The sequence below is a fragment of the Mesorhizobium sp. M0001 genome (assembly GCF_040324255.1).
In the GTDB taxonomy this organism is placed as follows: domain Bacteria; phylum Pseudomonadota; class Alphaproteobacteria; order Rhizobiales; family Rhizobiaceae; genus Mesorhizobium.
Map to the genome: position 1 here is coordinate 222,584 of NZ_JAMYVS010000007.1, position 91,098 is coordinate 313,681.

Sequence of the window (91,098 nt, forward strand, 5' to 3'; positions counted from 1 at the left end):
TTCACCGATCGCCCCATCCCACCGGCCACCTCGAGCGAGGTCATGCTTGCCGTGTCCTGCGACAGCCGCGCGGCGGTCGATGCGATGAATGAGGCGGCGGCTAAAAATGGCGGCGCCGCCGACATCAACGCCCAGCAGGATTATGGCTTCATGTACAATCGCAGCCTGGCCGATCCTGACGGCCACGTCTGGGAAGCGATGTGGATGGACCCGGCCGCCATACCGCAGGGCGACGCCAAGCAAGGCTGAACCGGGTTTCGGCGGCCCGCCGGCCATGGGCAGGCCGCTTTTCCTAATGGGCAAGGCGAGCTTTTTCAAACGTCAGGACGTGGTTTCGCAGCTTCGCACCGGAAAAACCGGTTGCGGAGCGGGAAACCATCGGCAGCGCGACCGCTTGACCGCGCGCCGCCGAATCCGCAAAGTGGGCGCAGTCGACCTTTGAGAGGCTGCCATGACTCGCTTTGCCAAATCCGCTCTTGCTGCCCTGATTTCGCTTTGCACGCCGCTGGCCGCACCCCTCGGCCAGCCAGCGCAGGCCGCCGATCTTTCCGTCTATTCCGACGAGGACAGCGGCGTTTGCGGCGAGGCCTGGGTGCTAAGCAAGATCTCCAGCCGCTTCTCCTACCAGGTGCATCACGTGCCGCATCTGCCGGATGTTTCGATCACCGATTTCCAACGCATCCACCAGCATCGCTATCTCCCGGCCAGCGAAGAATGGCCGATCGGCCGCCGCTATTGCGGCGCCACCGTCAGCCTTTCCGATGGCCGCGCCCGCACCATCTGGTACTTGATCGAGGAAGGCCAGGGTTTTGCCTCGATCGGCGACAATGTCGAATTCTGCGTCTCGGGCTTCGACCGCTGGATGGTCTACAACGGCCGCTGCCGCGTCCTGCGCTAAGGTCGGATAAGAACCGCCGTTGAACCTGCTATCTCCCCGCAAGGGGGAGATCTGATGTCGCTCCGGTTTCGCCAATCTCCGAACTGCTGCCGCTGCCTCACATCGCCTTCCCACCAGATACGTAAGCGCAGATCAGCTCGACCAACTGCTTCTGCAGTTCCGGCAAGTCGAGCATGTCTCGCCGCGCGGCATTGTGGATGACGCCCTCGACCGCTGAGGACAGCACCCGGGCCACGGTCTCATTGTCCTTTCTGCGCCTGCGATATTGCGCCACCGCCGCCGTGTAGTGATCAAGATAGCGCGACTGGAACGAGGCATGGGCGGCGCGTGAGCCGCGATCGCCCGGCGCCTCGTCGAGCAGCACCTGATGCAGCGTCGGATGGATGCTGTGCGCATCGATCATGCCGCGCACCAGCTCCTGCGCGAATCGTTTGAGCGGCTTGTCGCCTTCTGTTGATTCGGCGATCACCGACAGCACCTGATCGAAATGTCGCCGGCGAATTGCTTCGACCAGCGACAGCTTGTCGGGAAAATATTGATAGAGCGAGCCGATGCTGACGCCGGCCGCATCGGCCACCTTGTTGGTGGTGAAGCCGGCCCAGCCGAGCGCGCTTAGAACATGAGCACCGGCTTCGATGATCGCCTCGACCGTCGCTCTCGAACGCGCCTGGCGCGGCTGCTTGCGCATGCGTGAGCGCGGCTTTGCAATGCGAGTAGACATGTCTGCTCCAGCAGCCAAGAATATAGATAATATACTCACATTTTTTGCAAAGGATACAGACCATGGACGCGCTGGATTTGCTCCGCAGCCTCTTCGTTTATCAAGCCTGGGCGAATGGTGAATTGCTGCAGAAGCTTGCGGGCCTCGACCAGCAGGAGCATGTCGATCAGCGCCACACGGCGACCCGTCTCATCAACCACAACCTTGTCGTATCGAAGATATTCGCCGCGCATCTTTCCGGCACGCGTCATGGCTATGCGTCCGACAACACCGAGGACACACCGGCACTCGATGAATTGAGCGCTGATGTCGCTGCGGTGGATCGTTGGTATCTCGACTATATCGAAGCCGTCTCGCCAAAGCTCATGTCAGAGCCTGTGCCTTTCACCTTCACCGACGGCGACAGGGCGATGATGTCACGCCAGGAAATGCTGACACATGTCGTCACGCATGGCGGCTATCACCGCGGCGAGATCGGGCGGATCCTGATGCAGATCGGCATTGCGCCGCCGTGGGATACGTTTGCCGTCCACCTCCACCACGCCGAGCCTTCGCGCCGGCTGCAGGTGCGCGAACGGGTTGGCGCTTAGGGGCCCGCACCCGTTGGCTTCCAAGGGACCGCGGCTTCCCGGGAGGAGGATTCCCCGATCTTTCGTTTCCCATTTCCGTTGGGCATCTCTTGCGCCGAAGCTGGCGATCTCCCTTCTCGTCTGGGAAACGTCCAACACAACAGGCTGTCCCTTCAAGTACTGTCTTTCCTGGCTTCCATCCAACCACTTTCGATATACGAGTAAAAAGCTCGCGTTTAGTTTAGTGCTGTTCCTGCAACCGTGGGGATGAAGCAAGATCAGCCTCTGCGGTGCGATGATTGTTGCCATCCAATAGGCCGCCGATGACCGCGTGAGATCGACGGCGTTGCAAGAGAATGTGAGCTTGACGAGAAGAACGTGTGAGTCGCGATATCAGAGATTTCTCTCGCAACAGTTCGCTGCGAAGCGGGAAGATTTCTTGCCGATTTCTGTGCCGATCATTGCGATCATGCTCTCAGCGTAACCGAAACTTAATCTGCGAAATTCTATGTAATGCTTCGCTGGCTAGATACGCACGAGTCAGATATGCATTAGCTCGCCGGGTCACTCACGGCCATCGGCACAAACGCAAGGGGCATCGCATGGCAAAGACCACGACGAAGGCGCCGGCGGCGAAAGCGCCGGCAAAGAAAGCGGCACCGAAAGCTGCCGCGAAACCTGCAGCAGTAAAGAAGGCAGCACCGAAGGCAGCGGCAAAGCCGGCCGCCAAGGCAGCGGCAAAGCCGGCAGCTAAGGCAGTAGCAAAACCCGCCGCCAAGGCAGCAGCGAAACCCGCCGCCAAGAAGCCGGCCGCCAAGGCTGTGGCGAAGCCTGCTGCGAAGGCAGCAGCCAAGCCCGCCGCCAAGAAGCCGGCAGCCAAGGCAGCGGCAAAACCCGCCGCCAAGGCTCCGATGAAGGCCGCCGCCGCCAAGTCGACGGCAGCTGTGAAGAAGGCTGCACCGGCCAAAAAGCCAGCCGCCAAGAAGAAGTAACAGCGGACCATCTCAAAGCTCCCGGGAACTTTGCCGACTGGCAGATTCCCGGGAGCTTTTTTGTGGTGATTTAGGTCTTGTTTTGATGCATGTCGTTCTCTCGAAATTGACGCCACTTCTGTGAGACATGCATTGGCGATTTCATTGTCGGCGGATTGGCCGCCTGGTTTTGCCCTTCTGGCAGTTGCTCCCTCAGGGAAGATCGGCCAACACTAAGGCGGTCGCATTCGATGGGGTTCAGGCGACACGCTCTAGACCTTTGCTTTACGCGCGTCGTTCTCAAGACCGGAATCGCATTTTTGAGCGACATGCACTGGCCGTCCGAAAACAGGGAACCGATCATGCCGAAGCTGCTCTACGCGTCCTCATCCCCCTACAGTTCCAAGGTGCGCATGGCAGCACTCCATGCCGGCATTGCCGTCGAGCTGGTGCCGGTCAAGACCGAGGACAAGCCTGCTGAACTGATGTCAGCCAATCCTCTCGGCAAGATTCCGGTGCTGGTGCTCGACGACGGCCGCTCGATCCACGACAGCCGCGCCATCACCCAGCATCTCAACCGCGCTTCCAAGAGCCTGTTGTTGCCGCGCAATGCCGACAAGCGCCTCGAGGCCGAAGTGCTGGAGGCGCTGGCCGACGGCATATGCGACTGCGCGCTGTCGATGGTCTATGAGCGGCGCACGCGTCCGGAGGAGATGGTCTATCAACCCTGGCTCGATCGCCAGTGGACCAAGATCACCGCCGCACTCGATTTCCTCAACGCCAATCCGCCGAAGCTGCCGAAGAAGATCACGCTTGGCCAGTTGGCGTTGCGTGCCTGCCTCGGCTACCTCTCTCTGCGCTTCGCCGGCAAATGGGAAAAGGGCCGGGGCCGCCTGACCCGCTGGGCAGCGCGTTTCGATGAGAAGTTTCCGGGGCTGAAGGTGGCTGTGCCGGCCTGACGGGCGAAACAAAAAAAGCCGGGCGCGAGGCCCGGCTTTCTTGTGTCGTGGCTTGAACGACAGTTAGAACTTCATACCGACGCCGAAGGTGACGCGGTTGTCGCTCTCTTTGACCTTGGTGCCGACACTGTCGAAGCTCTTGGAACCGAAGTCGGTGTATCGGTACTCGACACGGCCGAACACATTGTCGGTGAGCTTGATGTCGGTGCCGACGCCTGCGGTCCAGCCGAGCATGGTGTTGTCGTCGCTGCCCAAGGGGGTCGAGACCTTCTGGTTCTTCAGGGCGCCGCCGCCGGTGCCGTAGAGCAGGATTTCCGGGGTCACGGCGTAACCCAGACGGGCGCGCAGCGAGCCTTCGAAGCCGCCCTTGGAATTGACGCCGCCGCTGTCACCCTTGACGCCGTTGTAGCCGAGATCGGCTTCAGCACCGTACACGAAGTTTTCCTGCTGCCACTGGTAGCCGCCGAAAACGCCGCCGACAAAGCCCTTGGTCTTGATATCGGGGCCGCCGTCGTGGACTTTGGCATGACCGCTGAAGCCGTAGCCGGCGCTGAGACCGGCATACGGGCCGGCCCAGGAAGCGACGGGGAGCTCGGCGATCGGTGCCGGTGCCGGGGGCTCTTCCGAGACGACGTCGGCAGCAAAAGCGGTACCGCTCAGGGCGAAGAGCCCCAGCGCAACCGCGAGCGGCGCGAATTTGAGATTGGTTTGCATTGTTGTTTACTCCTTAAGCCACAAGACACGTAGGCTTGTTTGTCCTGAGCGCCATCAACCCGTCCGGGGGGTGAAACGGATCTGGCACTCAACGGTTCCGAATGTCGTGTCAAAATGCGGCGGCAGCGAACCTGAAAATGGGTCATTCCCCGGCACGAATGAGGCCGAAGCTTGACGTTGCATCTTCGCAACAGCGAAATGTCAGTACGCAGGCGATGCTGCACTGCACTCGGCTTGGTGCAACGGGTTCAGCGTCCTATATTGCGGTCCTGCCGACCCGAATCCGGGGCGGTGCCGGCGGCGAAAAAGCCGTTTCGCCACATTCCTGCCCCAGGTGGAAACGGCATTTAACCCCTGGGCGCGTCACAATGTGCCGCTAGCCGAATTGAGGCGCAGATTGAGGATTGACAGATGATCGAAGCCGCCGGAACGGCGCTGGTGACGGGCGGGGGGAAGCGGATCGGCAAGGCGATCGTCGAGGATCTGGCCGCGCACGGTTTTGCCGTCGCCATCCACGCCAACCGCTCGACCGCCGAGGCCGACGCGCTGGCTGCGAACATCAGGGACGGAGGCGGCCGCGCCGGCGTGGTAGCCGCCGATCTGACCGACATGGATGCGGTTGGCGATCTCGTCGGCCGCGCCGCGGCAGCGCTCGGCCCGGTCACGCTTCTTGTCAACAATGCGTCGCTGTTCGTCGACGATAGCGTCGAGGACTTCGACTGGGCGGCATGGGACCTTCACTTCGCCATCCATGTGAAGACGCCGGCGCTGTTGGCGCAAAACTTCGCCCGCGCCTTGCCGCCAGGGCAGGAGGGGCTGATCGTCAACATCATCGACCAGCGCGTCTGGCGGCCGACGCCGCGCTATTTCTCTTATGCGCTGTCGAAGTCGGCCTTGTGGACGCAGACCGAAATGCTGGCACAGGCGCTCGGTCCGCGCATCCGCGTCAACGCCATCGGTCCCGGTCCGACGCTGAAGAATACGCGCCAGGAAGATCATGATTTCCAGAAGCAGGTCGATGGCCTGATTCTGGAGCGCGGCCCGCAATTGGCCGAATTCGGCGCCACCATCCGCTATCTCTGGGATGCGCGCTCGGTGACCGGCCAGATGATCGCGCTTGACGGCGGCCAGCATCTTGCATGGCAGACGCCGGATGTGACAGGCATGGTGGAATGAGTCCCGCAGACCAGAAACACAAGACGCGCGCCGGCGCCGCCGACGATATGCCGCCCGAGATCAACCTTCAGGATGAAGCGGTCGAGGAGATCGTCGAGCCCGAGGCCACCGGGCCCGATGTCGCCTTCACAGCGATAGACTGGGCGCCGCATGCCGGCGACGCCGACGGCATGGTCGGCGCCGAGGTCATCCAGACATTGGTCAAGCGGCTGCCCAATGCGCCCGGCGTCTACCGCATGATGAACGCTGCCGGCGACGTGCTTTATGTCGGCAAGGCGCGCAGCCTGAAGAAGCGGGTGACCAACTACGCCCAAGGCCGGTTCCACACCGCCCGCATCGGCCGCATGGTGCGCGAGACATCGACGATGGAGTTCGTCGTCACCCGCACCGAAATCGAAGCGCTGCTGCTCGAGGCCAATCTCATCAAGCGCTTGCGGCCGCGTTTCAATGTGCTGATGCGGGACGACAAGTCGTTCCCTTACATCCTGTTGACCGGCGATCACGTCTCGCCCGGCATCTACAAGCATCGCGGTGCGCGCTCGCGCAAGGGCGACTATTTCGGACCTTTTGCGTCGGCCGGCGCGGTCGGGCGCACCATCAATTCGCTGCAGCGCGCCTTCCTGCTCAGGAGCTGCACCAACTCCTTTTACGAAAACCGCACCCGGCCGTGCCTGCTCTACCAGATCAAGCGCTGTGCCGGTCCATGTACCGGGGAGATCTCGCATAGCGACTATGCCGAGCTGGTCAGCGAGGCGAAGGATTTTCTGTCGGGCCGCAGCCAGAAGGTGAAGACCGAAATCTCTGCCGCCATGCAGCAGGCCTCGCAGGAGCTCGATTTCGAGCGCGCCGCCATTTATCGCGACCGGTTGGCTGCACTGTCCCATGTGCAGAGCCATCAGGGCATCAACCCGGCCACGGTCGACGAGGCCGATGTCTTTGCCATCCATCAGGAGGGCGGCCAGGTCTGTATCCAGGTGTTTTTCTTCCGCACCGGCCAGAACTGGGGCAACCGCGCCTATTTCCCCAAGGCCGATCCGGCACTGGAGGGGGCGGAAGTGCTGGGCTCGTTCCTGGCGCAGTTCTATGACGACAAGCCGACGCCACGGAACATCCTTCTGTCGCGAGGCGTCCAGGATCAGGAACTGTTGGCCGAAGCGCTGTCCACCCGCGCCGGCCGTAAAGTGTCGATCTCGGTGCCGCAGCGCGGCGAGAAGAAGGATTTGACCGACAACGCGCTGCAGAATGCCCGCGAGGCGCTCGGCCGCCGGCTGGCCGAAACCTCCACGCAAGGCCGGCTGCTCGCCGGCTTTGCCGAGACCTTCGGCCTGCCGAAGCCGCCGGTGCGCATCGAGGTCTATGACAATTCGCATATTATGGGCACCAACGCCGTTGGCGCCATGGTCGTCGCCGGGCCGGAAGGGTTTGTGAAGAACCAGTACCGCAAATTCAACATCCGCTCGACCGAGATCACGCCCGGTGACGATTTCGGCATGATGCGCGAGGTGATGGAACGGCGCTTTTCGCGGCTGCTGAAGGAACATGGCGATGTCGTTCCCGACGACGCGGCAGCCGGTGGAGCAGGCGACGACATCGAAGAAGACATCTCCGGCAGCTTCCCGGCCTGGCCCGACGTCATCCTGATCGATGGCGGCCAGGGCCAGATGAGCGCGGTGCGCAAGATCCTCGCCGACCTCGGCATCGAGGATCGCGTGGCGGCCATCGGCATCGCCAAGGGCCAGGACCGCGATGCCGGCCGCGAGCGTTTCTTCGTCAGAGGCAGGGACTCGTTTTCGCTGCCCGTCCGCGATCCCGTGCTCTATTTCGTCCAGCGGCTGCGCGACGAGGTGCATCGCTTCGCCATCGGTTCGCACCGCGCGCGGCGCAAGAAGGAATTGGTCAAGAGCCCGCTCGACGAGATCGCCGGCATCGGTCCCGGCCGCAAGCGCGCGCTGCTGCTGGCCTTCGGCACTGCGAAGGCGGTCAGCCGCGCGGCAGTCGAGGATCTGGTCAAGGTCGACGGTATTTCAGAGCAGGTCGCCAAGCTCGTCTACAATCATTTCCATGAGAGCTGAGCGCCGGTGACGCCGCTGTCCCGATCAAATGGCAGCAGCCGTTCTTTTCTCGCAGGCCACTCGAATCCCGGCAATCGCGCGCTATTTTCGTCTGGCCAATCGAATCTCGCCTGTTGACCCCCTACATCCGGTTCTGATTTGAGTACGCAGGCAGAAAGAGTCCCTGAGATATGGCCAAGCGCGCGTTCAACCTGCCTAACATGCTTACCTATGCCCGCATCGTCGCGGTGCCGCTGGTGGTGCTGTGCTTTTTTCTCGAGGGGCATCTGAAATCGAGCGACTTCGCCCGCTGGTCGGCGTTGATCATCTTCCTGCTGGCTTCGATCACCGACTATCTCGACGGCTATCTGGCGCGCGCCTGGCAGCAGACGTCCAACATCGGCAAGATGCTGGATCCGATCGCCGATAAACTGCTGGTCGCCACCTGCCTGCTGCTGCTCGCCGCCGACACCGACCGCCATGCCGGCATCGCAGGCTGGTCGTTGTGGGCGGCAATCATCATCCTGTGCCGCGAAATCCTGGTTTCGGGGCTGCGCGAATATCTGGCGGCATTGAAAGTCTCGGTGCCGGTGACGCAGCTCGCCAAATGGAAGACCGCCATCCAGATGGTCGCCATCGCCTTCCTGCTGGCCGGGCCTGCCGGCGACAAGATCTTCCCGCTGACCACGCAGACCGGACTGGTGCTGCTGTGGATCGCAGCCCTCGTCACGCTCTACACCGGCTATGACTATTTCCGCGCCGGCCTCAAGCACATCATGGACGAATGAGATGATCACCCGGCTCATCTATTTCGCCTGGGTGCGCGAACGGATCGGCAAGCCGGAAGAGGATGTCGAACTGCCCGCCGGTATCGAGACGGTGGCCGACCTCCTGCGCTGGCTGAAATCGCGTGGCGAGGAATATGAGCACGCGCTGCAATATCCTGATGTGATCCGCGTCGCCATCAACCAGGAACATGTCGAGCATCGCGAGAAGATAGCCGGCGCGCGCGAGATCGCGCTGTTTCCGCCGATGACCGGGGGCTGACACCATGTCCGGCGCGCCGACGGTGCGCATCCAGCGCGACGATTTCGACGTTGCCGCCGAGATCGCGAAACTGACCGGGGGTCGCGCCGACATCGGCGCCGTGGTGTCCTTCTCAGGACTTTGCCGCGACGAGCAGGGCCAGCTGTCGGCGCTGGAACTCGAGCACTATCCAGGCATGGCCGAGGCCGAAATCAGCCGGATCGCCGGCGAGGCGCTTCAGCGCTGGCCGTTGCAAGGCCTGACCGTCATCCATCGCCACGGCAAGATCGCACCGGGCGAAAACATCGTGCTGGTGGTGGCGGCGTCCTCGCACCGGCAGGCGGCGTTCGAAGCGGCCAATTTCCTGATGGATTTCCTGAAATCGCGTGCACCCTTCTGGAAGAAGGAGCACCGCGTGGACGGCACCGATGGCGGCTGGGTCGAGGCCAAGGACGCCGACGACCAGGCTGCGGCGCGCTGGAAGGCGCGGCCCGAATAAATCTCGGCGCAGCCATGTATTGACCGCATTCCCTTGGCCAAATCGCATCGGCAAAAAGGGAGCAAGGGCATGCTGGACAGGATCGCCGAATTCTTCGTCTTCGGTTTTGTGCCGCTGGTTATCGGCGTTCTGGCCGTTCCCGAGCCTTCCGTCGCCGCCGAGAAAACCCTGAAGGGCGAGGTGATGTATCGCGAGCGCATCGCGCTGCCGCCCAACGCCGTGCTGTCGGTTCAACTTGCCGATGTATCGCTGGCCGATGCGCCGGCCGCCATTGTCGGCGAGCGCAAGGTAGCGCCGGCCGGCCAGGTGCCGATCAAGTTCGAGATCAGCTTCGATCCAACGGTGATCCGGCCCAACATGACCTATGCGCTGCAGGCGCGCATCATCGCCGACGACAAGCTGCTGTTCGTCACGGACTCGCGCTATCAGGTCGATCCGCTCAGCGAGGCGCCGCAGGCCATTGTGCTGAAAATGGTGGCGCCGAGCGACAAGCCGACCTCGGCCTCGCTGTTCGGCCAGAGCTGGCTAGTCGAATATATCGACGGTATCGGCGTGATTTCGGAGCCGCAGGCGACGTTCCGGGTCAGCGAAGCCGGCAAGGCGGGCGGCAGCGGCCCGTGCAACGCCTATTTCGCCACCGCCAAGGTCGATGGCGAGACCATCGTCATCAGCGACATCGGCTCGACCTACAAGGCCTGCGCGCCGGAGATCATGGCCGAGGAAAAGGCGCTGTTCGAGGCGCTCGCCAAGGCGGCGTCATACCGTGTCGATGGCGGCAAGCTGATCATCGCCGACAAGGACGGCCACGATATCTTGCGCTTCAACGCAGCGAGCTAAGAATCAAGACTGCGGCGGCGGGGGCGCCGGCGTCAGGCCGAACCGGCGCATCAGGTCCATCAGCCTGGTGCGGTCTGGCGGGCCGCCAGTGCTGAAGATGGCGAAGGCCTCGCGAAAATATTCCGGGCCGATCGCCGCCGGTGTCACCACGCACAGCACCTTGGCGGTCGCGGCGGTGTCGTTGTCGAAGCGATGGACCGCGCCGCGCGGAATGCACAGCGCCTGCCTAGGCCCGATATCGTGCCGGTGTCCGTCGACGGTCAGCGTCAGCACGCCTTCGATCCCGTACATCGTCTCTTCATAGTGATCGTGGCTGTGCGCCGGGGCGGGCAGGCGCTGCGAGCCGGCGACCGTCAGTTCGAAGGCGGCGATGCTGCCGTTCGACTGGTCGCCGGTAAGCAGGAAGCGCACGGCAAGGCCGCCATGGCTGATTGTCTCGTCGGCCGGATTGACGCTGATCTGGCTAGCTCTGTCTAGCATTTCATCCTCCCACGTGGTAAATTGAATTTACCGAAATGAGTAAACTCAATTTACCAGAGTGTCAATGCCATTATCCGCGGAAGAACCGCCAAAGAAGCCACCGCTGATCGGTGCACTGCTGCGCGTTCCGGCCATGGCCATTCACCGCAAGCTGATCAGGGATCTCAGGGCGTCGGGTTTCGAGGACCTCAGCCCGCCGCATATGGCGGTGATCCAATATCCCGGCCCGGATGGCCTTCGGCCGAGCGCGCTCGCCGAGCGCGCCGCGATGAGCAAGCAGGCCATGAATCAACTGCTGAAGACGCTGGAAGCGATGGGTTATATTACTCGCTCGGCGGCACCCGATGAGAGCGGCGGGACCGTCGTCCACTTCACCGACCGCGGGCGCGCCGCATACCAGAAGATGGCCGACATCCTGCTCGACGTCGAACGGGAATGGGCCGAGGAACTGGGCGAGAAGCGTTTCACGGAGCTGAAAACGCTGCTCGGCGACCTCTGGGACACGCCGCTCATCCGTTGAAAGCGGCATGAAGCCGAAGCCGGGACCTGACCAAAGAAAAAGGCCGGCGAAGTGCCGGCCTCTTGCATACATTGGTTCGCGTCGGCTCAGCCGACGATCTCGGTGTCGGAGAACCAGTACTTGATCTCCTGCGCGGCGGTTTCCGGCGCGTCGGAGCCGTGCACGGAATTCTCGCCGATCGACAGCGCGTGCACCTTGCGGATGGTGCCTTCGGCGGCGTTGGCGGGGTTGGTCGCGCCCATAACTTCGCGGTTCCTGGCAATGGCGTTTTCGCCTTCCAGAACTTGCACGATGGTCGGCGCCGACGACATGAATTCCACCAGTTCGCCGAAGAACGGACGATCCTTGTGGACGGCGTAAAAGCCTTCGGCCTCGCGGCGGCTCATCCACACGCGACGTGAGGCGACGACGCGCAGGCCGGCCTCTTCCAGCATCCTGGTGATGGCGCCGGTAAGATTGCGCCGGGTCGCGTCCGGCTTGATCATGGAAAAGGTGCGTTCGAGCGCCATGGGGTCGTCCTTGTCTTGAGATGGAAAGTCTTGAGATCGGAATGTGGAGTGGCGGGCTCTATACAAGCCGCCCGGCCCATTGCCAAGGGGACGCGCCCCGGCAGCGTTATTCGGCCGCGACCGCCAGCATGGCTGTTCGCAACGCTCTGGTCAAAGGCAAGGCTTGCGGGAAAATGGTGATTGCGCAGGCACGCACGGTTTCGAACGGAAATCAGCGGAACGGAAAGACATCGGACCATGTTTGACGGGACGCGCTGGCCCCACCTCCACCTCAGACCGGGCGACATAAAAGGGAGCCTTTGGATTATCGGCATCTTGGCTGCCGTGGGCCTTGTTCTGCTGCTCTTTTCGGGTCGCCGCACAGATACGAATTTCGGTTTCGGGCCTGGATGGCAGTGCACTCCGATGCCGAAGGGCGACCCGATCTGCGTCAAGCTCATCGCCAAGGAAGAGACGAAGTGATGGGCAGCTTTACCGCCTGATCACCACCGGCTGCCGCCGCCGCTCCCAGCCTTCGCGTTCCAGTGTCGGCAGATCATGCTCCTCGCTGGCATAGCCGAGGCAGAAATAGCCGATCAGCGTCCACTCAGGCGGGGTGTCCAGGATTGCGGCCATCTCGGCGGCGTCGAGGATCGACACCCAGCCCATGCCGATGCCTTCCGCCCGCGCCGCCAGCCACAGCGTGTGCACCGCCATGACGGCCGAATAGTCGATGGTTGCCGGCATCGTCATGCGGCCGAGCCCATGGCCCTGTTGCGTCGTGCGGTCGGCGAAAACCGCGAACTGGCAGGGCGCTTCATTGAGACCGGCGAGCTTCAGCCGGGCATAGAGAGCGGCGCGCTCGCCTGAAAAGCATTCAAGAGCTTCGGCATTGCACCGCTCGAAACAGTCTCTCACCGCGCCCCGCCGCTCGGCGCTCTCGACCACCACGAAGCGCCACGGCTGGCTGAGACCGACGGACGGCGCGATGCTGGCAAGCTCCAGCAGCCGCTCCAGCGTACCCTCGGGCAAAGCCGTCCGCTCGAAGCGCCGCACATCCCGGCGCCAGCGCAGCAACGTGACCAGCCCGGCGCGAAAATCATCGGTGAAATCGGGGGGTGGTGGCATGGCGATCAGGAGACTTGTGTGGGGAAGAGGCAGTAGGCAGTAGGCAGTAGGCAGTAGGCAGTAGGCAGTAGGCAGTAGGCAGTAGGCAGTAGGCAGTACAGCCCTCAGACCCTATTGCCTACTGCCTATTCCCTAAGCTGCGGCCGCCGCCTCCTTCCAGCAAGGCGGGCTGAACGGACGGGTCGCGTCGTGTCCGGCGAGTTCATAGAACAGAATGGTCATTGGCGGCTGCGTCCTCGCGGTCTAATTAGGCGCCTGCGGCTGAAGCGGAACTCGTCGGCGGGAAAAAGATGAAACAGCATTTCATGATGTTCGCGGCCTACAATCAATGGGCCAATGGCCGCATCTACGATGCCGTCGCCGCACTTGACGAAGAAGAGTTCAACCGCGATGTCGGCGCATTTTTCGGCTCGATGATGGGCACGCTCAACCATCTGCTGGCCACCGACCGCATCTGGATGAAACGCTTCACCGGCGAGGGCGACGCGCCGGCAAAACTCGACGCCATCCTGCACCGCGCGTTGCCTGGCTTGAAGCTGGCGCGTGAGGCCGAGGACAGGCGGATCGTCGACTGGGTCGGCGGTTTGACCGAAAAGGCTTTGTCCGGCCGCTTCTCCTACATGACCGTTTCCGACATGCGCACCGTCTCGCAGCGGCTGGCGCCGGCGCTGGGACACGTCTTCAACCACCAGACCCATCACCGCGGCCAGGCGCACGCCATCCTGACCATTCTCGGCCGGCCTTCGGTGCAGCTCGACCTAGCCTTTTTCCAACGCACCGACGAAGGCCGCGCCTACGCCTGATCTCCTGACCGCGCTTCCCGTTTAAACGCACGGGAGCGTTACCGGTACATTTGCGCCGACCATCCATCCCCGACGCCAGCTCTGAATTCCAGCCGGGTTGTGAGGACCCTCTCGGCACAACGCTGCCCGGTGACGGGGCCAGGTGGCTGGGCTGTCGGTGGCCCGCCTTTTGTGGGCCTTCGGCTCCAGGCCGCCGCAGCCACAACCCGCTCCAACTCCGGTGGAATTTCTGTTTAGAGAATTAAACAGAGTTTAAATGTTGAAGCAAAAACATATTTTTTTTTAGCAGACCAGTGCACGCCTTGAGAACTACAATCCTTATTCTTGGAAAAAATAAAGAAACTATAAGGAAGACTCGTGCGTAGCTGTGAGTGCATAAGCATATGTCTGCTTTGGTTTGCTGGCATGTTGCAATGCACAAAGCAGAACGGCAACAAGGAGAGTGTCATGGTTAATATCACTCGGAAAATCGCTAGAACACTGGCGGCGGGTGCAATTATCGTTATTTTTGCCGCTCCCGCGAATGCAGGAGGCGGAATTGGCGTCGGTGTCGGCGCATCTATCGGCGGTGCTGGCGGCATCAATGCAGGTGTTGGCGCTTCGATCGGCGGAAGCGGCGGGGTCAAGGCCGGTGCCGGCGCCTCGGTCGGCGGCAGCGGCGGTATCAAGGCGGGTGCTGGCGCAACGGTCGGCGGCAATAGCGGCGTTACTGCGGGCCTCGGCGCCTCAGTCGGCGGTAGCAGCGGCATCAAGGCCGGCGCTGGCGCGACGGTCGGCGGAGCCGGTGGCATCAAGGCCGGTGTTGGGGCCACGGTCGGCGGCAGCGGAGGTATCAAGGCCGGTGTCGGCGTCAACGTCGGCAGCGGCATCAACGTCGGCGTCGGCGTCGGCATTGGCGGAACGCCGGGCACGCCGGGTACGCCCGGCACTCCAGGAACTCCTGGAACACCAGGCACACCTGGGACACCCGGTGTCGTCGCCAGCATGTCGAACAGCCAGCTGACACGTATGAAGAAGCGCTGCGTCGATGTGCTCGCCAGTGAGGGCACCTACGACAGCGATCTGCGGCAGCTATGCCTTATGATCTCGCGTCGCTGAGACAGGTTTCGCCGGGAGTGTCGAACCAGCCGTGAGGCTTTACGGCACTCTCCTACCGCATGGCCCAGACTTCCCGAGGGACATGCGCTGACGAGAAGCCTCCGGCCAGTCGGAAAGCCCGCCGCGCAAGTGGCGGGCTTTTTGTGACCGCCGCCATCTTCACGGCAATCGGTCACACTTTCGATTAACCGTTAACCACATTAGAATTGAAGGCAAGGGTTTAGGGTTTCATTTGTGTTCCCGCTGCAAAATAGCGAACACAGTGGGAGAAATTGGCATGCGGGTCGATCTGTCGCCCACGAGCTGGGGCAGGGTCATAGCAGTCACGGTTGTCGGCACAGCGATCTGCATCGCGGCGGCCTTCCTTGTCGATTCCTACAATTTTCCGTCGCTGTCGCCCGAAGCATTGCGCTGGGCGCAGCTCACCGACCTGTTGCTGCCGCTCGTGCTGGGTGGGTCGTTCTTCTCTTTCCTTATGTACAAGATGCGCCAGCTGGCGATCGCCCAGAAGAATCTGAGCATCGTCGCGGCGACCGACAGCCTGACCGCGGTGTTCAACCGCGGCGCGTTTTCAATGCTGGTCGAGGCCTATCTCGAACAGGCGCGCAGCCAGGCCGTCGTCGATGCCGGCGCCCTGCTGATCGTCGACGCCGATCATTTCAAGACTATCAACGATCGATTGGGCCACGATTGCGGCGATCAAGCGCTCAAGCTGATCGCGCAGACGATCAAGGCTCAGCTGCGCGGCGCCGACATCGTTGGACGCATCGGCGGCGAGGAGTTCGCCATCTTCCTGCCTGGCGCCGACCCGTCGCAGTCCTGGCTGGTTGCTGAGGGGATCCGGCGGCGCATCCGCGAGGTCGAGTTTGCTCCGGGTGGACGGCCCTGTCCGCTCTCGGTGAGCATCGGTGGCGTCGCCTTCAGCGGACCGACCACCTATGCCGACATGTTCCTGACGGCCGACCGGCACCTCTACAAGGCCAAGTCCAACGGCCGCGACCAGGTCAGTTTTGAGACGACCGGGCCGCGCGCCCTGCTGGCCGGTGATCCGACGTTGCATTGAAATGCGGGCGCCAGGCGAGGCTCCGGTCGGGCACAGGCGCTTTTCAAACGGATCGCGGCAATGCGACCTGGAACACGCAGCGGCGCCGTCAGCTTCCATGGTGTCGACTGCAGCAGGCCTCGTTCCTTAACGCAAGTGTCTCGGTCTGCTGGTTGGCGCTGCGATCCGTTGGCCTGCCGCATCGATATGATGCCTTCAGATGTACCTAGTCCTCGCTTGGTGCGTCTGCCGCTGCTTGCGGGTTGGCCGTCCATTTCTGCTTCGAGGTGTGGATCAACGCGATGGCGAAACGGTGGCTGCAGCGTCGCTCGCTATCGCGCGTGGTACCCGCCTCGGCGGCTTGTACCGTTATCCAATGCTCATAGATCGGATGAGTCAGTGGATCCAGAAGTCGGCCTAAACTTGTTATTACTTAGAGAAGAAATAATCCGTAGAGTGGCGCCGGATTTTCCATTGTTCCATCCATTCATCAAGATGACGATATATTCAACTTCCTGATTGACCATAATGGATTCTGACGTCTCAAGGGGCAGTTAATATTTCAGAGATGGGGCAAGCATCTGCAATAAAACTCAAAGGAATTTTAACTCGGCATCTAGGCCGGGGCCTTTTACTCCTCGAGTTCGCCTCAGGGTATGGATGCGTGACGTGGCACCATGTAAAGGATGAAGACATCGATCTCGTCAGTTCCGATCATCCACAAGCGATTTCTTTCCTGGCGAACGAATTCAAGGTTAAAGCCATTCAGTCGCGATCGATACCGGAGGAGGCAGTTTTTGGCCGGCTCTATGATGCAGTCTTTGCGCTTTCATTCTTTTCCACATGCCGATAACAACTGGTCGCGATGGCTGGTTCGTCTGTTCAGCTTTGTGCGGCCTGTTTGCATTGAACAGTGAACAGGCCGACATCGCGGTTGAGGAATACGGCATGATGGCCATGGATCTTGGGTTCGTGATCAAACTATCTCAAGACGCTTCCAATGCCGAGTTACTCCAAGATGAAGTGGACGCTTGGTGGGATCACCAAGACGTGTTTGTCGTTCGACGTCTGCCGGCAAGTCCGAGTGATCTTTTTGCTGGGCAGGCCTGGTCCCGGCCGTCTCAGACGGCGTAGCCGCCATAACCGTGTGCGACCGGCTTGACCGAGACGGCCGGCTGGACCGCGGGCCAGAGGATGCCTGCCGTGACCGCAAAGGTGATCAGGGCATCGCGTGCGGCCTCGGTCGAGATTTCTCCGGCGCGCGCCGCCTCGCAAGCCCTCACGGCCGCGCCATAGCTCAGGCGCCGGCGTGACGGCGGAAATTCGGTCAGGAAATCATGCATCTCGAACAGCGAGGCGAGCATGCGTTTGTGGCCGGCGCCAACGCTAACGGCAACCGGGGTGAAGAACATCGCGTCGTGCATTCTGGCCTCTCTGGATGGGCGGAAGGCGGCGGTCGCCGCTCTCCGATCGCGGGTTGGACGCCAGAAAACGCGGCCGGCGGCCCGAGGTTCCCTGAGAGATGCCATGACAGGCCGATTTGCTTCTTGAGGTCGCTCCCCGGCGGCATCCGCGGTTGGCGGCTTCTATTTCCACATGCCGCGCATGCGGGCGCCGAGGTCGACGCGGACTTCAGGTCTGTGGCGCGGATCGTCCTTTGCGTGGACGCTCGCCCAAGAGGTCTGCTCGAAGGCGCCGAGGATCGAGGCCGGGATGAAACGGGTTCGCGAGGCATAGACGTGGCGGTCGCCGCGCGCTGCCTGGCCGTGAGTGAAGAAGCGCTGCGGCGTCACCAGATGCAGGCCGTCCTTGGCCCGCGTCATGGCGACGTAAAGCAGCCGGCGCTCCTCCTCGATGTCTTCCTTGGTGCCGACGCCGAGATCGGCCGGGATGCAGCCATCGACGGTGTTGAGCACGAAGACGTTCTTCCATTCCTGGCCCTTGGCCGAATGAATGGTCGACAGGATCAGATAGTCCTCGTCGCGGTGCGGCGGCCCGGCCTGGTCGCTGGTCGCATCCGGTGGATCCAGCGTCAGCTCGGTCAGGAAGCGCTCGCGCGAAGCATAGCCGGAACCGATCTGCTCGAGCTGCATGAGGTCGGCTCGCCGCGTCGTCGCATCCTCGTGCATGCGCTCGAGATGCGGCTCGTACCACAGCCTGACCTGTTCGAGATCGGCCGGCCATTTCCCCGACCGGGCGCGCAGGCCGGAATAAAGCGCAACGAAGGCTGGCCAGTCCTCAGCCGCGCGTTGCGGCGGCCGGTAGCGGGCCAGCCCCATTTCCTCGTCGAGCGATGTCGCCATGGTCTCGACGATGGTGCTCGCCGCCGAAGGGCCGATGCCGGGCAGCAGCTGCAGCACGCGGAAGCCGGCGATGCGGTCGCGCGGGTTCTCGGCAAAACGCAGCACCGAAAGCACGTCCTTGACATGGGCGGCGTCGAGGAATTTGAGCCCGCCGAACTTGACGAAGGGGATGTTGCGGCGCGTCAGTTCGATCTCCAGCGGGCCGCTGTGGTGCGAGGCGCGAAACAGCACCGCCTGCGATTTCAGCACCGTGCCGGCCTCGCGCTCGGCCAGGATGGCCTGGCAGACATAGTTCGCCTGCTCGGCCTCGTCGCGCACGCTGACCAGTTTCGGCCTTTGCGAGGATTTGCGCTCCGACCAGAGGTTCTTGGTGAAGCGCTCCGACGCCTCCGAGATGACCGCGTTGGCTGCCGCCAAAATAGTCACGGTCGAGCGGTAGTTGCGCTCCAGCATGATGACATTGGCGGCTCGCGCGAATTGTTGCGGGAAATCGAGGATGTTGCGCACTTCCGCGGCGCGAAACGAATAGATCGACTGCGCGTCGTCGCCCACCACTGTCAGTCCGGCGCCGTTCGGCTTCAGCGCCGAAAGGATCGAGGCCTGCAGCCGGTTGGTGTCCTGGTATTCGTCGACCAGCACATGGTCGAAGCGCGAGCCCAGATGCGCCGCGATCTCCGGCTCGGCGGCCATCTGCGCCCAGTAGAGCAGGAGGTCGTCGTAATCGAGCACGTTCTGCGCCTGCTTGGCCTCGACATATCCGGCGAACAGCTCTTTCAGCTGTTCTGCCCACCCCGAGCACCAGGGAAAGGCCGAACCCAGCACCTCGCCAAGCGGCGCCTGCGCGTTGACGGCGCGCGAATAGATCGCCAGGCAGGTGCCCTTGGTCGGAAACCGGCTTTCGGTCTTCGAGAATCCAAGCTCATGCCGGGCAAGATTCATCAGGTCGGCGGAATCCTCGCGGTCATGGATGGTAAAGGCGGGGTCGAGGCCGATCGTCAGCGCATAGTCACGCAGCAGCCTGGCGCCGATGCCGTGAAACGTACCGGCCCAGCTCAGCGCGTCGGCGATGACGGACGCGTCTCGGCCCAGCACCTCGCCGGCGATGCGTTCGACCCGCCTGGCCATTTCGGTGGCGGCGCGGCGCGAGAATGTCATAAGCAGAATGCGTCTGGGATCAGCGCCCTTGACGATCAGATGCGCAACCCGGTGGGCGAGCGTGTTGGTCTTGCCGGAGCCGGCGCCGGCGATCACCAGCAGCGGCCCGGCGATCTGGCCGTCGCCATGTTCGACAGCGAGCCGCTGCTCGGCGTTGAGCTTCGCCAGATAGGCGGGCCGCAAGGACGAATCATTGATGGCGATGGTCATCGCCTATCAAGCATCGTTTCCGCTTTGTTCGCAACGGGCGGAAGTCGCCCTTACCGCCGTGGCGCGACACCCGTTGCCGCCGACTGGCGCCGCAAGGCGGCGCGTTCGTCGCCAGGCACCGGCAACGGATCGAAATTGTCGGGCACGTCCTTGATGATCTCCTTGGCGATGCGATAGGTCGCGTAAGCGAAAAGGCCGGTTATGAGCAGACGGATCATGGCGCGATCTCCTTTAGGCAACCAACCTCAGAGCCGCCGTTTGGTTCCAGCCGACGCGGTGTCGTTTGCGAGCGTGCAACCAAAGCTGAATCCTCTCGTTGCCTTCACGAGGGGAGGGCAAACGAAGGAGGTTGCCATGAAGAAGCTCCCTGTTCTGTTGGCCGTCGGCTTGGCGCTCGCCGCCTGCGACAACAATATCCAGCCGACCAAAGCACCCTTGCTCGACCATGCCCCGCAGTCGGATTCGGCGCCAAAGCCGGCGGCCGGCGGCGATCAGCCCGCGCAATGATCGTTTTAGCGGGACGACAAGGCTGAAGGTAGCCTTCGGGAGAAGAAGGCCGGCGCCGCTTGGGAGGTGAGCTGATAGCGCCGGCCAGGCGGATATCAGGTCCGCCGCAACAACCGAAGATAGCTGAGTCTCTCGCCTGCGTCATGAGGTGGGCCGCATCGACCTGCTTCATGACGGCGCTTCTGCACAAAACAACTTCGATGTCAGATGGCGTGCGGAACGAAACTCGACGGGAGGACCTCAGGCAATGGCCTTGCGCAGCACCGGGCCGCCGGCAATCCCGGCGTCCAGCTGGCACTGCGTCTGCGCCGCCTCGGCCATGATCCACTGCTTGAACAGTTCCACCTTGCGCGTGTAGGGCGCGGTGACCGGGCAGACGAAATACCAGCCGGCGGTGTTGGGGTGATGCACGGCAAACGGCGCCACCAGTCTCTCTGCGCGGATCTCGCTCGCCATATAGGCGCGGTTGGCGACTGCAAAGCCCATGCCGGCATTGGCCGCCTCATAGGACATCATGCAGGAATCGAAATAGATGCTCTTGGTCTCGCCGAGCACGGAACTCGCGCCGGCAAAACCCAGCCACGACTGCCAGTTCTGCGTGCAGGTGTCGGAATGCAGCAGCGTGAAATGCCTGAGGTCGTCGGGCGTCACCTGTGACGGCGGCGTGTCGCCGAGAACCTCGTGGAACAGCTTCCTGCTGCACACCGGCGTCAAATCCTCCTTGAACAGCAGGTCCGCTTTGAGGTCGGGAAAGCTGCCGTCGCCATAGCGGATCTCGAGGTCGAACTCGGAGGTGGCGAACTCATTGGTGGCGTAGGAGGTCGAGACCCGCATTTCGATTTCGGGATATTGCCGCTGGAACAGCGGCAGGCGGGCAAACAGCCAGCGCGCTGCGAACGTCGGCAGTACCGAAATCTTCAGCACATGCGCCTGCGACTGTCCGGTCGCCTCCATGCTGGCCGCCACGATGCGCTCCAGCGCCTCGCGAACGCGCGACACATAGGTCTCGCCTTCGGGTGTCAGCGACACCGCATTGCCGCCGCGCTGGAAGATCTTGAAGCGCAGCTGGTCCTCGAGGCTTTTGACGCGCTGGCTGACGGCGGAAGCAGTAATAAACTGCTCTTCGCCCGCGCGCGTGAAGTTACGGTGCCGGGCGGCACTTTCGACAATCTTCAGCGAATTGAGGTTGACCTGACTGAGCAGACGCACGCGTTTCGACCTTAAGCTGGGCTTACACTAGCACCAGCATTCCTAATTTTACAGGGGTGGGGAAATTAATCGACAGTTTACCAAGTGATGCCCCCATCCTGGAGAAGTAGAATGAACGCCCATACCATACCTGAACTGCGCTACGCGATGAGCCGAGAAGCCATTATCGGCCATGAGACGGCCTGGAAAGTGTCGGGTTTCGGCGTTGCGCAGTATCTGCATGGCTACGACCCGGCGCTGCTGGCGGCGATCGAAGAGGCGGCGTTGAAGCTCAAGGCCAGCCACGCCGTGCACAAGCACCTCGACCTTACCTTCATCACCGGCGCCGACCGTTTTATCCCGGAGATCAAGGAACTGCTGCATGACAAGCTGCGCCTGGAACGTCTGTCCGACATGATGGGCACCAAGCTCGAGCCCTATCCGCTGTCGATCGTCGGCTCGACCGTCACTTTCATGAATCCCAAGGACGGCGCCGTCGATTGGCATTGCGACGGTGTCCCGGTCACCGAACTCATTCCGCTGTCGATCAGCAATCCGCTGGTCGGCGGCCATCTCGAAATCTACTGCGACGATTCCGAGACCGGCCGCGCCATCCTTGAATCCGGCCGCGAGATTCCGCGCAACCAGGTCATGCGCATCGACCACAAGATGAACTACGCCACGCTCGGCCAGTTTCTCGGTGTGCTGCACCGCACCGCGCCGATCCAGCTCGGCTCGCGCGTCACGCTGGTCCTCAACCAGCGCTCTGTGGCCAAGCCCTACGTCGACGACAATCGCATGTTCTATCTCGCAGCCGACAATGATCACGATCGCGAATGGGTCAACGAACTGGCCGAAGACGTCTGGACGAACCAGCTGCCGGCCTATCGCCGCTTCGAGGAAGAACGTCCGGTTGCGGCGGCGGCCGATGCACCGGTCCCGGGCGGGTCAAGGGATTCATGGTAGCCAGAGCATAGAAGTGGACGCCGGTTTGGTCGTCGGTAACATCATGGTCGGCGATAAGGACAAGGCACCGTCGCGCCGATTCCGGGATGGATCCGGCTCGCCATCGGCCCTGGTCTTCGCCGCCGGCGCGGTCGCCCTGTGGTCGACCAACGCGCTGGTCGGCAAATCCCTGCTGGCCAGCCATCCAGTGTCGCTCGTGCAGTTGCTGCAATTTTGTGGAGCGGCTCTGGTGTTCGCCGTCATCCATCTGGCGAGCCGGAAGAGGGGCCTGCAAGACGCAGCCTTTTCCAAGGGTGCTGACGGCACCCTGGCGCCGGTCGCGGTCGGCTTTATTGGCCTGGTCGGCACCATGGTGCTGCAATACATCGCCTTTGCCTCCATGCCGGTGATCGAGGCCAATCTCGTCGCCTACACCTGGCCGCTGATGGTCGCGGCGGCGGTCATCGTGCTGGGCAAGCGGCAACGCCCCGTGCTGCTGGGGTTGACTGCCGTGCTCGGCTTTGTCGGCGTGGCGCTGGTGATCTCGGGTGGTCGCGGCCAGCCTTTTCTCCAAGGCAGCATCGTCGGCTATCTCGCTGCCTTCGGCTCGGCGCTGTGCATGGCCTTCTATTCGATTGCGGTCGCCCGCCTGGCCACACCGTCGGAGCGTTTGCTTTTGCCTTCGGCGTTGGTCGGCGTCGGCCTGACCTTGCTGTGGTGTATTCACGACGGCGCTGCCTGGCCATCCAGCGAGCACCTCCTGCTTGGCCTCTATCTCGGTGCCGGCCCGATGGGGCTGGGATATTATTTCTGGTCGCGCGCCTTGAAGCTTGAAGGCGGCGGCAAGGTTGCGGTCATCGCCTATCTGACGCCGATCGCATCGACGCTGCTGCTGACACTTTCGGGCGAAAGGCTGACGCTGACCGCGATAGCCGGTGCGGTCCTCGTCATCGGCAGCTGTATTGCGGTGGGCATAGAACGCTCGGAGGCTGAACATGCTTGACGACGATGAACGCCTCGCCAGACAGGAAGCATTCTGGCTGCTCAAGGAGTTCGGCGCCGAGGCGCCGCTCTACGCCGCCATGAAGGCCGAAAAGGCGATAGAGCAAAAAGATTTCGGCCGGTGCGCCCGCTGGAAGCGCATTCTGGACATACTGGCCGACTCTAAACCTGCGGCGTCCGTGCAGTTGAAATCTGCTGGCGCGAAGTCGGCCGTTTCCAAGTATTAGATTTTCTAATTTGCAACGTTGCAACCTGTTGTGGAAACATCCTCCTGTTCCGATTCTTGATCATTTATTGAGACTTTAGCGACCCGTTGGGGGGTGCAGCTAGGTCGATACATCAAGAGAAGTCTTAAAAAAAGCCGGCAACTTCATGACCGGCGGGAGAAACAGAATTGCACACCATCGACAGCAAGACCGCTATTGAACTGACTGCTGACATCGTCTCGGCCTATGTCGGCAACAATCCTCTCCCTGCGTCTGGCCTGCCGGATCTGATCGCCAGCGTCAGCGCATCGGTGCGCAAGCTGGGCAGCATTGCCGCCGTGGAAAGCCCCGCGCTGAACCCCGCTGTCAATCCGAAGCGGTCGGTGTTTCCCGATCACATCGTCTGTCTTGAGGACGGCAAGAAATTCAAGTCGCTGAAGCGCCACCTGATGACCGACCATGGTCTGAGCCCGGAGGAATATCGTGGCAAATGGGGCTTGCCGTCGGACTATCCGATGGTGGCGCCGAACTACTCCGCGACCCGTTCGGCACTGGCCAAGTCCTCGGGCCTCGGCCGCAAGCCGGCCGTTCCGGCCGCCGCGGCCAAGGTGACGAAGCGCAAACTCAAAGCCTGAACCAGGCAGCCTCTTAAAGTCAGTCTGCAGTTAGCAGTGATGGACGGCGCGCTTTGGGCGCGCCGTCTTCATGCCTATGCCCCCGCCGGCGCCCAGGCCCTTGCGAAGCGCCGCCCTCCCGTGCAAAAGCCCCGGCATGCTTATCATCAACGATCTTTCGCTCCGCATGGCCGGACGCTTGCTTCTCGATCATGCCTCGCTGACCTTGCCGGCCGGCACCAAGGCCGGCCTCGTCGGCCGCAACGGCACCGGCAAGACGACGCTGTTCAAGGCCATCACCGGCGACTTTCCCTCCGAGACCGGCTCGATCAGCCTGCCCAAGAACACCCGCATCGGCCAGGTGGCGCAGGAAGCGCCCGGCACCGAGGAGCCGCTGATCGAAATCGTGCTCAAGGCCGACCTCGAGCGCACCGCATTGCTCGAGGAGGAAAAGACCGCCACCGACGCGCACCGCATTGCCGACATCCATATGCGGCTGGCGGATATCGATGCGCATTCGGCGGAATCTCGCGCGGCCACCATCCTCGCTGGCCTTGGCTTCGACGACGCCGCGCAGCGCCGCCCGGCCTCGTCCTTCTCCGGCGGCTGGCGCATGCGTGTGGCGCTCGCCGCGGTGCTGTTTGCCGAGCCCGACCTTCTGCTGCTCGACGAGCCGACCAACTATCTCGATCTCGAAGGCACGCTTTGGTTGGAAAACTACGTGTCGAAATATCCGCACACGGTGCTTCTGATCTCGCACGATCGCGACCTGCTCAACCGCGCCGTCAATTCCATCGTTCATCTCGACCAGAAGAAGCTGACCTTCTGGCGCGGCGGCTACGACCAGTTCGAGCGCCAGTACACCGAGCAGAAGGAATTGCAGGAGAAGGGCCGCGTCAAGCAGGAAGCCGCGCGCAAACACATGGAGTCCTTCGTCGAACGCTTCCGCGCCAAGGCTTCGAAGGCGAGACAGGCGCAGTCGCGCATCAAGGCGCTGGAGAAGATGAAGCCGATTGCCGCGATCGTGAACGACACGGTGCGGCCGTTCTCTTTCCCCGAACCGGTGAAAACGGTGGCGTCGCCGATCATTGCCTTGAACAACGTCAATGTCGGCTACACCGAGGGCCAGCCGATCCTGAAGAAGATGACGTTGCGCATCGATGCCGACGATCGCATCGCGCTGCTCGGCGCCAACGGCAACGGCAAGTCGACCTTCGCCAAGCTTCTCTCGGGCCGGCTGAAGCAGGAAACCGGCACCATGACGGTCGCGCCGGGCCTGAAGGTGGCGATCTTCGCGCAGCATCAGCTCGACGATCTCAGGCCTGATGAAAACGCCTACGAGCATGTCCGCCGGCTGATGCCGGAGGCGCCGGAATCCAAGGTACGTGGCCGCGTCGCCCAGTTCGGTCTCACCACCGAGAAGATGAACACCGCCGCCAAGGACCTGTCCGGCGGCGAGAAGGCGCGCCTGCTGATGGGCCTGTCGGCCTTTGAGGGGCCAAACTTGTTCATCCTCGACGAACCGACCAACCATTTGGACATCGACAGCCGCGAGTCCCTGATCCATGCGCTGAACGAGTTTCCCGGCGCCGTCATCCTCATCTCGCATGACCGCCATCTGCTGGAAGCGACCGCCGACCGGCTGTGGCTGGTCAAGGACGGGGCGGTCAACCCGTATGACGGCGACCTTGAGGACTACAAGACGCTGGTCACCGGCGTGTCCGGCGACCGACGCGGCAAGCGCGAGGCCGAGAAGGCATCCAAGGCCGATCGCCGCCGCGATGCCGCGGCGCGCCGCGCCGCCTTCGAGCCGCTGGCAAAGGAAATCCGCGCCACCGAAGCGCTGATGGACCGCATCCGCAAGCGCATCGACCTGATCGAGGATGAACTCGCCAATCCGGCGGTATACGAGAAGGATCCATCGACGGCGACCCGGCTGGCCAAGGAGCGCTCGCAACTGGCACAGCAGCTTGCCGGTCACGAGGAAAAGTGGCTGACCATGTCGGCCGAGTACGAGGAAGGCACGGCGGAGTGATTTACCCTCCCCCTTGTGGGGAGGGTCGATCCGCAAAGCCGAGCGGGGCGGGGGTCTGCGCCGCACCCCACCCCGGCGCTGCGCGCCGACCCTCCCCATCAAGGGGAGGGTAAGATCTGGCCCTACACGCCGCCCGCGAAACCCGCTAAAAACGCCGCATGAACCAGCACGCCAAGCTCAGAATCGGCCACTCCGCCTGTCCGCATGATTGCCCTTCGACCTGCGCGCTCGAGGTCGAGCTGCTCGATGGCAACCGCATCGGCCGTGTCCATGGCGCCAAGTCCAATACGTATACGGCTGGCGTCGTCTGCGCCAAGGTCGCGCGCTATGCCGATCGTGTCCATCATCCGGACCGACTGCTGAAGCCGCTGATGCGCGCCGGCGCCAAGGGCGACGGCGTCTGGAAGGAATCCAGCTGGGAAGCGGCACTCGACGTCGTCGCCGAGAACTTCATCGCGGCCGAGGAAAAATACGGCTCCGAGACCGTCTGGCCTTATTTCTATGCCGGCACGATGGGGCTGGTGCAGCGCGACGGCATCGACCGGCTGCGCCATGCGAAAAAATACTCCGGCTTCTTCGGCTCGATCTGCACCAATCTGGCCTGGACCGGCTGGATGATGGGAGCGGGCGCCTTGCGCGGTCCCGATCCGCGCGAGATGGCGAAGTCCGACTGCGTGGTGATCTGGGGCACCAATGCCGTGGTCACGCAGGTCAATGTCATGACCCACGCCATCAAGGCGCGGAAGGAGCGTGGCGCCAGGATCGTCGTCATCGATGTCTACGAGAACGCGACGATGAAGCAGGCCGATATAGGCCTTGTGCTGAAGCCCGGCACCGATGGCGCGCTGGCCTGCGCGGTCATGCATGTGCTGTTCAGGGAAGGCATGGCCGACCGCGCCTATCTCGAAAGATACACCGACGATCCGAAGGGGCTGGAAGCGCATCTGGAGACGCGCACGCCGGAATGGGCTTCCGCCATCACCGGTCTTGCCGTCACCGAGATCGAGGCTTTCGCCCGCCTCGTCGGCACGACGAGGAAAACCTATTTCCGCCTCGGCTATGGCTTTGGGCGTCAGCGCAATGGTTCGGTCAACATGCACGCGGCGTCCTGCATCGCCGCCGTCACCGGCGCCTGGCAATATGAGGGTGGCGGTGCCTTCCATTCCAATTCCGGCATCTTCAAGCTCAACCAGGATGTGCTGGAAGGCACCGCGATGCGCGATCCCAATATTCGCCATCTCGACCAGTCGCGCATCGGTCCGGTGCTGACCGGCGCAGCGGACGCGCTTTACGGTGGCCCGCCGGTGACGGCGATGCTGATCCAGAACACCAACCCGGTGAATGTCGCACCCGAGCAGCGGCTGGTGAAACATGGTTTTCTGCGTGATGACCTGTTCACCTGCGTGCACGAACAGTTCATGACCGACACGGCAAAGCTTGCCGATGTCGTTTTGCCGGCAACGATGTTTCTCGAGCATGACGACGTCTACAAGGGCGGTGGCAACCAGCACATCACGCTCGGTCCCAAGCTGATCGAACCGCCGGAAGGGCCGCGCACCAACCATTTCGTCATCGAGCAATTGGCGCAGCGTCTCGGCGTCGCAGACCGGCCGGGCTTTGGCCTGACCGAGCAGCAGCATATCGACATCATCCTCGGCAAGCGCGGGCTGGGCTCCTTCGCCAGCCTCAAGGAAGACAAATGGGTCGACCTGCAGCCGGATTTCGAGGCGGCGCATTTCATCGATGGTTTCGGCCATGCCGACAAGAAATTTCACTTCCGCGCCAATTGGAGCGGGCAGGCGGCGCCCAACCGGCCGCCGAAAATCATGGGCCTGTTCGGGCCGGTGGCGGAACTCCCCGAATTCCCTGACCATGTCGACCTGATCGAGGTGGCGGACGCCGAGCATCCGTTTCGGCTCGCCACATCGCCGGCGCGCAACTTTCTCAATTCGACATTCGCCGAGACACCTGTGTCGAGAGCCAAGGAAGGCCGGCCGGAACTCCTGGTGCACCCGGACGACGCTGCCGCGCTTGGCTTGGGCGACGGCGACCGTATCGAGGTCGGCAACCGGCGCGGCGAGGTGGTGCTGCACGCAAAGCTGTTCGAAGGCCTCAAGCGCGGCGTGGTGATCGCCGAGGGCATCTGGCCAAACAGCGCGCATGAGCGTGGCGAAGGCATCAATGTGCTCACCGGCGCCGACGCACCAGCGCCCTATGGCGGTGCGGCCTTCCACGACAACAAGGTCTGGCTGCGGCCGGCGGGCTAAAGCAATTCCAGGAAAAGTGTGAGCGGTTTTCCGTCCGGAATTGCATAAAAGTGACTGGCTATCCCGGCAGAGGCACCGTCAGCCCCACCTTGACACGGTCCATGGCAACGAAGGTGCGGAATTTTCGGACATTCTTGCTGTCAAAGAACAGTCTGCGCGTCAGCGCTTCATAGGCGCCCATGTCGGCCACGGTGATAATCAGGATGAAGTCGGCCTCGCCGGTGACGTAGTAGCATTGCTGCACTTGCGGCTCTGCCGAGAATTGCCGCTTGGCCGCGTCGATCAGGTCCGAGCGTTCGCTCTCCAGTTCCACTTCGACGAAGATGGTGATGGGATGGCCGACCGCCGCCGGGTCGACCACGGCGACATTGCCCGCAATGACGCCGGACTGTTCCATGCGCTTGATGCGCCGCTGCACCGCCGGCGCCGACAGGTTGACGGCTTCGCCGATCAGCCGCTGCGGCGTCGTGTTGTCCCGCTGCAGGATGGCAAGGATGGCGAGGTCGAAACTGTCGAGCGAAGGCGATCGAGGCAAAGCGCTATCCTGGCGAAACAAACTTGCATTTCGAAGCGCCAATAACAGCGCTATTTGCGCCTCGGCTGCAATATGATTTCGTCACACCCAAAGGAGGCCACCCGTGTTCCTGCTCAACAGCAATGCCTTGCACCGCCGGCCGCTCGATCCGGTCGATGCCGAAACGCTGGGGAATGCCGGTGCCGATACGGTCGAGCGCTTTCTTGCCCATCGCGACAATCACCTCGCAACTCCGTTGCATGCATTGCCGACGCTGGCCGGCGAACTCGGCCTCGGCGCCGTCCACATCAAGGATGAAGGCTTTCGCCTCGGTCTCGGCAGTTTCAAGGCGCTCGGCGGCGCCTATGCCGTTTTTCGACTGGTGCTGGAGGAGGCGAGCCGATCGCTTGGTCGGCCCGTTGACGTGGCCGATCTCAACCGGTTCGACGTCCGGGCGGTCGCTGCCGGCATGACGGTTGCCTGCGCCACCGACGGCAATCATGGCCGCTCGGTCGCGCAAGGTGCACAGTTGGTTGGCGCGAAAGCGGCAATCTTCGTTCACGCCGGCGTCAGCGAGGCGCGCATTGCAGCAATAGCCCGCTATGGCGCCGAGATGATCCGCGTCGACGGCAATTATGACGACTCGGTCAGGCAGGCCGCCGAGGTTTCAGCTGAGCAAGGTTGGACCGTGGTGTCCGACACCTCCTGGCCGGGCTACGAGCGCATCCCCGGTCTGGTCATGCAGGGCTATACGGCGATCGTGCGCGAAGCCTTGCGCCAGTTGCCGCAGCCGCCGACCCATGTCTTCGTGCAGGCCGGTGTCGGCGGCATTGCCGCCGCCCTGGCCGGCCATCTCGCCATCGTGCTCGGTGACGCCAGGCCGACCTTCATCGTCGTCGAGCCAGCCCGCGCCGCGTGCGTTGTCGCAGCCGCCCGGGCGGGCCACTTGGTCAAGGTCGCACACGATCAGCCGACGGTGATGGCGATGCTCGAATGCTACGAGGCCTCGCAAGTTGCCTGGCGCGTTCTGGCGCGGGTTGCCGATGCCTTCATGACAGTGGATGAGGAGGAGGCGGTCGCGGTGATGCGGCGGCTGGCACGGCCGGCTGGCAATGATCCAGTGATCGTCGCCGGCGAAAGCGGCGGCGTCGGTCTGGCCGGGCTGATCCGGGCGGTGGCCGACCACAAGGCCGCGCTCGGGCTCGACGACAAATCCCGCGTGCTGCTGATCAACACCGAAGGCGCCACAGACCCGCATCGCTATACCGAGCTGGTCGGGCAGAGCCCCGCCGATGTGCTGGCCGGCAAGCTGAAGGCCGAGGCATAGCCATGATCGGGATCGATGCACAGCGTCTGCTTGGCCGCATCCGGGAACTCGGCGCCGTTGGCCGCGACAGTGAGGATAGGCTTATCCGGCTCGCCGCCTCCGACACAGACAGACAGGGCCGTGACCTCTTTGTCGGCTGGCTCAGGCAGGCCGGGCTGGAAGTCGCCATCGACCGGGTCGGTAATATCTTCGGCATCTGGCAAAGCCCCGACAATGCCGGGCAGGCGCCGCTGCTCATCGGTTCGCATATCGACACCGTTATCGATGCCGGCATCTATGATGGCTGCTACGGCGTGCTGGCCGGGCTGGAGGTGATCGAGACGCTGCAGGCTTCGGGCTTTTCGCCGTCGCGCCCGGTCGCGGTCGCCGCTTTCACCAATGAGGAAGGCGTGCGCTACACGCCTGACATGATGGGCTCGCTATGCCATGCCGGTGGCGTCAGCGCCGAGGCCGTGCTGGCCGCCATCGGCACGGATGGCAGCGTGCTCGGCCAGGAGCTCGCCCGCATCGGCTATGCCGGCGACCGCGAACCCGGCTTCCTCAAGCCGCATGCCTATCTCGAACTTCATATCGAGCAAGGGCCGGTGCTGGAGCGTGAAGGCGTGCCGATCGGCGCGGTCGAGAATTTGCAAGGCATTTCCTGGCAGCGCATCACCATCGACGGCGCCGCCAACCATGCCGGCACCACGCCGATGTCGATGCGCAGCGACGCCGGCCACGCCTCCGCCCGCATCATCACCTTCCTGCACGATCGGGCCAGGGCTTCAAATGGGCCAACCGTGGCCACGGTCGGCACGATGCGCTTCGAACCCAACGCCATCAACGTCATTCCCGCGCGCGCCGTCTTCACCATCGACCTGCGCGATCCCGACGAACAGCGCCTGCAGGCGCATGAGGCGGCCCTTGCTGCCTATCTCGAGGAGCTTGAGGTTTCGGAGAACGTATCGATCTCGGTCGAGCGGCTCGCCCGCTTCGAACCGGTGCTGTTCGACATCGGCATCGTCGAACCGATCGAGGCGGCCGCGAAGAACCGCGGTCTCGGCGTCAGGCGCATGACATCGGGCGCCGGCCATGACGCGCAGATGATGGCCCCCCTCGCGCCGGCGGCAATGATCTTCGTGCCGAGCGCCGGTGGCATCAGCCACAATTCGCGCGAACACACTGAAGATGCCGAGCTTGTCGCCGGCGCCAACATCCTGCTTGATGTCGCCAGTGAGCTTGCAAAAGAGGTCGGGGAGAAAAATGGCTGAACTCGATCGTGATGCGCTGAAGCGGGAGATGACGGGCTGGCGGCGCGATTTGCACGCGCACCCCGAGTTCGGTTTCGAGGAAAAGCGCACCGCTGCCTTTGTCGCCGCGAAGCTGCGCGAATTCGGGCTGGACGATGTTGCAGAGGGGGTCGGCGGCACCGGCGTCGTTGGCACATTGAAGCGCGGCAGCGGCAACCGGGCGATTGCGCTCAGGGCCGACATGGATGCGCTGCGCATCACCGAGCAGTCCGCGACCGCCCATCGCTCGCAGAACCCCGGCATCATGCATGCCTGCGGCCATGACGGCCACACCACCATGCTGCTCGGCGCGGCAAAGCTGCTGGCCGCCGAGGGCGGTTTCGACGGCACCGTGCGCTTCATCTTCCAGCCCGCCGAGGAATGGGGCAGGGGCGCGCTGGCGATGCTGGACGACGGGCTGCAGCAGCGCTTTCCCTTCGACGAGATTTTTGGCCTGCACAACATGCCTGGCCTGCCCGTCGGGCATTTCGAGACCCGTGCCGGCCCGTTCATGTCGGCGGAGGACAATTTCGAGATCGTGCTCAAGGGCATCGGCGGCCATGCGGCGCGGCCACATTCCGGGAACGAGACCTTGGTCGCCGCCTGCGCGCTGGTCACCAATCTGCAGACCATCGTCTCGCGCCGGCTGAGTCCCGCCGACATTTCGGTGGTTTCGGTGACCGAGCTGATCACCGACGGCACCCGCAACGCATTGCCCGGCCTCGCCCGCATCCTCGGTGACGCCCGCAGTTTTCGTCCCGAGGTCAGCGCCGAGATCGAGCGCCAGATGCGGGTCATCGCGGCAGGCACCGCCGCTGCCTACAATGTCACCGCCGACGTGACCTACAGCAGGGAATTCGTGCCGCTGCAGAACGATGCCGACCTGGTGGACGCGGCCTTTGTCGCCGCAAGGCGCGTGCTGGCCTATGGCGCCGCCAGCATCGCGGCGGAGCCGATGACCGCCTCGGAGGATTTCGCCCGCTTCCTCGATCACGTACCGGGCTGCTTCGTGTTTCTCGGCAATGGCGAGACCTCGCCGCCGCTGCACAATTCCAGCTACGACTTCAACGATGACGGGCTGTTGCACGGCACGGATTTCCATATCGCGATCGTCAGGCAAAGACTGGGCGGCGCGATCGTGAAGTGACGCCTGATCGCCTTCGCAGCTGGCCCAAGCGGCACTGCTATCGCCAGCCAGCTGCCGGGTTTAGGGAGATGGCGTTGCCGGAGATCGCACGCCGATGGCCAGGGTTTCGCTTCTGGGAATACCGCATGACGAGAACTCGTCCTATCTCAAGGGCGCGGCCGCAGCGCCGGCCCTGATCCGGCGGGAACTCAAAAGCGACGCGCACAGCTCGTGGAGCGAAACCGGCTTCGATGTGGCGGACAGTTTCGTCGACCACGGCGACATCGACTTTTCAGGCGCCGGCGATCCGTGGGAGCGAATCGAGGCCGAGGTCGGCCGCGCGCTGGATGCCGGCCACCCGTTGATCAGCCTCGGCGGCGATCATGCCATCGCCTGGCCGGTGCTGCGTGCCGTGCGCCGCCGCCATGCCAGGCTAACGATCGTCCAGATCGACGCCCATCCCGACATCTACGATGCCTATCAGGGTAACAGGCGATCGCACACCTCGTCCTTCGCGCGCATCCTGGAGGAAGGGCTGGCCGACCGGCTGATCCAGATCGGCTTGCGCACCCTCAATGATGAGCTTCGTGACCAGCTCAAGCGCTTCGGCGTCGAAATGATCGAGGCGCGGCATTTCAGCGAGGATCTGCAGCTCGATCTCAAGACGCCGGTCTATCTCTCGGTCGATCTCGACGGCCTCGACCCGGCTTGTGCGCCCGGCGTGTCGCACCGCGAACCCGGTGGTCTTACAACCCGGCAAGTGATCAACCTGATCCAGCGGATCGACCAGCCCATCGTCGGCGCCGATGTCGTCGAATACAATGCAAGCCAGGATGTCTCCAATCTCACCGCGCTGGTTGCCGCCAAGCTGGTCAAGGAGATCGCCGGCATGATGCTCAAGACGCATGGCGCCGGCTGAAGCAATCTGGCAGGGCGGCATGGTAGATCATTGTTGTGACTCGCATTTCCAGTGAAAGCCGCCATGCCGCATCTGTTGAAGATAGCCATAGCCGGTGCGCTCGGCCGCATGGGCAGGGAGATGGCGCTGGCCGTCGAGGCTGATCCGCGGCTGCAGCTCGTTGCCCGATTCCATCGGCCGGGCCGAAAGGGCGAAGGCCTGATCGAGCGCGACGAGGCCTTGTTGCTTGCGGATGTCGTCATCGATTTCACCACGCCTTCGGCCTCCGTCGATCTTGCACAAGCTTGCGCGGCCTGCGGCGGCCCGGCGCTGGTCATCGGCTCGACCGGCTTCGAACCTGCCGATCTCGCCGCCATCGCTGCTGCTTCGAAGTCCGTCGCCATCGTTCGCTCAGGCAGCTACTCGCTGGGGCTCAACATGCTGGCCGGGCTGGTCGAACAGGCGGCGCGAGCACTTGGTCCCGCCGCCGACATCGAGATCCTGGAAGCGCATCACCGCATGAAGGTCGACGCACCGTCGGGCACGGCGCTGATGCTGGGCGAGGCGGCCGCTCGCGGACATGGCGTCAGGCTGGACGATGTGGCGAAACGCATCGGCGACGGCGTTACAGGTCCACGCCCTGCCGGCGAGATCGGCTTTGCCGTGCTGCGCGGCGGCAGCATCGTCGGCGAGCACAGCGTGAGCTTCCTCGGTGAGGGCGAAACGCTTACGCTCTCGCATTCAGCCGGCGACCGCTCGATGTTCGCGCGCGGCGCCATTGCGGCAGCACGCTGGGTCGCCGTCCGGCCGCCCCGCGAATACGACATGCGCGACGTACTGGGCTTCACGACCTTTTGAGATGCAAGGGTAACGCAACGAGGGGCGTCGCGAGGTCGGAGCCGCCTAGAGAATAGAATATAGCAACAACTACGCCATTTCGCGCCTTCCTAGAACGAACCGAACGGTTCGGTTCGCACATTTTTGTGATTGGCAATGGCAGCAACGCACACCCATTTCGGGGTGGTCCGAGCGACGCGAATTCCTCCCAAGGCACGCCACTTGACGGACAGGACTGAAAAATCTGGATTACCTGAAATGACCAAGATCGCACTTACCGCTGCTGCCGTCCTCCTTGCCACCGGCACCGCTTTCGCAGGCAGCGACCACTACGGCTCCGACGGCGTCAACCAGCCTGCTGTGACAGCGCCCGCCGGCAACATCGATCACAGTTATACCGCCTCGATCCGCAAGCCGGCCAGCCTCGGCGATTTCACGATCAAGGGCGACTCGAACCAGCCGGAATCCGGCCAGGGCATATGCGGTCGTTGATTTTCTGAGAAATCGACGACCACAAAGAGCGGTAGGCCCGGCCCACCGCTCTTGTTTTTATGCAATCGACTCGGGCCGCAAAGATCTTGAATCAATCCGCCAGCAGTTGGTCCTATCTCCTTGTTTGACCGTGGTCTTTTCAAAACACGGTTTGCGGCTGTCACCCCCTGCGGCTAGCCCGTTAGGCAGCTTGGTCTAGCTTAGATCCTTCGGCTTGATGCAATGCGTCAACCGGCCGCGCCGAAGCCGAGATCCGCCCAGTCGCCGTCGATGACAAAGCGGGCAAGGGCGCCGGTCGGGAATTTCTCTTCAAGTTTCCTGAGAGCAGCCACACCCGATCGCGGACTGGCAAGCCGGCGGGCAAAGTCCTCCAGGCCGGGATTATGGCCGAGCACCAGGAGACAGCCGGCAGAGGAGATTGCCCGTCGCACTTCGGCCAGAATGTCGCCAGCCGTGGCTTCGAAGAGCGCCTCGGCGAACTCCACCGTTACGCTCGCCGACAGTTCCGCCGAGACCAGCCGCCATGTCTCGCGCGTACGCAGCGCCGGCGACACCAGCGCCAGGTCAGGCAGCCAACTGCGCCGGGCCAGTTCGCGCCCCATCAGCGGCGCCGTCTTCAGCCCGCGCGGCCCGAGCGGCCGGTCGAAATCAGCAAGCGCCGGGTCGTCCCAGCTCGACTTGGCGTGGCGAAGAAGAAGCAGCTGTTTCATCTGTTAGATCTCAGGACCAGGGAATTTCGCGCTGGAAGTCCATGCCGTATCCGCCACCGTATTTAGCGCCCGTAGCGGCATCAAAGGCTGCCGACAAAGTGCCGAAGACGAAAAAGCCGACGCGCCTCTCATCATTGTCCATTGGACGGCAATATCCGCTTCGGTGATCGCCCAGGCACCCGATCGAATATGAATTGCGCCGATGATCCGCCCAACTACCTCGTCATGCGCTTCGTATAGGTAAAAATAAGCCGTGGCGTTTGCTGGCCCTTCAGTGTCGTCATATTCAAAGACGCCGGCGAGATCGCCTTTTCTCCGGATCGCGCTGTCAAAAATATCCAAGGGCTTTCAGGTCCTGAAGCGCCTACGGCGTGATCCGCGCCAGATGTTCGAGATCGCGTTCTTCGCGCAGCGGGTCGGGCGCCATCACCACGGAAGTTCCGTTTTCGGCATCGTCGGCGAAATGCGCCAGCACGGTGCGGCCGCCTTCCATGTGCGCCTTGCCGTCTGCGACCAGCCCGAGTGCCAGCGCATAAAGCCGGTGCTCGGCCTTCAGCACTCTGGCGGCCAGCGTGTCTTCGTTGTCGCCGACCATCACCGGCACCGCTGCCTGCGCGATGATCGGGCCGTCATCCATCTCTGATGTGACGAAATGCACCGTGCAGCCATGAATGCGAATGCCGGCGCGCAGGGCGCGCGCATGCGTATCGAGCCCTTTGAAGGCCGGCAGCAGGGCAGGGTGGATGTTGAGCATGCGCCCTTGCCACTTCTCGACCAGGCCGCGGGAGAGAATGCGCAGATAGCCGGCCAGCGCCACGATCTCGGCATTGAACGCAATCAGCGCGGCGTCGATCGCCGCATCATGGGCTTCCTTGCTGGCATGGTCGGCGCGCACGATGACCTTGGTCGGGATACCGCGCGCGGCCGCGATGCCGAGGCCGGCGGCGTTGGCCCGGTCGGAAATGACGCCAACGATCTCGGCGGGATAGGCCGGGTCGCTCGCCGCCGCGATTAGCGCCGTCATGTTCGAGCCGCGTCCCGAGATCAAAACAACCGTGCGTTTCCTGCTCATAGGCCGATCGAGCCCCGATAGATAACGCCGGCGTCGCGGCGCGGCACGATGCGGCCGATCGGCGTCACCGTCTCGCCGGCCTCCTGCAGCACGGCTGCGACCTGTGCGGCCTGGCCGGAGGCGACGACGAGGATCATGCCGATACCGCAGTTGAAGGTGCGCATCATCTCCTCCGGCGCCACGCCGCCAGTCTTCGCCAGCCAGGAAAACACCTGCGGCACATCGATGGCATTGAGATCGAGCTCTGCGGAAAAGTCCTTTGGCAGGACGCGCGGGATGTTTTCGGGGAAACCGCCGCCGGTGATGTGGGCCAGCGCCTTGATGCCGTGCGTGCCACGGATCGCTTTGAGGACCGACTTCACATAGATGCGGGTCGGCTCGAGCAGCGCCTCTGCCAGCGTCGCCTCATCGTTGAACGGCGCCGGATCGCCCCAGGCAAGACCGCTGACGCCAACGATGCGGCGCACCAGCGAAAAGCCATTCGAATGCAGGCCCGAGGAAGCCAGGCCAAGCAGCACGTCGCCTTCGACGATATCGTCGGTCGGCAGCAACTGGCCGCGTTCGGCAGCACCGACGGCGAAACCGGCCAGGTCGTAATCCTTGTCGTGATACATGCCGGGCATTTCGGCCGTCTCGCCGCCGATCAGCGCGCAGCCGGCCTGTCGGCAGCCGATTGCTATGCCGCCGACGATTGCCGCCCCCTGGTCGGGGTCGAGCTTGCCGGTGGCGAAATAGTCGAGGAAGAACAGTGGCTCGGCGCCCTGCACGACGATGTCGTTGACGCACATGGCGACGAGGTCGATGCCGATCGTGTCGTGCTTGCCGGCATCGATGGCGATCTTCAGCTTGGTGCCGACGCCGTCATTGGCGGCAACCAGCACCGGATCCGTGAAACCCGCCGCCTTGAGGTCGAACAGGCCGCCAAAACCGCCGATCTCGCCATCGGCGCCCGGCCGGCGCGTCGCGCGCACCAGCGGCTTGATCTTCTCGACCATGAGGTTGCCGGCATCGATGTCGACGCCCGCCTCGGCATAGGTGAGCCCGTTCTTGCGCTTGGCCCGGTCGCCCTTGCTCATCGTCGGCGCATCCCTGTTTCCCTCGGCGGCTCTTCGCATGAATGGTTTCGGGGGGCAAGGATGACGACAGGATACCGGGCTTTTGCCCAAGATAAATACGTGGACAGTCGCCCCTTCACCGCTGGTCCTTGCAGCCAGAATCCATCTCCATCATCTATCTGCAGAACAAGCATGGCGGGACATGCCTTTGACCATTCCCAACCTCATCACCATCCTGCGCTTCGTGCTGGTGCTGGCGATGCTGAACATGCGCTGGGACTGGGCCTTTGCCGGATTTCTCGTTGCCGGAATTTCCGATGGCGTCGACGGCTTCATCGCCCGCCGCTTCAACCAGCATTCGAACTCGGCGCCTATCTCGATCGATGGCCGACAAGGTGCTTCTGGTCTCGGTGTTCGTGGTCATGGGCTTCATCGGGCAATTGCCGCTGTGGCTGGTGGTGACCATGGTGTCACGCGATGCGCTGATCATCTGCGCCGTGCTTTTGTCCACGGTCATGGCGCATCCGGTCGAGATGAAGCCGCTCTATGTGTCGAAGGCCAACACCGACGCCCAGATCGTGCTGGCGCCGTGGTGCTGGGCGAACTTGCCCTTGGCCTCCACCTCGACCCGCTCAGGCCTGCGCTCATATTGCTGTCCGGGGTCTTGACCGTGGCTTCGGCCGCGGCCTATCTCGTGGCTTGGCTGAGGCATATGAGCGGCTATGGCGAAGGCTCCACCCCGGGTAGTTGACAAGAATGCCGCGTTAGCAGACGCGGCTGCGTCCCTGGCGTTTCGCCGCCAGATTTTCTTCTGGCTGGGCACGGCAATCTTCCTGGCGCTGTTCCTCTACATTTTTTCCAGCATCCTGTTGCCGTTCGTTGCCGGCATGGTGCTGGCCTATTTCCTCGACCCGGTCGCCGACCGGCTGCAGCGCCTCGGCCTCTCCCGGCTGATGGCGACGGTGGTCATCCTGATCGCCTTCATCGTCCTTTTGGTGCTGGCCTTCGTCATCCTGGTTCCGGTTCTGGCCACGCAGATGGCCGATTTCGCCAGCAAGCTGCCGGAATATCTGACCCGGCTGCAGTCGCTGATCACCAGCTTCGATCCCAAATGGCTGGAGCAGAAATTCGGCGTCAATGCCAATGGCCTGCGCGACGGGCTGAATTCGCTGCTCACTTCCGGTTTCGGCTTGCTGAGCACCGTCTTCACCTCGATCTGGAGTTCCGGCGTTGCTCTGGTGTCGGTGGTCAGCCTGTTCGTGGTCACTCCGGTTGTCGCTTTCTACATGCTGCTCGACTGGGATCGCATGGTGGCGGTCGTCGACAGCTGGGTGCCGCGCGATTATGTCGGGACGGTCAGGGCGATCTCCAGGGACATCAACACCGCGACCGCCGGCTTCGTGCGCGGCCAGGGCACGCTGTGCCTGGTGCTCGGCGGCATGTATGCCACCGGCCTGACGCTGACCGGGCTGAATTTCGCCATCCTCATCGGCCTCTTCGCCGGGCTGATCTCGTTCATCCCTTATGTCGGCTCGCTGACCGGACTGGTCCTGGCCGTCGGCGTCGCCTTCGTCCAGTTCTGGCCGGACTGGACCATGATCGTTGCTGTCGCCGTGGTGTTCTTCATCGGCCAGTTCATCGAAGGCAACATCCTGCAGCCCAGATTGGTCGGAAAAAGCGTCGGCCTGCACCCGGTCTGGCTGATGTTTGCGCTGTTCGCTTTCGGCGCCCTGTTCGGCTTCGTCGGCCTTTTGATTGCCGTTCCTGCTTCGGCGGCGGTTGCCGTGCTGGTGCGGTTTGCCATTGCCCGCTATCTCGAATCGCCGCTCTACAAGGGACACTCCACCGAGCCCGTCCCGCCGCTGCCCGCTGCTCGCGGCGGCGGCCACCGGTCGCCGCGCGGCTGAACGTGACGGATCATAAGACCGAACCGCCGCGCCAACTGCCGCTCGACCTTGGCCACGGCACCGGCTACTCGCGCGACGAACTGGTGGTGTCGGCCACCAACCGCGAGGCGGCAGCCCTTGTCGATCGCTGGCCGGACTGGCCGTCGCCGGTGATCGTGCTCGCTGGCCCGGCCGGTTCCGGCAAGACACATCTGGGCTCGATCTGGCAGGCGCGGGCCAACGCTGTGGCGGTCGATGCCCAGCGCATCGGCAATGCCATCACCGGGCTTGGCGGCAGGCCCGCGCTGATCGACGATGTCGACAAGACAGCCATCGACCAGGCGGGCCTGTTCCATCTCATCAATGAAGTGCGCGGCGCCGGGGCCACCTTGCTGTTGACGGCGCGGCGCTTCCCCGCCGCCTGGAGGGTGACGTTGCCCGATCTTGCCTCGCGGCTGAAGGCGGCGGCAACCGTCGAGATCCATGAGCCGGACGATTTGCTTCTGGCCGGTGTCATCACCAAACTCTTCGCCGACCGCCAGGTCGAGGTCGAGCCGCATGTCGTGCAATATCTGGTGCGCCGCATCGAGCGCTCGCTGGCCACCGCCATGCGCGTGGTCGAGCGCCTCGACCGCACCGCGCTCGAGCGCAAGACGCCGATCACCAGGGCGCTCGCCGCCGAAACCGTCAGCGCAATGGACGAAGGGCAGGGCGAGTTCGAGGTGTAGGCAGTGGAAGGAGAAGACTCCGCTCCTGTCCCATTTCGAGAAGAAACCTCTGGCACCCATCTTGCAACACTGCGTTTGCCGGCTGACCCCGGTCCTGATCGCGTTCCTGATCGGGTTGTAGGCTCGCCGGGAGTGATGATTGGGGTTCTCGCCCGGCGAGCTTACCTTCAGATAGAATCGCCGCAAGGCCTACGATTGCGCGCCAGCTGTCATTCAGACTTCACCAAACCGCAAGATCTTATCGTCCTGCATTGAAATGGACCATTAGATGGTCTACTTCTTGAATATGGACCAGAGCATGGTCCATAAAGGAGTGGTCAATGCAGGTATCCGTTACAGACGCCAAGGGGCAGCTCACCGAACTGGTCCGTCGTGCCGAGGCGGGTGATGAAGTTATCCTGACCCGTCATGGTCATGCAGCCGTGCGCCTTGTTCCCATGAAGGCTGTCCCTGACAGGAAAAGCCGCCGGGCATTACTGGAGGCAATGCGAGCATCCGGCGCTGCCAAGGCAAAGACCGGGTCGGATGCCGCGCGGAGCCAGGACTTCCTCTATGGCGACGATGGCCTGCCCGAATGATCGTGGTCGATACCTCGGCCCTGATGGCGATCGTTCTTGCCGAACCTCAATCCAGTGCCTGCATAGCGGCGCTGGAAGCCGAAGACGATATTTTGATCTCGGCTGGCACAGTGGCCGAGGCGCTGATCGTGGCGGACAGGCGCAATGTCGGTGAGGAAATGGCCGGCCTGATCGGCGGGCTCGGCTTCGAGGTCACGGCGGTGACACCAGCCTCTGGCCGGCGCATAGCCGAGGCGTATGGGAAATGGGGCAAGGGTATTCATCCGGCCGGGCTCAATTTCGGCGATTGCTTTGCCTATGAAGTGGCAAAGGATCGAGCCTGCCGCTTGCTCTATGTTGGCGACGATTTTTCGAAGACCGATATCGAGAGCGCTCTATAGAGCTACGTTTATGCCCACAACGCCGCCAGATACCGGACCAGCAGATAGACCACCGTATGCGCTGCCACGTAGCACGCGGCAACGACGACAAAGAACAGCACGCTGGCGGGCCACGAGCGGGGAGGGCCTTGCCTCTTGCTCGGCCGGTTGTTCCAGATCCACAGGGCCGCACAGATAATGGCCCAGACGACGACGAACGGAACCGTGATGCCGATGTAAGCGAAGTACGCAGGGCCAATCAGCGAAAGCCATGCCTCGAGACCAAGCATCCAGAATCTCCCCTTTGGAAGCGAGGGGATTATCCCTGCGTCGGATTTTCAGCCAAACCCGCCGAAGGGTGCTGTTCGATGATACGGGCGCCTGATGCATGTCGCTCAAGTGGCCCCGGTTTTGAGAGAACCACATGCATCAAACAAGACCTCAAGCGCGTCGCGTGAGTCCGTTCAAATGAGACGCGCTTTAGGTCAGATTGGTGCTCCGGCCGCCAACTCGGCCGTAGCAGGTCTAAAGCGATCGGATCAGCCGCAGACCCTGACCTCTTCGACGACCCTGTGGTGATGGCGCCAGTGCCTGACCAGTTCGATATGGCAGCGGTGATGGCGGTGGTGGCGCCTCCATTGGCCATCCTGGTTGTCGCTGTAGTCGTCGCCATAGTCGTCGCTATAGTCTTTGTGGCGCTGGTGATGGCGAAGAACCTGTATATCGCCATCGTCGGACGAATATTGATCGCCGTCATCGGACTGGATAGTCAGACTGGCGGCTTGCGCCGGTGCGATCAAAGCCGCCGTTCCGGCGAACGCGATCATGGAGGCGACGAGAAGGGTTTTCATTGTTGGCTCCTTGGGTTGAACATACACAACTCTCGGAGCGAACTGGTGTTCCAATGTAGGGTCCGATCGGCGAGCGGCTGCTACTTGGGCAATGCGTGCCGCCATGCGCTACCGGCGAGGCAGCCATTGGCGACCTTGGGAGTGACCTTGGGCAAGGACTGGCTTTGTGGGAAAAAATGGTCGGAGTGGAGAGATTCGAACTCCCGACCCTCTGGTCCCAAACCAGATGCGCTACCAGGCTGCGCTACACTCCGAGGCCCTGCGGCGTATACGGTTCCGGACCCTGTCGCGCAACCCCTAAATCGTCAAACGGGGCTTGGCGGTCTGCGCTCCCGTGCAATCCTGGCTGCGATCGCCTTGGCCTGGATGCGGGCATTGGCGAAGCAGCCGCGGATGCTTGGCCGCATGCCGGTGAACCACAGGCCCGGCAGTTTCGGATCGCTGTCCGCGCCGTTGAACAGCGGCACGCCCTTTTCGTCGAGCACGCCGAGCTTGCCCAACATGGCCTCGAGCCCGGTGCGGTAGCCGGTCGCGGCGATGACGATATCCGGCTGGATCGTCGCGCCATCGTCGAAAACGACCGTGTCGCGGGTAAATTCCCGCACGGTTGGCAAGACGATGATCCTGCCGTCCTTGATGGCATCGACGGCGCCGTCATCGGTGGCGATGGCGGTATAATCCGACGCCAGCCGGCTTGCGCCGCCCGAAGGCGTCGGCGGCAGGCCGTAGGCCGTGAGGTCGCCGAAGGCCCATCGCTGCGTCGCCGCCATCACCGCATCGGCGAGCTTGAACGGCAGCCGCGCCAGGATCGGCGAAAATCGGTGGACGGCGATCTGGCCGAGGCGCTTGGGTAGCAGTGCCGGACCGTTGCGCGCCGACAGCCAGATCTGTCCCGTGCCGGCTGCCGCCAAGTGATTGAGAACGTCGAAGCCGGAATTGCCGGCGCCGACGACCAGCACTTTCTTGCCCGCATAGGCCTTGGCGTCGCCGAATGCGGCCGAATGGATGATGCGTCCGGCAAAGGCCTTCATGCCTTTCCAGGCCGGAACGAAGGGCTGCCGGTCGCGCCCGGTGGCGATGACGACATGGCGCGCCAGCCGCGGCCCGGCACTGGTCCGCACAAGCCAGTGGTCGCCCTCGAAGCCTATCTCCTCGACCGCGATGCCGAACTCGACCGGCAGCCGGTGCATGGCGCGGAATTCGTTCAGATGGCCGATGATGGTGTTTCGGTGCGGAAAGGCAGGGGTGCCGGCGGGAAAGGAAACGCCCGGCAGCGCCGAAAGGTCGCGGTGCGTGTTGAGATGCAGTCGCTCGTGCCGCCCGTGCCATGGCTCGGCCAGCCGGGCTTCCTTTTCCAACACCATCACAGGCACGCCGGTCTTGAGCAGCGCATGGGCTGCGGTCAAGCCGGCTGCCCCGGCGCCGATCACGATCGCGCCGTCGAAAATCGCTTGGCTGCCGGCCTCGGCGTGCAAAATCCCTGCGTCCATGCCTCTTTGTGTCGCCATCATGACCATGACTTTTGATGCTACGCCAGTGTATCCAGCCTATGCCGCTGCCGAAGCGACCTGGTTGCAGGCCGCTTCGGCCTTGCCGTCGGCAGTGTTGCACAGTATTGACTGAAATAAGGCGGCGCTACCGCCAACGCAGCTACGAGGTGCCTATGTCCGCGCGTATTTTCAGCCCAGCCAAAACCGCGATGCAGTCCGGAAAGGCCAAGACCGGCCATTGGGTGCTGGAATTCGATCCCGCGCAACGCAAGAAGATCGACCCGCTGATGGGCTACACCACATCGGGCGACATGCTGAGCCAGATCAGGCTGACCTTCGACACCAGGGAAGAAGCGGTGGCCTATGCCGAAAAGCAGGGGCTGGCCTTCCGTGTCGAGGAGCCGAAAGAGACCAAGCGCCGGCAGATTTCCTATGCGGAAAATTTCCGCTATGACCGCAGGATACCCTGGACGCATTGACCGGCGGTCAGCGCCTGGCACATAGACATCAGCCGGCCAAGATATCAAATGCCGGCCAGCGGTCCCGTAGCTCAGCTGGATAGAGCACCGGCCTTCTAAGCCGATGGTCACAGGTTCGAATCCTGTCGGGATCGCCAATTTTGCCGGGTCCATTCCGGACACATAGGTTACGGTTTGTACCTGGCATATGGGTAGCACTCTGAAGGTGTACGAACGAAACAGAACGACCGAGCGCTGCCCTTCCCATCCTGGCGCGTTGCTCGACGACATCGTTCCCGCCACCGGCAAGACCAAGGTGGAAATCGCCAATCTGCTCGGAATCTCGCGCCCAGCAGCTCTACGATATCATCCGTGAGAAGAAGCCGGTATCGCCTGCCGTGGCCGCCCGCCTTGGCAAGATGTTCGGCGATCGTGCCGCGATCTGGCTCAGGATGCAGGCCGCGTATGATGCCTGGCATGCGGAGCGCGAAGTTGACGTTAGCGCCATCCCGACCCTGCATGCTGCCTGAAGGTAGGGCGCGTTCGCTGACGGCAGCGGTCCCGTAGCTCCGCCGGATAGAGCACCGGCCTTCTAAGCCGATGGTCACAGGTTCGAATCCTCCCAACAATTTCAATACCTTAGGTGAGGCGTCGCGGCGCCTGAAGGTCGTACTTGTTAGCCATCTACCGGTAAAGTTTCGGGTATTTGGCCCTCTCGCTTTGGCAACTTGCCGATCTCTGGGCCGCCATTGCGAAAGCCCTCTCATAGGTATGGATGGCCATGTTGAACTTTCGGGGGTCTGGGGTCAGGTGTTTGTCCCGCCCATCATACAAAAGGACCGGGACGGCGAAAATTGCTTTTCCGTCTTCCGTTGGCCTCAACGCCGGACATCTTTGCCTTACGCCAACGAGGTCACCGGCCATTCTGGCGGCCAAATTTAACCTTGCATCGGACATCCGAGCCAGGAAGTTGATGTTTTGCTGTTCCCCTTGTCCGGCCGAGGCAGCCGACAATGCGAAGAAAATTCCTGCGGTGAATACAGCGAAAGCTAGACGTAGTTTCATTGTGCCCTCCCAAGTTGAGCACAAGAGAGCACGTTTGGACTTGACAGGATAGCCGCGTGTCCAGTGCAAGTTACTGTACGGAGCCTTTGCCATACGTCGACTATCAGCCAGTTGTGCGGCCAGTCAGGATAGTCGGAACGCGGCGCGCCTTCGGGTGTTATAGGAGATGGCACCGAAGACGCCCACCATTGCGCGCATCTGGCGCGGCAGGACCTTGCCCGACAAGGCCGATGCCTATGAGCGCTACAATTACGAGGCCGGCATCAAGCCGCTGATCGAGAAAGCGCTTGGCGTGCAGACTTTTCGCGAGGACACGCCGACGCATTCGGAATTCGTCACCATCTCCTATTGGGAGAGCGTCGAGGCGATGGCCGCCTTTACCGGCGGCGATCCGCAAAGCATCCACCATCTCGACCGCGACAAGGAGTTCCTGATCGAATTGCCGAAGGGTGTCCAGGTGTTGCGCATCCTTTCCAGCCACGGAATGGTTGGCGGCAGCTGATGTTTGCGGGCTTTGACGCCAGGACCGTTCAAATGGAGGAGACATCGATCTTCGTCAGGGCCGGTGGCTCAGGGCCGCCGTTGCTGCTCCTGCATGGCTTTCCCGAAACGCATGTGATGTGGCGCGACATAGCGCTGGCCCTGGCCTCGCACTTCAGCGTGGTTGCCGCCGATCTCAGGGGCTACGGCCAAAGCGGCTGTCCAGTGTCCACTGCCGATCATGCCTCCTATTCCAAACGGGCGATGGCGCGCGACATGGTGCAGGTTATGGACGTTCTCGGTTTCGACCGTTTCATGGTTGCCGGCCACGACCGTGGCGGTCGCGTCGCCTACCGGCTGGCGCTCGACCATCCCGAAACCGTGTCGAAAGTCGCCGTTCTCGACGTCATCCCCACGGCCTCCGCCTGGGATCGTGCTGATGCCAGGCTGGCGCTGGCCTTCTGGCCGTGGAGCCTGCTTGCCCAGCCCGATCCGCTGCCGGAACGCCTTCTGGCTGCTGCACCGGATGTAGTCATCGACAATGCGATCGCCGGCTGGGGCTCGGCTCCAGATGCTTTTCCCGCTGAGGTCAGGGCCGCCTATATCGAGGCGCTGCGTGATCCCGCCCATGCCCACGCCATCTGCGAGGAATATCGCGCCGCCGCAGGCATCGACCGCGAGCATGACGCGCAGGACCAGGCTGACGGCCGTCGCATCAGATGCCCGCTGCTTGCGCTCTGGAGCGGCGAGGGCGGGTTGGAAAACTGGTATGCGGAGGAAGGTGGCCCATTGGCGATCTGGCGGCAATGGGCTGATAACATCGAAGGCGACTCGGTCAAGGGTGGGCCATTTCTTCCCGGAAGAGCACCCCGAAGACACGGCTGCAAGGCTGTCGAGATTCTTCGCAAGCTGACGGCGGACCGATTGCTAAATCCGGCCCTGTGTAGTCCTGTGTCGACTATCTCAGATGCCCGAGGGATTGCAGGATCAAAGTGCTCGAAAGACCAAGCAGGGCGATACCGTACAACCGGTCGATCCACACGGCGTTTGGCCCAGCCAGAAGCCTTGCAGCCCGCGCGCCAAGGGCTGCGTAAAACGTCAGCACAAACACATCGGCAAGCGCGGCGATAATGGCCAGGATGCCATACTGGATCGCGATCGGCTCATCCACGCGGACAAAATGCGGCAGGATCGCGGGGAAAAGCAGCCAGGCCGCCGGATTTGTGACCGCCACCAGGAAGCAGCGCCCAATGAGTGCCTTGGCTGAATGGCGTGTTTCGGGAAGGTTAGGGTTGAACGAAGGTCGGGATGCGGTGCGCAGGGTACCGATGGCGACGAAAAGCAGATAGCCCGCGCCGAACATCCTGAGAGCCGAGAGATAGAATTCCGAAGCCAGCAGAAGAGCGCCGAAGCCCAGCGCGACGATGCTGATAAGAACGAAATCAGACAGTACGACGCCGGCCATGCCGAGAAACGCGCGCCGAAAACCGTAGCGGGAGCCGTTGGTGATGGCGAGCACGACGTCCGGTCCCGGAACCGCCATTCCGAGCACCGACACGAAGGCAAATGTCACCAGCGGCAGGTTTCCCATGACGCCGCGTAATGTACCCGGCGCTCACCGTCCGTAACGCCCTTCACACAGCGGCTTGGCTATCGCCGATTGTTGTTGGCCACCTTGGCTCAGTGCCCGCCGCGCATCTTCACCACCACAGTCCTCACCGCCAGCACCAGCACGGTGATGATGATCAGGATCACCGAGAGCGCGGCGATCGCCGGGTCGATGTTGTCGCGCAGGCCCATCCACATCAGCCGCGGCAGCGTGATGGCGTTGACCGAGGTGATGAACAGGGTGACGCCGATCTCTTCCCAGGACAGCACGAAGGACAGCAGCGCGGCGGTGACGATGCCGAACCTGATGTTGGGCATGATGATGCGCGTGGCGCGTTCCCACACGCCGGCGCCAAGGCCGCGCGCGGCAAGGTCGATGCGGCGGTCGAGCTGGCTGAGCGCGACCAGGATCAGCACCGTGGCGAAAGGCACCGTCATCACCGAATGCGCCATGGCGACGCCGAGCCAGGTGTCGTAGCCGAAGAACGAGCTCATGCCCGAGATCGACGTCAGCAGGAAGTAGAGCGTGATCGCCGAGACCACCGGCGGCACCACCATCGGCAACAGCACGAAGCCGACAAGGGCGGCGGTAAATCGCGGCTGGAACATCCAGGCGCCAAGGCTGAAGCACAGCGCCAGCACGGTGGAGATGACGCTGCTGACGATGCCGATGCGGATCGACAGCAGGATGGCGTCGAACCAGCGCGGATCCTCGATCAGCGCGCGGTAGTGGCGCAGCGACAGTTCGCCCGTCGGCATAGCCAGCATGCGGCTTGGCGTCAGCGACACCGGGATGACCGCCAGCAGCGGCAGCAGCAGGAACAGTGCCACCAGCACGGCGAGGATCAGCGAGACGGGACCGGGGCGATAGGTCGGCATCAGATCAGTTGCTTCGGTCTGACATAGCGGAACAGCAGCGCCATGAGCGCGCCGACGAACAGCACCAGCACGACGCTGATCGCCGCACCCAGTCCCCAGTCGGGACTCTGGAAGATGCGGAGATAGATCAGCTCGGCGATCATCACGCTGCGGCCGCCGCCGAGGATCGCCGGCGTGACGAAGAAGCCGAGCGAGAAGACGAACACGATCATCGCCGAACCGATGATGCCGGAGCGCGTCATCGGCACGAACACGGTCCAGAAGGTGCGCATGCGGCTGGAGCCGAGCCCGCGCGCCGCGAGCAGCACGCGCTCGTCGAGGCTGCGCATGGCGGAGGCCAGCGGGAACACCGCGAAGGGAATGAGGAAATGCGTCATGCCGACGATGACGCCGAACTCGTTGCGCACCAGCGCCAGCGGCTCGGAGATGAAGCCGATCGATTGCAGCCAGGTGTTGATCAGGCCGCGGTTGGACAAAAGCGCCACCCAGCCGAAGGCGCGGGTAAGCACCGAGATCCAGAAGGGGACGAGAATGCAGAATTCAGCGATTATGCGCTGTGCCGGGCTGCCGCGCACCCACACCATGGTGATGGCGTATGCCGCCGCCACGGAAATCACGGTGACGATCAGCGCGATGCGCAGCGTGCGGATGAACACAGACTGCACCAGGGCATCGGTGGCGAGCGCGCCATACTGGCCGAGCCCCGGTGTCGGCAAGGTGACGCTCCACTTGACGACGCCGAGGAACGGCCAGGCGTAGGCCAGCACAAGGAACAGGAGCAGCGGCGCCATCAGCACCGCCGCGCCCATCCTGTCGGAGAGGGTGCCTCTCATCGAAGCTCGTGCCCGGCCTGGTCAGGCCGAGATGATCTTGGTGTATTCGTCGAGTGCTGCCCCATAATTCTTGGCGTACCAATCCATGTCGAGCGCGATCTGCTTCTTCATGTTTTCGGGATCGACCGGGTTGATGCGCTTCTTGTCGGCGGGGATCAGCGCGTCGGCGGCCGGATTGGCCGGACCCTGTCCGAGCTTGTCGAACATCACCAGTTGCTTTTGCGGATCCTGGGCGCTGGCGATGAACTTCATCGCTGCGTCCTTGCCGCCGGGGTTGCCCTTGAGCACGGCCAGCGCGCCGGGCGAAATCAGGCCCTGATCCCAGATGAACTTGATCTTGCCGCCCGAGTCCTGCTCGATCAGCGAGGCGCGGGTCGACCACACGATCGCCATCGAGGCTTCGCCGTTGAGCAGCACGCTCTGGCTCTCGGCGCCGCCGCCCCAGTAAGCCACGACGTTTTCCTTGAAAGCGGCGATCTTGTCATGCGCTCGCTTCAGGTCGAGCGGGTAGAGCGAGGCCGGCGCGATGCCGTCTGCAAGCAGCGCTGCTTCCCAGCTCGACACGCCCCATTTGTAGAGCGAGCGCTTGCCCGGAAACTTCTTCACGTCGAAGAAGTCGGCCATGCCGGTCGGCGCGTCCTTGCCGTATTTCTCCGAATCATAGGCGATGACGTAGGAGAAGAAATAGGTCGAGGCCGCGTATTCCCAGCCGAAGCCTTCACGCATCTTCTTCTTGTCGACGATGGCGTAGTCGATCGGCTCGAGCGCACCCTGCGCGCCGAGCGTGATGGCCGAGAATGGGTCGACGTCGACGAGATCCCAGGTCGGCGCGCCGCTCTTGAACTGTGCGGCAATCGCGCCTTCGGTCGGGCCCGAACCGTCCATTTTGACGGCGATGCCGGTGTCCTTGGTGAAGGCCTGGCCATAGGCGGCGTCATAAGCGGTGAGGGCATCGCCACCCCAGTTGACCAGCACCAGTTCCTTGGCCTGCGCAAACGCGCCGGTCGAGCGCAGCAGCATCGGCGTGCCGGCCAGCACGAAGGCTGCAAGCTGGGTGAATTGCCGGCGCGAAATCTCGCCGCGCACTGCCCGGGCGGATAGCCCGTCCATGGCTTGTTTTTTGCTTTGGTCTGTCATTTTAGTTCCCCTTTTTCGTTGTTGGTTCCGGTGGTTATGGCGCGCTCCAGATTCTTTGCTGGAAGACTTCGCCGTTCTCGTCGTCATCCTCCGTCCGGAAGGAGGAAACCCTTTTCCGCCGGCCAGGTCAGCCAGACGGAATTGCCTTGGCTCAGCGCCGCCGCCGCGACCTCGTTCGGCACCGAGACGGTCACCTTGGCGCCCTGGCGTGTCGTCAGATCGAGTTTGGTCGCCGCACCCAGATAGGTCGAGCCGATGGCGGTGGCGGCAATGCCGTTCTCGCCGGCGGCGGCTTCGCGCGTGATCGACATATGTTCGGGCCGGATCGCCAATATGGCATCGCCACGGACTTTCTCGGCCTTGCAGAGCATGTTGACCGCGCGGTCCTCGCAGAGGCCCGTCGAGCCATTGTCGGCGGGCTTGACCCCCTTCAACGGCAGCATGTTGATCTCGCCAAGGAACTCGGCGACGAAGCGGTTGTCCGGCCGGTCGTAGACCTCGTCCGGCGCTCCGACCTGCAGCAATTTTCCGTGGTTGAAGATGGCGACGCGCGACGACAGCGCCAGCGCCTCGCTCTGGTCGTGGGTGACGAAGACGAAGGTGGTGCCGGTCTCCTGATGCAGCCGCTTCATCTCGGCCTGCATCTGGCCGCGCAGGCTCTTGTCGAGCGCCGAGAACGGCTCGTCGAGGAGCAGCACGCCGGGTTCGAACACCAGCGCGCGCGCCAGTGCCACGCGCTGCTGCTGGCCGCCGGAAAGCTGCGCCGGCAGTTTCGTCTCATGGCCCTTGAGGCCGACGCGCTCGATCATCTCGGCAACGCGGCGCTTGATCTCGGAAGCCGATTTCTTGCGTACCTTGAGCGGGAAGGCGATGTTGGCCTCGACCGACATGTGCGGGAACAGCGCATAGCCCTGGAAGACCATGCCGGCGGCACGCTGTTCGGCCGGCCGCTCGGTGATGTCGATGCCGTCGCTGAAAAGCTTGCCGGCGGTCGGTTGCACGAAGCCGGCGAGGATCATCAGGAATGTGGTCTTGCCCGAGCCGGAGGGACCGAGCAGCGTCAAAAACTCGCCGCGGCCGATATTGAGCGTCAGATCGTCCAGCGCCTGGAACGAGCCGAAGCTCTTGCCGATCCCGATTGCCTTGATCTCTGCGGCCCGGCCGGGTTGCTGCATCCTGCCTCTTCCTTGATCGTGGCTTGAGCGTAGGGCAGTGCGCCGGCTCACCGCAACCGAATAGTTTTCGCCAGATCGGCAAATTTGATTCACGGATGGGAGGCTAGTACGGGCTGATCCGGTTCTCCGACAGCTTCGACCTCAACCACCCATTGAATGCTTCCAGCACCGGGTGGCTGGCCTTGGCATGTTCCGACACCAGGAAATACGAGCGCGGCGAGGGGATCGCGATGTCGAAGGGGCGCACCAGACGGCCTTCGCTCAGCGCCCGGCGGCTGGTCAGCTCGTCGCCCATGGCGATGCCCTGGCCGGCGATCGCCGCGGAAAAAACGAGGTTCATGTCCGAGAAGAAGATGCCGCCTTCGGTGTCGGGGTTTTCCACCTTGGACAGCGCCAGCCAGCGCGCCCAGTCCTCGGTGTCGCCGAGATGCAAGAGATTGGCGCGCAGCACGTCGGCCGGTTTTGAAAAGCCGCCGACCTTGTTGAGCAGTGTCGGGCTGCAAAGTGGCGTGAACGAGATTTCGCACAGCAACTCCACCGAGCGGTTCGGCCAGTTGCCGACGCCAAAGGCAATGAAGGCATCGGCGTCCGGATTGCTGACATCGTCCAGCCGTCTGGGCGTCAGGATCGACAGCGCCACGTCCGGATACATCTGCCGGAACTCGCCGATGTGGGTGCATAAAAACAGAGAGGCGAAGCCCGGCGTGCAGGAAACGGCGAACGAACCGCCGACGCCGGTGCCGGCCTGGCGCGTTACCGCATCGCCAAGCACGGTCAGCGCCTTCCTCACATCGGCGGCATAGCGCTGGCCGCGCGGTGTCAGCGCCACGCCCTTGCCGATGCGCTCCAGCAGGTCGAAGCCGAGGTCGCGTTCGAGGAGCCGCAACTGATGGCTGACGGCGCTGCGGGTGAGGTGCAGTTCGTCGGCGGCGCGCCAGACGCTGCCGTGACGGGCAAAACTGTCGAGGGCGCGCAGCGCCTGTGTGGAAGGTATTCGCAAGAGGCCTCAGGTGAACCGAATTTGCATGAACCGGAAAAACATATCACTTTTTGCAATGCCGCTTCACTGCTTTCTTGGGCCGCATGGAGAAACCGGTGACGACCTCGGCGCAAGCCACCGCGCTTGCCTGTCTCGATGGCATCCAGCCCTCGCTGTCGGCGTGGACGCGCACCATTTTCGATTTCGGCGAAACAGCCTGGCGCGAATACCAGTCGGCGGCCTGGTATGTCGCGCGGCTGAAGCATGAGGGCTTTTCGGTCGAGGAAGGGTCGGCCGGCATGCCGACCGCCTTTTGCGCCCACTGGACGAATGGCCCGGGGCCGACCATCGGCATGTACGGCGAATACGACGCGGTGCCCGGCAACTGCCAGGACGCGGCAACGGTGAAGCGATCGCGGCCGGGCCTCGGCAGCGAGGCCGGCGGCCACACCGATCCGCATTCCGGGCTTGGCATTGCCGGCCTCGGCGGACTTCTCGCCACCAAGGCGGCAATGCAACGCCACGGCATCAAGGGGACGCTGCGCTTCACCGGCGAGCCGGCCGAGAAGGTCAGGGGCTCGAAGCCGATCCATGCAGCCAAAGGCTATTATGACGGCCTTGCCGGCATGATCTCGTTCCATCCCTTCTATATGCTGCCGCTCTGCAACACGGCGCGTTGGGACACGCATTGCGGCGCGGCCTACGCGATGATCTACCGTTTTGTCTGCGACGAACCCGAAAACTGGGTTCGCGCAAGCGATGGCGCGCCGATCCCGCAGGCGCATTCGGCGGTGCGGGCGCCCGGCGCCAATGACGCGCTGATGGCGATGTACATGACCTCCAAGGCGCTGCGCGATTCCATGCTGCCTCACCAGGGCGGCTGGTCGATCAGCGAGGCGATCCTCACCGCCGGGCAGGCGACCGCCGACAATCTGCCGGCGGGGCTGGCCGAGATCCAGTACATGATCCGCGTGCCGACCATTGCCATGGCAGAGCAGGTCACCGCGGTGCTCGACCGTAATGCGGCCGCGGCCGCGGCGATCAGCGGTTGTCGCTATGAGCGCCATTGGGTGTCGAAGTCGAGGCCGGGCCTCGCCAATCACGCCATGGCGGGGATTGCCTGTGAGGCGCTGTCCACCGTTGGCGCTCCGAGCTGGGACGAGGCGGCGAAAGCGATCGGTCGCGAGGTCCAGGTCAATGCCGGCGGCACCGCGACCGACAACCCTTTCATCGACGAGATGGAGCGGCTGGTTGCGCCGCAAGAGGCCGAGGCAATCCTGCGCCGCGATTTGCCTCCGTCGCAGATCAACTCGACCTCCGACGACTACACCGACATGTCGTGGCACACGCCGACCGCACGCTTCTATGTCGCCCGCCCGGCGCTGCGCTCGGCGAATGGCCATGCCTATCCATCCTGGGCGATGAACGCGCTGGGCGGTATCTCGGCCACCATCGACCCGATGGTCATTTGCGCCGCCAAGACGGTTGCGCTTGCAGCCCTCCGCCTGCTCGAGGACAAGTCCGCGCGCGATGCGGCCATGGACGAATTCGTCACCCGCACCGGCGGCGGCATTGGTGGCTCCAACTGGATCGCGCCGCTTTGCGACTATGACCCGCCGATCAATTTCCGCTGGCCGGAATATGTCACCACCGCGCGCGGACGCGATTGGTGGATTCCGAGCAGCCAATCCAATCAAGCTGCATAGTCAAATCGAGGAGAACCTTATGACCGTCCATGATCGCATCGTCGCCGAACCGTTCTCGCTGCAGCGCCGCAATCCCGCCGGCGGCACCAAGCCGCTGACATCATGGGGCTTTGCCAACGAGACCGACGTGCTGACAGACGTGTTGCTCGGCTCGCCAAACTTCCTGCGCCACCTCTCGACCAGCTCGCTGTCGCGCAAGCATTTGCGCGAAGCGCCCTGCAACGTTCAGATCGCCCAGGCGCAGCACAAGGACCTCGTCGCCGCCTATGAGCATTTCGGCGTCAACATCCACTGGCACGAGCCGACGCCGGAACTGCCGATGCAGGTCTATTCCAGAGACTCCAGCGTCATGACGCCCTACGGCGCCTTCATCACCGCCATGGCCAATTGGTGGCGGCGCGGCGAGAACTATGCCGCCATCCGCACCTATGAAAAGCTCGGCATCCCCATCTACGACATGGTCACGGCTGGCACCTTCGAAGGCGGCGACTTCAACGTCATCGAGGAGGGCGTGGTGCTGATCGGCTGCGGCGGCGCCCGCACTCAGGAAGAGGGCGCCCGCCAGGTGCAGGACTGGTTCGAAAAGGAAGGCTGGGAAACGCGCCTCGCCTTCATCGACGAATATTACGTCCATATCGACCTGATGGTGGTGCCGATCGCCGAGAAGCTCACCGCGGTGTGCCTCGCCTGCACCGAGCCCGGCATCGTCGACTGGCTGAAGGGCAAGGGCCACGAGATCATCGACGTGCCCTTCCAGGACACGATGGCGCTCGGCTGCAACTTCATGTCGCTGGGCAAGGACAGGGTCATCGCGCCGACGTCGAGCCAGTCGCTGATCGGCCAGCTCAAGGCACGCGGCTTCGAGGTTGCTGCCGTCGACATGAGCGAGATTTCCAAGACCGGCGGCGGCATTCACTGCATGGCGCAGGCGCTCAAGCGCGAGCCGGCGTAACGGCACGAATTGCCGCCGGGACCTGTGACGGACTGCTGCCAGATTTGACAAAACAGGCCTGGCAGAGGAAATTGATGCCATTAGAGGAGGGATTCTGTGAAGAAAACTTACGAAAAGCCGAGTCTGGCCAAAGCCGGCAAACTCGGATCGCTGGTCGCTTCAAACCCGTCGAAGCCCGCCCCCTGAGCGCAACCAGCCGCTGAAGGCCGAAATTCGGTCGTCCTGGTTATCGGCGACCGGATCGCGCTGTATGATTGAAGGGAGCCCGCCGGCTTTGAACGGCGGGCTTTTTGCTTTGCGCCAGAGCGCTGCCGCGTCTGCCGGCTAGTCCAATCTGCCCGAACCTGAATTGAACTTGCTCCGGGCGTTTTCCAGATGCGCCCGCATCGCTTGGCCGGCCGCTTCCGGGTCGCGGCGCTCGATCGCCTCGAACACCGCCTGGTGGCCGGCAAAACTCGTGCGGTTTCGATCTCCGTATTGGCCACGTGGATGCGCTGATTGATCAGCCATTCGACCTAGCCGTTGATTTTGAAACCAAGCCAGCTTCCCCAAAAGATCATGCCCAAACAAAGCCATAGCGCGAAGACCACATGCGCGCCGTTCCCGCCCGCCCGGCGATCAGGGAGTGGCTGGCGTGAGATGGCCGCGCTGACGACGGAACGAGATCGCCTCGTCTGGCCGGCCGGACTCGCGACGGCGTGGTCCGGCCGGAATTCCATCTGCTATGCGGGTATCAATACGGCGATGCGATGCACGCCGACCTCCTTGCTTGTATTCGTCGCTTCATCGGTCTTGCCCTTGGAGCAGGTGTACATATCACCCGTCTTGAGCTTGAATTCCTTGTCCGCTTTCTTGATCGTGAATGCACCTGAGGTAATGGTGCACACCATGTCGTTGTCCATCACGGTTTGAGGAGCATGTGCTCCGGGCTGAAACACAACGTCGATAATTGCGATGCTCTTGTAGGCGGGAATGTCTGCATTGCCGGTGCCGACCTCCACCACCCTGACACCGGGCGCAATCTCCTTGCCCTCTTTCGGGCCGTATTTCTTGATTTTTGCCGATGCCGCCAAGGGGAACAAAGGCGCTACCGCGGCGGTCGTCAGACCGAGGGCAATTGCAGACCTGCGATTCATGGTTTTCATTGCATCCTCCCGATGCTCGTCATGCATGGATATGCACGACCGGCGATATATTAGCACAAACGAATTTACTTGTATGCAAAGTGACTGTGGCGCAGGCCAGCAAGAAATGCTCCGCCGGATAATGTCGCTTCACTGTACCTTTTGCCGGAATTTCGAATGACAGGTCGAGCAATCCTGCAGGATGAGATGCAGGATATGCTCCGCCGGCAGTTTGGTCGGATCGGCTTCCTCTGGAATCGAGCGCTTGCCGAGCAGGCTGCCGCCGCCCATCGCCAGGCCGGTGCCCATGCGCATGTCATCGGTGATGACGGCCGGCGCGCTTTCGGCCTTGGCGGCCAGAGCGTCGGCGAGCGTTCCGATATGATTTGCCAGGGCCTCGAATTCCGCCCGTGACTGATCGATCTCCAGCCTGGCCTGCGAAGGCGGCCCAAGCGAGCCGCTCGGAAATTCGGCAATCAGGGCAGGGCCGGTGCGCGCGCGCAGCGTGTCCGCTGCCGCCTTGAAGGCTGCCGCGTCATAGGCTTGCCTGCGGTCGAACATGCCGGCAATGGTTTTCGCAGCCGCCGCCATCTCCTTCATCGACGCCTGCCGGGCCGCGACCATCGGTCCGCCGCCGACGGAGGCGGCCATCGTAAGGGCACAGACCAGCCACAGCAGCGCCGCTTTCACAGTCCATCTCACGGCGCCATGTCCTTGCCCCATCCATCTGTGATCAGCCAGCCGCAGCAGGGGTTCGACCTGCAGTCGGATTCTTCGGTCGTGATGCCGTTCTCATCGGTAAATTTCCGTCGCCGGAAGTCTCCGTCTCTGAGCGGATAGACCTTCCAGCCACCGGAAGGTCAACTGATTGAGAAGGCCGATCAGCGGGCAATCAGCACAGGCTTGCAGCAAGCTGACGCAGCGTTTCCTTGACTTGGATCGCAAAAACGGGCAGCAAGGCGGGGGTGAGGGAGAGCATTCTACCGTGGCGCAGACCATGGAGTGCTCTTTTTTTCGTATCAGGCGCCGCATAATCGGTGGCTGATGGAGGGATTGGTTAACCAACTTTGTCCATCTTTTGATTCAATCGGCAACAGACGCGAAAGGTGCAGGGGGCACCAGCGAACTGTGGATGTCACGGATGCGAGGGTCGCAAGCCTGCATGCCGATTGAGAGTGGTTGTATGGCGTTTTTGCGTTTGAAAGACCGGGGCGACACTCCTGAACGGGGTTTGACTTCGAAGAGATCCGGCCAGCGCTGGGTGGTGGTGCCGGTTGTCGGCGCGGCCTTGGCGCTGTGGTCGGTGGCAACCATGGCCGGCCTCTATTCGCTCGGTACCTCGCTCACCGCAGCCTCCAACAGCCTTCCGCACAGTCTGCTTCTGCCGAACGCAGCACTTGCCGATTCGCGCCGCAGCCTCGCCAATTCGTGGGCGCCGCGGCTTTCGGCGCAAAAATCACAGGCCTCGCTGCTCAGCCAATGCGACGCCGGCTGCGCGCATGCCGCCGCGAACTTCGCGCATAACGGCAAGATGGCGCGGCTGAAGCCGGCCGCGCACGCTGTGGCCCCGAGCAGTGTCGCCTCAAACATTGCGCCAAACACCAGCGTCGCTCTCGCCACTTCGCGCGGCATGCGCTTCGACGGCGTGGTGGCCAAGGCAGAGCTGTCGCCGCAAAAGCTGGCTGCCGCCTTCGCCAAGGCCTCGAATGCGCCCTTCATGCTTGCCAGCCTTCCGGTCGCTGCCCGTTTCGCCGAAGTCCGGCTGCCCGATCAGCATGGCCCAGCCTCGGAACGCTTTGGGCCGGAAGTGGCTGAGATCGAACGCTCGTCGCGCCTGGCGCTGGCGCTGGCCAACAGCTTGCCGGAAGACGCTGACATGCTGGCCCCGCCGCCGGCCGTTGAAGCAATCGCCGGAGGGCAGGATCCTGAGCAGGCCGAAGTTCAGGTCGCTTCGCTGCCGCCGCAGGACGATCTGCCCGACAACATTGCGTTGCCGGGTTGGCGTCCACGCGCCGAAACCGCTCAGCCTGCAGAGCCTCGGCAAGCCAGCAAGCCCAGGGCAGCCAAGCCACAGACCGACGGGACGGCCGAGAGCCCCGCACCCCAGTCGCCGGGCAATTCGTCGCCGCGCTCGCCACGCAGTACTTCGGAGGTCGCCGCACTGCCTGGCGTGCCAGACAGCCAGAGCATCCAATCAAGCCGGATCAAGCCTGGCAAAAGGTCGAAGACACAGGCCGGTGAGATGCTGGCCTATGCCAAGCCGGACGTCCCGGCGGGCGGTGTCGGTCGCGCCTTCAAGGATCTGTTCGCCACGCCCGGAATGGGCGGCGGCGTCGCCGTCTACGATATCTCGGCCAAGACCGTCTACATGCCGGACGGCTCGCGGCTGGAGGCCCATTCGGGGCTGGGCTCGATGGTCGACCAGCCGCGCTTCGTGCACAAGAAGAATGTCGGCCCGACGCCGCCCAACACCTATGATCTGCGGCTGCGCGAATCCCGCTTCCATGGCGTCGAGGCGCTCCGTCTCACTCCCGTCAGCGGCGGCAACAAGTACGGCCGCGACGGCCTGCTCGCCCACACCTACATGCTGCGCGGCGGCCGTGCGGAGTCCAATGGCTGCGTCGTCTTCAAGGACTACGCCCGCTTCCTTGCCGCCTACAAGAAGGGCAAGATCAAGCGCCTCGTCGTCGTGCCGCGCCTGACCAAGCCGCTGACGCGGGTCGCTCAGGAAGGCCGGGGAGCGTAAGGCAGTAGGCAGTAGGGCCCAGGAGCGTCCATCGCCTGTTCCTTGTTTTTCTGCCCCTATAGCCTATTCCCCACTGCCTATTCCCTTTTGACCCCCAGGCAGACTATGAGTGACCGCTGCGGGTCGGCTTCACCACGAGGACATCATGACAATACGCGCTGTCGTTTGGGGCGAGAACATCCATGAGCGGACCAATGAGGTGGTCGCCGCCCTCTATCCCGAAGGTATGCACACGACCATCGCCAAGGCGCTGAACGCCGACGAGGCGATCTCCGCCTCGACCGCCACGCTCGAGCAGCCGGAGCACGGCCTGCCGGCCGGCCGTCTGGCCGAGACCGACGTGCTGGTCTGGTGGGGCCACAAGGACCATGGCGCCGTTGCCGACGAGATCGTCGAGCGCGTCGCCCGCCGGGTCTTTGAAGGCATGGGGCTGATCGTTCTCCATTCCGGCCATTTCTCGAAAATCTTCAAGCGGCTGATGGGCACGCCCTGCACGCTGAAATGGCGCGAGGCGGGCGAGCGCGAGCGACTCTGGGTGACCAGTCCCAGCCATCCGATCGCCGAAGGCGTCGGCGAATATTTCGAGCTCGAGAATGAAGAAATGTATGGCGAGCAGTTCGCCGTGCCCGAACCGCTGGAGACCGTCTTCATCTCCTGGTTCCAGGGCGGCGAGGTGTTCCGTTCTGGGCTGACCTATCGCCGCGGCGCCGGCAATGTCTTCTACTTCCGCCCGGGCCACGAGACCTATCCGACCTATCACGACGCCAATGTGCACAAGGTGCTGCGCAATGCGGTGAAGTGGGCGCACAATCCGCAGGGCACCAAGTCGGCGATCCTTGAGGCGCCGAACGTGCCGGTCGAGAAGGCGCTGGAGCCGATCGTCGAGCGCGGCGGCAAGCTGCACGCTTCGGGCGAGGCCGGCTTCCGCTAAAGCAAAATCCAGGAAAAAAGGCGTGGCGGTTTTCCGCATGGGTTTCCTAGACCGTATCTGCGCCATATGATTGAATCGAACCAATTCGCTCGGAGTGCAGAAAATGCGGCTTTTGATACTGGGAACCGGCTGGATGGCGCAGGAGCATGCCCGCCGCTTCGGCGGTATCGACGGCGTCGAGATCGTCGGTGCTGTCGACGTCGATGAAAAGCGCGTTGGCGAATTTGCCGACGGGTTCAAGATACCGAAGCGGTTCACATCCCTGGAAGACGCGCTGGCGTGGGGCGAGTTCGATGCGGTCGCCAACGTCACGCCGGACCGCATTCACCACCCGACCACCATGGCGTTGATCGCGGCCGGCAAGCCGGTGCTGTGCGAAAAGCCGCTGGCCGAAGACTTCGGCAAGGCAAGCGAGATGGCCAAAGCGGCTGAGGCGGCCGGCATCGTCAACATGGTCAATCTCACCTATCGCAATGTCGCTGCCTTGCAGAAGGCGCGGCAGATGGTGCTGGTCGGCGAGATCGGCACCGTCCGCCACGTCGAGTCCTCCTATCTGCAGAGCTGGCTGGTCTCGAAATTCTGGGGCGACTGGCGCACCGACCCGAAATGGCTGTGGCGGCTGTCGCGCGACCACGGCTCCAACGGCGTGCTCGGCGATGTCGGCATCCACATCCTCGATTTCGCCAGCTATGGCGCCGCACTCGACGTCGACCACGTGTTTTGCCGGCTGCGCACCTTCGACAAGGCGCCAGGCAACCGCATCGGCGAATACGACCTCGACGCCAATGACAGCTTCGCCATGACGCTGGATTTCTCCAACGGCGCCTTTGGCGTCGTTCACGCCAGCCGCTGGGCGACCGGCCACATCAACGAATTGCGCCTGCGCATCTATGGCGACAAGGGCGGCATCGAAGTCGTGCACAATCTCGAGGGTTCGGAACTGAAGGCGTGTGTCGGCGAGGATATCGAGAACGCCAAATGGCAGGTGCTCGACGCCGGCACGGTGCCGACCAATTACCAGCGCTTCGTCGATGCGGTTCGCAGCGGCGTGCAGGCCGAGCCTTCATTCCACCATGCCGCCGAACTGCAGAAGGTGCTGGATCTGGCCATGGTTTCGGAACAGAAGCGGACGGAACTGAGGGCCAGCGCCGATACGCAGTGATGTGAAGGGAGGAAGAAACAATGGTCACGCGCCGCGCGCAATGTCTCTGCGGCCAGCTTTCAGCCGTCTGTTCGGGCGAGCCGGTGCGCATCTCGGTCTGTCATTGCCTCGACTGCAAGCGCCGCACCGGCAGCGCCTTCAGCTACAATGTCCGGTTTGCGCAAGCTGATGTATCGATCGAGGGACGGGCGAAGCAGTTCACGCGCACCGGCGACGAGGGCGGCCGCGTCATCTACAATTTCTGCCCGGAGTGCGGCGCCGCCGTCCACTATCGCATCGACACGCAGCCCGGTGTGATCGCCATTCCCGTCGGCGCCTTCGCCGACCCGTCGTTCCCGCCGCCATTTCAGTCTTTTTACCACGAAAGCCGGCGCTGTGAGTGGGTCGAGATCAATGCCGAGCCGCTGGCGACGTTCGACTGAAGGCCGCTTTTTGGATACCCGGAACCGTCCGCACGCTCCGCGCCTTCAAGAGGGCCTCGCCCCTGATTGCCATTGCCGGGCCGTTAGCCATCGCGCTCGGCTGCCCCATGAATAGGCATAAGTCAAGACGAATCCGGCTTGCGGCCCGATTGCTGACATGCTTACCTGACGGCATGTGTTCAATGGGGGTATATGGATGGCTAAGGAATCTTCGAATTCCGCTTCTTCAGAAAAGAAGGCGGACGTAAATCTGATAGGTAACACAGAAGGAAACGGGCTGAACTTCATGGGAGTTCAGGCCCGCGAAAACGGAACCGCCGGCGACGCCGTCGGTGTCGACAAGATCCGTGACCTGCTGTTCGGCAACCAGATGCAGGACTATGACCGCCGCTTTTCCAAGCTTGAAGAACGGGTGTTGCAGCGCTTCAAGGATGTTGAATCCGAGGCCAAGCGCAATCTCGAAATGTACGAGTCGAATGCAAAGAAGCAGATCGATTCGCTTGCAGGGCAATTGCGGAGCGAAAAAGATTCACGAGCCGATGCCGACAAGGAGATCGACCGGAATCTTCGCGAGCAAAACCAGGCTCTTGAAAAGCAGGTGCGCACGTTGTCGGATCAGTTAAGCGCGCTCGAGCGCGATGTTTCGGACCGGATAAATCGAAACGATCATTTGCTGCGTGAGGAAATCAAGCAGAAGAATGAAGGCGTTCAGATGCTGATCGAGAAGATGTTTGCCGACCTCAGCAACGTCAAGACCGACCGAAATCTTTTGGCTGGCCTGTTTGTCGAGGTTGCAAAGTGTCTCAATCAGGATCCCGTCGGGAGCAAGAGCAACTCGGACCGTAGCTGGAAAGTGAGTTGATGGGACCTTGACGTCCACCGTCGACCCATTCAACCTTCCGCAAAGAACAGCCTCGAACGATACAGAGATTGATCGCGAGGCTCTGGCTCGTCTTTTGATCGAAATTGCCCGGAACGTTGATCCGGACTACCGTGCGCAGTTCGAGGCGGTTCCAACCGCCGATCCGCGCATGGAAACGCTGCGGCAGTTGCTGGTCAGCCGCGAAATCTCCGAGCTTTCACGCGTCACGCATCTGCTCGACGAACCCGAGCAGCTTGCGGCGGCCGTGGGCGACGTTCTTCCCAGTGCTGCCGGACGAGCGCCTTACGCGCAACTCGGCGAGGCGCTTGCGCCAGCTGTCGAACGGGCTGTGCAACGGTCGATCCAGAAGAGCCCGCGCACGCTGACGGACATATTGTACCCGGTGTTTCTGCCGGCAATTCGCAAGTCGATCGGCGAAAAGATCGACCAGACCTTTCAGTCGCTGAATGAAACTCTAAGGCACATATTCACCTGGCACGGGCTCAAGTGGAGACTTGAAGCCTGGAGAACAGGGGCAAGCTTCTCGGCAGTTGTTCTGAAGCATTCCCTTGTCTACCGTGTGGAACATGCGTTTCTCATTCATCGGAATTCCGGCCTTTTGATAACGCATGTAACGGCCGACAATGCAACGAGCGAAGATCCTCAGCTCATTTCTTCGATGCTCAGTGCGATTCAGGATTTTGTAAAAGACTCATTTAACGAGAAAGAGCAGAGCGGCCTGGACACAATCCGTTTCGGCGAGCTTCGTCTCTGGTCGGAAGTTGGACCGTTTGCGACCCTGGTTTCGGTGATCCGGGGAAATCCGCCGGAGGAATTGCATGAAATCGTTCGCGATGTGTTGCTTCGCATCCATGAGGAAAGCTCACAGGCCTTAGAGCAGTTTGACGGCGACGGTTCGCAGCTGGCCAGCGTAGAGGCGCAGTTGCAGACCTGCGTCGAGCTGAAGCAGGAGGAATCAAACGACGGATTTCCGTGGCTGGTGGCGGCCGTTGCCCTGCTGCTGTTGAGTCTGGCAGGCGGTTGGTACTTTCTTTCCTGGCAATCAGCGCAGCGCTGGCAGGCTTACGTGTCGCGCTGGCAGGCTTACGTGTCGCGAGTGGAGGCCCAGCCGGGCATCATCGTTGCCGAACAGCAGGTACGCGATGGCCAGTTCTATATTGCCGGCCTGAGGGACCCGCTTGCCGTCGACCCGCAGTCGCTGTTGTCAGGCACGGGAGTCGATCCGGCCGGGGTTCATTCGCAATGGCAATTTTATCAGAGCCTTGAGCCGGAGTTCGTGCTGAAGCGGCTGACGGCGTCGCTGGCTCCGCCGGATTCAGTGCGACTTTCGATTGTCGATGGCCGCATCGTCGCCGAGGGTGAGGCTCCCGACACCTGGATCAGCCGGGCGCGCGCGGCGGCCCAGCAGCTTTCGGCAGGCGGGCCGGTCTTCGATATCTCGGGGGTTCGTGACGTAAGTCCCCAAGTGCGCGAGGCGGAGCGCTGGCACGCCTATGTGTCGCGACTGGAGACCCAGCCGGGCATCATCGTTGCAGACCAAAAGATAAGCGACGGCCAATTCTATATTGCCGGCCTGCGAGACCCGCTTGGCGCCGATCCGCAGTCGCTGTTGTCGGGAACAGAGGTCGATCCCGCCCGGGTTCATGCGCAGTGGCAGTTCTATCAGAGCCTTGAGCCGGAGTTCGTGCTGAAGCGGCTGACGGCGTCACTGTATCCGCCGGAAACAGTACGACTTTCGATCGTCGATGATCGCATCGTTGCCGAGGGTGAGGCTCCCGACACCTGGATCGATCGCGCGCGCGCGGCGGCCCGGCAGCTTTCGGCAGGCGGACCCGAATTCGACATCTCCAAGGTTCGTGACGTGAGCCCCGAAGCACGCGCGGCGGAGCACTGGCAGTATTATGTGTCGCGACTTGAGGCCCAACCGGGAATCATCGTCGCCCAACAAACGGCGAGGGGCGGACATTTCTATATTTCCGGCTTGAGAGACCCGCTTGCCGCCGACCCGCAAGCCCTGCTGTCCGGAACGGACGTTGATCCTGCCCGCGTTCATGCACAGTGGCAATTCTATCAGAGCCTTGATCCGAAGTTTGTGGTGAAGCGGCTGACGGCGGCGCTGTCCCCGCCGAAAACCGTTCAGCTCTCGATCATCCAGGGTCGCATTGTGGCCGTGGGTGAGGCTCCTGCCGGCTGGATCAACCGCGCGCGGGCCGCCGCTGAACAACTTTCGGCGGACGGAGTGGTTCTGGATGTCTCGCAGCTGCGTGAGCTGAACCTCGCAGAACTTAATCATTTGAGGCAGGCGATCCAGACGACCGATATTTTCTTCTCTTCCGGCAAGGTTGTGCCGGGACCGGAGCAGACGCCGGTTCTCGACAGGTTGGCGGATCAAATAAAGGAATTCGCCCAGAGTGCCCGCAATTCCGGCGTAACGGCGCGGTTCATGTTGACCGGGCATTCGGACACCACGGGCCGTGAGACGGCCAACGCGTCGATCAGCGCCGCCCGCGCCGAGACAGTTCGTGCGCTTCTCAACAAGCGCGGCGTTGCTCCCGAACTGCTGCTGGTTCGGGGCGCGGGCACTTTTGAGCCGGCTGTACCTGAAAACAGTCTAACCGGTAGCTCCACCAATCGCCGGGTTTCGATTACGGTAAACCTGGACTAGCGGAGCCCAACATGTTGCAAAAAAAGATCTGCATGCTGGGCGGCTTCGCCGTCGGAAAGACGAGTCTGGTCCGCAGGTTTGTGCAGAGCATCTTCTCAGAAACCTACTTGACCACCGTCGGAGTGAAAATCGACAAGAAAAGCGTCGCGCTCCCGGACAAAACCGTGGATCTGATTTTGTGGGATTTGGCCGGCGAGGACGATATCGGCTCATTCCGCGTCAGCTATGTTCGAGGTGCAACCGGGCTCGTGCTAGTCGTCGATGGAACCCGCGCTGCTACTCTTGCCGTGGCACTCACGCTGCGCGAACGGGTCGAGGCCGAATTCGGCGCCATGCCGTTCGTATTGCTGTTCAACAAGTCCGATCTGGCCGATCGGTGGGCGATATCGGATGGTGAGATCAACGAGTTGAGGCAACGTGGATGGCAAATCTATCTAACAAGTGCGCTTTCGGGCGAGCAGGTCGATGACGCCTTTCGTCAACTTGCCTTGATGGTCACCAAATAGACCATGCATGAATTGCCAAAAGAAGTCAGAAATTGGTTTTTCAATTTCTTCTTCGACGGGCACGCTGTCGCTTATCTGAAAATCGACGCTGAGCTTTGCATAGCTGCCAAGGGCGGTAATGTTGAACATTACGGGCTGTCATCGCTTCGCATCGGCAAGCCTGTTGCGGAGCAGCTTGAATTCATGGAAGGTTTGCTGCCTTGCCCGGAGCTTCCGTTTCGCATGGATATGGTTGAACTGCCCGGCGGGCGTGTCGCCGACCTCCATTTTTTTGCTGACAATGCGTTCGTGTGGCTGCTTTTTCTAGACGCCACTGCCGAACGAGACAACAGGCAGCGGCTTCAACAGAAGGCCTATGAAATGACGCTCCTGCAAGAGAGGGAGCGTCAACTCAACGAAAAATTGCAATCGACGAACGAGGCACTGAGAAAGAGCCAGGAGGGATTGGCGCGTGAATACCAGCGCGCCGAAAACCTGCTCCTCAACATTCTCCCGGCGTCGATCGCGGAGCGATTGAAAGCGCAAAAGAAAATTGCCGACAACCACGCAGAGGTGAGTGTGCTTTTTGCCGACATCGTCGGTTTTACGGAACGAGCGCGCAGCGTCGGAGCGGTGACGACGCTCGCTATTTTAAACTACTTCTTCAAGGCGGCGGATCGGCTCTCTGAGCGATACGGCTGCGAAAAGATCAAAACAATTGGCGATTGTGTGATGGTGGTCGCCGGCCTGCCCACGGCGCGATCCGATCATGCAAAGGCCCTCACGCGCTATGCGATTGAGCTGCGCAAAGCGGTCAAGCGGGAACGCTTCGCAGGAGAACCGATAAGGCTGAGAATTGGAATTCACTCAGGACCGATCGTCGCCGGCGTCATAGGCAAGAGGCGGTTCGCCTACGACCTGTGGGGTGAGACCGTTAATCTCGCCTCACGTATTCAAACGTCCGCGGAGCCCGATGAAATCCGTATTTCCGATGCAACTTGCCAACTGCTTGGACCGAAATTTGCTTGCGACCCACTCGAGGAAACGGAATTGCGCGGTGCGGGTCGCGTGCGAATGTGGCGGCTCCCGAGCTGATCCGTCGCCTGCGGTGCGACCGTGGAGCGCCGATAGCGGCGCCTGAAAGCCATTGGCGTGACCTGATCTTGCGATCGCAAAGCACCCTTTGCGCTTGCCCGGAAGGCCTCTATTCTGGAGCACAGTGGCCGCTGGTGGGATAGAATGTCGGTACTGCCTTTTCTGAGAATCTACGCACCGCTAAATGCGGTGCTCGCTGCGCCTGGGCTTCTGGCGGTGGCTGCGCTCACGATGCCGAACATGTCCGGACGAAGCAGACTGGCTCTGGCTGCCGTGCTCGCTGTCATTTGGGCCGCCTATCTTCTGCAGATGGCCGAGACCCTGCTCAAGCGCTGGGCGGGAGACCTTCGGGACAGGACGCCGGCAATCGCAATCGATGTGCTCGCGGTTTTGGTTCCACTCGCCGCATTCCTGCTCGACGGCACGCCCGACCGCAGCCTCTACTGTGCTGTCTGGCTGCTGAAGCCGCTGCGCGACTCGACGTTCTTCCCGCTGCTTGGCAGGGTTCTGGCCAACGAAGCGCGCAACCTGGTCGGCGTCACCACGGTCTTCGGCCTGGTTCTGTTCGGTGTCGCACTTGCGGCCTATGTCATCGAGCGCGACGTCCAACCGGAAAAGTTCGGCAGCATCCCCGAGACAATGTGGTGGGCGGTGGTCACGCTGTCCACTACCGGCTATGGCGACGACATTCCGCAAAGCTTCGCCGGCCGCGTTCTTGCCGGGGCTGTCATGATGTGTGGCATCGGCATCTTCGGGCTCTGGGCCGGCATTCTTGCCTCCGGCTTTTATCAAGAAGTCCGTCGCGAGGATTTCGTCCGCAATTGGCAATTGATTGCCGGCGTTCCGTTGTTTCAGAAGCTTGGCCCGGCCACGCTGGTCGAGATCGTGCGCGCGTTAAGACCCCGCACGGTGCCGGCGGGCGCCGTGATCTGCCGCAGCGGCGAGACCGGCGATCGGATGTTCTTCGTCGTGGAGGGCCGCGTCAGCGTCGCGACGCCGAACCCGGTGGAGCTTGGCCCTGGCGCCTTCTTCGGCGAGATGGCGCTGATCAGCGGCGAACCGCGTATGGCGACCGTCACTGCCGCAACTTCTGTCTCACTCCTGTCGCTGCACGCGGCGGATTTCCAGATGCTGTGCAGCAGCAGCCCGGAAATCGCGGAAATCATCCGCAGGACCGCGCTCGAGCGGCGCGGCGCGGCGCCGGTGGCTTGACCGTACAGCCGATGGTGGCCCGGCTGGAACTGGATGGTACGGCTCTATCGACCACGCGCGAAGGTTCTGGACGGCACGTGGAAGGTCCCAGAGGCGTAGCCGGAGACCTAAACGTAGCCGATCCACTCTACCGGCGGCTCGTTGTTTGGCGCTGTGCGTCGACAGTTCCTGCCCCGCGGCCTTTCGGACGACCGGCTTTGGCTAAGCTCTAATGCCTTAGAATCTTGCTTAGAAAAGCCCGGCTGCGGTCGGTCTTCGGGTCGGAGAAAAACGCTTCCGGCGTGCCGGTTTCGACGATGGCGCCGGCGTCCATGAACACCACGCGCTGCGCCACCTTGCGGGCAAAGCCCATTTCGTGCGTTACCACCATCATGGTCATGCCTTCCTCGGCCACCGCGACCATGACGTCGAGCACTTCGGAAATCATCTCGGGATCGAGCGCCGAGGTCGGTTCGTCAAACAGCATGATCTTGGGGCGCATGCCGAGGCAGCGCGCGATGGCCACACGCTGCTGCTGGCCGCCGGACAGCTGTGACGGGTAGGCGTTGACCTTGTCGGCGAGGCCGACCTTGGCCAGCAAGTCGCGCCCGGCCTGCTCGGCCTCGGCGCGGGGGATCTTGCGCACATGGATCGGCGCCAGCGTGACGTTTTCCAGCGCCGTCTTGTGCGGGTAGAGGTTGAACGACTGGAAGACGAAGCCGATCTCGGTGCGCAGCTGCGTCATGTTGGTGGCGGGGTCGCCGAGGCGCTGGCCGTCGACGACGAGGTCGCCATCCTTGATCGCTTCCAGGCCGTTGATGCAGCGGATCAGCGTCGACTTGCCCGAACCACTTGGGCCGCAGACGACGACCACTTCGCGCGGCTCGACGCTGAGCGTGATGTCCTTCAGCACATTGAGCGAGCCGAACCATTTGTTGACGCCGCGAAAGTCGATCATGCCCGTTTTGGTCAGGTTTGTCTTGGTCGGGCTTGGATTGGTCATGGCGGTCAGCCCTTTGGGTTCGATGTCACAGCTGCACCTCGCCATGCCCCGCGCCCATGCGGCGCTCCAGCCGGCGGGCGAGCATGATCAGCGGATAGCAGACGACGAAATAGCCGACGCCGACCAGGAAGAAGACCAGCAGGCCGTTGGGCACACGCTGCACCACAAGCCAGCCGACGCGGGTGAGGTCGGTCAGCCCGATCGCCGAGACGACGGAGGAATCCTTGATCAAGAGTACATATTGCCCGACCAGCGGCGGCAGCACGATGCGCATCGCCTGCGGCAGCACCACCTGGCGCATGCGTTGCCAGCGCGACAGGCCAGACGCCAGAGCTGCCTCAACCTGGCCGGTCGGCACCGAGCGGATGCCGGCGGCGACGATCTCGCAGATGAAGCACGCGGCGAGGTTGGTGAGCGCGATGATGCCGGCCGTGAAGGCATCGAGCTCGATGCCGAATTCCGGCAGGATGAAGAAGATCAGGAAGATCTGCACCAGGAACGGCGTGCCGCGGATCAGGTCGACCCAGGCGCCGATCACGCTCGAGATCAGCCGGTTGCCGCCGGTGCGCAATATGCCGAGGCCGAAACCAAGCAGCGTGCCCAGCACCAGGCTGATCGCCGACAGCATCACGGTCATGCCAAGGCCGCGCAAGGCGAGGGGGTAGCTGCCGGCCAGGCTTTGCAGCTGTTGCCAGATCATGTGCTGCTCCTTGCCGGCTGCAGACCGAGCCACCGACTGGACAGCCCCGCCAGTCCTTTGAGGCAGTAATAGAGCAGCAGATAGAAAGCGGCGATGGTGAGAAAGCCTTCCGCCGGCATGAAGCGGTCGGACGCCAGCAACTGGCCGGCGCGCGTCAGTTCGGAAACCGAGATCAGAGACAAAAGCGCGGAATCCTTGACCAGCACGATCGCCTGGCCGAGCAGCGGCGGGATCGTCACCTTGAAGGCTTGCGGCAGGATGACCAGGCGCATGCGCTGGACATAGGTCATTCCCGAGGCAACCCCGGCCTCGACCTGGCCGCGCGGGATCGACAGGATGCCGGCGCGGATGATTTCCGCGACATAGGCGCCGCTGTTCAGCGACAAAGCGATGATGCCGACGACGAGCTCGGGCAGGACGAAGCCGAGACGCGGCAGGCCGAAATAGAGGAAGTAGAGCTGCGCCAGCAACGGCGTGGCGCGCACGGCATCGATATAGCCCTTGGCCAGCACGCGAAACAGCTGGCCGCGCTGCAGGTTCATGGCGGCGAGCACGATGCCGACAACCAGCGCGCCCGCAAAAGACAGCGCCGACAGCCACACGGTCGTGATCAGACCCTGCCCGAACAGCGGCAGATATTCGACGATGGTGCGGAAGCTGAAATTTTCGAGCATGGCGGTGAATTGTGAATGGTGAATGGGCAGTAGTGAGTAGTGAGTGGTGAGCAGTGAAGGGCGTCCGGAATGGCCATTCACCATTCACCATTCACTACTTCCTACTCACTACTCCCTGCTTACCTCTGCTTAGTGATCCTTCTTCCAGGCGTCGGAATTGACCCAGTAGTCGAGGTTCTTCTGCAGGCGGCCGTCGATGCTGACCTGGTTGAGGAACAGGTTCATCCAGATCAACAGGTCCGGCTCGTCGTAGCGGGTGGCGAAGGCAAGCGGCTCCTTCGACAACAGGTCCGGCATGATGGTGAAGGTGCCGGCGGGATAGGCTGTCGACTGACCCTTGACCGCCGAGACGTCGTTGACGCCGCAATCGGCTTGGCCGTTGTTGACCGCGTCGAGCAGCAGCGGGCCGCCGCCCTTGTAGCTCTTGATGTCGGCATCCGGGAAGGCGTTCTTGGCTTCCTTTTCGCCGGTGGCGCCCAACAGCACGGCGATCTTGGTGCCCTTGGCCTTGCAGTCCTCGGTTGTCTTGAACTTGCTGTCGGCCTTGGTGAAGACGGTGCTGCCCGTATACATGTAAGGTGTGGTGAAGGCGACCTTCATGCCGCGCGCCAGCGTCGGCGTCATGTCGGCGACGAGCAGGTCGGCCTTGCCCGAAAGCAGCGCCGGGATCAGCCCGTCCCAGTCATAGTCGAGGAAGGTGATCTTGACGCCCATTTCCTTGGCCATCAGCTCGGCGAGTTCGACCGAACTGCCGGTGCGCTCGCCGGCCGCGCCGACCAGCGAGAAGGGAGGTCCTTGCGTCTGTACCGCGACGCGCAGTTCGCCGCGCTTGGTGATCTCGTCGAGCGTTCCGGCACTGGCCGCCGTGGCGAGCCCCGCAAGCGCAAGTCCGGCGATAAAAAGTCTGGCAATCTTCATTTTGGCATTCCTCCTGTTATCGTTGTTGTTCCACTTTGTTATTCCACCCTTTTGGGTGTTTTTTGAGCGGCGGCACCGTTTGCCGGCGGCAGCCACCGTTCGAAAATCGTCAGTCCCAGGCCACCGTTTCGGTCACCTTGATGCCACGCCTCGCCAGCTCGTCAAAGAAGGGTTCGTCCGGCACATGCAGCAGCGGGTTGAGCAGGCCAGGTGTGGCGATCTCGCGCCGCGCCAGCATCTGCGCCACGATGCTGGCGGGATAGCCGACGCCGAGGCTCATGCCGAACAGGCCGGATGCCAGGTCGCGTTCGATGATCAGGTCCGATGTCACCGTTTTGGCGCGACCGCCCTCGAGACCGGAAAAGACATTGCGCATCACGCAAAGGTCCTTCTCGTCAGCGCCATACTGCAATTGCGGGCCGAGCAGCCGGCCGAGAAATTCGCGGGGGCTGGCGCCGGTGCCGGGCACCTTGTCTTCGGAGAGGAAGCCGAGTTCCTTCAGCGGCGCCCAGAACGCCGACCATCCCGGCCAGCGCAGTGTATAGCGGCCCGAGCGTTGCAATCCCTTGGCGGCCGCCAGCATCTCGACATAGTGCAGCGCGTCGCCATTGGGGAAAGCTTCCAGCCGGCCGAGGCCCGCGACCTCGATCTCGTGGATGAAGGCATTGTCGTGCTGCCGCCCGGCCGGCACTTCGACGCGCTTGCCATGCTCGATCATCACGCTGTCGCGGTTCTGGCTGACCAGAACCATGTCGAAATTCCAGCTCACCTTGTAGCAGAGCGGCTTCGCCATCGCCTTCGGTTCGGGGATGCCGCCGCAATAGGAATCGATCGAGGAGATCCTAGAGAACTGCTTTGCGGCGCGCGCGTAGAGCACGAGGTCGATGCCGGGATCGAGCCCGCATTCGGTCATGATCGAAACGCCGGCCTGTTCAGCCTCCGCCGCCAGATCGGCAATCGCCTTGCCGTAATTGGTGGTGACCAGCGGCGTGCGCGTTGCGATCGCGGCCTGCACCGCCTCGCGCATCAATGGCTGTGGCAACAGATCGATGGCGGCGTCGACATCCGCCAGCACGGTGGCAAGTGCCGGGCCGATGGGGCCCTCGGGCACGACGAAACGCACGCGGGAAAGGTCGGTCAGCCCGGCAAGCCGGGCAGGGCCGTCGGCCGACGTATCGACGCAGACGACTTCCTCGACGCCGGCGCTGGCGACGAGATCGGCGATGGCCGCCCGTCCCTGCAGGCCGAGGCCGCCGAGAACAGCTATTCTCATGCCGGCTCCTTGCGTGACGGTGTTTCTTCCGACCAGCAGCCTTCGGGAAGGCTGACCCATTTGTTGCATGAAGCCATGACGACGAAGGTTTCGCTGCGCACGACTTCCCCGGGAATGCCGGCGCCCGGAATCAGCTCGCTGGTGATGCGGTAGAGGTCGGCGACATCGCCGGCGACGGTCACGTCGACGATGATGTCGAAGCGCCCGGTAACCACCGAGGCCGAGTTGACGAAAGGCAGTTCGGCAATGCGCTGCGCCAGTTCCCGGGCGCGGCCACGTCCCTGAGCGTTGATGCCGACAATGGCCGAGATCAGCTCGGGGCGTTCGGTCAGATTGAGCAGCCCGACGATCTTCAAGAGGTTGCGGTCGAGCAGATTGCGCAACCTTGAGCGCACCGTCGGCACCGAGATCGCCATCGTCTCGGCGAGCCGGTTGATGCCGGGCTGGGCATCCTGCGACAACAGCTTTACCAGCCGTCGATCGGTTTGATCGAGATGCTCACGCAAAGGCAAGGCTTTCATAAAGGGAAAGAAACGATCGGATTTTCTTTCGGATATGAAAAATACCTTATGGGGAATTTTTAACAGCAGCAAGAGCTATGTCATCCCTCTGTGCCAGTTCCCGTGTGCGTTCAGGCAAGACAGGATGCATGTCGTCCCAAAACCGCTGTGCATTTTGGGGCGACAGGCAGTCGAGGATGTGCGCGACAGCACTAGGCGACGGAGTTCGAAGACGATCTTGCCGCCGCCGTGGTCGCTTGAACGCGACGCGAGGTCGTAGTGAGCAACGCACCCGCATAGCAGGCCGACCGAGTTGCGGCGTAGCCGCAACTCACGCCTTCACCTGATAAGCGGAGAGGCTCATTCGCGACATGGCCAAAAGCGGCCTTTCGATAAAACTATAACTCGCCAGGGACACGGCGATGCAGGCGGTGACAATAGCTATGCCTGCAAGCCATGGTGACACATTGGCGGTTGCAACGACAGGAGCGATCGCGAGCAGCACGATAGGATGGGTCAGATAGAGAGAGTAGGAAGCATCTCCCAGCCTTGCCAGCACGCGAGGAGCAAAAAGTCGGAAGTAGCTCTCCAGGCTGATGCAACCCGCGACAAGGATCAGCGCCGGGATACCTTGAGCAAGGGTTCGCGGCAAGTTGAAGCCAAGTACCATCACCAGTGTGGACACAATAGCGAACCCGACAGCCGAGGCACCCAGGAAAGCGGGCAAACGCAGCAGTCTGCCGACCAGATGGCCGACAGCCATGCCGGCAAGGAACTCAAACAGGATTGGCGTGGTATAGAAAAACAGCACAGTGTCGGCGGCGGGTTTGAAGATAATGCGTGCGGCTACGGCGATTGCAAAGACAACGCCAATCGTGGCCATTTGCGTCAGCGCACCAAAACCCATAGTCGCCGCGAACAGAATGTAAAACAGGATTTCCAGATTGAGCGTCCAACCCACGCCAAGCACTGGCTGGACATAGCCTGTGGCCGTATCGAGATAGGGCACGAAAAGCAGGCTATTGGTAATCTGCTCAAAGGACACTCCACGACCGGCAAACAGCCAAAGTGCGGCGACCATGAGGAAGGTCATGACCCAATAGAACGGAACGACGCGCGTGAACCGCTGCATCAAAAAAGCACGGTGGTCGCGATGTCTGTTCTCCGTCGAGAGAACCATGACAAAACCGCTGATGACGAAAAACAGGTCGACGCCGCTGTTTAGAATGGGAATAGGCAAATCGAGCACGCCTAGTGCGGCCGGAAGATGATAGATAACAACCATTAGGGCTGCTAGCCCCCGCAGGGTCTGTATCGATGTATATTGTTGAATCCGACGCGGCGCAGCGTGATCATTATCCGGAATGACGTTCATTAAAAAATGTCCCCGATGCCGGAGAATATTAACACAGATGAGATCGTTGATGCGACGATTAACTGCCGGTTTAATTAATACATAAAATTTGAATAGCTTTCACCGACTTTCGCGGCCCGGGCCTTGCGATCGCCATCGTCTCGGCGATGCCTTGGCGCGCTGCTTGTATGCGCTATCGCCCGGCCTGGAAGATCGCCACCGCTGCCGCCGTCAGCGCGGCATTGCCGGCCGCAACCGTGCCATCCGGCAGATGCTTCCCATCCTCCAGCCCGACGCGCGTCGACCAGTTGCGATCCGCGGCACGGCGCACGAACGGCCACACCGTCGCGTTCTCGCCATGCAGCAGGATGGCACGGCAAATGCCGGCGCGCTCCAGGACCTGTTCGATGCCGTCGGCGACCGCAAAAGCCTCGTCTAGCGTCTGCTCGGAAATCTCGATCAGCACGCGCAGCACGCGCCCGCCATGGTCGAGGCCGACCAGCCGCTCGGCGTCGGCGACCGACGCCAGACCCGCCTCGATGCCGATGCCGCGCTGGCGCAGGCTCTCCATGACGATGGGTGCCGCCGCCTCGCTGAGATTGACCGAGGCATAGTCCGGCAATTCGCGCCAGCCGGCGATGGCGACCAGCGTGCTTGTATCGTCATTCTCTATCCAGGCGCCGGTGGAGACGCCGATCAGCGTACCAGGGCAGGCACGGCGCAGCCCTGCGATCGTCAGGTCCATCGCTGCCGGCGCAAGGCTCTCGCGGCGGTCCGCGCTGCGGGCATGGACATGCAGCTCAGCTGCGCCCGCGGCAATCGAAGCCGCCCCGTCGCGCGCCATAGCGTCGGAGTCGAGCGGCAGTGTGGGGTGAAAATCGGCGGCGCGCGCGCCGTTGATGCAGGTCTGGACGATCATGGCTCTCGCGATCCTGTTGCCGATGGCGAGCCTAGCAAAGGGCAGGGTGGAGAGGAAACGGGCGCGGTGAAGACTGCTGACAGTGTGTTGCGCCAAACCTGGGCAATGCCGAGTTCCTTCGCACCCCCCTCTGGCCTGCCGGCCATCTCCCCCTCAAGGGGAGAGATCAGCTGCGTCTACGGCGTCGCAACGTTGGAGACTGGCGAAGGCAGAGGTGAGGTCCAATCTCCCCCCTTGAGGGGGAGATGCCCGGTAGGGCAGAGGGGGGTGTCTCGCGGAAACCTCAGGTGGTGTTCGGCGTCGCCGCGCCCATCATCGCTACGATCAGCACCGAAGCACCCCGGCTCCCTTTCAATCGCTGTCCTCGCTCCAGATCAGCCGTAACAGCCGCAGCAGTGTTGCCCGATCTTTTTTCGTCAGCCGTTGCAGGAACCGGTCCTGGTGGTTGCGCACTTTGAGCCGCCATGCCGGCATGGCGGCTTTGGCTGCCTTGGTCAGAGCGAGCACCTGCACGCGCCTGTCCTGCGCATGGTCGTCGCGCTCGACCAGCCCGCGCTCCTCGAGTTCGGCCAGCAGCGGCGCCATGTTGGCGCTTTTCATGCCCAGCCGGCGGCAAAGCTCGGCGGCGCTGATGCCGGGCCGTTCGTCGATCAGCGCCAGCATCCCGTAGGTGACCGGGCGCAGTGAGGCATCGGCCATCTCGGCGGTGAAATCATTGAGCGCCAGTGTCGAAGCCCGCCGCAGATTGTAGCCGATCTGTGCGTCGAGCCTGTCTTCAGGCGCCACCCTAGCCACCTTGCCGCTGCGGTCCGATGTCTCGTCCATGCTGCAACCGATCGCTGCGACCAAGGTTCTTGTCAAGCAAAAAAGACTATGCAACATAGCAATTCTAAAAGCTATGTCACATAGCGATTGATCAGGGGAAGAGCACAACTCTTCTCCCCGCCACACAGGAACGCAAGCCGGAGGAGAGTTGCCATGACCGAAGAGACCGTTGCCTTCGACATCGAGGACGGCATCGCCTGGGTGCGCTTCAACCGGCCTGAAAAACGAAATTGCATGAACCCGGCGCTCAACCGGCGCATGATGGAGGTGCTCGACCAGCTGGAATACTGCGATGATGTCGGCGTGCTGGTGCTGTCGGGCGAGGGCAGTGCGTGGTCGGCGGGCATGGACCTCAAGGAGTATTTTCGCGAGACCGAGGCCAAGGGGCTGGGCGCCGTCCGCAAGGCGCAAGGCGAGGCCTATGGCTGGTGGCGGCGGCTGCGCTGGTATCGCAAGCCGACCATTGCCATGGTCAATGGCTGGTGCTTTGGCGGCGGCTACGGCCCGCTGTTTGCCTGCGACCTCGCTTTCGCCGCCGACGAGGCGCAATTCGCTCTGTCGGAGATCAACTGGGGTATCCTGCCCGGCGGCGGCGCCACCAAGGTGGTGGTCGATCTCCTGTCGATGCGCGACGCCATGTACCACGCGCTGACCGGTGAGTTGATCGACGGCAGGAAGGCGGCGGCCTGGAAGCTGGTCAATGAAAGCCTGCCGCTGGCGGAGCTGAAGCCACGAGTCACCGAGGTGGCGAACATCCTGCTCAAGAAAAACCCGGTCGCGCTGAAGGCGACCAAGGATGCTATCCGCCGCGTCGGCGAGATGACCTATGACAATGCCGAGGACTATCTGGTGCGCGCGCAGGAAGCGGCCAATTCCTACGACAATGACGGCCGCAAGGAAGGCATCCGCCAGTTCATCGACGAAAAGAGCTACAAGCCCGGGCTCGGCGCCTATGACAAGGCGAGGTGATCAGCCAATATCCAATCGGGGAGGAGAAGCGAGATGCCGGCCTGGACGACGCCCGATCCCGTGGCCTTGCATGCCGCGACGCAGCCCGAGCGCCTCGCTTGCGTCGACCTGGCTTCCGGGCGGCGTTGGACGTATCGCGGGCTCGACGAGGCTATCCAGCGCGCCGTCGGCGTGCTCGGGAGCGGCTACGGCATCGAACCTGGGCAGCGCATCGCCACCGTCGTCCGCAACAGCGCCGACCTGCTGATCCTGCAGCAGGCGGCCATGCGGATCGGCGCCATCTTCGTGCCGGTCAACTGGCGCCTCGCTGGGGCAGAGCAACAAGCAATCCTTGCCGATTGCGATCCAGCACTGCTGCTGCACGATGCCGCGTTTGAATTGGCGCGGCCCGAGGGCTGCGTGTCGGCCGAGGTCGCTGACTTTGCGGCGGCGGTGGACGTACAGGCGCCGGCGCCGCGCCGGCCTTTGCCGCCGGCCGACCAGCCGTCGATCATCCTCTACACCTCCGGCACATCGGGCCGGCCCAAGGGTGTCATCCTGACCGAGGCCAATGCGTTCGCCACCGCGGTCAATTTCGGCGTGCTCGGCCGCGTCGGCAATTCCAGCATCTTCCTCTGCGACGCGCCGATGTTCCATGTCATCGGCCTTATCACCAGCCTGCGTCCGCCCTTGCTGCAGGGCGGCACGGTGCTGATCTCGTCCGGCTTCGAGGCCGGTCTCACCAACCGCCGTCTGGCAGACCCGGACCTCGGCGTCACCCATTATTTCTGCGTCCCGCAAATGGCACGGATGCTGCGCGACGGCACCGCGTTCGCGCCGGCGAACTGGACCACGCTGACGGCCATCTTTACCGGTGGCGCGCCCAATCCCGCCGCCGACATCCTTTGGTGGCTGGAGCAGGGCGTGCGCATGGTCGACGGCTTCGGCCTGACCGAAGCCGGCACCGTGCTCGGCATGCCGGTCGAGGCACACCAGATCGCCCGCAAGGCCGGCTCCGCCGGCCTGCCGGCGCCGTCTTTGTCGCTGCGCATCGTGGACGAAGATGGCCACGACGCCGCAGCCGGCGAGCCGGGTGAGATATGGCTGTCAGGCCCCAATGTCACGCCGGGCTACTGGAACCGGCCCGATGAGACGGCGCAGGCCTTTACACCGGATGGCTGGTTCCGCACCGGCGACATTGCGCGCCGCGACGAAGATGGTTTCGTCACCCTCGTCGACCGCCGCAAGGACATGTTCATTTCGGGCGGGGAGAACGTCTATCCAGCCGAGGTCGAGATGGCGCTGCTCGATCATCCCGACATTTCGGACGTCGCCGTCATCGGCATCGCCGACGGGCGCTGGGGCGAGGTCGGCCGCGCCTTCGTCGTGCTGAAGGCTGGCTGCGTCCTCGATCCGACGGCGCTCGCGGCGCACTGTGCGGCTCGCATCGCCCGCTACAAGGTGCCGAAGGAATTCCTGCTCACCGACGCGTTGCCCCGCACCGCCTCCGGCAAGATTCAGAAACACATCTTGCGCGGGCGGTGAGATCGGGCTTCACCGCCGTTCTTCACTGCGCCCGCGCCTTGGCGACGTCGGCCGGCGTGATGGCGGATTGCTTGCCGCCGAAATGCGCCAGCACATAGTTGCCGAGCGCCGCGATCTCGACATTCGAATAGGCATTGGCGAAAGCCGGCATCGCCTGCTTGCCGAGCGGCGTCGTCATATGCGCGCCCTTCAGGATGACCTGGATGAGGTTCGTGCCATCGGGGTCATTGACCGTGCGGCTGCCGCGCAGCGCCGCATAAGGTGTCTGCAGCCCTTCGCCGTTCCATCCGTGACAGCTGGCACAGGCGCCCTGGAACAGCTTCAGGCCGAGCCCGCCTTGCGCCACTGAATCGGCAGACGAAGCGTAGGCGATGGACGTCGTCAGTGTTGCCGGCGGCTCCGCTTCGACGATCGCCTTGTCGCTGCTGACTTGCGGCGGCACGGTTTTTACGTAAGTGACGATCGCCTTGATGTCTTCCGGCGTCAAATGGCGCAGGCTGTAGTCGACGGCTTCGCCCATGCTGCCGGTGGCCGCACCACGCCCTTCCGCATGACCCTTGGACAGATAGTTGGACAACTGCTCATCGCTCCAGCTGCCGATGCCGGTCGTCTTGTCCGAACTGATGTTGTAGGCCTCCCAGCCCTGCAGTTCGGCGCCGGCGAATTTCTTGCTGTTGTCGAGCCCATAGAGCAGGTTGCGGGGCGTGTGGCATTCGCCGCAATGCGCCATCGCTTCGGTGAGATAGGCGCCGCGGTTCCATTCCGCGCTCTGCTTTTCGTCCTGCTGCAATGGACCGTCGGGAACGAACAACAGGTTCCAGAACCGCAGGACATAACGCTGGTTGAACGGAAAACTCAGATCGTTCTTGGGCGCCTCGGCGTGCACCGGCGGCAGGCTGAACAGATAGGCCTTGATCGCCAGCGCATCTTCGGTGGTCATCCTGGCGTAGGCCGCATAGGAAAAGGCCGGATAGAGATTGCGGCCTTGCTTGTCGATGCCTTGATGCAGCGCGCGCACGAACTCCGCGTCGCTCCAGTCGCCGATGCCGGTTTCCTTGTCGGCGGTGATGTTGGGGGAATAGACGGTGCCGAATGGCAGCTTGAAGGCAAGGCCGCCGGCATAGGGCGTGCCGCCTCCGGTTGTGTGGCAGGCGACGCAATCGGCCGCGCGCGTCAGATATTCACCGCGGTCGATCAGCGCCTGGCCGGCCGGCAGCTTTGCCTCCGCCGCGGAGACGTCCGGCAGCGGCGCCGGCTTGAACAGGAAGATCGCAACGCCGACAGCGATGACGACCACGACAGCGAGGAGGATGCGGACCAATCTTTTCATGGCTCGGCCTTCACTACACTTCGACTTCGGTTTCGATGCCGGGCTCGGAGCGCTCCTCGCTGTTCGCCAGCACCGCCAGCAAGGGCGCTGCCAACGGCGGCACCATCGACACGCTGGTCTTGTCGGCGCCGTCGCTCTTCAGCTGGTTGCGGTCCATGGGCAGGCTGCGCAGGCGTTTTCCCGTCGCGGCAAAGATCGCGTTGGCAAGGGCGGGACCGGCCGAAACCGTTGCCGTCTCGCCGATGCCGCCGGGCGATTCCAGGCTCTTGACGTGATAGACCTCGATCTTCGGCGCCTCATTGTTGCGGAGGATGCGGTAGTCGTGAAAATTACTCTGGTCGACGCGGCCATTGCTGAAAGTGATGCCGCTGTAGAGCGCCGCCGACAGGCCGAAGATCAACCCGCCTTCGATCTGGGCTTCGACCGTGTTTGGGTTGATGGCGATGCCGCAATCGACGGCCACCACCGCGCGCTGCAGCGTAATCTCGCCGGCCGCTGACACCGAGATTTCCAGCACCGCGGCCATGAAGCTGCCGAAGGCATCGTGCAGGGAAATGCCGCGGCCGCTGCCGGCCGGAAGCGGCGAGCCCCAGCCCGACTTTTCGGCCGCCAGCTCGAGCACGCCTGCGGCCCGCGGCTGGTTCTTCGTCAGCGCCCGGCGATACTCTACCGGATCCCTGCCCACCGCATTGGCGAGTTCGTCCATGAAACTTTCGACCACGAAGACATTGTGCGTCGGTCCGACGCCGCGCCACCAGGTGATCGGCACCGGCGGGTCCTCGCGCACCCAGTCGACCTGGATGACCGGCAGATCATAGGGCGGTTTGGCGGCGCCCTCGACGGCATCGTCGTCAAGCTTGTCCTGAGGCCAGCCGCCGGGGATGTAATTACCCAACACCGAACCGCCGGCGACATGGTCGATCCACACGGTTGGCAAGCCGTCGGCGCCGAGACCGGCTGATATCCGGTCGTAGTAGGTCGGCCGGTAGAGATCGTGCTGGATGTCTTCTTCACGCGTCCAGATAACTTTGACCGGGTAGCTCACCTGTTTGGCGATCGCCACCGCCTGGCCGACATATTCGGCGACCAGCCGGCGGCCGAAACCGCCGCCGATCAGGTGATTGTGCACGATGATCTTGTCGAGCGGAAAGCCCGTGACCTGTGCCGCCCAGCCTTGCGCCTGGGTGGGCACCTGGGTGCCGAGCCAGATCTCGCATTCATCGGCGCGCACATGCACTACGCAGTTGACCGGCTCCATCGGCGCATGGGCGAGGAACGGCAGCTCATAGCTCGCCTCGACCGTCTTGACGGCGGCTTTCAGCGCGCCGGCGACGTCGCCTTCCTGGCGCGCCATGATCGGTGTCTTGTTTTTGGACGCAGCCTTCAATGTGTTCATCATATCGTCGCTTGAAAGCCTGGCGTTGGCGCCTTCGTCCCAGGTGATGGTGAGGGCCTCGAGGCCTTTCTTGGCCGCCCAGAAATGATCGCCGATCACGGCGACCGCATTGTCCAGCCTGACGATATCGCGCACGCCTGGAACGGCGCGTGCCGCCGTCTCGTCCACATCGCCGAGCTTGCCGCCGATCACCGGACAGGCGGCGACCGTCGCCACCTTCATGCCGGGCACGCGCACATCGATGCCGTAGACCACCGCGCCATTGACCTTGCCCGCCGTGTCGACCCGGCGCAGCGACTTGCCGATTAGCTGGAAATCCTTGGGGTCCTTGAGCTTGACGTCGCTCGGCACCGGTTGCTTGCCGGCCGCGTCGGCGAGCGCGCCATAGGCCAGCTGCCGGCCTGTCGGCAGATGCGTGACCACGCCAAGCTTGGCGCTGCATTCCGAAATCGGAACCGCCCATTGCGCGGCTGCTGCCGCAACCAGCATCGTGCGGGCAACGGCGCCTGCCTTGCGCAGCGATTCCCAGGTTGCCCGCATCGAGGTCGAGCCGCCCGTTGCCTGGCCGCCAAGCGCAGCGGTGGCGTACAGCTTGTCGTTGGGCGGCGCGTCGACGACCTTCACCTGGCCCAGGCCGACTTCCAGTTCCTCGGCAATCAACGTCGCTTCGCCGGTGTGCGTGCCTTGGCCCATTTCGATGTTGGGCAGGATGAAAGTGATCTTGCCGTCGCTGTCGACGCGGATAAAAGCATCGGGTGAAAAGGCGGCGGTGACGTCGCCCTCGACGGGTTCGGCGGCGGCAAAACCGGGCCTGGTGCCGGCGCCCAGCATGGTGAAGCCGAGCAGAAGGCCGCTGCCCTGCAGGAAGGCACGGCGCGAGGTGAGTTTTTGGGTGGGGGAGGAGGACGGCTTGCTCATGGCTGGCTGTCTCCCTCAGGCCTTCGCGGCCTGTTTTATGGCCGCTCTTATTCGCGTGTAGGTGCCGCACCTGCAGATATTGCCGGACATGGCGGCATCGATATCGCTGTCGCTCGGGTCGGGGTTGCGCTCCAGCAGCGCCGAGGCCGACATGATCTGGCCGGACTGGCAATAGCCGCACTGGATCACTTCAAGGTCGAGCCATGCCTGTTGCACTTTTTTGCCCGCCGACGTCGCACCGATCGCCTCGACGGTGGTGACATGGCGCGACCCAACCGACGCGACCGGCAACACGCAGGATCGCACCGGTTGCCCGTCAAGCTGCACCGTGCAGGCGCCGCACTGGGCGATGCCGCAACCGAACTTCGTGCCGGTCAGGCCGATGACATCGCGCAGCACCCACAGCAATGGCATATCGTCCGGCACGTCGACACTGCGATCCTCGCCGTTTACATTGAGCGCAATCATGGGCCTCTCCTCGGTTATCCGCATCCCCGTGGACAATGCAGTAGGCACCTGTTTGCCGGTCGTGTCTAATCACATGCATGTTGTTCGGCACCGCAACGCGTGTGCAAATCGCACTCGTGTGCGCGCCACAGTGCCCCTGATCTTTGCCGGGCTGCCGGCTGAAAGGTTTTTGCGATGGGTGAGTTGAAGGTCAGGACCCGCGTCACCGGCGCGACGGCGACGCTGCAGCCCGGCGGCTTGCCTTCCATCACCACTCCGACCGGCGGTGCAGTCGATGTCGTCACCGGCGTCAGCGCGCCGGGCTTCAATCCGCTCGACCTGCTCTACGCCTCGCTCGCCGCCTGCATGGTGCTGAGCGCGCGCATCGCCGCCTCCCGCCTCGGCGTCGCCGCCGCGCTTGGCGAAGTACGCGCCGAGGTCAGCGGCGAGAAGGCCAAGGACGAGCCGTCGCGCGTCGAAAGGCTCAACATCAGGCTCGACATCTCAGGCGATCTCGACGCTGCGACCAAGCAGCGGATCGTCGAGGACGCCGAAGCGATCTGCACGGTGTCCAACACGCTGCGCGCCGCGCCGCAATTGCATACGACGCTTGGGTGAGGGCTTCGCAGAATGCCTCGCTGCCACCAACCAAGGACCGTCCCATGGCCATGATCCCGCCGATCGACTACGCCTCGGCATCGCAAGACATCCGCGCCGAGCACGACAGGGAGCTTGGCCTGCGCGGACGCATGACCAACATGAAGCGCATCCTGCTGCATTCACCGGCGGCCCACCGCATCTATGCCGAATGGTTCACCCTGCGCGATCTGCTCAAGCCCGCACTCGACGACCGCGCTGTCTGGCTGTTGTCGCTGGCGATCTCCGAGAGATGCCGCGCCGAGATACCGCTTACCTTCTTCCGCCGCGCGCTGATCGATGGTGGCCTTGATCCCGAGGCAATCCAGCCAACCTCCGACGAGGCGTTGCTGATCGAATTTGGCAAGGCAGTCGCCGCCGATGCCAATGTCATTCCGAACGACATCTGGGCAGCGCTGAAGGCTCGCTATGACGACACGCTGCTGGTCAACCTCGTCGCCTTCGCCGGCATCATGGTGGCGACCTGCCTGTTCACAAACGCGGTGAGGGTCGATCTGGACCCTGAGTTGGAGGCGTATCGCCGCAAGGGTGCCGATCCGATCTGATGCGATCGATACGCAGTCGATCTGCAGTGGATATCGCCCGGAAGGATCAGCCGTAGTAGCCGGCTCCAAACAGCAAAAGTGTTTCCACCTGGGAGTCCGCTTCTTTTCCTATGGCTGTCCAGATGCTGATGCCGAGAGCATTCGAAATCGCGCTATCGATCTCGACCTTCACATGGGGGTCGGTTTGTCTCAAGAACCTCAGCGCAACCTCCATGGAAATCGGAAACAGCGACGCGCCACCCAGTTCCAAGATCGCAGGCGAGGTGAATTCTAGCGCTTCGAGTGCGCCATCGGCCTTGTAATAGGCGAATACTCCAAGGTCCGGCCAATAGTCGGCCGGAACGCTGGTTGGGCTCCGCCGGAAGACCTTGAGCTCTCCTGAAAAGAAGGATCTGACAGTCGCCTTAGACGATCCGAGAGGAAGCCCCTTGACGCCATTTAGCGGTTCGATCGAAAGATGCATGTACACAGTTAATCGCTGCCGGCAGCAGATGACAATGTTCATCGCAGGAATCGGGTGGCCCAGGCGCCTCGTTCGCCCCACTTTGACCGCAAGCAAAGGAGGCATCCATGACCATCCATTCGATAAGCACCAAACGCGCAGCCCATTCGGCCGAAGCGCGCATCGCAGCGCAGGACTGGAGTGCTCTGATCGGCGAACTGAACAGCCACGGCAGCACCGTCATGCCGGCGCTGCTTTCACCCGAGGAGTGCACTGAGATCGCCGGTCTCTATCCGCATGAGGACCATTTCCGCAGCCATGTGGTGATGGCCCGCCATGGCTTCGGCAAGGGCGAGTACCGCTATTTCCGCTATCCGCTGCCGGATCTGGTCGGTGGCCTGCGCACCGCGCTCTATCCGAGGCTGGCCGGCGTCGCCAACGACTGGAACGAACGCATGGGCGTGGCACAGCGCTATCCCGATGACCACGCCGCCTTCCTCCAGCTTTGCCACGAAAGCGGCCAAACGCGGCCGACGCCGCTTCTCCTCCAATATGGCCCCGGCGACTTCAACTGCCTCCATCAGGATCTCTATGGCGACCTCGCTTTTCCCCTGCAGGTCGCGATCCTGTTGTCGCAGCCGGGCGAGGATTTCACCGGCGGCGAATTCGTGCTGACCGAGCAGCGCCCGCGCATGCAAAGCCGTGCCGAAGTGGTGCCGCTGACCCGGGGCGATGCAGTGATCTTTGCTGTCCACAATCGCCCGGTGCAAGGTACGAAAGGGCACTACCGCGTCAATCTCCGGCACGGCGTCAGCCGCCTGCGCTCGGGACGGCGGCATACGGTGGGGATCATCTTCCACGACGCGAAGTAACGTCGTCCGCTTCGGCGCGGCTCCTTCGTTCCACTCCGAGATCGGCTAAGATTCACACTTCGTCGACGTCGAACAGCAGCATCGTCAAGTCATCGTCTCCTGGGGCGAGTATACGCCGGTCAGCGGCGCAGGCAATGCCGATTTCGGTGGCAAATGCGCTCTGCATATCGGCGAGGCTGTCGAAATAGAGTGTCCCGACCAGATACGGAATCTCGCCCGCCGAGCGCTTGATGATGGGCCGCCTGCTGATGTCGTAGCGCCGCAGGCCGGGAAGCTTCTTGGCCAGCGGCACATGAACCTCGAAATAGTGCCGGTCGAACGCCTCCGGATCAGCCGGGGTTTTGTAGATCACGAGCATCTTGGCCATCGTCATATTCCTGCCTGTTGGTGTCGCTGTTTGGGGGCCATGCAGGCCGCCGTGCCAATGTCGTTCCGCGAGGGCGGTTTTCGACAATCGCTGGATTTTTGTTTCGGGCGCGATGACGGGTCCTCGCCACCATCTGTGGCGCTTCTGCCTCTTTCCTCCTTGCGCTCATTCGCGTATGGCCCCGGGCAAATCCCTCAACTTTGCACCAACTCCCCCGGACCGCCTCATGATCCGTCTTGAAAGCATCAGCAAGCAGAACGGCCGCCAGCTTGTCTTCATCGAGGCCTCGGCCTCGCTACAGAAGGGCGAGAAGGTCGGCCTTGTCGGCCCGAACGGCGCCGGCAAGACGACGCTGTTTCGCATGATCACCGGCCAGGAGCAGCCCGACGAGGGCCAGGTGCAGGTCGATCGCGGCGTCACCATCGGCTATTTCAGCCAGGATGTCGGCGACATGGCGGGCCATAGTGCTGTGGCCGAAGTGATGAACGGCGCCGGGCCGGTCAGCGACGTGGCGGCCGAAATGGCCGAACTCGAGGCGGCCATGGCCGATCCCGAGCAGGCCGACCGGATGGACGAGATCATCGAGAAGTACGGCGAGGCGCAGCATCGTTTCGAGGAGCTCGACGGCTATGCGCTCGATGGCCGCGCCCGCGAAGTGCTCGACGGCCTCGGCTTTTCCCAGGAGATGATGGATGGCGACGTCGGCAAACTGTCCGGCGGCTGGAAGATGCGCGTGGCGCTCGCCCGCATCCTGTTGATGCGGCCCGACGTCATGCTGCTCGACGAACCGTCGAACCATCTCGATCTCGAAAGCCTGATCTGGCTGGAGCAGTTCCTGAAGGGTTATGAGGGCGCGCTGCTGATGACCTCGCACGACCGCGAGTTCATGAACCGCATCGTCAACAAGGTGGTCGAGATCGACGCCGGTTCGCTCACCGCCTATTCCGGCAATTACGAATTCTACCAGCAGCAGCGGGCGATCGCCGACAAGCAGCAGCAGGCGCAGTTCGAGCGCCAGCAGGCCATGCTGGCCAAGGAGATCGCTTTCATCGAGCGCTTCAAGGCGCGGGCGTCACACGCCGCCCAGGTGCAGAGCCGGGTGAAGAAGCTCGACAAGATCGATCGTGTCGAGCCGCCCAAGCGCCGCCAGATCGTGAATTTCGATTTTCAGCCGGCGCCGCGCTGCGGCGAGGATGTCGTGACGCTGAAGAACGTCCACAAGGGATATGGCAGTCGCTCGATCTATGAGGGGCTGGATTTCCAGGTCCGCCGCCGCGAGCGCTGGTGCATCATGGGCGTCAACGGCGCCGGCAAGTCAACGCTGCTGAAGCTGGTGGCAGGCGCTTCCGATCCCGACACCGGCACGGTCGCGCGGGGGCCGAGCGTGAAAATGGGCTATTTCGCCCAGCACGCCATGGAGGTGCTGGAGGGCGAACGCACCGTGTTCCAGACGCTGGAGGACGCGTTTCCGCAAGCCGGCCAGGCGCCGCTCAGGGCACTCGCCGGCTGCTTCGGCTTTTCCGGCGACGAGATCGAGAAGAAATGCCGGGTGCTGTCGGGCGGCGAAAAGGCGCGCCTGGTGATGGCGTTGATGCTGTTCGACCCGCCCAATCTTCTGGTGCTCGACGAGCCGACCAACCACCTCGACATCGCGACCAAGGAGATGCTGATCACGGCGCTGTCGCAGTACGAAGGCACCATGCTGTTCGTCTCGCACGACCGCCATTTCCTGGCCGCACTCTCCAACCGCGTGCTGGAACTGACGCCCGAAGGCATCCACACCTATGGCGGCGGCTATACCGAATATGTGGAGAGGACCGGGCACGAGGCGCCGGGGCTGCGGACCTGACGCAGGTCCTGCGTCCGCATTTGCGTCGAGCAAAGCCAGGATTTGTCAGCTCGCCGCCAGCCATTTGCGCGACTGCGCGAAGGCCTTGAAGGCTTTGGCGTCCATCGGGTAGCCGAACAGGAAGCCTTGCAAGATGTCGCAGCCAAGCTCTTTCAGGATGCGCGCGTGCTCCATCGTCTCGACGCCCTCGGCGATCACTTCGATCCCGAGCGACTTGCCGATCTCGATGATGGATGACACAAGCTGCCGCTGTGCGGTTGAGCTGGTGATGGGGGTGACCAGCTGGCGGTCGATCTTGAGGCGACGGGGCCGCAACTTCAACAGCGAGACGATCGAGGCATGCCCGGTGCCGAAATCGTCGATCTCGACGTCGATGCCGAGCCCCTTGATGTGTTCGATGTTCCAGCTGACCAGCTCGTCGTTTTCGTCGAGGAAAATCGACTCCACCAGTTCGAACGACACGGTCCCTTCCTTGATGGGAAGCTTGCGCAAACCCTTGATCAGATCCCTGTCTTCCAGGCGCCTGGCGGAAACGTTGACCGAGACGCGCGGGATGTTGAGGTGGCTGCGCGACCAACGCTCAAAATTATCGAGCGCCTGCTCCAGGACGGTGCGGTCGATAAGCGCCACGACATTAAGTTCTTCAGCCACCTTGATGTAGGCGTCGGGGGTCAGCATGCCGCGTTGCGGATGATCCCAACGCGACAGCGCCTCGACGCCGACGATCTCCAGCGTCTTGGCGTCGAACTGCGGCTGATAGTAGACGATGAATTCGTTCCGCTCGAGCCCGCCCAGAATCTCGTCGGCGGTCTGCTTGGTCCGCACGATCTCGCTCTGCAGCTCTTCGTTGAAAAACTCGTAGCGGTTGCGGCCGCGGCCTTTCGCCCGGTACAGCGCCAGATCGGCATTGACAAGCAACTGCCTTGCATCGACGCCGCTATTGGCCGCAATGCCGATGCTGACGCCGAACCGGCACTGGTGACCCAGATAGTCGACCGGCTGGCGCATCGCATCGATAATGTGGTCGGCCAGCGCGGCGAGTTCCTTGTCGTCGCGTCCATGGCTCAGCACGACAAACTCGTCGCCGCCGATGCGCGCAACGAAATCGGCACTGCCGACGCTGGCCTTGATGACTTTCGAAGCATGCACCAGCAAAGCATCGCCCGCTGCATGGCCGAGCGTGTCGTTGATCTGCTTGAAGCGGTCAAGGTCGAGATGCAGCAACGCCGCACGGCCGTCGGCTTCGCGGTTTTCGGCAAGCATCTCGTCCAGATACCGACGGTTGGGCAGACCGGTCAGCGAATCATGCATCGCGACATGCTCGATGCGGGCTTTGGCCAGGTTCAGTTCGGCATTTTTCGATTCTGAAAGGCGACGTTCACGCACGAGATTCTCGTTGAGCAGCACGTCGCCTGTCACATCCCATTCGGCGCCGATCATTTTTGGCGTGCCGTCGATGTCCCGGAAGAAACTGGCGCGGGTGCGCACATGGCGAATGGTGCCGTCCGGCCGCAGGAGCCGATACTGCGAAGAGTAGGGGCCTTGTGTTGCAACAGCCGAATCGAAATCTGCTTTAGCCCGTTCGAAGTCTTCGGGATGAATCGCCAAGGCCCAGTCGTCATAGCTACGGGACTTGCCGCCTGAGGGTTTGCCATAGATTTCGTTGATGCGGTCGTCCCATACGAGTTCGTTGCTGACGGTATCGTGCTCCCACACGCCTATAGCAGAGGCTTCCAACGCCAGCTCCAGCCGCCGGGACAGGCGCCTCAACTCGGCGTCATTTTTCTGCCGCTCACCGAAAAGACGTCCTGCCACGAGGATCGGCAGCACCACCAGCGCGCCGGCAAGCGCCATGAGCAGACGCAACAGCCACTCATTTTTCGGAGCGGTCGGCCAGCCGCCCTTCGGTATGGCTGAAATTTGCCAGGAGCCTGAAGGCAATTGCACCTCTGCCATCACCGGATTGCCGGACACGACATTATCGCCGCCGAAGAACAGTTCCCCGCCGCCGCCGAGCGCATCCTTGCCGATAAGCGCCACATCGATATCCAGATCAGGGTCGGTCAGTCCGCTGGCAGCGTAGAGCCGATCGACATCGATCACGGCCGAGACGATACCCCAGAAACGGTCGCCGCCACCCGCCGTCGGCACGAAGACCGGGATACGGCCGATGAAGCCGCGTCCGCCTTGCGCCAGTTTGACCGGCCCGGCGAGCACCAGCGCGCGCTGGTCACGGGCGCGAAGCGCGGCCATGCGTTGCGTATCGCTCTTGCGGTAGTCCAGCCCGATGGCTTTTTCATTGCCTTCCAGCGGATACATCAGCGCGATGACGAGGTCGGGCGCACCGGCAATATCGCGCAACTGCGATTTTTGCTCGAACAAATTACGGGCGAGTGCCCCAAATCTTTGCTGGCCCATAAAGGGCTCGGTAACGATTGTCGAAACGAGACCCTGAACCAGCTGGAGATTGCCGCCTATGTTGCCTTCGAGCTTGGCGCGTATGATGTTGACCTTGGCCAGGACGTCGGCGCGCGCCAGCTGATCGGAGACCTCTCTGTTCCTCTGGTCGGCAACCAGGGCGCAGACGAGAAGCACGACAAAGGCAATCGCCGCCGGCAAGTTGGCGGAAGAAAAAACGGCCCGTTTCAACCGGCCGGAATTGAGCATTGCACCTGCCAACTCGATCCGAAGACCTTTCCAGGACAGTAGTCCTTCGGTCGACCATAGTAGCTAAAGCTTAAGTTTGAGCTTCGAGACGAATCCGAGAACAAACGGTAAGCTTTTGGCTGCCAGGGTCCAGCCGAAATCTGAATGAGTGTCCGAAAGTAGGACGCCAGGTTGCAGCGTTCTGCAACCCAGCGGCGAAGTCATATTCGCCTCAGATTGCAACAAGCCGCCTGATCTTGCCGCGCGGGCCCTTGCGGGAGGCTTACTTCCCAGCCATTTGATCGGCCAGCGCCTGCGCCTGGGCGAGCAGCGCCGGGAAAGCCGGGTCAGCCGGCAGGCGCTGCGCCATGCAGGCCCGGTAGTCGCTGTCGCCCTTGTCCCAGGCGGCGTTGGAGGAATCGAACGCTTTTTCGTCCTTCAGGTCCGATGCCTGGTAGGCCGCCTGGAATTTCTGCGCTGCGGCGTCCGCTGCAGCCCACACTGCGTCGCAGGCGGCGATCTTCGGAACTGCAGGGGCTGCCGGCGCTGCGATAATTCTCACGCTGTTGCCTTTGACGAGCGTAACGACGACTTCCTGCTCGTAGATCGGTCCGACGTCCTGCGTCCAGCCGCCGAGCCGTGCGAAGGCGATGTCGGCGCCCTCAGGCTTCTTCAATGGAAAGTCGAGCGTTCCCTCGAAGGCGGCGTCGCTGTTGATCGCCTGGGTGTAGAAGGCATCGAGCTTAAGCGCCTCATCGATGCCGGCGGGCAGTTTGAAACTCTCGTCGGTCTCGGCGGTTCTGGACTGGAGCCAGCGCTCCAGCAGCCCTCGCGTCGTTGCCACCAGGCTAGGCCCGTCGTCGTCCTTGGTGTATCGCAGTCCATCGAGCATGCCATAGCCGATATCGGAGTCGCTGAGGCTTTCGATATTGATTGTGCCGGTTGGGGGAAAGTCCTTGACCGCCAACGGCCCGATAATGCCGGCAAGACGCTGCTGGAGGTCGGCCAGCGCCTTCTCGTTCTCAGCGTCGATGGTCTCGATTGCCGCGTTCGCACTGTTCAGCGCCGCGATATCAGCAATCGCCTTGTCACGCGCGGCCACATAGTCGTCCTCCGGCGAGGCCGCGAAAGCCACGCTGCTCACCAGCGCAAACAGAAACGTCCAGACCCACCGCATGATATAAACCCTGCTCTACGTTCGATTCCAAGGATACATGACAACATTGGGCCGAAAAAAGACGGCGTTGGAGCTGCAGATCTCTCCCCTTGAGGGGGAGATGGCCGGCAGGCCAGAGGGGGTCGCCGCGCGTGCAGCGCGGCCTCCATTTGCAGCCCCGGACGCCGATAGCGCTTCCAGCGCAACCCCCCCCACAGAAGCCGTCCGCGACCAC

93 protein-coding genes, 2 tRNA genes and 4 pseudogenes (1 of these 99 running past the window's edge) are annotated in these 91,098 nt (G+C 62.7%); 55 read left to right on the forward strand and 44 right to left on the reverse strand.

Translation table 11 applies throughout. The annotated features are described in order from the left end of the window. A protein-coding gene (locus NKK50_RS20925; protein WP_023684718.1) for a VOC family protein crosses the window boundary here: on the forward strand, nucleotides 1–249 show its 3' portion. 174 nt of this gene lie to the left of the window's left edge; 249 of the gene's 423 nt are visible here — the last part of the coding sequence; its start codon lies beyond the left edge, outside the window; its stop codon occupies nucleotides 247–249. 202 nt (nucleotides 250–451) lie between these two features. Then, nucleotides 452–898, forward strand: coding sequence for a hypothetical protein (locus NKK50_RS20930; protein ID WP_023673457.1), 447 nt, complete (start codon nucleotides 452–454; stop codon nucleotides 896–898). 97 nt (nucleotides 899–995) lie between these two features. Here the strand turns inward: NKK50_RS20930 and NKK50_RS20935 are convergent, their stop codons facing one another. Further along, nucleotides 996–1,619 (reverse strand): TetR/AcrR family transcriptional regulator, encoded by a 624-nt coding sequence (locus NKK50_RS20935; RefSeq protein WP_027048822.1) that lies wholly within the window; start codon nucleotides 1,617–1,619, stop codon nucleotides 996–998. Nucleotides 1,620–1,681: 62 nt separating this feature from the next. On the opposite strand from NKK50_RS20935, the gene NKK50_RS20940 reads away from it, so the two are divergent. From NKK50_RS20940 to NKK50_RS20950, 3 genes are all read left to right on the forward strand, one after another. Further along, complete coding sequence (locus NKK50_RS20940) at nucleotides 1,682–2,209, forward strand: DinB family protein (protein ID WP_023705340.1); 528 nt, start codon at nucleotides 1,682–1,684, stop codon at nucleotides 2,207–2,209. Between the two features lie 581 nt (nucleotides 2,210–2,790). Further along, nucleotides 2,791–3,180, forward strand: a complete 390-nt coding sequence (locus tag NKK50_RS20945; protein ID WP_023673454.1) for a hypothetical protein — start codon at nucleotides 2,791–2,793, stop codon at nucleotides 3,178–3,180. Between the two features lie 341 nt (nucleotides 3,181–3,521). Then, nucleotides 3,522–4,118, forward strand: coding sequence for a glutathione S-transferase family protein (locus tag NKK50_RS20950; RefSeq protein ID WP_023689091.1), 597 nt, complete (start codon nucleotides 3,522–3,524; stop codon nucleotides 4,116–4,118). Nucleotides 4,119–4,181: 63 nt separating this feature from the next. On the opposite strand, the gene NKK50_RS20955 is transcribed toward NKK50_RS20950, so the two are convergent. After that, on the reverse strand, nucleotides 4,182–4,832 hold the full coding sequence (locus NKK50_RS20955; protein WP_023743811.1) for an outer membrane protein: 651 nt from the start codon (nucleotides 4,830–4,832) through the stop codon (nucleotides 4,182–4,184). Nucleotides 4,833–5,243: 411 nt separating this feature from the next. Here NKK50_RS20955 and NKK50_RS20960 point away from each other — a divergent pair, with 411 nt between their 5' ends. The 6 genes from NKK50_RS20960 (at nucleotide 5,244) to NKK50_RS20985 (ending at nucleotide 10,421) form a co-directional block, all read left to right on the forward strand. Beyond that, complete coding sequence (locus NKK50_RS20960) at nucleotides 5,244–6,008, forward strand: SDR family oxidoreductase (RefSeq protein WP_027048823.1); 765 nt, start codon at nucleotides 5,244–5,246, stop codon at nucleotides 6,006–6,008. Then, entirely contained in the window at nucleotides 6,005–8,080 is a 2,076-nt protein-coding gene (gene uvrC, locus NKK50_RS20965; RefSeq protein ID WP_027048824.1) for an excinuclease ABC subunit UvrC, read from the forward strand. The genes NKK50_RS20960 and uvrC overlap by 4 nt, the downstream gene beginning before the upstream one ends. Nucleotides 8,081–8,250: 170 nt before the next feature. Further along, the gene (gene pgsA, locus NKK50_RS20970) at nucleotides 8,251–8,847 is read left to right on the forward strand and encodes a CDP-diacylglycerol--glycerol-3-phosphate 3-phosphatidyltransferase (protein ID WP_023673449.1); all 597 of its coding nucleotides are present in this window, start codon (nucleotides 8,251–8,253) and stop codon (nucleotides 8,845–8,847) included. Nucleotide 8,848: 1 nt separating this feature from the next. Next, the gene (gene moaD, locus NKK50_RS20975; protein WP_023673448.1) at nucleotides 8,849–9,106 is read left to right on the forward strand and encodes a molybdopterin converting factor subunit 1; all 258 of its coding nucleotides are present in this window, start codon (nucleotides 8,849–8,851) and stop codon (nucleotides 9,104–9,106) included. Between the two features lie 4 nt (nucleotides 9,107–9,110). Next, nucleotides 9,111–9,584, forward strand: a complete 474-nt coding sequence (locus NKK50_RS20980) for a molybdenum cofactor biosynthesis protein MoaE (RefSeq protein WP_023673447.1) — start codon at nucleotides 9,111–9,113, stop codon at nucleotides 9,582–9,584. Nucleotides 9,585–9,653: 69 nt separating this feature from the next. Beyond that, nucleotides 9,654–10,421, forward strand: a complete 768-nt coding sequence (locus NKK50_RS20985; RefSeq protein WP_023727330.1) for a YbaY family lipoprotein — start codon at nucleotides 9,654–9,656, stop codon at nucleotides 10,419–10,421. A gap of 3 nt (nucleotides 10,422–10,424) precedes the next feature. Here the strand turns inward: NKK50_RS20985 and NKK50_RS20990 are convergent, their stop codons facing one another. Further along, complete coding sequence (locus NKK50_RS20990) at nucleotides 10,425–10,901, reverse strand: cupin domain-containing protein (protein ID WP_023701902.1); 477 nt, start codon at nucleotides 10,899–10,901, stop codon at nucleotides 10,425–10,427. 64 nt (nucleotides 10,902–10,965) lie between these two features. Between NKK50_RS20990 and NKK50_RS20995 the strand changes: the two genes are divergently transcribed. Beyond that, nucleotides 10,966–11,421, forward strand: a complete 456-nt coding sequence (locus NKK50_RS20995; RefSeq protein WP_023701901.1) for a MarR family winged helix-turn-helix transcriptional regulator — start codon at nucleotides 10,966–10,968, stop codon at nucleotides 11,419–11,421. An 86-nt stretch (nucleotides 11,422–11,507) separates the two neighbouring features. Here NKK50_RS20995 and ndk read toward each other — a convergent pair whose 3' ends face one another. Together ndk and bluB are read right to left on the reverse strand one after the other, a co-directional pair. Next, nucleotides 11,508–11,930 carry a nucleoside-diphosphate kinase gene (gene ndk / locus NKK50_RS21000; protein ID WP_023673443.1) on the reverse strand — a complete coding sequence of 141 codons (423 nt, stop codon included), beginning with the start codon at nucleotides 11,928–11,930 and terminating at the stop codon, nucleotides 11,508–11,510. A 471-nt stretch (nucleotides 11,931–12,401) separates the two neighbouring features. Continuing rightward, the gene (gene bluB / locus NKK50_RS21005; protein ID WP_352462883.1) at nucleotides 12,402–13,037 is read right to left on the reverse strand and encodes a 5,6-dimethylbenzimidazole synthase; all 636 of its coding nucleotides are present in this window, start codon (nucleotides 13,035–13,037) and stop codon (nucleotides 12,402–12,404) included. A 290-nt stretch (nucleotides 13,038–13,327) separates the two neighbouring features. On the opposite strand from bluB, the gene NKK50_RS21010 reads away from it, so the two are divergent. The 3 genes from NKK50_RS21010 (at nucleotide 13,328) to NKK50_RS21020 (ending at nucleotide 16,001) form a co-directional block, all read left to right on the forward strand. Continuing rightward, nucleotides 13,328–13,840: a DinB family protein gene (locus NKK50_RS21010; RefSeq protein WP_352543815.1), complete on the forward strand. Its 513-nt coding sequence runs from the start codon at nucleotides 13,328–13,330 to the stop codon at nucleotides 13,838–13,840. A gap of 447 nt (nucleotides 13,841–14,287) precedes the next feature. Further along, nucleotides 14,288–14,938, forward strand: coding sequence for a hypothetical protein (locus NKK50_RS21015; protein ID WP_023824124.1), 651 nt, complete (start codon nucleotides 14,288–14,290; stop codon nucleotides 14,936–14,938). 277 nt (nucleotides 14,939–15,215) lie between these two features. Next, entirely contained in the window at nucleotides 15,216–16,001 is a 786-nt protein-coding gene (locus NKK50_RS21020) for a GGDEF domain-containing protein (RefSeq protein ID WP_023738635.1), read from the forward strand. A gap of 1,100 nt (nucleotides 16,002–17,101) precedes the next feature. Here NKK50_RS21020 and NKK50_RS21025 read toward each other — a convergent pair. The 3 genes from NKK50_RS21025 to NKK50_RS21035 all read right to left on the reverse strand — a co-directional run bounded on the left by NKK50_RS21025 (nucleotide 17,102) and on the right by NKK50_RS21035 (nucleotide 19,866). Continuing rightward, entirely contained in the window at nucleotides 17,102–17,404 is a 303-nt protein-coding gene (locus tag NKK50_RS21025; protein ID WP_023670262.1) for a DUF982 domain-containing protein, read from the reverse strand. 162 nt (nucleotides 17,405–17,566) lie between these two features. Next, nucleotides 17,567–19,648 carry an ATP-dependent helicase gene (locus NKK50_RS21030; protein WP_023743820.1) on the reverse strand — a complete coding sequence of 694 codons (2,082 nt, stop codon included), beginning with the start codon at nucleotides 19,646–19,648 and terminating at the stop codon, nucleotides 17,567–17,569. Between the two features lie 50 nt (nucleotides 19,649–19,698). Then, entirely contained in the window at nucleotides 19,699–19,866 is a 168-nt protein-coding gene (locus NKK50_RS21035) for a hypothetical protein (protein WP_023684745.1), read from the reverse strand. Nucleotides 19,867–20,002: 136 nt separating this feature from the next. Between NKK50_RS21035 and NKK50_RS21040 the strand changes: the two genes are divergently transcribed. Further along, nucleotides 20,003–20,155, forward strand: a complete 153-nt coding sequence (locus NKK50_RS21040; RefSeq protein WP_023684746.1) for a hypothetical protein — start codon at nucleotides 20,003–20,005, stop codon at nucleotides 20,153–20,155. Between the two features lie 240 nt (nucleotides 20,156–20,395). Here the strand turns inward: NKK50_RS21040 and NKK50_RS21045 are convergent, their stop codons facing one another. Next, nucleotides 20,396–21,364: a LysR substrate-binding domain-containing protein gene (locus NKK50_RS21045; RefSeq protein ID WP_352543816.1), complete on the reverse strand. Its 969-nt coding sequence runs from the start codon at nucleotides 21,362–21,364 to the stop codon at nucleotides 20,396–20,398. A gap of 111 nt (nucleotides 21,365–21,475) precedes the next feature. On the opposite strand from NKK50_RS21045, the gene NKK50_RS21050 reads away from it, so the two are divergent. The 6 genes from NKK50_RS21050 to NKK50_RS21075 all read left to right on the forward strand — a co-directional run bounded on the left by NKK50_RS21050 (nucleotide 21,476) and on the right by NKK50_RS21075 (nucleotide 28,412). After that, complete coding sequence (locus NKK50_RS21050; protein ID WP_023743822.1) at nucleotides 21,476–22,309, forward strand: hypothetical protein; 834 nt, start codon at nucleotides 21,476–21,478, stop codon at nucleotides 22,307–22,309. Nucleotides 22,310–22,322: 13 nt separating this feature from the next. Continuing rightward, nucleotides 22,323–23,291 (forward strand): DMT family transporter, encoded by a 969-nt coding sequence (locus NKK50_RS21055; protein WP_245274193.1) that lies wholly within the window; start codon nucleotides 22,323–22,325, stop codon nucleotides 23,289–23,291. Then, nucleotides 23,284–23,517 carry a hypothetical protein gene (locus NKK50_RS21060; protein ID WP_023684750.1) on the forward strand — a complete coding sequence of 78 codons (234 nt, stop codon included), beginning with the start codon at nucleotides 23,284–23,286 and terminating at the stop codon, nucleotides 23,515–23,517. The genes NKK50_RS21055 and NKK50_RS21060 overlap by 8 nt, the downstream gene beginning before the upstream one ends. Before the next feature lie 167 nt (nucleotides 23,518–23,684). Continuing rightward, the gene (locus tag NKK50_RS21065; RefSeq protein ID WP_352543817.1) at nucleotides 23,685–24,131 is read left to right on the forward strand and encodes a Ros/MucR family transcriptional regulator; all 447 of its coding nucleotides are present in this window, start codon (nucleotides 23,685–23,687) and stop codon (nucleotides 24,129–24,131) included. Between the two features lie 136 nt (nucleotides 24,132–24,267). Beyond that, nucleotides 24,268–26,145: an ABC-F family ATP-binding cassette domain-containing protein gene (locus NKK50_RS21070; protein ID WP_023689073.1), complete on the forward strand. Its 1,878-nt coding sequence runs from the start codon at nucleotides 24,268–24,270 to the stop codon at nucleotides 26,143–26,145. A gap of 158 nt (nucleotides 26,146–26,303) precedes the next feature. Next, on the forward strand, nucleotides 26,304–28,412 hold the full coding sequence (locus tag NKK50_RS21075; protein ID WP_023834754.1) for a molybdopterin-containing oxidoreductase family protein: 2,109 nt from the start codon (nucleotides 26,304–26,306) through the stop codon (nucleotides 28,410–28,412). 58 nt (nucleotides 28,413–28,470) lie between these two features. Here the strand turns inward: NKK50_RS21075 and NKK50_RS21080 are convergent, their stop codons facing one another. After that, nucleotides 28,471–28,947, reverse strand: coding sequence for an Lrp/AsnC family transcriptional regulator (locus NKK50_RS21080; RefSeq protein WP_023834753.1), 477 nt, complete (start codon nucleotides 28,945–28,947; stop codon nucleotides 28,471–28,473). A gap of 103 nt (nucleotides 28,948–29,050) precedes the next feature. Between NKK50_RS21080 and NKK50_RS21085 the strand changes: the two genes are divergently transcribed. The 6 genes from NKK50_RS21085 to NKK50_RS21110 all read left to right on the forward strand — a co-directional run bounded on the left by NKK50_RS21085 (nucleotide 29,051) and on the right by NKK50_RS21110 (nucleotide 34,874). Next, nucleotides 29,051–30,253: a diaminopropionate ammonia-lyase gene (locus NKK50_RS21085; RefSeq protein WP_352499539.1), complete on the forward strand. Its 1,203-nt coding sequence runs from the start codon at nucleotides 29,051–29,053 to the stop codon at nucleotides 30,251–30,253. 2 nt (nucleotides 30,254–30,255) lie between these two features. Next, on the forward strand, nucleotides 30,256–31,503 hold the full coding sequence (locus NKK50_RS21090) for a Zn-dependent hydrolase (protein WP_352499538.1): 1,248 nt from the start codon (nucleotides 30,256–30,258) through the stop codon (nucleotides 31,501–31,503). After that, nucleotides 31,496–32,668 carry an amidohydrolase gene (locus NKK50_RS21095; protein ID WP_352499537.1) on the forward strand — a complete coding sequence of 391 codons (1,173 nt, stop codon included), beginning with the start codon at nucleotides 31,496–31,498 and terminating at the stop codon, nucleotides 32,666–32,668. Before NKK50_RS21090 ends, NKK50_RS21095 begins: the two co-directional genes overlap by 8 nt. Nucleotides 32,669–32,762: 94 nt before the next feature. Next, complete coding sequence (gene speB / locus NKK50_RS21100; RefSeq protein ID WP_352499536.1) at nucleotides 32,763–33,566, forward strand: agmatinase; 804 nt, start codon at nucleotides 32,763–32,765, stop codon at nucleotides 33,564–33,566. A 63-nt stretch (nucleotides 33,567–33,629) separates the two neighbouring features. After that, nucleotides 33,630–34,403 carry a 4-hydroxy-tetrahydrodipicolinate reductase gene (gene dapB / locus NKK50_RS21105; RefSeq protein ID WP_352543818.1) on the forward strand — a complete coding sequence of 258 codons (774 nt, stop codon included), beginning with the start codon at nucleotides 33,630–33,632 and terminating at the stop codon, nucleotides 34,401–34,403. A 237-nt stretch (nucleotides 34,404–34,640) separates the two neighbouring features. Then, entirely contained in the window at nucleotides 34,641–34,874 is a 234-nt protein-coding gene (locus NKK50_RS21110; RefSeq protein WP_352543819.1) for a DUF680 domain-containing protein, read from the forward strand. 195 nt (nucleotides 34,875–35,069) lie between these two features. Here the strand turns inward: NKK50_RS21110 and NKK50_RS21115 are convergent. The 4 genes and pseudogenes from NKK50_RS21115 to purM all read right to left on the reverse strand — a co-directional run bounded on the left by NKK50_RS21115 (nucleotide 35,070) and on the right by purM (nucleotide 37,732). After that, nucleotides 35,070–35,584 (reverse strand): annotated as a pseudogene (locus NKK50_RS21115) (SixA phosphatase family protein). 3 nt (nucleotides 35,585–35,587) lie between these two features. Next, nucleotides 35,588–35,926 (reverse strand): hypothetical protein, encoded by a 339-nt coding sequence (locus NKK50_RS21120; RefSeq protein WP_352543821.1) that lies wholly within the window; start codon nucleotides 35,924–35,926, stop codon nucleotides 35,588–35,590. Between the two features lie 22 nt (nucleotides 35,927–35,948). Continuing rightward, the gene (gene purN / locus NKK50_RS21125; protein WP_023689060.1) at nucleotides 35,949–36,656 is read right to left on the reverse strand and encodes a phosphoribosylglycinamide formyltransferase; all 708 of its coding nucleotides are present in this window, start codon (nucleotides 36,654–36,656) and stop codon (nucleotides 35,949–35,951) included. Continuing rightward, nucleotides 36,653–37,732: a phosphoribosylformylglycinamidine cyclo-ligase gene (gene purM, locus NKK50_RS21130; RefSeq protein WP_023689059.1), complete on the reverse strand. Its 1,080-nt coding sequence runs from the start codon at nucleotides 37,730–37,732 to the stop codon at nucleotides 36,653–36,655. The genes purN and purM overlap by 4 nt, the downstream gene beginning before the upstream one ends. Before the next feature lie 187 nt (nucleotides 37,733–37,919). On the opposite strand from purM, the pseudogene NKK50_RS21135 reads away from it, so the two are divergent. The 5 genes and pseudogenes from NKK50_RS21135 to NKK50_RS21155 all read left to right on the forward strand — a co-directional run bounded on the left by NKK50_RS21135 (nucleotide 37,920) and on the right by NKK50_RS21155 (nucleotide 41,283). Continuing rightward, a pseudogene (locus NKK50_RS21135) lies at nucleotides 37,920–38,462 on the forward strand (CDP-alcohol phosphatidyltransferase family protein). Next, nucleotides 38,434–39,618: an AI-2E family transporter gene (locus NKK50_RS21140; protein WP_352543822.1), complete on the forward strand. Its 1,185-nt coding sequence runs from the start codon at nucleotides 38,434–38,436 to the stop codon at nucleotides 39,616–39,618. The pseudogene NKK50_RS21135 and the gene NKK50_RS21140 overlap by 29 nt, the downstream one beginning before the upstream one ends. A 2-nt stretch (nucleotides 39,619–39,620) precedes the next feature. Then, nucleotides 39,621–40,325, forward strand: a complete 705-nt coding sequence (gene hdaA, locus NKK50_RS21145; RefSeq protein ID WP_352543823.1) for a DnaA regulatory inactivator HdaA — start codon at nucleotides 39,621–39,623, stop codon at nucleotides 40,323–40,325. Between the two features lie 320 nt (nucleotides 40,326–40,645). Then, a complete protein-coding gene (locus tag NKK50_RS21150; protein ID WP_023701880.1) occupies nucleotides 40,646–40,903 on the forward strand; it encodes a type II toxin-antitoxin system Phd/YefM family antitoxin in 258 nt (85 codons plus the stop codon). Beyond that, nucleotides 40,900–41,283 (forward strand): type II toxin-antitoxin system VapC family toxin, encoded by a 384-nt coding sequence (locus NKK50_RS21155; RefSeq protein ID WP_023701879.1) that lies wholly within the window; start codon nucleotides 40,900–40,902, stop codon nucleotides 41,281–41,283. Before NKK50_RS21150 ends, NKK50_RS21155 begins: the two co-directional genes overlap by 4 nt. Before the next feature lie 8 nt (nucleotides 41,284–41,291). Here NKK50_RS21155 and NKK50_RS21160 read toward each other — a convergent pair whose 3' ends face one another. The 4 genes from NKK50_RS21160 to NKK50_RS21175 all read right to left on the reverse strand — a co-directional run bounded on the left by NKK50_RS21160 (nucleotide 41,292) and on the right by NKK50_RS21175 (nucleotide 43,603). Beyond that, a complete protein-coding gene (locus tag NKK50_RS21160; protein WP_023701878.1) occupies nucleotides 41,292–41,552 on the reverse strand; it encodes a hypothetical protein in 261 nt (86 codons plus the stop codon). Nucleotides 41,553–41,801: 249 nt separating this feature from the next. Next, the gene (locus NKK50_RS21165; protein ID WP_023701877.1) at nucleotides 41,802–42,113 is read right to left on the reverse strand and encodes a hypothetical protein; all 312 of its coding nucleotides are present in this window, start codon (nucleotides 42,111–42,113) and stop codon (nucleotides 41,802–41,804) included. Nucleotides 42,114–42,290: 177 nt separating this feature from the next. After that, nucleotides 42,291–42,367 (reverse strand) — tRNA-Pro (locus tag NKK50_RS21170). Between the two features lie 51 nt (nucleotides 42,368–42,418). Beyond that, nucleotides 42,419–43,603: a flavin-containing monooxygenase gene (locus NKK50_RS21175; protein WP_352543824.1), complete on the reverse strand. Its 1,185-nt coding sequence runs from the start codon at nucleotides 43,601–43,603 to the stop codon at nucleotides 42,419–42,421. Nucleotides 43,604–43,776: 173 nt separating this feature from the next. Between NKK50_RS21175 and NKK50_RS21180 the strand changes: the two genes are divergently transcribed. From NKK50_RS21180 to NKK50_RS21190, 3 genes and pseudogenes are all read left to right on the forward strand, one after another. Beyond that, nucleotides 43,777–44,082 carry an ETC complex I subunit gene (locus tag NKK50_RS21180; protein ID WP_023670294.1) on the forward strand — a complete coding sequence of 102 codons (306 nt, stop codon included), beginning with the start codon at nucleotides 43,777–43,779 and terminating at the stop codon, nucleotides 44,080–44,082. A 60-nt stretch (nucleotides 44,083–44,142) separates the two neighbouring features. After that, nucleotides 44,143–44,219, forward strand: a tRNA-Arg gene (locus NKK50_RS21185). Between the two features lie 50 nt (nucleotides 44,220–44,269). Continuing rightward, nucleotides 44,270–44,591: pseudogene (locus NKK50_RS21190) on the forward strand (HigA family addiction module antitoxin). Nucleotides 44,592–44,745: 154 nt separating this feature from the next. Here the strand turns inward: NKK50_RS21190 and NKK50_RS21195 are convergent. Beyond that, nucleotides 44,746–45,126 carry a hypothetical protein gene (locus NKK50_RS21195; protein WP_023743836.1) on the reverse strand — a complete coding sequence of 127 codons (381 nt, stop codon included), beginning with the start codon at nucleotides 45,124–45,126 and terminating at the stop codon, nucleotides 44,746–44,748. Nucleotides 45,127–45,292: 166 nt separating this feature from the next. Here NKK50_RS21195 and NKK50_RS21200 point away from each other — a divergent pair, with 166 nt between their 5' ends. Both NKK50_RS21200 and NKK50_RS21205 read left to right on the forward strand, forming a co-directional pair. Then, entirely contained in the window at nucleotides 45,293–45,628 is a 336-nt protein-coding gene (locus NKK50_RS21200) for an antibiotic biosynthesis monooxygenase family protein (protein ID WP_352459606.1), read from the forward strand. After that, nucleotides 45,628–46,519: pseudogene (locus tag NKK50_RS21205) on the forward strand (alpha/beta fold hydrolase). Before NKK50_RS21200 ends, NKK50_RS21205 begins: the two are co-directional and overlap by 1 nt. Before the next feature lie 45 nt (nucleotides 46,520–46,564). Here the strand turns inward: NKK50_RS21205 and NKK50_RS21210 are convergent. From NKK50_RS21210 to NKK50_RS21235, 6 genes are all read right to left on the reverse strand, one after another. Beyond that, nucleotides 46,565–47,197, reverse strand: coding sequence for a LysE family translocator (locus NKK50_RS21210; RefSeq protein WP_023705218.1), 633 nt, complete (start codon nucleotides 47,195–47,197; stop codon nucleotides 46,565–46,567). An 89-nt stretch (nucleotides 47,198–47,286) separates the two neighbouring features. Beyond that, complete coding sequence (locus tag NKK50_RS21215) at nucleotides 47,287–48,093, reverse strand: ABC transporter permease (protein ID WP_023743839.1); 807 nt, start codon at nucleotides 48,091–48,093, stop codon at nucleotides 47,287–47,289. Then, a complete protein-coding gene (locus NKK50_RS21220; protein WP_023743840.1) occupies nucleotides 48,093–48,926 on the reverse strand; it encodes an ABC transporter permease in 834 nt (277 codons plus the stop codon). The genes NKK50_RS21215 and NKK50_RS21220 overlap by 1 nt, the downstream gene beginning before the upstream one ends. 21 nt (nucleotides 48,927–48,947) lie before the next feature. Continuing rightward, nucleotides 48,948–50,063 carry an ABC transporter substrate-binding protein gene (locus NKK50_RS21225; protein WP_023743841.1) on the reverse strand — a complete coding sequence of 372 codons (1,116 nt, stop codon included), beginning with the start codon at nucleotides 50,061–50,063 and terminating at the stop codon, nucleotides 48,948–48,950. Nucleotides 50,064–50,146: 83 nt separating this feature from the next. After that, nucleotides 50,147–51,238: an ABC transporter ATP-binding protein gene (locus tag NKK50_RS21230; protein ID WP_023743842.1), complete on the reverse strand. Its 1,092-nt coding sequence runs from the start codon at nucleotides 51,236–51,238 to the stop codon at nucleotides 50,147–50,149. Between the two features lie 103 nt (nucleotides 51,239–51,341). After that, the gene (locus tag NKK50_RS21235; protein ID WP_023684774.1) at nucleotides 51,342–52,238 is read right to left on the reverse strand and encodes a LysR substrate-binding domain-containing protein; all 897 of its coding nucleotides are present in this window, start codon (nucleotides 52,236–52,238) and stop codon (nucleotides 51,342–51,344) included. 83 nt (nucleotides 52,239–52,321) lie between these two features. Between NKK50_RS21235 and NKK50_RS21240 the strand changes: the two genes are divergently transcribed. Beyond that, nucleotides 52,322–53,923 (forward strand): zinc-binding metallopeptidase family protein, encoded by a 1,602-nt coding sequence (locus NKK50_RS21240; protein WP_352543825.1) that lies wholly within the window; start codon nucleotides 52,322–52,324, stop codon nucleotides 53,921–53,923. Nucleotides 53,924–53,942: 19 nt separating this feature from the next. Next, the gene (locus NKK50_RS21245) at nucleotides 53,943–54,875 is read left to right on the forward strand and encodes a dimethylarginine dimethylaminohydrolase family protein (RefSeq protein WP_023693913.1); all 933 of its coding nucleotides are present in this window, start codon (nucleotides 53,943–53,945) and stop codon (nucleotides 54,873–54,875) included. A gap of 324 nt (nucleotides 54,876–55,199) precedes the next feature. Here the strand turns inward: NKK50_RS21245 and NKK50_RS21250 are convergent, their stop codons facing one another. From NKK50_RS21250 to NKK50_RS21260, 3 genes are all read right to left on the reverse strand, one after another. Next, nucleotides 55,200–55,385 (reverse strand): FCD domain-containing protein, encoded by a 186-nt coding sequence (locus NKK50_RS21250; RefSeq protein ID WP_023834744.1) that lies wholly within the window; start codon nucleotides 55,383–55,385, stop codon nucleotides 55,200–55,202. 212 nt (nucleotides 55,386–55,597) lie between these two features. Beyond that, nucleotides 55,598–56,020 (reverse strand): hypothetical protein, encoded by a 423-nt coding sequence (locus NKK50_RS21255; RefSeq protein WP_023670308.1) that lies wholly within the window; start codon nucleotides 56,018–56,020, stop codon nucleotides 55,598–55,600. A gap of 129 nt (nucleotides 56,021–56,149) precedes the next feature. Then, entirely contained in the window at nucleotides 56,150–56,701 is a 552-nt protein-coding gene (locus NKK50_RS21260) for a cytochrome c (protein ID WP_031244639.1), read from the reverse strand. 481 nt (nucleotides 56,702–57,182) lie between these two features. Here NKK50_RS21260 and NKK50_RS21265 point away from each other — a divergent pair, with 481 nt between their 5' ends. From NKK50_RS21265 to NKK50_RS21305, 9 genes are all read left to right on the forward strand, one after another. Next, complete coding sequence (locus NKK50_RS21265; protein ID WP_502896550.1) at nucleotides 57,183–58,745, forward strand: DUF2778 domain-containing protein; 1,563 nt, start codon at nucleotides 57,183–57,185, stop codon at nucleotides 58,743–58,745. 145 nt (nucleotides 58,746–58,890) lie between these two features. Beyond that, a complete protein-coding gene (locus tag NKK50_RS21270; protein WP_023670311.1) occupies nucleotides 58,891–59,676 on the forward strand; it encodes a ThuA domain-containing protein in 786 nt (261 codons plus the stop codon). A gap of 103 nt (nucleotides 59,677–59,779) precedes the next feature. After that, nucleotides 59,780–60,838, forward strand: a complete 1,059-nt coding sequence (locus tag NKK50_RS21275) for a Gfo/Idh/MocA family protein (protein ID WP_023670312.1) — start codon at nucleotides 59,780–59,782, stop codon at nucleotides 60,836–60,838. 20 nt (nucleotides 60,839–60,858) lie between these two features. Beyond that, entirely contained in the window at nucleotides 60,859–61,260 is a 402-nt protein-coding gene (locus NKK50_RS21280) for a GFA family protein (RefSeq protein ID WP_023670313.1), read from the forward strand. 196 nt (nucleotides 61,261–61,456) lie between these two features. After that, complete coding sequence (locus NKK50_RS21285) at nucleotides 61,457–62,122, forward strand: hypothetical protein (RefSeq protein WP_023670314.1); 666 nt, start codon at nucleotides 61,457–61,459, stop codon at nucleotides 62,120–62,122. A gap of 7 nt (nucleotides 62,123–62,129) precedes the next feature. Further along, nucleotides 62,130–64,808, forward strand: a complete 2,679-nt coding sequence (locus NKK50_RS21290; RefSeq protein ID WP_031197149.1) for an OmpA family protein — start codon at nucleotides 62,130–62,132, stop codon at nucleotides 64,806–64,808. 11 nt (nucleotides 64,809–64,819) lie between these two features. Beyond that, the gene (locus NKK50_RS21295; protein ID WP_023670316.1) at nucleotides 64,820–65,314 is read left to right on the forward strand and encodes a Rab family GTPase; all 495 of its coding nucleotides are present in this window, start codon (nucleotides 64,820–64,822) and stop codon (nucleotides 65,312–65,314) included. A gap of 3 nt (nucleotides 65,315–65,317) precedes the next feature. Continuing rightward, entirely contained in the window at nucleotides 65,318–66,388 is a 1,071-nt protein-coding gene (locus NKK50_RS21300) for an adenylate/guanylate cyclase domain-containing protein (RefSeq protein ID WP_023821290.1), read from the forward strand. Between the two features lie 144 nt (nucleotides 66,389–66,532). Then, nucleotides 66,533–67,600 carry a cyclic nucleotide-gated potassium channel gene (locus NKK50_RS21305; RefSeq protein WP_023693904.1) on the forward strand — a complete coding sequence of 356 codons (1,068 nt, stop codon included), beginning with the start codon at nucleotides 66,533–66,535 and terminating at the stop codon, nucleotides 67,598–67,600. Nucleotides 67,601–67,808: 208 nt separating this feature from the next. On the opposite strand, the gene NKK50_RS21310 is transcribed toward NKK50_RS21305, so the two are convergent. The 9 genes from NKK50_RS21310 to NKK50_RS21350 form a co-directional block, all read right to left on the reverse strand. Further along, nucleotides 67,809–68,537 (reverse strand): amino acid ABC transporter ATP-binding protein, encoded by a 729-nt coding sequence (locus tag NKK50_RS21310; RefSeq protein WP_352543833.1) that lies wholly within the window; start codon nucleotides 68,535–68,537, stop codon nucleotides 67,809–67,811. Nucleotides 68,538–68,607: 70 nt separating this feature from the next. After that, nucleotides 68,608–69,282, reverse strand: a complete 675-nt coding sequence (locus NKK50_RS21315; RefSeq protein ID WP_023821289.1) for an amino acid ABC transporter permease — start codon at nucleotides 69,280–69,282, stop codon at nucleotides 68,608–68,610. Then, the gene (locus NKK50_RS21320; RefSeq protein WP_352543826.1) at nucleotides 69,279–69,956 is read right to left on the reverse strand and encodes an amino acid ABC transporter permease; all 678 of its coding nucleotides are present in this window, start codon (nucleotides 69,954–69,956) and stop codon (nucleotides 69,279–69,281) included. Before NKK50_RS21320 ends, NKK50_RS21315 begins: the two co-directional genes overlap by 4 nt. A gap of 129 nt (nucleotides 69,957–70,085) precedes the next feature. Continuing rightward, a complete protein-coding gene (locus tag NKK50_RS21325) occupies nucleotides 70,086–70,874 on the reverse strand; it encodes an ABC transporter substrate-binding protein (RefSeq protein ID WP_023670322.1) in 789 nt (262 codons plus the stop codon). 109 nt (nucleotides 70,875–70,983) lie between these two features. Then, nucleotides 70,984–72,147 (reverse strand): saccharopine dehydrogenase family protein, encoded by a 1,164-nt coding sequence (locus tag NKK50_RS21330; RefSeq protein WP_352543827.1) that lies wholly within the window; start codon nucleotides 72,145–72,147, stop codon nucleotides 70,984–70,986. Beyond that, nucleotides 72,144–72,653, reverse strand: a complete 510-nt coding sequence (locus tag NKK50_RS21335; protein WP_023670324.1) for an Lrp/AsnC family transcriptional regulator — start codon at nucleotides 72,651–72,653, stop codon at nucleotides 72,144–72,146. Before NKK50_RS21335 ends, NKK50_RS21330 begins: the two co-directional genes overlap by 4 nt. Nucleotides 72,654–72,978: 325 nt before the next feature. Beyond that, the gene (locus NKK50_RS21340; RefSeq protein WP_084630758.1) at nucleotides 72,979–74,022 is read right to left on the reverse strand and encodes an acyltransferase family protein; all 1,044 of its coding nucleotides are present in this window, start codon (nucleotides 74,020–74,022) and stop codon (nucleotides 72,979–72,981) included. A gap of 172 nt (nucleotides 74,023–74,194) precedes the next feature. Next, a complete protein-coding gene (locus tag NKK50_RS21345) occupies nucleotides 74,195–74,920 on the reverse strand; it encodes a 3-keto-5-aminohexanoate cleavage protein (RefSeq protein ID WP_352543828.1) in 726 nt (241 codons plus the stop codon). Nucleotides 74,921–75,271: 351 nt separating this feature from the next. Further along, entirely contained in the window at nucleotides 75,272–75,745 is a 474-nt protein-coding gene (locus NKK50_RS21350; RefSeq protein ID WP_352499521.1) for a MarR family winged helix-turn-helix transcriptional regulator, read from the reverse strand. Between the two features lie 153 nt (nucleotides 75,746–75,898). Here NKK50_RS21350 and NKK50_RS21355 point away from each other — a divergent pair, with 153 nt between their 5' ends. Together NKK50_RS21355 and NKK50_RS21360 are read left to right on the forward strand one after the other, a co-directional pair. After that, nucleotides 75,899–76,714: a p-hydroxycinnamoyl CoA hydratase/lyase gene (locus NKK50_RS21355; RefSeq protein WP_352499520.1), complete on the forward strand. Its 816-nt coding sequence runs from the start codon at nucleotides 75,899–75,901 to the stop codon at nucleotides 76,712–76,714. A gap of 33 nt (nucleotides 76,715–76,747) precedes the next feature. Next, entirely contained in the window at nucleotides 76,748–78,238 is a 1,491-nt protein-coding gene (locus tag NKK50_RS21360) for an AMP-binding protein (RefSeq protein WP_352499519.1), read from the forward strand. A 22-nt stretch (nucleotides 78,239–78,260) separates the two neighbouring features. On the opposite strand, the gene NKK50_RS21365 is transcribed toward NKK50_RS21360, so the two are convergent. Genes NKK50_RS21365 through NKK50_RS21375 form a run of 3 tightly spaced genes read right to left on the reverse strand, consistent with a single transcriptional unit; the run spans nucleotide 78,261 to nucleotide 82,350 of the window. Further along, nucleotides 78,261–79,568, reverse strand: a complete 1,308-nt coding sequence (locus NKK50_RS21365; protein ID WP_352499518.1) for a c-type cytochrome — start codon at nucleotides 79,566–79,568, stop codon at nucleotides 78,261–78,263. Nucleotides 79,569–79,581: 13 nt separating this feature from the next. Then, the gene (locus NKK50_RS21370) at nucleotides 79,582–81,882 is read right to left on the reverse strand and encodes a xanthine dehydrogenase family protein molybdopterin-binding subunit (protein WP_352499517.1); all 2,301 of its coding nucleotides are present in this window, start codon (nucleotides 81,880–81,882) and stop codon (nucleotides 79,582–79,584) included. 15 nt (nucleotides 81,883–81,897) lie between these two features. Next, nucleotides 81,898–82,350 carry a (2Fe-2S)-binding protein gene (locus NKK50_RS21375; RefSeq protein ID WP_352499516.1) on the reverse strand — a complete coding sequence of 151 codons (453 nt, stop codon included), beginning with the start codon at nucleotides 82,348–82,350 and terminating at the stop codon, nucleotides 81,898–81,900. Between the two features lie 174 nt (nucleotides 82,351–82,524). Between NKK50_RS21375 and NKK50_RS21380 the strand changes: the two genes are divergently transcribed. Both NKK50_RS21380 and NKK50_RS21385 read left to right on the forward strand, forming a co-directional pair. Continuing rightward, on the forward strand, nucleotides 82,525–82,947 hold the full coding sequence (locus NKK50_RS21380; RefSeq protein ID WP_352543829.1) for an OsmC family protein: 423 nt from the start codon (nucleotides 82,525–82,527) through the stop codon (nucleotides 82,945–82,947). A 44-nt stretch (nucleotides 82,948–82,991) separates the two neighbouring features. Next, a complete protein-coding gene (locus NKK50_RS21385) occupies nucleotides 82,992–83,531 on the forward strand; it encodes a carboxymuconolactone decarboxylase family protein (protein ID WP_023670327.1) in 540 nt (179 codons plus the stop codon). 46 nt (nucleotides 83,532–83,577) lie between these two features. Here the strand turns inward: NKK50_RS21385 and NKK50_RS21390 are convergent, their stop codons facing one another. Then, a complete protein-coding gene (locus NKK50_RS21390) occupies nucleotides 83,578–84,036 on the reverse strand; it encodes a hypothetical protein (protein WP_156940649.1) in 459 nt (152 codons plus the stop codon). Nucleotides 84,037–84,101: 65 nt separating this feature from the next. On the opposite strand from NKK50_RS21390, the gene NKK50_RS21395 reads away from it, so the two are divergent. After that, the gene (locus tag NKK50_RS21395; protein WP_023670329.1) at nucleotides 84,102–84,845 is read left to right on the forward strand and encodes a 2OG-Fe(II) oxygenase; all 744 of its coding nucleotides are present in this window, start codon (nucleotides 84,102–84,104) and stop codon (nucleotides 84,843–84,845) included. A gap of 52 nt (nucleotides 84,846–84,897) precedes the next feature. Here the strand turns inward: NKK50_RS21395 and NKK50_RS21400 are convergent, their stop codons facing one another. Continuing rightward, nucleotides 84,898–85,212 (reverse strand): EthD family reductase, encoded by a 315-nt coding sequence (locus NKK50_RS21400; RefSeq protein ID WP_023670330.1) that lies wholly within the window; start codon nucleotides 85,210–85,212, stop codon nucleotides 84,898–84,900. Nucleotides 85,213–85,438: 226 nt separating this feature from the next. Between NKK50_RS21400 and NKK50_RS21405 the strand changes: the two genes are divergently transcribed. Beyond that, nucleotides 85,439–87,061 carry an ABC-F family ATP-binding cassette domain-containing protein gene (locus tag NKK50_RS21405; protein WP_023670331.1) on the forward strand — a complete coding sequence of 541 codons (1,623 nt, stop codon included), beginning with the start codon at nucleotides 85,439–85,441 and terminating at the stop codon, nucleotides 87,059–87,061. Between the two features lie 45 nt (nucleotides 87,062–87,106). On the opposite strand, the gene NKK50_RS21410 is transcribed toward NKK50_RS21405, so the two are convergent. Beyond that, complete coding sequence (locus tag NKK50_RS21410; protein ID WP_352543830.1) at nucleotides 87,107–89,728, reverse strand: bifunctional diguanylate cyclase/phosphodiesterase; 2,622 nt, start codon at nucleotides 89,726–89,728, stop codon at nucleotides 87,107–87,109. Nucleotides 89,729–89,990: 262 nt separating this feature from the next. Continuing rightward, nucleotides 89,991–90,884 carry a hypothetical protein gene (locus tag NKK50_RS21415; RefSeq protein WP_023670333.1) on the reverse strand — a complete coding sequence of 298 codons (894 nt, stop codon included), beginning with the start codon at nucleotides 90,882–90,884 and terminating at the stop codon, nucleotides 89,991–89,993. Nucleotides 90,885–91,098 lie beyond the last annotated feature (214 nt).

Bases quoted from the DNA above. Each gene is read 5' to 3' on its own strand.
- NKK50_RS20930 (WP_023673457.1), top strand. From the start codon at position 452: ATGACTCGCTTTGCCAAATCCGCTCTTGCTGCCCTGATTTCGCTTTGC.
- NKK50_RS20935 (WP_027048822.1), bottom strand. From the start codon at position 1,619: ATGTCTACTCGCATTGCAAAGCCGCGCTCACGCATGCGCAAGCAGCCG.
- NKK50_RS20940 (WP_023705340.1), top strand. From the start codon at position 1,682: ATGGACGCGCTGGATTTGCTCCGCAGCCTCTTCGTTTATCAAGCCTGG.
- NKK50_RS20945 (WP_023673454.1), top strand. From the start codon at position 2,791: ATGGCAAAGACCACGACGAAGGCGCCGGCGGCGAAAGCGCCGGCAAAG.
- NKK50_RS20950 (WP_023689091.1), top strand. From the start codon at position 3,522: ATGCCGAAGCTGCTCTACGCGTCCTCATCCCCCTACAGTTCCAAGGTG.
- NKK50_RS20955 (WP_023743811.1), bottom strand. From the start codon at position 4,832: ATGCAAACCAATCTCAAATTCGCGCCGCTCGCGGTTGCGCTGGGGCTC.
- NKK50_RS20960 (WP_027048823.1), top strand. From the start codon at position 5,244: ATGATCGAAGCCGCCGGAACGGCGCTGGTGACGGGCGGGGGGAAGCGG.
- uvrC (WP_027048824.1), top strand. From the start codon at position 6,005: ATGAGTCCCGCAGACCAGAAACACAAGACGCGCGCCGGCGCCGCCGAC.
- pgsA (WP_023673449.1), top strand. From the start codon at position 8,251: ATGGCCAAGCGCGCGTTCAACCTGCCTAACATGCTTACCTATGCCCGC.
- moaD (WP_023673448.1), top strand. From the start codon at position 8,849: ATGATCACCCGGCTCATCTATTTCGCCTGGGTGCGCGAACGGATCGGC.
- NKK50_RS20980 (WP_023673447.1), top strand. From the start codon at position 9,111: ATGTCCGGCGCGCCGACGGTGCGCATCCAGCGCGACGATTTCGACGTT.
- NKK50_RS20985 (WP_023727330.1), top strand. From the start codon at position 9,654: ATGCTGGACAGGATCGCCGAATTCTTCGTCTTCGGTTTTGTGCCGCTG.
- NKK50_RS20990 (WP_023701902.1), bottom strand. From the start codon at position 10,901: ATGCTAGACAGAGCTAGCCAGATCAGCGTCAATCCGGCCGACGAGACA.
- NKK50_RS20995 (WP_023701901.1), top strand. From the start codon at position 10,966: ATGCCATTATCCGCGGAAGAACCGCCAAAGAAGCCACCGCTGATCGGT.
- ndk (WP_023673443.1), bottom strand. From the start codon at position 11,930: ATGGCGCTCGAACGCACCTTTTCCATGATCAAGCCGGACGCGACCCGG.
- bluB (WP_352462883.1), bottom strand. From the start codon at position 13,037: ATGCCACCACCCCCCGATTTCACCGATGATTTTCGCGCCGGGCTGGTC.
- NKK50_RS21010 (WP_352543815.1), top strand. From the start codon at position 13,328: ATGAAACAGCATTTCATGATGTTCGCGGCCTACAATCAATGGGCCAAT.
- NKK50_RS21015 (WP_023824124.1), top strand. From the start codon at position 14,288: ATGGTTAATATCACTCGGAAAATCGCTAGAACACTGGCGGCGGGTGCA.
- NKK50_RS21020 (WP_023738635.1), top strand. From the start codon at position 15,216: ATGCGGGTCGATCTGTCGCCCACGAGCTGGGGCAGGGTCATAGCAGTC.
- NKK50_RS21025 (WP_023670262.1), bottom strand. From the start codon at position 17,404: ATGCACGACGCGATGTTCTTCACCCCGGTTGCCGTTAGCGTTGGCGCC.
- NKK50_RS21030 (WP_023743820.1), bottom strand. From the start codon at position 19,648: ATGACCATCGCCATCAATGATTCGTCCTTGCGGCCCGCCTATCTGGCG.
- NKK50_RS21035 (WP_023684745.1), bottom strand. From the start codon at position 19,866: ATGATCCGTCTGCTCATAACCGGCCTTTTCGCTTACGCGACCTATCGC.
- NKK50_RS21040 (WP_023684746.1), top strand. From the start codon at position 20,003: ATGAAGAAGCTCCCTGTTCTGTTGGCCGTCGGCTTGGCGCTCGCCGCC.
- NKK50_RS21050 (WP_023743822.1), top strand. From the start codon at position 21,476: ATGAACGCCCATACCATACCTGAACTGCGCTACGCGATGAGCCGAGAA.
- NKK50_RS21060 (WP_023684750.1), top strand. From the start codon at position 23,284: ATGCTTGACGACGATGAACGCCTCGCCAGACAGGAAGCATTCTGGCTG.
- NKK50_RS21070 (WP_023689073.1), top strand. From the start codon at position 24,268: ATGCTTATCATCAACGATCTTTCGCTCCGCATGGCCGGACGCTTGCTT.
- NKK50_RS21075 (WP_023834754.1), top strand. From the start codon at position 26,304: ATGAACCAGCACGCCAAGCTCAGAATCGGCCACTCCGCCTGTCCGCAT.
- NKK50_RS21090 (WP_352499538.1), top strand. From the start codon at position 30,256: ATGATCGGGATCGATGCACAGCGTCTGCTTGGCCGCATCCGGGAACTC.
- NKK50_RS21095 (WP_352499537.1), top strand. From the start codon at position 31,496: ATGGCTGAACTCGATCGTGATGCGCTGAAGCGGGAGATGACGGGCTGG.
- speB (WP_352499536.1), top strand. From the start codon at position 32,763: ATGGCCAGGGTTTCGCTTCTGGGAATACCGCATGACGAGAACTCGTCC.
- dapB (WP_352543818.1), top strand. From the start codon at position 33,630: ATGCCGCATCTGTTGAAGATAGCCATAGCCGGTGCGCTCGGCCGCATG.
- NKK50_RS21110 (WP_352543819.1), top strand. From the start codon at position 34,641: ATGACCAAGATCGCACTTACCGCTGCTGCCGTCCTCCTTGCCACCGGC.
- purN (WP_023689060.1), bottom strand. From the start codon at position 36,656: ATGAGCAGGAAACGCACGGTTGTTTTGATCTCGGGACGCGGCTCGAAC.
- purM (WP_023689059.1), bottom strand. From the start codon at position 37,732: ATGAGCAAGGGCGACCGGGCCAAGCGCAAGAACGGGCTCACCTATGCC.
- NKK50_RS21140 (WP_352543822.1), top strand. From the start codon at position 38,434: ATGGCGAAGGCTCCACCCCGGGTAGTTGACAAGAATGCCGCGTTAGCA.
- NKK50_RS21150 (WP_023701880.1), top strand. From the start codon at position 40,646: ATGCAGGTATCCGTTACAGACGCCAAGGGGCAGCTCACCGAACTGGTC.
- NKK50_RS21155 (WP_023701879.1), top strand. From the start codon at position 40,900: ATGATCGTGGTCGATACCTCGGCCCTGATGGCGATCGTTCTTGCCGAA.
- NKK50_RS21160 (WP_023701878.1), bottom strand. From the start codon at position 41,552: ATGCTTGGTCTCGAGGCATGGCTTTCGCTGATTGGCCCTGCGTACTTC.
- NKK50_RS21165 (WP_023701877.1), bottom strand. From the start codon at position 42,113: ATGAAAACCCTTCTCGTCGCCTCCATGATCGCGTTCGCCGGAACGGCG.
- NKK50_RS21175 (WP_352543824.1), bottom strand. From the start codon at position 43,603: ATGGACGCAGGGATTTTGCACGCCGAGGCCGGCAGCCAAGCGATTTTC.
- NKK50_RS21180 (WP_023670294.1), top strand. From the start codon at position 43,777: ATGTCCGCGCGTATTTTCAGCCCAGCCAAAACCGCGATGCAGTCCGGA.
- NKK50_RS21195 (WP_023743836.1), bottom strand. From the start codon at position 45,126: ATGAAACTACGTCTAGCTTTCGCTGTATTCACCGCAGGAATTTTCTTC.
- NKK50_RS21200 (WP_352459606.1), top strand. From the start codon at position 45,293: ATGGCACCGAAGACGCCCACCATTGCGCGCATCTGGCGCGGCAGGACC.
- NKK50_RS21210 (WP_023705218.1), bottom strand. From the start codon at position 47,197: ATGGGAAACCTGCCGCTGGTGACATTTGCCTTCGTGTCGGTGCTCGGA.
- NKK50_RS21215 (WP_023743839.1), bottom strand. From the start codon at position 48,093: ATGCCGACCTATCGCCCCGGTCCCGTCTCGCTGATCCTCGCCGTGCTG.
- NKK50_RS21220 (WP_023743840.1), bottom strand. From the start codon at position 48,926: ATGAGAGGCACCCTCTCCGACAGGATGGGCGCGGCGGTGCTGATGGCG.
- NKK50_RS21225 (WP_023743841.1), bottom strand. From the start codon at position 50,063: ATGACAGACCAAAGCAAAAAACAAGCCATGGACGGGCTATCCGCCCGG.
- NKK50_RS21230 (WP_023743842.1), bottom strand. From the start codon at position 51,238: ATGCAGCAACCCGGCCGGGCCGCAGAGATCAAGGCAATCGGGATCGGC.
- NKK50_RS21240 (WP_352543825.1), top strand. From the start codon at position 52,322: ATGGAGAAACCGGTGACGACCTCGGCGCAAGCCACCGCGCTTGCCTGT.
- NKK50_RS21245 (WP_023693913.1), top strand. From the start codon at position 53,943: ATGACCGTCCATGATCGCATCGTCGCCGAACCGTTCTCGCTGCAGCGC.
- NKK50_RS21250 (WP_023834744.1), bottom strand. From the start codon at position 55,385: ATGGCTGATCAATCAGCGCATCCACGTGGCCAATACGGAGATCGAAAC.
- NKK50_RS21255 (WP_023670308.1), bottom strand. From the start codon at position 56,020: ATGAAAACCATGAATCGCAGGTCTGCAATTGCCCTCGGTCTGACGACC.
- NKK50_RS21265 (WP_502896550.1), top strand. From the start codon at position 57,183: ATGGCGTTTTTGCGTTTGAAAGACCGGGGCGACACTCCTGAACGGGGT.
- NKK50_RS21270 (WP_023670311.1), top strand. From the start codon at position 58,891: ATGACAATACGCGCTGTCGTTTGGGGCGAGAACATCCATGAGCGGACC.
- NKK50_RS21275 (WP_023670312.1), top strand. From the start codon at position 59,780: ATGCGGCTTTTGATACTGGGAACCGGCTGGATGGCGCAGGAGCATGCC.
- NKK50_RS21280 (WP_023670313.1), top strand. From the start codon at position 60,859: ATGGTCACGCGCCGCGCGCAATGTCTCTGCGGCCAGCTTTCAGCCGTC.
- NKK50_RS21285 (WP_023670314.1), top strand. From the start codon at position 61,457: ATGGCTAAGGAATCTTCGAATTCCGCTTCTTCAGAAAAGAAGGCGGAC.
- NKK50_RS21295 (WP_023670316.1), top strand. From the start codon at position 64,820: ATGTTGCAAAAAAAGATCTGCATGCTGGGCGGCTTCGCCGTCGGAAAG.
- NKK50_RS21300 (WP_023821290.1), top strand. From the start codon at position 65,318: ATGCATGAATTGCCAAAAGAAGTCAGAAATTGGTTTTTCAATTTCTTC.
- NKK50_RS21305 (WP_023693904.1), top strand. From the start codon at position 66,533: ATGTCGGTACTGCCTTTTCTGAGAATCTACGCACCGCTAAATGCGGTG.
- NKK50_RS21310 (WP_352543833.1), bottom strand. From the start codon at position 68,537: ATGATCGACTTTCGCGGCGTCAACAAATGGTTCGGCTCGCTCAATGTG.
- NKK50_RS21315 (WP_023821289.1), bottom strand. From the start codon at position 69,282: ATGATCTGGCAACAGCTGCAAAGCCTGGCCGGCAGCTACCCCCTCGCC.
- NKK50_RS21320 (WP_352543826.1), bottom strand. From the start codon at position 69,956: ATGCTCGAAAATTTCAGCTTCCGCACCATCGTCGAATATCTGCCGCTG.
- NKK50_RS21325 (WP_023670322.1), bottom strand. From the start codon at position 70,874: ATGAAGATTGCCAGACTTTTTATCGCCGGACTTGCGCTTGCGGGGCTC.
- NKK50_RS21330 (WP_352543827.1), bottom strand. From the start codon at position 72,147: ATGAGAATAGCTGTTCTCGGCGGCCTCGGCCTGCAGGGACGGGCGGCC.
- NKK50_RS21340 (WP_084630758.1), bottom strand. From the start codon at position 74,022: ATGAACGTCATTCCGGATAATGATCACGCTGCGCCGCGTCGGATTCAA.
- NKK50_RS21345 (WP_352543828.1), bottom strand. From the start codon at position 74,920: ATGATCGTCCAGACCTGCATCAACGGCGCGCGCGCCGCCGATTTTCAC.
- NKK50_RS21350 (WP_352499521.1), bottom strand. From the start codon at position 75,745: ATGGACGAGACATCGGACCGCAGCGGCAAGGTGGCTAGGGTGGCGCCT.
- NKK50_RS21355 (WP_352499520.1), top strand. From the start codon at position 75,899: ATGACCGAAGAGACCGTTGCCTTCGACATCGAGGACGGCATCGCCTGG.
- NKK50_RS21360 (WP_352499519.1), top strand. From the start codon at position 76,748: ATGCCGGCCTGGACGACGCCCGATCCCGTGGCCTTGCATGCCGCGACG.
- NKK50_RS21365 (WP_352499518.1), bottom strand. From the start codon at position 79,568: ATGAAAAGATTGGTCCGCATCCTCCTCGCTGTCGTGGTCGTCATCGCT.
- NKK50_RS21370 (WP_352499517.1), bottom strand. From the start codon at position 81,882: ATGAGCAAGCCGTCCTCCTCCCCCACCCAAAAACTCACCTCGCGCCGT.
- NKK50_RS21375 (WP_352499516.1), bottom strand. From the start codon at position 82,350: ATGATTGCGCTCAATGTAAACGGCGAGGATCGCAGTGTCGACGTGCCG.
- NKK50_RS21380 (WP_352543829.1), top strand. From the start codon at position 82,525: ATGGGTGAGTTGAAGGTCAGGACCCGCGTCACCGGCGCGACGGCGACG.
- NKK50_RS21385 (WP_023670327.1), top strand. From the start codon at position 82,992: ATGGCCATGATCCCGCCGATCGACTACGCCTCGGCATCGCAAGACATC.
- NKK50_RS21390 (WP_156940649.1), bottom strand. From the start codon at position 84,036: ATGAACATTGTCATCTGCTGCCGGCAGCGATTAACTGTGTACATGCAT.
- NKK50_RS21395 (WP_023670329.1), top strand. From the start codon at position 84,102: ATGACCATCCATTCGATAAGCACCAAACGCGCAGCCCATTCGGCCGAA.
- NKK50_RS21400 (WP_023670330.1), bottom strand. From the start codon at position 85,212: ATGGCCAAGATGCTCGTGATCTACAAAACCCCGGCTGATCCGGAGGCG.
- NKK50_RS21405 (WP_023670331.1), top strand. From the start codon at position 85,439: ATGATCCGTCTTGAAAGCATCAGCAAGCAGAACGGCCGCCAGCTTGTC.
- NKK50_RS21410 (WP_352543830.1), bottom strand. From the start codon at position 89,728: ATGCTCAATTCCGGCCGGTTGAAACGGGCCGTTTTTTCTTCCGCCAAC.
- NKK50_RS21415 (WP_023670333.1), bottom strand. From the start codon at position 90,884: ATGCGGTGGGTCTGGACGTTTCTGTTTGCGCTGGTGAGCAGCGTGGCT.